We start from the raw sequence: 111,973 nt of genomic DNA, 5'->3' as shown, positions 1-111,973 counted from the left end.
CCCGATCACCTGGCCACTGGTCGCGACCGGCATCGTCCTGCCGGTCGTGCTCGCGCTATTCTTGATCCATTGACGAAGGGGGCTTGCCCGATGCGTATCCTTTCCCTCGCGGTGCTGGGCGGTGCCACCGTCGCCGCCGCGCCCGCGCCGCCGACCGGAACGGTCAGCGTCACCATCCCGCGCCTGTCGGTCGCCGAATATCACCGCCCCTATGTCGCGGTCTGGATCGAACCCGCCAGCGGCGGCGCGCCGCGCACGCTGGCGCTATGGTATGATGTCCGCAAGACGGGGGCGGAGCCGGGGACCAAATGGCTGGCCGATCTGCGGGCGTGGTGGCGCAAGGGCGGACGCAGCCTGCGCCTGCCCGCCGACGGGATCAGCGGCGCGACCCGCGCACCGGGCACCCACAGCATCTCGCTGCCGGCCGACCTGCGCCCCGGCCCCTATGTGCTGAACGTCGAGGCGGCGCGCGAAACCGGCGGCCGCGAACTGGTGCAGGTGCCGCTGACGGTGCCCGCCAAGGCGGCCCGCGCCAGCGGATCGCACGAATTGGGCGCCGTCACCATCGCCGCCCGCTGACCTCTTGACCAAGGAACCGCTGATGCCCCGTTTCGCCCGGCGCCTGCTCGCCGCCGCCGTTCTCCTATCGATCCCCGCCGGCGTGTCCGCGCACCGCCTGTGGCTGCTGCCGTCGGGCACGGTGTTTTCGGGCACCGATAGCTGGGTCACGGTCGATTTCGCCGCGTCGAACGACCTGTTCTATGCCGATCACCAGCCCGGCCGCCTCGACGGGGTCAAGGTCTGGCAACCCGACGGCACCGCCGGACAGGTACAGAACGGCGCGACCGGCCGTTATCGTTCGGTGTTCGACGTGAAGCTCGACAAGCCGGGTACGTGGAAGATCGGGACCGAGATGTCGGGGCTGATGGGCAGCTTCAAGGTGAACGGCGAGGAGAAGCGCGTCGGTGGACGCGGTGGCCCGCCGGGGCCGGACGGCGTGCGCCGCCCGCCGCTGACCGTCGCCGACATTCCCGCCGACGCGACCGACGTGACGCTGACCGAAACGAGCAACCGCAACGAGATTTTCGTGACCGCCGGCGAGCCGACCCGTGCCGTGCTGAAGCCCGTCGGCAAGGGGCTGGAGATCGATTACCTCACCCATCCCGACGAACTGGTCGCGGGCGAAACCGCGCGGTTCCGCTTCCTGATCGACGGCAAGCCCGCGCCGGGGCTGAAGGTCACGGTGGTGCCCGGTGGCAAACGCTATCGCAATGCCGAGGGTGCGCGCGAACTCACCACCGGGGCGGACGGGGTGCTGGCGCTCGATTGGCCGCAAGCGGGCATGTACTGGCTGAACGCCACCCATGACGATGCGAAGCCCACCGCGCCGCGCGCCACGGCACGGCGGATGGGCTATGTCACCACGCTGGAGGTGATGACGCCCTGACCCCGCTCCCGCGCATCGCGCTGCCGGTGATGCCCGACGCGGCGATGCTGGTAACGCATAATCCGTCCGCGTCGGTGGTGACGCTGACCGGACGGACGATGGGCACCGGTTGGAGCGTACGCTGCGCCCTGCCGACGGAAGTCGATCCGGCAGCGATACGGCGCGCGATCGACACCCGTCTCGATGAGCTCGTCGGACAGATGAGCCATTGGGACGGCACGTCGACGCTGTGTCGCTTCAATGCGTCGCCTGCTGGCGCGATCGTCGAACTACCGGACGATTTAGCGGCGGTGATCGACCTGTCGCTGCGGATCGCCCATGCCAGCGGCGGCGCGTTCGATCCGGCGATCGGGCATCTCGTCGACCTGTGGGGGTTCGGTCCGCCGGGGCCGCAACCCTCGCCAGGCGAAGCGGCCATCGCGGCAGCACGCGCCGGTTCGGGATGGGCGCGGTTGCGATGGGACGCCGCCGGGCGACGCCTGCGGCAACCGGGCGGGCTGGCGCTCGACCTCTCGGGTGTCGCCAAGGGGCATGCGGTCGATGCCGTCGCCGATTGTCTCGCCGACCATGGCATCTTCCATTGTCTCGTCGAGATCGGCGGCGAACTGGTCGGGCGTGGCCTGCGCCCCGATGGCGACCCATGGTGGGTCGACCTCGAAGACCCGCCCGGCATTGCCCTGCCCCCGATCCGCGTCGCGCTGCACCAGTGCGCGGTAGCGACCTCGGGGGACTATCGGCGCGGACGACACTCGATCGATCCGCGCAGCGGTCATCCCGCCGCCAACGGCGTGGCGGCGGTGAGCGTCATCGCCGCCACCGCCGCGCTCGCCGATGCGCTGGCGACTGCGATCACCATCGCATGGCCCGGTGACCGGCTGATCGCGGCGATGCGCATTGCCGCCCGGATCGTGGTGCGCGACGGGAACGATCTGCGCGAAATCCTTACCCCCGCATTCGCGGCGATGCTGGCGTAGCGGATCGTCGCGTCATCGCGCCGGGCGGGTCGCGAGCAACGTCGCCAGCGTGACCGGGGCAAAACCATGAACGTCGACGCCGACGTCGAACTGGCGCGGCAACGGCTTTAGCCGGCCATGGCTGTGCCCGTGAAGATTGATCGCGCGCTTGTGCTGCCCGTGCCAGCTTCGGAACGGATAATGGCACAGGACCAGCGCGTGGCCGTCGACCGCGATCTCGGTATAGTCGCCGACGCTGGCCCAGCCGGTAGCGGCGGCGGTCGCATCGGGATCGTTGTTGCCGCGGAGCAGGTGTTTGGTGCCGTGCAGCCGGGCGAGCAGTCCGGGGAGATCGGCCGGACGGCGGGCGACATCGCCCAGATGCCACACGCTATGGTCGGGCGCGACGACGGCGTTCCACCGTTCGATCAGGCACGCATCCATCGCGGCGACGCTGTCGAACGGGCGGCGCTGGATATTGATCGTCCGGTGATCGCCGAAATGGGTGTCGGCGGTGAAGAAGACCGTCATGTCCAGTACAGGACGCGCGCCGCCGGCAGCGCGGCCGCGATCCGTTCCTCGAAGAAGCCGCGCAGCGACCGCATCGTCGCCGGATCATACACCTGTTTCTCGGTGCCGAACTTCGTGGTCTTGGTGGTGCGACCGGTCATCGACATGTCGAGCGCCGAACCGGGATACCAGCGTTCCAGCACCGCCTTCGATCCGGCGTTGAAGCGATGGGTGATGAGCTCGACGGTCAGGTCGAGATCGGCGATTCCGCCAAGCGCGGCGGCGGCATCGTCGATCAGCGCGCCATAGGCCTCGCGCCAGCCCGGCATGGCGAGGATCGGCGCGATCGTGAGCCCGATCGGGTATCCCGCCAGCGCCATCCGCCGCAGCCCGGCAAGCCGCGCCGCGACCGGCGACGTGCCGCCCTCGAACCGGGCGAAGGCGTGCGGGTTGATCGACGCCCGCATCCGGGTACGGCCGCCGTGGTCGATAGCCAGCAGCGGGGCGACATCGGCGAACTTGGTGGTGAAGCGCAGTTGCACCGGCGCCTGCCACCGGCCGAACCACGCGATCGTCGCCGACAGCGAACCGGTGATCGGCTCCAGCGCCAGCGGATCGGTATAACAGGACGCCTCGAACGTGGTGCCCTCGTGCGCGCGATGCCGATCGCGCGAGGTGATCATCCCCTGCCCGAAATGATCCGGCAGGACGGCCAGTATCTCGTCGAGATTGGCATAGACGCGGGTGATCGGCGGCCCCTTCAACGATCCGGCGAGATAGCAATAGCCGCAATGCGCCGGGCATCCTTCGGCAAGGTCGACCCGCCAGTCGGCACTCGGCGCGATCGGTTGCAGCCGGCGTTTCGACGGCGGCGCGACGACGACCGCGAGCGTCGATTTGGCGGCGGCATAGGCGCGGCGGGGATCGTCGGGCAGGTCGAGCGAGAGGCGGTCGCCCGGCAATTCGACGATCTCGATCCCGCCGATCGCCGCCGCCCGTTCGGCAATGGCGCGACCATGGGCGAACGCCCGTGCCGCGCGGGTGAGGAGGAGGCGGCGTGGCCGCCATCCGGCGCGGGAATCACTTGCGGGTTCGGTGACGATGGGCATCGACGGTGAACGATCGGCGCTCCGGGATGGTCCGGCCGCCCGGTTCGGCTTCGATTGAAATCTGGCCCGACGCCATACCGGCGTAATGATCCGGCGCTATGCGCCGCCGCGCGATGCAGGGCGACGGACGATCGGGAATGGACGGGCGGGGACGATGGTGCCGCTGATCGCGCTGCTGGTGGGGATCGCCGCGCCCGACGATCCGGTCATCGTCGTCGACCTGCCGCGCGGGCCGGCGGGACCGGGGTTACGGGCGATCGCGCGCAGCGCCGACCAGCCGCTGGTCGCGCGGCCGCAGGATCTGGCGGGGCGCACCGGCCCGCCGTTGAAAGGGCGGATGGCGTTGTCGCGGGCGCTGGCGCGGTGGTGCGGCGCGGCGCGGCTCGATTGCCGGCGCGAGGCGCATGGTATCGTCGTCCGCGCCGCCGCCGTGCCACCGCCACAGCGGTTGCGATTGGTGGCCGCTCCATCCGGTCCCGGCGATGTTCCGGTCGTGGCCGACATCGTCGTCACCGGGCGGCGGGGCGTCACCGCACGGCCTGCACAGGATCGCAGCTATTCCGCGACGCATATCGATGCCGATTCGTTTGCCCGGCGGCAACCCGACAGTCTGGCCGAGGTGCTGGCGACGGTGCCCGGGCTGTGGGTCGATCCATCGGCCGGCACCGCCGCCAATACCGTCCGGGTGCGCGGCCTGCCACTCGACGGGTATCAGGCGCTGGCGGTGCAGGAGGACGGATTGCCGGTGCAGCACGACACGCTGCCGTGGAGCGACATCGACCAGTTCGTCCGCCCCGACCTGATGATCGACAGCGCCGATTATGTGCGCGGCGGGCCGTCGGCCATCTTCGCGAGCAACGCGCCGGGGGGCATCCTGAACCTTCGTACCCGTGCGCCAACGGCCGGTGGCGGCGGCGCGGCACGGGTGACGGTCAACGATCGCGGGCTGTTGCGGCTGGAGGGCTATCGCAACGCCGGGATCGGCCGTTGGTCGGTGATCGCGGGCGGCGGCGTGTCGCGCGATCCGGGGGTCCGGCGGATCGCGACGACGCTGGGCGGATGGCAGGCGCGGCTTCGCGCCGACCGCCCGATCGGCAGCGACGGCCGGCTGACGCTGGCGGTACGGCTGCTCAACGACGACACGCTGAACGTCTCCTCGCTCCCGCTGCGCCGCATCGGGACGAAGGTGACGCCGTTGCCGGGGTTCGATCCACGGCGCGATTCGTGGTTCGGCCCCGATCTGGCGCGGGTCGATTTCGCGGCGCCGGGAGTGCGTCCGGTCGCGCGCAACAATCGCAATCGGCTGGTCGCGGCGACGGCGACGATGGTGCTGCCGGTCGGCGACTGGCGCGTCACGTGGCGCGGGCGACAGCGCCTGTCGCGGACCAACCGCTATGCGCTGTCGACCTCGGGCGTGCCGCAAAGCGCGCGGGCCGTGCTCGATGCCGCCCTGCCACGGCTTTCGGCCACCTTTCCGGCGCTGGCCGGCGTCGCGCTGCGCCGGACGGTCGACGCCAGTCCGTTCGCGGCGCTGCCCGGCAATGATCTGGTTGAGACGATCAACCCCGTCGCCGCCGATGTTCGCCTGCGCGAAACGATCGGCGAGATGACCGCCACCCGCACCGTCGATCTCGCCGGGCGGCATGACCTGACGTTCGGCGGCTACGGCGTCGCCTATCGCTGGCGGTTTGCGCGGGCGGTGGCGCGGGCATTGGTCGAGGCGCGGGGCCAGGGGCGGCTGCTCGATCTGGTGGCGATCGACGGCGACGGGCGGATGATCGGCAGTCTGACCGACCATGGCCTGCTCAGCCGCGGCAGCACCTATGAGGCGATCGACGCGCGGCAGCGGACGGCCGCGCTGTTCGCCGCCGACGAATGGAACCTGACGCCGCACCTGCGCCTCGACACCGGGCTGCGTCATGAATGGCTGACGATGAACGCCACGATCGCGCAGCCCGTCCGGATCGATGGGGGCGATCCCGCGACGATCGCCGACGATGCGCTGGTCGTACCATCGGGGCAGACCCGGCCGGCCCGTGCGCGGGTCGCCGGGGGGAGCGCGACGGCGGCGCTGCACTGGCGCGTGACCCCTGCGATCGGCCTGTTCGCGCGGGCGACGCAGGCGACGCGGATGCCCGACCCCGGCGTGTTCCGCAGCGCCGATGCCGACCCCCGCCGCACGACGCAGGTCGACCAGCAGGAACTGGGCCTGTTGTGGCGGACCACGGGGGTGTCGGTCGATGCGACGCTGTTCGCCAGCCGCTTCGCCCGGATCGCGATCGACACGCTGGTCGTCCATCCGCACAGCGGCGCGATCGTCCCCGACCGGACCGGGGCACGGGCGCGGACGATCGGCGTGGAGATCGATGCGCACTGGCGGGTGGCACCGTCGATCGGGATAGATTTGGCGGCGACGCTGCAGGACCCACGACTGATCGACTATCGCGTCGACGAACAGATCGACGGCACGGTCGTCCGTACCGATCTGAGCGGGCGGACCCCGCGTCGGGTGCCCTATGCGATGGCCCGCATCGGACTGGTCGGCGACGTGCCGGGCGTGCCGATCACCCTCGATCTCGATGCGACGGCGATGGGGCGGCGCTATGCCGACGATGCCAACACCTTGCCGCTGCCGCCGTTCGCGCTGATCGACATCGGCGCGCGCTGGCGGTTGCGGAACGAACTGACGCTGCGACTGCGCGCGACCAACCTGTTCGATGCGATCGCGGTGATGCAGGGCGATGCGATCGGCGGTGAGGTCCGCGCCCCCGCCGGTGAAATTTTCGTCGGCCGTGCCCAGCAGGGCCGCATCGTCGAGGCGGCGATCAACTGGCGGTTCTGAGCCGCCGGCGGTAGCGGGCGAGTTCGCGCGCGGCGCGGCGCAGGTCGGCGCGAAACGCCGCCTCGCCATGGTCGCGGGCGACGATCGCGGCGGCGGCGAGGTATCCGCCTTCGACCGCGCTCCACGAATGCGATCCGCAGATCCAGCGGCTCGCGCCATAGCTGCGCCCGCGGGCGAGGATCGGCTGCGCGCGGTCGGGCAACAGCTCCGCCATTACCAGCGCGAAGGCCCAGCCGTGCGCGGTATGGCCGGAGGGATAGTCGCCGTTCGCCGCCAGCGCCGCCGTCCGTGGTTCGCAGATCGGCGCGGCGCTTGCCACGAACGGCCGACGCGACTGCCAATATGCCTTGGCCTGGCCGATCGCCGCCGACCGGTCGCTGCCGAACCGGTCGAGCAGCCGCCGCGTCGCGGGCAGCCGCGTCAGATCGAGCCGAAATCCGATCGCGTCGGCAAAACGCTCGGGCAGGTCCGACGACACGTCGGCCGCCGCCAGCCGCCAGCGCGGATCGTCAGGCACACCGCGTTCGGTCGCGAAGATTCGCGCATCGGCATCGGCCCGCGCGCTGCCGGCCAGGGGCGGCCCGGGCAGGATCGCGGTCAGGTCCGGGCGTTGCGCCGGCGTGAGGTAGCCGGGCTGAACCGCCGCGATGGCGAGTAGATAAACGAACATCGATCCAACCTGCTGCTGTCTGTATGAACGGTAGAGTATCGTTCCTGTCGATCGGGGACATTCCTGTTAGATTACGTTCTTGGTAGCGGTGGCTTATATCCGGTAACAAAACTGCAATAACTGTCACAAAACTTTTACAAATTTCTTTGTCCCCACCCGAACCGGCCGATGTTCTTCCCGGTCAATCGTTCGATGCCGGACGATACCGGGGTTTGATTGGGGAATTTTCATGCAGAACAATAGCTGGCGGTGGATGGCATCCACCGCGCTGATCCTGTGCGCGCAACCGGCGCTGGCGCAGGTCGCGCCGGGCGATACGACCGACACGGGTGCCGCCGACGAGATCGTCGTCAGCGGCTATCGCACCGGGCTGGCGCAGGCGCGCGATATGAAGCGTCGCGCGACCGGCATTCAGGATTCGATCGCCGCGACCGACATCGCCGCCTTCCCCGATCTGAACCTTGCCGAAGCGCTGCAACGCCTGCCCGGCGTCGCGATCAACCGCGAGGCGGGCGAGGGACGCCGGATCAGCCTGCGCGGCCTCGGCCCCGATTTCGCGCGGGTGCAACTGAACGGCATGGAAGTGCTGGGCAACGTCGATTCGCCGCAGGACAGCCGGGGACAGACGACCCGCGACCGCGCGTTCGATTTCAACCTGTTCGCCGCCGAACTGTTCAGCCGGGTCGACGTCCGCAAATCCTATGCCGCCGACCAGACCGAGGGCGGGCTCGCCGGAACCGTCGGGCTGTTCAGCGCGCGACCGTTCGACAACAAGGGCTTTCGCGCGGCCGTCGGCGGACAGATCGGCACCAACAGCCTGACCCGCGACGTGCAGCCGCGCTTCACCGCGCTGGTGTCGCAGAACTGGGGCGATGTCGGCATCCTGCTGTCGGGGGCGTACAGCCGCCGCCAGACGCGCGAGGAAGGGTTCGACACCTATCGCTGGCGGCTGAACAATGCCGCCGGCAGCAACATCGCCAAATTGTCGGCCGAGGATCAGGCGGCAGTGCAATCGGGCACGCTGCGGTTCGCGCGGGGCAATCGCCTGTCGGTATGGGACAGCACGCAGGAGCGGATCGGCCTGACCGGATCGATCCAGTGGAAGCCGATGCCGAACGCTACGGTGACGCTCGACGGTCTGTACGGCCGGTTCAGCGGCGACCGGTTCGAAACCCATCTGGCCTCGCGCGGTGGTGGCGGTTCGACGTGGCTGGGCGGCGGCGGCACCTTTGCCGGCGTCACCTATCCCAACGCCACCATCAACGCGCTCGAGTATAACGACCAGCGCGAGGTCGTGTACCTCGACGTCAGCGGCGCGAACACCGCGACCGAGACGCGGCGGCAGGACACGAAGAACGTGTTCAGGCAACTGGTGCTGAGCGGCGACGCCGAAGTGGCACCGGGCGTCCGGCTGACCGCGCTGGGCGGTGTCGAGCGGTCGCGCTTCTCGATCCCCCTCAGCGACAAATTCTACCTCGAAACCTATGGCGACGTGGTGTCCGACTATCGCGGCGGCACCTATTCGCTGGTCAACACCTATAAGTACGACACCGCCGATGCCACGCGCTGGCACGCGCGCAACATCAACATCGGCGCCAGCTATCAGGATTCGGCGTTCGACAATGCCAAGGGTTCGCTTGGCTGGGACGTGATGCCCGGCGGCACGATCAGCGTCGGCGGCGAATGGCGCCGGTTCGGCAACAGCGGCTATGGTCAGGGCGTCGACAACGTGCTGCTGCCGCAATTCCGGTCGGGCGCGGTCAGTTCGAACATCGCCGCCTATGCCCGCACCTATCGCGACTATCCCGGACAGGACTGGACCGTCGTCGATTATGCCAAGGCATTGCAGACGCTGGGCGTCAACCGCGCCGATTATCTCGGCACGCGCCAGAACGTCTTCACTGTCGAGGAACGCACCGGCGCGGGCTTCGTGCAATATGACTGGGACCAGATGCTCGGCGCGCTGCCGTTCCGCGGCAATGCTGGGTTCCGCTATTACCGTACCGACGTGATCTCGTCGGGTGTCGCCAATGTCGGACAAGTGACGGTGCGCGGCGACTATGACGGCGTGTTGCCGGCGATGAACCTCGTCGTTGAACCGGCACGCGGGCTGATCGTCCGGGCCGCCGCCGCACGCAACATCAACCGGCCGGGCCTCGGATCGCTGGCGGTGAACGGCAGCGTGGCGCGCGACAATGGCGAAGTGACGGTATCGATCGGCAATCCGAACCTGCGGCCCTATCGCTCGGCCGACCTCGACCTGTCGATCGAACGCTATTTCGGTAAGGTCGGCTATGTCGCCGCCGCGCTGTTCCACAAGAAGCTCGACGGCTTCATCACCAACCGGACGATCAACAACGTCGCCTTTGCCACCACCGGCCTGCCGACCAGCCTGCTGCCCGGATTGACCGACACGACCAACGTCGCCTCGTTCAGCCGGCCGGTGAACATCGGCAAGACCGACATCACCGGTCTGGAGCTGTCGGGGCAGAGCGACTTCACGTTCCTGCCCGCGCCGTTCGATCATCTGGGCACGGTGCTGAACCTGACGCTGATCGATTCCAAGTTCGACTATGCGACGATCATCCCCGGCAGCACGCGGACGACGCTGGAGGGATTGAGCCGGGTCAACGCCAATGCGACGCTCTATTATCAGGACGATCGCTTCAACGCGCGCGTCTCGGGCAATTATCGCAGCCCCTATGTCTTCAGTGCGTCGCCGGTGTTCAGCACGTTGGGCAAGGATCAGGACATCACCGGCTATGAGAGCACCTTCTATGTCGATTTCTCGGCGCGCTATACCATCGTGCCGGGAATGCAGTTGACGCTCGACGGCATCAACCTGACCGATCAGCGCGAACGGCAATATTCGGACTCGACGAAGCGCCTGTACGTGTCGACCCATTCCGGGGCGACCGTCCTCGGCGGGGTGCGCGTCACCTTCTGAATACCCGGGCGGGGCCGCTGCGGCGGTCCCGCCCGATTGTCGTTGCCCGCGTGCCGCCACGCGATAAAGGACCGGCGTGCCGCCACCTGTGCCCCCACGATGTCCCCGATCCCGATGCCGCCCGCTCTACGGGCAGGGGACGCGCGCGTGAGCGGCACGGCGGCGGCGCTGACGGCGGGCTATGCCCGGCTGCTCGCCTATGCCCGCAAACGGCTGCGCGATCCCGATCAGGCGGAGGAGGTAGTGCAGGAAACGATGCTGCGCGTCATCGAACAGGACCGGCGACAGACGATCGAGCAACCGCTCGCCTATGCGTTCCGCGTGGCGGATTCGGTCGTCTATGCCGGTGCCCGGCGCGACGGGCGGGCGGGCGAGCCCGTCGATCCCGACCTGGTCTGCGCCGCGCCGCTGCCCGATGCCACGCTGGATTACCGGCAACGGCTGGCCCGGTTCGAAACCGTCCTCGCCACCCTGCCCGCGCAGCGCCGCACGGTGTTCGTCAAACGCCATATCGAGGGCAAGTCGCGCGGCGAGATCGCCGAGGAGCTGGGCATAGGAATCGAAGCGGTGAAGAAGCACCTCGTCCGCGCGATGATCGATCTTGCCGCTGTCGCCGACGCACTGGACCTCGGGCAATGATCGCTGACGGGGTGCTGGCGATCGCCGCCGACTGGGCCGATCGCGGTGAAACGCTGGACGCCCCGGGCCGTGCCGAACTGCGCGCGTGGCTGGCGGAGTCGCTCGATCATGCCGTCGCGTTCGACCGGTTCCGTCGCCTGCTGGGCGATCCGGCCCTGTTCGATGCGGTGGCGAGCGAACCCGCCCTGCCGCCGACAGCGGCACCCCGCCGGGCGCGCTGGCGGGGACGTGGGGTCGGCACCCGGTTGCGGCGGAGGCTCGCCATCGCCGCGGCGGCAGTGCTGGTGATCGTCGCGGTGCCACTCGGCTGGCGGGCGGTCGCCCCCGGCCCCGTTGACCGGCGGGACTATGCCAGCGCCATCGCTCAGCGGCGCGCGGTGATGCTCCCCGATGGATCGGCGATGACGCTCGATGCCGCATCCCGCATCACCATCGCCTTCGGCAGCGGCGGGCGCGACCTGTCGCTCGCCACGGGGGCGGCGCGCTTCGACGTCCGCCACGACGGCACGCGACCGTTTCGCGTGGATACCGGCGATGCGACGATGACCGCGCTCGGCACCAATTTCAGCGCCGAACGACTGCCGGGGGGCAGCGAGCTGCGGGTCTTTCGCGGCCGCGTCCGGCTCGACGTGCCCGGCAGCGAACCGGTGGTGGTCGAGGCGGGACGCTATGCCAGCGTTCGCGACGGCGGCATCCTGCTCCATCGGTTGGGCGATGCCGACCGGATGAGCTGGCGCGGCGCATGGATCGATGGCGACGCCATCCCGCTCGCCACCGCCGTCGCGCGGCTGCAACGCTATAGCGCCACGCCGATACGGCTCGCCGACCCGATGCTCGGACGGCTCAGCGTCAGCGGCCGCTTCCCGCTCGATGCGCCCGATCGCTCGGTCGCGCTGATCGCGTCGCTATTCGATCTGTCGGTCGACCGGCGAAGCGGAGCGCTGTGCCTGACGTCCGCCCGCTACCCACGGTGCGCTGTGCGATAGGCGAGGTCATCGCCCGCCCGCGCTGCGCCGATGACCGCCATGGCGTGATCCGCGAACCGGGCCTTCTCCCCGACTGGCGCGACATAGTGCAGTGCCTCGCGCGCCATGGCGGTCGAGCCGAGGCGCGCGATCATCCATGCGGCGAGATAGGGTGCGGCAAGGCAGCCGCCCGCCGTCGCGACATTGCCATGCGCGGCGAACGGCGCGTCGATGACGGTGACGCCCGCCTCCACCACCCATGGCTTCGTCGTCAGATCGGTACACGCCGGCAGGTCGCCGATCAGTCCGAGCTTGGCCAGCAGCAGCGTCCCCGAACATTGCGCCGCGATCAACTGCCGCGTCGGATCGAGCCTAAGCCGCGCAAGCAGGCCCGCATCGGCGGCGATCTCACGGGTGCGGATACCACTGCCGATCAGCACCGCATCGGCTTCCTCCACGAATGTGATCGGGCGCTGGCGATGAACGGTGACGCCGTTCATCGACGTCACGCTTTCGTCCGGCGAAGTGATGTGCGCCGCCCAGCCGTGCGGGCGCAGGCGATTGAGGATCGCGGCGGCCACGAACGAATCCAGTTCGTTGAAGCCGTCGAAGGTCAGGATCGCGACCTGCATCAGCGCTGCATCCGCCCGGTGAACAGCGTCCGCGTGGTGCCCGCGACCCACACTTGTCCGCTGGCGTCCTGCGACACATGGATGCGTCCGGTCCGCCCCAGCCGTGTGCCCTGCGCGGCGATATAGCTGCCGCTCACCCGGCCGCTGGCGAACAGCCACTGCCCGACCGAGGCGTTGAGGCTGCCGGTCACGGGGTCCTCGATCAGCCCGCCATGCGCGTCGGTGAAGAAGGCGCGCAGCTCGAACGCGCTTTCCGCGCCGGGCGCATGCGGGCCGACGATACCGATGTCAATATGCTCGGGATGGTGGCGTGCCGGTTCGACCGCCAGCACCGCGTCGGCCGATTCGAGCAGGACGGCGATCCAGCCCGGACCATTGTCCGCCCATGCCGCATCGACGATCGCCGCGCGGTCGATCCGCAGCAGCGTCGCCACCTCGGCGATCTCCGCTTCGGTCGGAGTGCCGCCGCGCAACAGCGGCGGGGCAGCGAAGGCGAGACTGTCGCCCCCCTGCCGGATCGTCACCAGCCCGACGCCACATTGCTGCACGATCGTCCCCTCCTGCTTCCGCCGCCCGCCCGCCGCCAGCCAAGCATGCACGCTGCCCAGCGTGGGATGCCCCGCAAAGGGCAGTTCGTGCGCCATGGTGAAAATGCGGACGCGATAGTCCGCCGCCGGATCGGTCGGCGCCAACAGGAAGGTCGTCTCCGAAAAGTTCAGCCAGCCGGCGATCGCCTGCATCTCCTCGCCCGACAGCCCTTCGGCATCGGCGATGACCGCCAGCGGGTTGCCGGTCAGCGGGCCGGTGCCGAACACGTCGACGAGATGGAACGGGCGGGTCATGGTCGTGGATCTCCTGCGGATGCGGGCTCGTCCTATCGCGCGCCGACTGGCGTCGACAGACACGCATCGGTACGATCGCGTCGAACTGTATTGGCGACACCGGCAGCACAATGGCGACTATTTCCCCCGACGAAACCCACACCAGCCGAGTGGTCCGCACGATCCGCGATCGGATCGAGGCGCGCACGCTCACCCCCGGCGCACGGCTCCCGTCGATCCGGGCGATGGCGGAGGCGAGCGGGGTCGCGCGCTCGACGGTGGTCGACGCCTATGACCGGCTGGCGGCCGAAGGCATGATCCGGTCGCGGCCGGGATCGGGCTTCTATGTCGCAGCACCACTGGCCCCGCTCGCGCTCGGCCGGATCGCCCCCGTATCGGAACGCGAGGTCGATCCGCTGTGGATGCTGCGCCAGTCGCTGGGCGAGCAGCGGCACGACCCGATGCCCGGCTGTGGCTGGCTGCCCGACGACTGGCTGGCGGGCGACGCGCTGCGCAAGGCGATGCGCGGTGCCGCGCGTGGTGGGGGCGACGGCGCGCTGGCGGGCTATGCCTCGCCGCTCGGCTCGCTCCCGCTGCGCGCGCTGCTGGCCCGGCGCATGGCCGATCAGGGGATCGAGGCCGGGCCCGACCGGATACTGCTGACCGACAGCGGCACCCACGCGCTCGATCTCGTCTGCCGCTTCCTGCTCCAGCCCGGCGATACGGTGATCGTCGACGATCCGTGCTATTTCAACTTCCTCGCGCTGCTGCGCGCGCACCGTGCCACGGTGATCGGCGTGCCGATGACCCCGACCGGGCCGGACGTCACCGCTTTCGCCGCCGCCGCCGCGACGCATCGACCGCGTTTCTACCTGACCAACTCGGGCGTGCATAACCCGACCGGGGCGACGCTCGGCGCGCCGACCGCGCACCGGCTGCTCAGGATCGCCGAAACCCACGACATGGTCATCGTCGAGGACGACATCTTCGCCGATTTCGAACATGCCCCGGCACCGCGCCTCGCGGCGTTCGATGGGCTCGACCGGACGATCCGTATCGGCAGTTTTTCAAAATCGCTGTCGGCGGCGGTGCGCTGCGGCCATATCGCGGCGCGACCCGACTGGATCGAGGGGCTGGCCGATCTGCGCATCGCCACCTCGGTGGCCGGCAGCCCGCTCACCGCCGACCTGCTGCATGCGGTGCTGACCGATGGCAGCTATCGCCGCCATGTCGAGGGGGTGCGTACCCGCCTCGCCCAAGCGACCGCACGAGTGGTCACGCGGTTGCGCGCGGTCGGCGTCGAGCCATGGATCGAACCGGCCGCCGGCATCTTCCTGTGGGCACGGTTGCCGGACGGGGTCGACGCCGTCGATCTCGCGCGGCGTGCGGTGGCGCAGGGGATCGTGCTGGCCCCGGGGCCGGTGTTCAGCACCGGCGGGGGATGGCGCGACCACATGCGCTTCAACGTTGCGCGCAGCGACGACGATCGCCTGTCCGCCGTCCTGCGCCAGACCGGGAGCAGCCATGCTCCCGGTCTGTAGACTGTTCAGAACGCCGCCGTGACGCCCAGCGAGAATATCCGCCCCTGATCGTAGCGGTTGATATACACCATGTTCCCGCCGTCGAACGTCTGCCCTTCGGTGAAGCGCGTTCCCGTCAGGTTGCGCGCTTCGGCCTTCACCTCCAGCTTGGCGCCGGCGATCTCGAAGCCCTGCCGACCGACGATGTCGAGGCGGATACCCGGACGCTCGATGATGTCGGGCTGGAAGCCGACGCCCGACAGGTTGGCCGGGCCACGGTTGGTCACGCGGTCGCTGGCATAGTTGAACAGCAGGGTGAGCTGCGAAAGCGTCGCCGTGTCCTCAAGGCCCAACTGGACGTTGACCAGATGGTCCGACTGGCCGGTCAGCGGTGCGCCGTCGCGGAACTGCAACTCCGCCGGACCGAAGCCCGCCGCGGTGCAGGGCGCGAGACGCTGGCCCAGCACGTTCGGCACGCAGGTCGCATCGGCGGTGATCGACGATTTGGTGTAGGTATAGTTCACCAGCACCAGCGCACGGCGCGTGGCGAAGAACCCGCCATCGATGAAATCGAGCGGGAAGTATTTCTGCACCTCGAACTCGCCGCCATACAGCGTCGCCTTGGGCAGATTGGTGAAGCCGGTCTGCAACCGGTCGTCCGACCCGGTGTAGAAGCCGACCTGCTCGATCGGATTGTCGATCCGCTTGTAGAAGCCGGCCAGCGTCAGCCGCTGGTCGCGACCGAAGAACCATTCGTACCGTGCTTCGCCGTTGTAGAGCTGGGTATCGGTCAGGAACGGGTTTCCGAAGAACAGGCGATCCGAATCGGGATCGCGGAACTGCTGCGCGGCAAGTTCGCGGAACTGGGGGCGTGAGATCGTCTTGGAGCCGCTCAGGCGAAGCTGCATGTTATTGGTGAAGTTGTAGGTCAGCGTGAGCGCCGGCAGCCAGTAATCATTGTCGAGCACGGTCGGCGCGACATCGACCGGCGTCACCGTTTCCTTCGCCGTTTCGTAGCGCACGCCGACGACGCCGCGCAGGCCATCGGCCAGTTCGGCCTCGCCCTGCACATAGCCGGCGTGGATCAGCAGCCCCGCGTCATAGGCATAGGCACCCAGCGGCGTGTTGAACTGCAACTCGATCGTGCAGCGCCCCGCGCCCTGCAACGGGCAGGCGTTGTAGAGCGAGTCGGGACCCAGCAGATAATCGGGCCGCAGCAGGTTGTTGGGGAAGCCCGGCGCGGTGCCCGCACCCTGGCTCGTCTGGTAATTGAACTGGAGACGGCGCGAGTTACGGCTGGTGTCCGAATAGAAATAGCCGGTCGACAGCGTGATCGGCCGGTCGGTCGGCAGCTTGTACGACAGGTCGGCTTGGCCGGTGTACAGGTCCTCGTTCAGCTCGCTGAACACGACGCTGGCGAACGGCGAGAAGCGCTGCGTCACCTGATACGCACCGTTGCAGTTGAACCGCGACGATACCGGCGCGCCCTGCGTGGTGATCGACAGGCCGTTGGTCGTGCGGTTCGAACACAGATAGTCGAACTGGCGCTCATACGGCGCATTGCGCTTCGAATTGGCAAAGGCACCGCGCGCGTCGAACTTCAGCGCGTCAGTCAGCTTGAACTCGCCGACCAACTGGGTTTCGATGAGCTGGCGTTCGAACCAGTTGGTGTTCTGCTGGACGCGCAGGCCGCTCGGGTTGTTATATTGTTCGGCGGCCGACAGGCGGCCCTGCTTCAGCGTGTCGTGGATATAGACATTGGTCCAGCGGACCGTGCTGTCGGCGAACTGATAGCCGACGCCGAGCAGCGCGTTGGCGACGACCCGGTTGTCGGTCAGCACCGTGCGGAAGTCGTTGCGGATGTTGCCGTTCTCGCTGACGGTGTCCTGCTGGATCGCGTCGCGGGTGCGGAACGTGTTCGACAGGCCGACCGACCCGATCAGGCCGAGGCGGTCGCTGCCGATGTCATAGACCGAGCCGCCCGAGATTTCGCCCGAGAAGTTGGCCGGCAACTGGTTGTTCTGTTGCAACAACGTGGTGCGGGCGTTCGACAGGCGGGCGACCTGATCGACCGGGATCAGGCCGGTGCCCTTGTCGGCGTTCCGGATGAAGTCCGGCACGCCGCGCGTGCCGTCGTCGAACCCGGTCCAGTCGGCCTTGCCGCCGGCATAGGTATAGCCCAGTTCGCTGGTCGTGACCGTGTCGGCGCTGATCGATCCGCCGATCGACACGAAATTCTTGGTCGGGATCGCCTTCGACGTCAGGTTGATGACGCCGCCGCCGAATTCGCCGGGGAAATTGACCGAGTACGTCTTCTGGACCATCGCCGATCCGACGATCGAGGTCGGAAAGATGTCGAGCGGGACCGAGCGGCGCAGCGGCTCGGGGCTGGGCAACGGCGATCCGTTGAGCAGCGACGACGAATAGCGATCGCCGAGGCCACGGACATAGACGAAACCGCCGCCGACGACCGACAGGCCGGTCACGCGGGTCAGCGCGCCGGCGATGTCGCCGTCGCCGGTGCGGGCAATGTCGGCTTCGGACAGGACCGAGACGACCTGCGGCGTGGCGCGCACGACGTTGGGGATGTTGCGGCCGACGACGACGATTTCCTCGGCCGTGTCCTGATCGAAGCCGGGCGAGGACACCTCGACTGCGGTTTCGGCACCGGTCGCCGGGTCGATCGTGGACCCCGGCTGGTTCGCATCGGGCTGCGTGCCGGTCTGCACCGGCGGTGCGGTCGCCGGTGCCGGGGCGGGTGCGCTGGGAGCGGCGGTCTGCGCCAGCACGGCCGGCGCGACCAACTGCGACGTCAGGAGAAGAAGGGTAGCATAGGCGCGACGGTGCTGCATGACCGGGGCTCCAACAAGGAATTCTTGAAAGACGAATGCCGGGGCGGGCGTAGTGGCCCGCCCCGGCATCGGCGTGTCATCGCTGGATAGCGACGCTCGGGCGGATCAGCGGCCCGAGCAGGCGAAATAGACCGAGCTGAACACCGGCGGGCCGGCATCCTGCTTGGTCGTGTCGGCGGCGCGGATCGTCGAACGGTCCGTCGCGCTGGTTTCGCCTGCGATCAGGTTGAGGCAGGGCACGCCCGACGGCGACTTCACGATGCCGTTGACATAGCGCATGTCCGACCCGCCCCGCTGACGGATGGCGGCTGGGGCCGATGCCGTCTGGATGAAGGTGAAGTTCGCATAGGTGCTGTAGGTACGCGGCAGCAGGTCTTCGTTGTTGTTCGAATCGATCTCGGTCGAGAACGAGTCGCTGGTCGCGCCCGAAGCGCGCTGCACCGCGATCATGAACTGCATGAAACCGCGATACCCGTTGTCGATGTCGAAGCCGTCGTCGTCGGCACCGGTGATCGCGATATACTTTGCATTGGTGGTGCCGCCGAAGATCTCGACGCCGTCATCGGCCGAATTGTGGCTCTGGATATGGTCGAGCACGGTGCCCGAGCCGGTGCCGCCCAGCGTCAGGCCCTGCAATTCGTTGCCGTCGCTGATCGCGATGCCCGAATAGCGGATCTGGACGTAGGACATCTGGCCCGAACTGTCGGTCGCGGTCGGGCCGCCGTAGAAGCGGCCGGTCACGCCCTCGATCGCCTGCTGGCAGGTCGTCGACGACCCGTCGGCGTTGTTCGGACCGGTGCCGGCGGCGCAGACGCCGGTCGCGGCGCGGCCGAGCAGGATGATGCCGCCCCACAACCCTTGCGAGCCGTCACCGAAGTTGTTGTTGCCGCCGATGTTAAACTGGCCCGAAAAGATGATCGGCAGCGCGCGGGTACCGACCGCGTTCAGGCGCGAACCGCGGTTGACGAGCAGCAGGTCGTTGGTCGCCTCGCTCGCGTCGTTCAGCACGACGACACCCGGTTCGATCGTCAGCGTCGCGCCGGTGCCGCCGGTCGAGCCGAGATCGGTGCCGACTTCGGTCTGGCCGCGCAGGCGATAGAAGACGCCGGGGACGCGAGTCAGGGTCAGGTTGCTGGTGATGGTCTGCGGAATACGGCATGCCTTGCGCGCCTGCACCAGACCGTCGTCGATCGTGCCGGTCGGGCAGACTGCGGCCGATGCCTCGGCCGAAGTGCCGATGTAGTTGGCGAGCGCGGTCGTCGACGAGCACGACGTGGCGCTGCCGCCGAAGTCGATGCCCGGCGCGTTGCAGGTCCAGCCCTGGAAGGCGGTGTCCGACGGGCCGTTGAGCGCGCCGACATAGTTGGTGCTGGTGAAGAAGCTGTTGATCGTCGACGGGTCGGTCGCGGTCGTCGCCGAGGCATTGGCGACCGGATACAGGCCATTCAGCACCGAACCGATGCCGCTGACGTTGTTGTTGGTGCCGGCGTTGACGATGGCGAGCTGTTCGTCGGGGGTGATGCTGATGCCGTTGACGGTCGTCGACGTCGCGAACTGCGCGGCGGTGATCGCCGACGGCGTTGCGGCGGGGGTCGGCGTCGGCGTGGGGGCCGGTGCCGGAACGGTGATGTTCACGCTGCCGGCACCCGGCGAGGCAACGCCGTCGGCGCCGCTGCACCCTGCCAGCGCGGCGCTGGCCGTCGTCGCCAAAAGAATAAAGCCGAAGCGCTTGCTGTTGGCCATCACCGTGAACTCCCGAAACGTGGTTGATCGTTGCTGCGGGCTCTTTGACCCGGCGATCGTCCAAGGTTTCCCCCTTTGGCCGACCCACGACCCGCCCGTTAGGCGCGGCGCATGACTCTTGCGTGCTGTTTCGATGACGGTTCGACGTAGAAATGATGGCGTAATTATTACAACCACCCGTGTCCGACCGGAAAGCGCACCGGAATCAGAAACGGCCGCCCCGCCCGCCGCCTTCGCTGGAAGGTCGTGCGGGCCGGACGGCCGTTGATCTGGTGGGCGCGACAGGGATTGAACCTGTGACCCCACCCGTGTGAAGGGTGTGCTCTACCGCTGAGCTACGCGCCCGGAAACCCGGAGGACGGCCCTCTAGGCCGACTGATAACCGCTGTCCAGCGCTTAATTCACCGAATCCTTGAGACCCTTGCCGGCCTTGAACTTCGGCTGCGACGATGCCTTGATCGTCATCGGTTCGCCAGTGCGCGGGTTGCGACCGGTCGATGCCTTGCGCCGCGACACCGAAAAGGTGCCGAACCCGACGAGGCGGACTTCATCGCCCTTTTTGAGCGCGGCGGAGATGACGTCGAACACGGCTTCGACCGCCTTCATCGCGTCGCCACGGGTCAGTCCCGAATGGTCGGCGACCTGTCCGATCAGCTCCTGCTTGTTCATCCCGACGAAACCCCTTGATTTAAAAATACCGGTACACTCGAACGCGGCAATAAGGCCGCTTCACCGCCGGGTGTCAAAGCAAAATGGCGGGAGTTTCGCAACCACCGGGAATGCAACGCAGTCACGGGCTGCCGAATGCGACGAACGGTGGCGGGGGATGCCGTCCCCGCCACCATCCGGCCGGTCAATGCGGCCGCGATTCGCCGATGCCGGGCACCGGCTGCGGCGGTTGCGCGGCCAGATCGTCGGCTTCGCTCCAATCTATCGCGACCAGCGGTTCGGTGAGCGCCAGCCGCAACACCTCGTCGACATGCGCGACCGGCACGATCTCCAGCCCGCGCAGGACATTCGCCGGAATCTCGGCCAGATCCTTCTCGTTCTCGGCCGGGATCAACACCGTCTTGATCCCGCCGCGCAGCGCCGCAAGCAGCTTCTCCTTCAAGCCGCCGATCGGCAGCACCCGTCCGCGCAGCGTCACCTCCCCGGTCATCGCGACCTCGCGCCGCACCGGCACGCCGGTCAAGGTCGAGACGATCGACGTAACGAGGCCGATGCCCGCCGACGGACCATCCTTCGGCACCGCCCCTTCGGGCAGATGGATATGCACGTCCTTGCGGTGGAACAGGCTGGGCTTGATGCCATAGCCGGGCGAGCGCGCCTTGACGTAGCTCCACGCCGCCTCGACCGATTCCTTCATCACGTCGCCGAGCTTGCCGGTCGTCTTGACCCCGCCCTTGCCCGGCACGGTCACGCTCTCGATCGTCAGCAGCTCGCCGCCGACCTCGGTCCATGCCAGCCCGGTGACGCCGCCGATCTGATGCTCCTCCTCACCCACGCCGAAGCGATACTTCCGCACCCCGGCGAACTCGGCGAGGTTGTCGGGCGTCACGGTGACCGACGTCGCCTTGCCTTCGAGGATGCGCCGCAGCGCCTTGCGCGCCAGCTTGGCGATCTCGCGCTCCAGCGTGCGGACACCGGCTTCGCGCGTGTAATAGCGCAACAGGTCGCGCAACGCCCCCTCGGTCAGCTCGAACTCGCCGGGTTTCAGACCATGGGCATCGATCTGCTTGGCGACCAGATGGCGTTCGGCGATCTCGACCTTCTCGTCCTCGGTGTAACCTTCCAGCCGGATGATCTCCATCCGGTCGAGCAGCGGCTGTGGCAGGTTCAGCGTGTTCGCGGTGCACACGAACATCACGTCCGACAGATCGATGTCGATTTCCAGATAATGATCGTTGAACTTCGCATTCTGTTCGGGATCGAGCACCTCGAGCAGCGCCGATGCCGGATCGCCACGGAAATCCTGACCCAGCTTGTCGATCTCGTCGAGCAGGAACAGCGGGTTGGACGCGCCGGCCTTCTTCAGATTGGTGACGATCTTGCCCGGGAGCGAACCGATATAGGTCCGGCGATGGCCGCGAATCTCGGCTTCGTCGCGGACGCCGCCCAGCGACTGGCGGATGAACTCGCGGCCCGTGGCCTTGGCGATCGACTTGCCCAGACTGGTCTTGCCGACGCCGGGCGGGCCGACGAGGCACAGGATCGGTCCCTTCAACTTATTGGTGCGCGCCTGCACCGCCAGATATTCGACGATCCGGTCCTTGACCTTTTCCAGCGCATAATGGTCCTCGTCGAGCACGCTCTGCGCGACGGCGATGTCCTTCTTGAGCTTCGACTTCTTGCCCCACGGCAATCCGAGCAACACGTCGAGATAGTTGCGCACGACGGTCGCCTCGGCACTCATGGGTGCCATGGTCTTGAGCTTCTTCAGCTCGGAGGTCGCCTTGCTCCGGGCTTCCTTGCTGAGCTTCAGCGTTGCGATCTTCTGCGTCAGTTCGGCGATCTCGTCGCCGTCGCCATCCTCGCCCTCGTTGCCGAGTTCGCGCTGGATCGCCTTCAACTGCTCGTTCAGATAATATTCGCGCTGGGTCTTCTCCATCTGCCGCTTCACGCGGCTGCGGATCTTCTTCTCGACCTGGAGCACGCCCAGTTCGCCTTCCATGAAGGCGAACACCATCTCCAGCCGCTTGTGCGGATCGGCCTCGACCAGCAGCGCCTGCTTGTCCGCCACCTTGACCGCGATGTTGCCCGCGACCGCATCGGCCAGCCGCGACGGGTCCTCCAACTCGGCCAGTTGCGTGGCGGTTTCTGCCGGAAGCTTTTTGTTGAGCTTGGCGTAATTCTCGAACTGATCGACGACCGAGCGCATCAGTGCCTTCAGCTCGGCACTCGGATTGGCGACGGCCGCTTCGACACGCTCGTCCACACCCTCGGCCGCGTCCTCCAGCGTCGTGTCATCGTCCGCGGCCAGATCGATCGTCGCGACCAGATGATTGTCGACCGTCTCCAACGAGGTCAGCGTTGCGCGGCGCTTTCCCGACACCAGCACCCGGACGGTGCCGTCGGGCAGCTTAAGCATCTGCATGACCTCGGCCGACACGCCGACATCGTACAGGTCCTCGCGCGCCGGATCGTCCTCGCCCGGATCGAGCTGGGCGACGAGGAAAATCTCCTTCGATCCCGCCATCGCCGCTTCGAGCGCAGCGACCGACTTGTCGCGACCGACGAACAACGGCACGATCATGTGCGGAAAGACGACGATGTCGCGCAGCGGCAACACCGGCAGCGTCAGTGATGGGGCAGGAACAGGATCGATCTCGGACATGCAGACTCCACGACCCGGCCACCCTGCCGGATCCATGACACTATATGGTGGCTTGGGCGACGCCATCAATCACCGAGACGTATCATGACGCCATCGCTCGCCGCATTGCTGCTGGCGGCACAGGCGCCGGCGTCCCTCCCCGCCCCTGTTCCACCGATGACGGCGCGGTCGGGCGGGGCGATCGCTCCCGAACGCGCGGCGCTCCGGCTGGAACAGGCCGACATCGCGATCGAGGCGCTGCCGGCCAAGCGACGGCTGTCCGGGCGGGCGACGCTGACGATCGTCGCCACGGCGGCGGTGCCACGGATCACGCTCGATCTCGACGGGGTGCTGACCGTCTCCGATGTTGCGCTGGGCAGCGTCCCGCTCCCGCGCGAGGCATGGCGGCAAGTGGATGGGCAGATACGGATCGATCGTCCGATCGCCGCCGGCGGAACGGCGGTGGTGCGCGTGACCTATGCCGGGCCGCCGCGCGTCGCCCGGCGCGCGCCATGGGACGACGGCTTCGTCTGGGCCGAATCGAACGGCAAGCCATGGTTCGCCAGCACCGCGCAGGGCATGGGGTGCGACCTGTGGTGGCCCTGCCTCGACTTTCCGCAGGGCGAGCCGGGCGGGGTCACGCTGCACCTGACCGTTCCGGCGGGACTGTCCGCGCCGGCCAACGGCGTGTTGACCGGTATCGATCAGCTGCGCGACGGGCGATCGACCTGGCATTGGAAATCGGGGCCGGTGAACCCCTATGCGCTCGCCATCTCGGTCGGGCCGTATCGCGAACTGACCGGCCGGTATCGCAGCCGCTACGGCAACGTCATTCCGCTGTCCTTCTGGTATCTGGAGGGGAACGACGCCAAGGCCGCGCGGCTGTTCGCCGAGTTTCCGCCGATGCTCGACTTCCTCGAAACCGCGATCGGTCCCTACCCCTTCGGCGCGGAGAAGATGGGCGTGGTGGAGACGCCGTATCTCGGCATGGAGCATCAGACGATCAACGCCTATGGCAATGGCTACAAGCCCGCGCCCGAGGGGTTCGACTGGCTGCTCCAGCATGAATTCAGCCACGAATGGTTCGGCAACCAGATGACGGCGGCCGACTGGGACGACTTCTGGCTGCACGAAGCCTTCGCTCAATATATGCAACCGCTCTATGCCCGGTGGCGCGAAGGCGATGCCCGCTACATCTCGATGCTGCTCACGCAGCAGCAGCGGATCGTGGCCAGGGCACCGCTGATCGCCGGCAAGCCGCAGTCGACCAGCGAGACGGCGGCGGGTCCGGGGGCGGATGTGTATTTCAAGGGTGCGTGGATGCTCCACACCCTGCGCCACCTGATCGGCGACCGGGCGTTCCTCGCGGCGACCCGGCGGCTGGTCTATGGCCGCCCCGATCCCCGGCCCGGCAACTTCCGCCCCCGGTTCGGCACGACGCAGGACTTCATCGCCGCCGTCGCGCAGGAAAGCGGCCGCGATCTCGGATGGTTCTTCGACGTCTATCTGCGCGAGGCGGCGCTGCCCGATCTGGTCGAGCGGCACGGCGGCAACACGCTGACGCTCCGCTGGGCGGTGCCGGGCAACCGTCCTTTCCCGCTGCCGGTCGAGATTGCCGTCGATGGCGTGGTGCAGCAGGTGCCGATGACCGGAGGCGTGGCGGTCCTGCCGGTGCCGGCGGGGGCGCATGTCGTCCTCGACCCCATGGCGCGGGTGCTGCGCCGATCGGCGGCGCTCGAACGGATGCAGGCACCATCACCTGCCACCGCGCGTTGAGGACGGATGCGTGATCTGTCCAAACGCGCGGCCGAAATGGCCGCCACCTTCATGATCGGCGACGGTCTGCTGGGCCTGCTCCAGCCGGAGCGCCACGTCGACCTGTGGCGCAGCGACGCCGGCGGGGCCGAACTGCTCGTCCGCCCGTTCGTGAACCGGCCGGGGCGACGGCGGCTGTATGCGATGGTCCAGATCGCTGCCGGGCTGGCGTTGGCCGCCCGGCAGCGCCGATAGCCGATCAGGGGATGACGGTGGTGAAGAGATAGGCGGCAAAGATCGTCAGATGGACGATCCCCGCCAGCACCGTCGTCCGCCCATTGCCCAGCGTCAACGTCGACACCAGCATCGACAGCGCGAACAGCACCATCGACTTCGCGTCGATCCCCAGCGACAGCGGCCAGCCCATCACCAGCGAGACGACCGCGACGCTCGGGATCGTCAACCCGATCGTGGCCAGCGCCGACCCCATGGCAAGATTGAGGCTCGTCTGGAGCCGGTCCTTGCGCGCGGCCTTGACCGCGGCGAGGCTTTCGGGTGCCAGCACCAGCCCGGCGATCAGGATGCCGACCACCGTCAGCGGCAACCCGGCGCCCAGCACCGCCGCCTCGATCGTCGGCGACAGGTCCTTGGCGAGCAACACCACGCCAACCAGAGCGACCAGCAACACGCCGAACGCGATCCACGCCGTCTTCACGCTCGGCGGTTCGGCATGGGCATCCTTGGGCAGCGCGCCATCGGCCGCCGGCAGGAAATAATCGCGGTGCCGCACTGTCTGGACCATCACGAAGGTCGCATAGAGGATCAGAGATACGATCGCCACGAACGTAAGCTGCGACGACGAGAGTGTCGGTCCCGGCACGGTCGAGGTATAGTTCGGCAGCACCAGCGACAGGACCGCCATCGCCGCCAGCACCGACAGCGCGGCACTCACCCCCCGCAACACGAACCGTTGTTCGTGATGGCGGATGCCGCCGACCAGCAGACAGATGCCGACGATGAAGTTCAGGATAATCATGATCGCCGCGAACACCGTGTCGCGCGCCAGCGTGGCGACGTCGCCCGACCCGGAGAGCATCAGCGAGACGATCAGCGACACCTCGATCACCGTCACCGCGACCGCCAGCACCAGCGTGCCGAACGGCTCGCCGACCTTGTGCGCGACGACCTCGGCATGGTGGACGGCGGCGATCACGCAACCGAACATGATGATCGCCGCGACGAGCACACCGATCCCGCTGGTTTTCGCCACATTGAGCAGGATGACGACTGGCCCCAGCGCCGGAATAATCAGCGACCACAACGGCAACGCCGCACGGTCGCGCAGCGCCCGTTTGGTGGCGGGAGTCACCACCACTTCTTCCCGTTCCGCCGCCAACGCTGCTTCCGGATCGGTCGCCCCTGCCATCATGCCCCCTTTGAATCGTTACGGTAAAGCAATGCACAGCAGTGCGCGATGTATCCGTCCCCGCCGGATTTTATACGATCGCGTCGATCCAGTCGGGTAGTTCGGCCAGATCGGCGAGTCGTCGAAAACGGGGATGATCGTCCGGCGCCGCTGCCGTCTCATGGTCCCATGCCCGTGGTTGCGGCACGAATGCTGCCCATGCCCCCGCCGCGAGTGCCGGCAACACATCGGAGCGCATCGAATCACCGGCCATGACCGCGCGGTAGGGAGCGACGCCGTAGCGCGCGAACAACCGGGTGAACGTCGCCTCGGTCTTGTCGCTGACGATCTCGATCCCGGCGAACCGGTCGCCCAGTCCCGACGCTGCCAGTTTCGCTTCCTGATGGAGCAGATCGCCCTTCGTCACCAGCACCAGCCGGCCACGCTGTGCCAGCCGGTCGAGCGTCACCTCAATATCATGCAGCAGTTCGACCGGATGCGCGAGCAGGCGGCGGCCGGCGGCGAGCAGATCGGCGACGACCGATCCGGGTAAATCCGGCCCGCCCAGTTGAATTGCGGTTTCGATCATCGACAGGGTGAATCCCTTGGCACCATAGCCATAGAGTTTCAGGTTCCGCGCTTCGCAGGCATCCAGCGTTTCGCGCGCCACCTGCGCCGCCGCGAACGGTTCGAGCATCGCGGTAAAGGCATCATGCGCCTCCTCGAAATGCCGCATATTGTGCCACAGCGTGTCGTCGGCATCGAGGCAGATGAGATCGATCGGCATGGCCGGTGGAATAGCGCGAGGGCGTCGATCGGAAAAGCCGTCCGCTTACCCGGCCTTGCGACGGACGAGCTACTCACAACGGAAAACGGGTGCCGGTTGCCCGACACCCGCCATTCATCCGTCAAATGCCGTAGTTACGCCGCGTCGCCGGCCTTCTTCTTCTCGGCATAGACGCGGACCGGTTCCTTGCGGCCGTCGATCACGTCCTTGTCGACCACGACCTCGTCCACACCGTCCATCGACGGCAGGTCGAACATCGTATCGAGCAGGATGCCCTCGAGGATCGAGCGAAGCCCGCGCGCGCCGGTCTTGCGTTCGATCGCCTTCTTCGAGACGGCAACCAGCGCCTCTTCGTTGAAGCCGAGCTTCACGCCCTCCATGTCGAACAGCTTCTGATATTGTTTGACGAGCGCGTTCTTCGGCTCGGTCAGGATCTTGATGAGCGCGGTGACGTCGAGATCCTCGAGCGTCGCGATCACCGGCAGACGACCGACGAATTCGGGGATCAGGCCGAACTTGAGCAGATCTTCCGGCTCGGTCTGGCGCAACACTTCGCCGGTACGACGTTCTTCGGGCGCCGCGACATAGGCACCGAAGCCGATCGACTTGCCCTGCAACCGATCGGCGATGATCTTCTCGAGGCCCGAGAACGCACCGCCGCAGATGAACAGGATGTTGGTCGTGTCGACCTGCAGGAACTCCTGCTGCGGATGCTTGCGTCCGCCCTGCGGCGGCACCGACGCGGTGGTGCCCTCCATCAGCTTGAGCAGCGCCTGCTGCACGCCTTCACCCGACACGTCACGGGTGATCGACGGATTTTCGGCCTTGCGGCTGATCTTGTCGATCTCGTCGATATAGACGATCCCGCGCTGCGCCCGCTCGACGTTATAGTCCGATGCCTGAAGCAGCTTGAGGATGATGTTCTCGACATCCTCGCCGACATAGCCAGCCTCGGTCAGCGTCGTCGCATCGGCCATGGTGAACGGCACGTCGAGGATTCGCGCCAGCGTCTGCGCCAGCAGCGTCTTGCCGCAACCGGTCGGGCCGACCAGCAGGATGTTCGACTTCGCCAGTTCGACGTCGGCGCCCTTCTGGCCATGGTTCAACCGCTTGTAGTGGTTGTGGACCGCGACCGACAGCACGCGCTTCGCCTGCTTCTGCCCAATGACATAGTCGTCGAGCACGTTGCAGATTTCCTGCGGCGCCGGCACGCCGCCGTCCTTCTTGGCGACGAGTGCCGACTTCGTTTCCTCACGGATGATGTCGTTGCACAGTTCGACGCATTCGTCGCAGATGAACACGGTCGGTCCCGCGATCAGCTTGCGCACCTCGTGCTGCGACTTGCCGCAGAACGAGCAGTAGAGGGTGCTTTTGGAGTCGCCACCGCTCAGTTTCGTCATACCATATTCCCAGACGCCCCATGGGCTGAATCCCGTCCCGATCCGCATACACGCGATCGAGCCTTTGTACGCAATATGTCGACACCCCGCGCCCGAAACAAGTCGCCAACAGCGGAATGTGACGGCAACCCCACCCCGCTTGTCCCGCCATTCCCGGCCCGGTACGGATTTCGACGGCCCCGAAGTACGACAAGAGGAGCGTCCGTGATCGTTGCCTACCTGATTTTATGCCATGCCGATCCCGCGCAACTCGCCCGGCTGGTTGCGGCACTGCCGGCCACGTCGCCCGTGTTGACGCGCGGACGCCGAGGGCGACGTACGACGCAATGGTCGCGTCGATCGGAGAGCGGCCCCGGACCAGCTTCGTCCGCCGTCGGCGCTGCTTCTGGAGCGGAATCGGTATCGTCCGTGCGACGATGGAACTGATCTACGCGGCGGAAAGGTCGGACATTCGGTTCGATCGCGCGACACTGTTGTCGGGCGCCGACTATCCCATCAAATCCGCAGCGGAGATCGCCGCAATTCTCGATGCGAACCCGACGGCGGAGTTCATCGAGGCGTTTGCGATGAAAGCCCCCAACCGTTGGAGTGAGCAGGAAGGAGTCTACCGCGCGCCCGGTCGGGTGGAACGCTTCCATTTCCGGTTTCGCTCGCGTGCCATCGCGATACCCGGATGGCGTCGCAAGCTTCCCTACAACCATGTCGCCCATGGCGGCGGGCAATGGTGGACGCTGACGCATGCCGCGCTCCGGCATATCGCCGATACGGGACGCAGCAAACCATGGCTCCTCCGCTTCTATGCCAACACCATGTTGCCGGACGAGGGATTTATCCAGACCATCCTCGCCAACTCGCCCTTTGGGGCTGCGATCGCGAACGACGACCTGCGGCTGACGATCTGGAACCGTCCGGAGCCGCCGTATCCCGCGTTGCTCGGCCCGACAGATTTCGACGTCATCGCGAAGAGCCCGGCGCTGTTCGCGCGGAAGCTCAGCCTTGCGCGGTTCCCGGCGCTGTACGATCGTATCGATGCCGAGCTATTGCATTCCGATAGAATATCGCCGGAAACCCGCGTCTGAACGCTGTCGCGATGCCGCGAGGTCCTCGCCACCCGTCGCTTGACCGGCTTCCCGTTGCCGCGATAGGCAAATAGCCAAACCGGGGGGAAATATGCAGGACGCCACGCCGATCGCCTGGTGGCAGACGCAACGCGCGACGGTGTTGCTGGCGGTCGCAGCGGCGGTTCCGCTCTGCTGGACAACGATACCGTGGTTGACCGACGTCCCGGCGCATGTCGCCCGGTTTCACATCCAGCAGACGATCGGACAGTCGCCCGAACTGGCCGGGCATTTCGATTTCACGTGGCGACTCATTCCCAATCTGGGCGTGGACCTGCTCGTCGTTCCGCTTGGCAAGCTGTTCGGGTTGTTGCCGGCGGTGACGATCGTAACCGCGCTGATCCCGGCGCTTACCGTTCTCGGCATATTCGCGGTCGTACGCGCGGTTCATGGCCGTATCACGACGATCAGCCTGTTCGCGCTGCCGCTTGCGCATTCCTATCCGTTCCAGTTCGGCTTTCTGAATTCTTGCCTGTCGGTGGCGCTGGCGTTGCTGGTATTCGCGCTGTGGCTACGGTCCGGCCAGGGGCGGCGCATAGCTGTTGCCGCCGTCGCCGCGCCGCTGCTCATCGTTACCCATGCGATCGGATGGGGCGTGCTCGGTGTGCTGATCGGTGGCGCGACGATCGCCACGCTATGGCAGGAACGCGCACGTCCTGCGGCATGGGTGAGGCAAGGCGGAGGCACCGTCCTGCCGCTGCTCTGGCCGCTGGCGATCCTGATCGCGTGGCGCGGCGACAGCCACAATGCCATCGGACTGTGGTTCGACTGGAGGAACGATCTGATCTGGCTGGCCGGTATGCTGCGGGACCGGTGGATCGCGCTGGACGTGACCGCGACCATCACGGTCCTTGCAGCCGCGACCCTGCCGGTCTGGCGATCGCGCCGCTTTGCCTATGTGCCGGTCATCGTCGTGCCGGCGGCAATATTGGCTATACTGTCGCTCGCGATGCCGAACGAACTGCTCGGGTCGATGTTCGCCGCGACCCGGCTGATCCCCGTCGCGGTCATGCTGGCGATCCTCGCCGTATGCGAAATGCGCCCGCTTCCCCGCTGGATCAGCTGGATCGCGCTGGCGCTGTTCGCCGCGCGGCTGATTTCCGTCACCACGTCGCAACTGGCGGCCGAACATACCGCGCAGACACAGATCGCCGCGCTCGATCGCCTGCCGCGCGGCGCCCGGGTCATGGCGCTCGTGCGCGAACATTGCGAGCAGCGTTGGCAGTTGCCACGGCTCTGGCATCTGCCGAGCGTCGCCACGATCCGCCGGGACGCGCTGGTGAACGATCTGTTCGCGGCTCCGGGCCAGTTGCTCTCGGTTCGCGACCGGACCGGGTCGAACTGGTGGACCCTGCAAGGGCAGGCCGTGCCGCGCCAGGGGTGCCGGCGCGGACAATGGCCGGTGTTCGACGATTTGCTGACGCGGGTGCCGTGGCGCGACATCGACTATCTCTGGATCCTGAACAGCGACCGCGACCGGATACGGCGGGATCATCCGGTGACATTGGTCTGGAACAATGGCCGCACCCAACTCTACCGGGTCGATCATCGCGGTGACGCATCCGTGGTTCGGCAGAGGTGATCCCGCCCCGCCCCCGCCATCAATATGCGGCATTGGACGCGCTCCGGGGTGTCGCTGCGTTCGCGGTCCTGCTCTACCATGCCCAGCCGTGGTTCGGGTCGGGATGGTGGTTCGCGCACGGCTATGTTGCCGTCGACTTCTTCTTCGTCCTGAGCGGGTTCGTGATCGCCCATGCCTATGGCGATCGACTGGTCGGGTCCGGCACGCTGCCGGCGTTCGTGCGGGATCGGGCGATCCGCCTGTACCCGATGATCGTCGCCGGTGCCGGCATCGGCATCGTCGCCTATGTCGTCCGTCTCAGGGCCAATGGCCTGCCGATCGGAACGGGCGAGGTTGCCGCCATGGCCGCCGCGATCGTGCCATGGCCCGCGACATGGGTGGCCGGAGACCCGTGGCCAGTCAATCCGCCGATCTGGTCGATCTTCTGGGAACTGGTGGTCAACCTGATCTTCGCACGGACGGTACGATGGTGGACGATACGGAACCTCATAATCTTCACCGGGGTAGCGTTCGCGGTGCTGGCGATCCTGGGTTGGCAGCTCGGCGGGTTCGGACCGATGGGGCCGGCCCGCGAAAGCTGGGCACTGGGCGGCTTGCGAACATCGGCAGTGTTTGCGGCCGGTGTCCTGTCGCTCCACGCGCATCGTGCCGGCTGGTTGACCCGTGGCGGCCGGCGACCGTGGATCATCGCAGCGCTGGCATTGTCGATCACGATCCTGCCGCAGCCTTGGCTCGATCCGCGCTGGTATGATTTCGTACTGACCGCTGGGGTCTTTCCGCTGCTGGTGCTGGCGGCGGCCGGGAGCAGGATGAACATGCCGAGGATGACGCGCTTCGGCGCGGAACTGTCCTATCCGCTTTATGCCATGCATGCGCCGCTGCTGTTGCTGTTCGGCGGCGCGTGGGCGCGGGTCGGCCTCAAAGGATCGGCGTGGACGCCGATTGGCGGGCTGTTCGTGGTAGGCGGCTGTATCGCCGCCGCCTGGGCAGTCTATCGCTGGTGGGACATTCCGGTCCGCGCCCGCCTGAAGGCACGCTACCGATAGCAGGGCCGGCACTATGCCGGCCCTGCTCGATCTTAGGCCGACGTCGCGTCTTCCGATACGCCCGGGCGCTTGTCGAACACCTGATCGACCAGCCCGAATACCTTTGCCTCATCGGCTTCGAGGAAGGTGTCGCGGTCCATCGCCCGTTCGATCTCCTCCAGCGGCTTGCCGGTGTACTTCGCGTAGAGGTCGTTCATCCGGCGACGGATGCGCAGGATTTCCTTCGCCTGGATCTCGATGTCCGATGCCATTCCCTGCGCGCCGCCCGACGGCTGGTGAACCATGATGCGCGCGTTGGTGAGCGCGACACGCATGCCCGGCTCGCCCGATGCCAGCAGGAAGCTGCCCATCGACGCGGCCTGGCCGATGCAGACGGTGCCGACGCGGGGACGGATGTACTGCATGGTATCGTGGATCGCCATGCCCGCCGTGACGACGCCGCCCGGCGAGTTGATGTACATCCAGATGTCCTTCTTCGGATTTTCCGATTCGAGGAACAGCAACTGCGCGGTGATGAGCGAGGCCATATGGTCCTCGACGCCGCCGGTGACGAAGATGATGCGCTCGCGCAGCAGGCGCGAATAAATGTCGAAGCTGCGCTCGCCACGGCTCGACTGTTCGATGACCATGGGGACGAGGCCGTCGTGAATATCCTGCATTGGGTTCCCGCTCAGTAGGTTTCGGTGCCCTACATCGGCGCTGCGCGAAGGCGGCGCAAGGGGCGAAGCGTGGCGTCCGCCGCCGTCGCATCGACTGGCCGCCCCATATGTTCGTCGAGCGCTGTTCCGCGATCGATTCCCGTAACAATCCGTCGAGCGCTGGATCGTCGCCCGTCCAGCCGACGATACGCTAACGCTATCTCGTCCAGACCGTCGCCGCCTCTCCGGCGGTCCCGCCCCTATACCCTGCCGGGCGCCGGATAGGCCAGATAGGCAAGGCGGCGTACCTCGCGGCGACCGCGCACCACCGTGTCGAGAATCAGCCCGCTGAACAGGCATAGCGAGGCGAGGATCACGAGCCCGGTCGCAAGGATCGCGGTCGGGAACCGCGGCACCAGCCCGGTGTTCGCATAGGTAATCACCAGCGGTATCGCGAGGATCAGCGCGGTCAGCGCCAGCACCAGCCCGATCGCACCGAAGAACCACAGCGGTCGCTCGATCCGGTACAGGGTCGCGATCGTTCGCGCGATACGGAAGCCATCCCCATAGGTCGACAGCTTCGACGCCGACCCTTCCGGCCGCGCGAAATAGCGCGTCGTGACTTCCGCGACCGGCATGCGCAGTTCAAGCGCGTGGACGCTGATCTCGGTTTCGATCTCGAACCCGGCGGACAGCGACGGAAAGCTCTTCACGAACCGGCGCGAAAAGACGCGGTAGCCCGACAGAATATCGGTAAAACTCCGCCCGAACAGCCGCGCCAGCATGCCCGTCAGCATCGCATTGCCGAACCGGTGCCCGCGCCGATAGGCGAGCACCGCCTCGCTCACCCGCTGTCCGACCACCATGTCGAGTTGCTCGTCGAACAATCGCGCGACCAGCGCGGGCGCGGCCTCGGCGTCATAGGTCGCATCGCCATCGGCCATGACATAGACGTCGGCATCGATGTCGGCGAACATCCGCCGCACCACCGCGCCCTTGCCCTGGATACGTTCGCTGCGGACCATCGCGCCGGCCGCCCGCGCGACCTCGATCGTGCGGTCGGTCGAGTTGTTGTCGTACACATAGACCGTCGCATCGGGCAACGCGGCACGAAACCCCGCCACCGTGGCGGCGATCGCCGCTTCCTCGTTGTAACAGGGCAGCAGGACGGCGATGCGGGAGGAATGCTCGGTCACGCGCATCCGCTATTCGGATTCGGCATGGCGGAAAAGCGGAAAGCGTTCCGCGCCGCCCCACAACGAAGGGGCGGCACCGACCGCAAGATCGATACCGCCCCTTCGTCGTCGCAACCGATCGAACGGATCAGCCCTCGGCAGTCTCGTCCGAAGCGGCCTCGACCTTCTTCTTGGCGCGCGGCTTCTTCGGCGCGGCCTCGGCAGCGTCCGCTACCTCGCCCTCTGCCGGCGCATCGCCTTCGGCGGCCTTCTTCGCCGGGGCCTTGCGCGTCGCGGCCTTCTTCTTGGGCGCTTCGGCCTCGGCCGGGGCGTCGGCAGCCGCCGGCTCCACGTCCTTGTCGCTCACCGGCGTCGCATGGTCCTGTGCGTGGTCGTGCCCATGGTCATGATCGTGGTTGCAGTCGGGGCCATGAACGTGCGGCACCGCACCTTCCTCGCTCTCGATCTCGGCTTCGAGTTCCTCACGCGTCACTTCGCGATCGGTGATCTCGGCTTTGCCGAACAGGAAGTCGACGACCTTGTCCTCGTACAGCGGTGCGCGAAGCTGCGCCGCCGCCATCGGCTCCTGCTGGACATACTGCATGAAGCGCTGGCGGTCTTCCGGGCCGTACTGCTGCGCGGCCTGCATGATGAGGCGCTGCATTTCCTGCTGCGTCACCTCGATGCCGTTGGCCTGGCCGATTTCCGACAGGAGCAGGCCGAGGCGGACGCGGCGGACCGCGATCTGGCGATAGTCGTCACGCTCGGCTTCCAGCTCGGCACGCGCCGCTTCGGGGTCCGATTCGTGGCCGGCTTCATGCTGGAGCTGCGCCCAGATCTGCTCAAATTCGGCTTCGACCATCGACGGCGGCACGTCGAAATCATGCCCGGCGGCGAGCTGATCGAGCAGCTTGCGCTTCATATGGGTGCGGGTCAGGCCGTTCAGTTCCTGCTCGACCTGCCCCTTGATGAGTCCACGAAGCTGCTCGAGGCTTTCGAGGCCCAGCGACTTGGCGAACTCGTCGTCCGGGCCGCCTTCGGCCGGGATTTTCACGGCGGTGATCTTCAGGTCGAAGGTCGCGGCCTTGCCCTTCAGATTCTCGGCCTGATAATCGTCGGGGAAGGTGACGTTGATCGTCTTCTCGTCGCCCTGCTTCACGCCGACCAACTGGTCCTCGAAACCGGGGATCAGGCGACCCGAACCGATCTCGACCGACATGCGCTCGCCGGTGCCGCCGTCGAATGCGACATCGTCGACCTTGCCGACGAAATCCATCACGACCAGATCGCCGGTCGCGGCTTCATGCCCCTCGGGCGCGTCGTCGTGACGCTTGTTGCTGGCGGCGAGCTGCTCCACCTGTGCGTCGACCACCGACTCGTCGGCGGGAACGGTGAGCCGTTCGAGCTTCAATCCGTCGATCGCCGGGGCCGGCACGTCGGGCAGCACTTCGAGCGACACCGTGACCGCTGCGTCCTGACCACGAGCATAGTCGCCTTCCAGCGACACCTGCGGCGCGGTCGCCGGACGCAGCTTCTGCTCGGCGAGCAGCGACTGGATGCCGTCCTGGATCGAGCTGTTCAGCGCGTCCTGCGACAGCGCGTCGCCGTGCATCTTGCGGATCAGGTTCGCGGGAACCTTGCCGGGGCGGAAACCGGGCATCTTCACCGTCGGCGCAACGCGCTTCACCTCGACATCGACCTTCGCGTCGATCTCGGCGGCGGTGATGGTCAGCGTGTAGGCGCGCTTGAGGCCCTCGTTCAACGTCTCGACAGTCTGCATTCTCGAAGCTTTCGTCAAAGGAATCGATTCGGGGCGGCTCCAGCCTCGACCGGGCGGCGGCGTCACTGGTGCGGGCGAAGGGAGTCGAACCCCCACATCTTTCGATACTGGAACCTAAATCCAGCGCGTCTACCAGTTCCGCCACGCCCGCCGAGCGGACGCCGCCGGCACGGGCGCGTCTATAGCAGCCATGCACGCCGGGGCAAGTCGCCACGCTTCGCAGATCGTAACGATAGCCGCAACCCTGCCCTCGCCGTCGCGTTGAGCCATGCGAAGGAGACTGATGCCATGCCCGTCGAGCCCCCGATCCCCGCCGAGACGCCCGCCCCCGATCCCGGCGTCGCGCCGATCACGCCGCCGCCCGAATATCCGGTGCCGCAGACCGAACCGGGCCAACCCGTCGCACCGCCGCCCGAGATCGACGTGCCCGGTCCCGATATTGACGTGCCAAGCCCGATGCCCGGTGGCGATCCCGGCGTAACGCCGGTACCCGGCCAACCCGTGATGGAGTATTGAGATGAGCGACCGCGACCGCAGCCCGCACCCAGACAGCGCGCCGCAGGACGACACCGACCGTCGCAGCGACATCGAAAAAGCGGTCGACACCGCCAATGGCGATGTCGAACGTGGCGACACCACGGTCGGCCAGACCTCGCCCACCGAACCCACCGTGTCACCCGACACCGCCGGCGGATCGGGCGGTGTTGTCCGCAATCAGGACGCCGACGCGCAGTAAGCGTCAGCCAGTCGTGACCCGCCGTGCTGTCAGGACCTTGACCGGCGCGGCGGGCATTTCCCCCCTGAACGCGCCGCTGGTGGATTTGGCGGGATCGACCGGTGTGTCGAGAATCTTCAACAGCACATCACGCCCGCCGACGATCCTTGCGAACGCGGCATAGCCCTGCCCGTCCGCCGGGACGCCCGGCGCGGCATCCAGCGCGCGACGCTGATCGCCGACCGAGATGGTGAACTCGCCACGCGCCGTCCCAAGGCCCAGTCGCGCGATCGAGAGCGTGCCGTCGGTGTGCGACAGGCCCGTCTGACTGGTCGATTCGTGCTTGATCGGCGGCAAATATTTCTTCGCATCGGTATGCGGGCCGAACTGGACGAAACCAAATTCCGGCCCGACCTTGACGATCCGGTAGAAGCTGACGCCGTCCAGTCGCTTCTGGTCGACGTAACGCAGGAAATTCGCCGCGCTGATTGGCGCGCGTTTCGTCTCCACCTCGACGGTCAGCGTGCCTGCCGTCGTGACGATCGCGACATGAGGCAGCGGCGGCTCCGGCGTCTGCGAGAAACCCGGCACGCTCGCCACGGCGACCAGCGCCGCCAGCACCATCCGCCGCGTGAGACGCATCAGCCGAGCGCTTTTTTCAGCAGGTCGTTGACGACGCCGGGGTTGGCCTTGCCGCCCATCGCCTTCATCGTCTGTCCGACGAAGAAGCCGAACAGCTTGTCCTTGCCGCCGCGATAATCGGCGACCTTGTCCGCGTTCTTCGCCATGACGTCGGCGATCACCGCCTCGATCGCGCCGGTGTCGCTGGTCTGCTTGAGCCCGCGCTCCTCGACAATGGCGTTCGCCCCCTGGCCGGTTTCGAGCATGATCTCGAACACCTGCTTGGACAGCGTGCCCGACAGCGTGCCATCGGCGACGAGCCGCAGCAATTCGGCCCCCTGCGCGGGCGACACCGGGCTGTCGGTAACGCTTTTGCCAAGGCGGTTGAGCGCACCGAACAGGTCGGAAATCAACCAGTTGGCGGCCGACTTTGCCGACACGTCTGAACCACCTTCACCCAGCAGCGCCTCGAACCAGCGAGCCGTTTCCACCTCGGCGGTGAGCACCGCCGCATTGTAGCGCGACAGCCCGAGCTCATTCTCGTACCGCGCCCGCTTGGCATCGGGCAGTTCGGGCAGCGACGCGCGACATTCGTCCAGAAACGCATCGTCAAGTTCGAGCGGAAGCAGATCGGGATCAGGGAAATAGCGATAGTCGTGCGCGTCTTCCTTCGATCGCATCGACCGGGTCACGCCCTTGTCGGGATCGAACAGCCGCGTTTCCTGAACGATGCGGCCGCCATCCTCCAGCACCGCGACCTGCCGGTTCGCTTCATGTTCGATCGCCGCCATCACGAAGCGGACCGAATTGACGTTCTTCGTCTCGGTCCGCGTCCCCAGTTCCTCGCCCGGCCGCCGGACCGAGACGTTGACGTCGGCGCGCATCGACCCCTGGTCCATATTGCCGTCGCACGACCCGACATAGCGCAGGACCGACCGCAGCTTCGACAGATAGGCTCCGGCCTCGGCGGGCGAGCGCATGTCGGGGCGGCTGACGATCTCCATCAACGCCACGCCCGACCGGTTGAGATCGACATAGGACCGCGTCGGGTGCTGATCGTGCATCAGCTTGCCGGCGTCCTGCTCGACGTGAATACGCTCGACGCCGATCGTCTTGACCGGGCTGTTCGGGTCCTTCTCGTCAAGGACGATCGTGACCGAGCCTTCCCCCACCAGCGGATGATAGAGCTGGCTGATCTGATAGCCCTGCGGCAGGTCGGCGTAGAAATAATTCTTGCGGTCGAACCGCGACCATTTGTTGATGACCGCGTCGATCGCCATGCCGGTGCGGACCGCCTGACGGATGCACTCGCGGTTCGGCGTCGGCAGCATGCCCGGCATCGCCGCATCGACCAGACTGACCTGCGTGTTCGGCTCGGCGCCGAACGCGGTCGCCGCGCCGGAGAACAGCTTGGCGTTCGACGTGATCTGGGCATGGACCTCAAGGCCGATCACGACCTCCCAGTCGCCGGTCGCGCCACGGATGCGATAGGTGGATTCAGTCATTCTCGTTCAATCCGTGCTTCGGGCGACGTAGCAACGTGTGACGTACGTGCCGCTTCGTTTTTACCGACCCGGTCTTCTGGCCGATCCGACGACGCTTGGCAGGACGATCACCCTGCCGCTTGTTCGACCCGCCAAAATCAAACGGCAACAAGTCGCCGAGAAATTCCAGCAGGTCGAACAGGTCTACCACCACTTGTCCGCGCGCGCGACGAACCCGGCCCGCTGCTCGATCGCAAGACCTGCGTTCAGCACGCCCTGCTCATCGAGCGGCCTGCCGATGATCTGCAACCCCAGCGGCAACCCGTCCTTGTCGACGCCGCCCGGCACGCTCATCGCCGGCAGGCCCGCCAGCGACGACGGCACGGTGAACACGTCGTTGAGATACATCGCGATCGGATCGGCCGACTTCTCACCGAGCGCGAACGCCGCCGACGGTGCGGTCGGGGTCAGCAACACGTCGCAACTCTCCCACGCCTGCTCGAAATCGCATGCGATCAGCGTTCGTACCTTCTGCGCCTGGGTATAATAGGCGTCATAGAAGCCCGCCGACAGCACATAGGTGCCGATCAGGATGCGCCGCTTCACCTCGTCGCCGAACCCGGCGGCGCGCGTGGCCGCATACATGTCCTGCAGTCCCGCCCCGTCGGGCAGCACCCGCTGGCCATAGCGCACGCCGTCATAGCGCGCGAGGTTCGACGACGCTTCGGCGGGGGCGATGATATAATAGGCCGGCAGCGCATAACGGGTATGCGGCAGCGACACTTCGACGATCTCCGCCCCCGCATCGCGCAGCCAGTCGATCCCCTGCTGCCACAACGCCTCGATCTCCGCCGGCATACCATCGACGCGATACTCTCTCGGAATACCCACGCGCTTGCCGCGAAGATCGGCATTCAGGCCCGCTTCCCAAGCCGGAACCGGCAGGTCGAGCGAGGTCGCGTCCTTCGGGTCGAACCCGGCCATCGCCTCCAGCATGATCGCGCAATCGCGGGTATCGCGCGCCATCGGCCCCGCCTGATCGAGCGACGAGGCGAAGGCGACGACACCGTAGCGCGAGCAGCGGCCATAGGTCGGCTTGATCCCGGTGATGCCGGTGAACGCCGCCGGCTGACGGATCGACCCCCCGGTGTCGGTCCCGGTCGCCGCCGGGCACAGCCGCGCCGCGATCGCCGACGACGATCCGCCCGACGATCCGCCCGGGGCCATCGGCGCGGTATCGCCCGGCCGCCGCCACGGCGAGACGACGTTGCCGAACGCACTGGTTTCGTTCGACGATCCCATCGCGAACTGGTCGAGGTTCAGCTTGCCGAGCATCCCCGCGCCCGCCGCCCACAGCTTGCCCGAGACGGTCGATTCATACTGCGGCACGAAGCCCTTCAGGATACCGCTCGCCGCGGTCGTCTCGACGCCCTTCGTGCAAAACAGGTCCTTCATGCCGATCGGCACGCCGGCCAGCGGCTTCGGCGTCTCGCCCGCCGCGCGCGCGGCATCGGCGGCATCGGCGGCGGCGCGCGCATGGTCGGGCGTTTCGACGAGAAAGGCGTTGAGCGGCTTGGCGGCGGCTACGGCACCTACGAACGCATCGGCGACGTCGCGCGCGGAAAAGCTGCCGTCGCGCACGCCGTCACGGATCGCGGCGACGCCAAGGTCGGTAAGGTCGGTCATTCGGCAATCCTTGCGCGGCAGGTCGGGTCGGTCGGGATACGGCGACGGATCATTCGATGACCTTGGGCACGGTGAAGAAGCCATGTTCGGCCTGCGGCGCATTCGCCAGCACCCGGTCGCGCACGTCGCCGTCGGTGACGGCATCGGCACGCAGGCGCAGATGGTTGGGAATCACCGCCGTCATCGGCGCGACGCCGCTGGTATCGACTTCGCCCAGTTGCTCGATCCAGCCAAGGATATTGCCCAGTTCGGGGGCGAGCCGATCGGCTTCGGCGTCGGTGATCGCGATCCGGGCAAGGCCGGCCACGCGCTTTACGGTGTGAGGTTCGACGGACATGAACGATCGGCTAGCATCCCGCCTGCCCCTCGACAAGCGTCCCGGTTCAGGCGTCGACATCCCCGGCATGGATCGTGCGGACCGCGCCGCCGCCCTGCGCCAGCAGCAGCGCCCCGGCCGGGTCCAGACCGGCAAACGTCCCTTCGGTCCGGGTCCCGTCGGGCAACGATACCCGAAGTGACGCCCCGACCGGATGCGCTGCCCGCATCCACGCATCGCCAATGCCGCCAACTCCGGCACGACGCCATTCGGCCAGCCAATGGGCGAACGATGCACGCAACCGGTCGAGCATGTCGTCCGGGGCCATCCGCACCCCCTGATCGGCAAGGCAGATCGTCCGTCGACCGGGTAGGACCGGTGCCATGGCAAGGTTCACCCCGAAGCCGACCACGACCGCCTCGCCACTACGTTCGAGCAGGATGCCGGACAGTTTCGCTCCGTCGATCATCAGGTCGTTCGGCCATTTGATCGCGGCGCGCCCCGGCAGGACGCTATCGATCGCGGCGTGCAGCGCAACCGCTGCGACCAGCGCCAGCGACGGTGCGACCGGATCGTCCGGCCGCAGGCGAACGATGGTACTGGCGAACAGATTGCCGGTCGCGTCGGCCCAGGTGCGGCCCATGCGACCACGTCCGGCAGTCTGCCGCTCCGCCCTGAGCCATGCGCCCTCGAGTGCGCCCTCGGTCGCCGCCGCCAGCAGGTCGGCGTTGGTCGACCCGGTTTCGGCGACGGTGCGGACGCTCAGAACAGCGCTCGCGCCGCCGTCATCGTCCACCCGGTCAGCGCCGGGATCAGGAACATGCCAACCGGCGAGATCACGACCGCCGCCGCCGCGATCAGACCACCTTCGATGAGGGCCGGTTCCCGCGAGAACGCCGGGGCCGGATCGTCGAAGTACATCGTCTTGACGACGCGCAGGTAATAATAGGCACCGATGACCGATGCGGCGATACCGATCACCGCCAGCGGGAACAGCCCGGCCTGCACCGCGGCATCAAACACCGCGTACTTGGCCCAGAAGCCGAACAGCGGCGGGATACCGGCCAGCGCGAACATGAAGATCGCCAGCGCCAGCGCCAGTGCCGGCCGCGTGCGCGACAGACCGGCAAGGCTCGCGACGCTCTCGACCGGCTGCCCGTCTTCGCCACGCATCTGGAGCACGATCAGGAACGAACCGAGCGTCATGACGATGTAGATGGCGAGATAGAACAGCACGCCCGCGACACCCGCCTGCGTGCCCGCCGCCAGACCGATCAGCGCGAAGCCGACGTTGTTGATCGACGAATAGGCGAGCAGCCGCTTGATATTACCCTGCCCGATCGCGCCGACCGCGCCGAGCACGATCGAGGCGAGCGCGGCGAATACCACGATCTGCCGCCACTGGTCGACCGCCGGCCCCATCGCCTCGATCGCCACGCGCAATGCCATCGCCATCGCCGCAACCTTGGGTGCCGATGCGAAGAACGCGGTCACCGGGGTCGGCGCGCCTTCGTACACGTCGGGCGTCCACATATGGAACGGCACCGCCGCCAGCTTGAACGCGATCCCCGCGAACACGAACACCAGCCCGAACAGCAGCCCGGTGTTGGTCCCGGCGGCATAGGCGACGGCAATATCGTCGAACAGCGTCGTGCCGGAGAAGCCATAGACCAGGCTGATACCATAGAGCAGAATGCCCGAGGCCAGCGCGCCCAGCACGAAATATTTGAGGCCCGCTTCGGCCGAGCGCGTATCGCGCCGCATGAAGCTGGCGAGGACATAGGCCGCAAGGCTCTGCAATTCGAGCCCGACGTAGAGCAGCAGCAGGTCCGACGCCGACACCATCATGCCCATGCCGCACGCCGACAACAGGATAAGAATCGGATATTCGGGCTTGAGGTCGTCACCCGTGGTCCGCGCGAAGAAGCGCGGCGCGACGATGATCGCGACCGCCGAGGCGAGGAAGATCAGTATCTTGGCGAAACCGGCGAAGGCATCGGCGCGGTACATGCCGCCGAACGCGGTGCCGCCCGACGATCCGTTGCCGACGAGCGCGACCGACGCACCGGCGAGGATCACCACCGCCGCGATGCTGACGCCGCGCGTCGCCGCCTGCTTGCCCCATGCCGCGACCAGCATGAGCACGATCGCCCCCACCGCGAGCACCAGCTCGGGCAGCGTCATCGTCAATTGTTGGGCGTAGCTCATCAGTGCGATTCCCCGTGCGCCGCTTCGCCGCCGCTCGTGTGATGTTGCGCGGCCGCAGCCGCCGGATTGCCGGCCGTCGGACGCGAATCCGACCCCGGGTTCGCCCGCTCGATCCGTTCGATCAGCAGCGCGACGTCGCCGCGCATGGGTTTCAGGAAGCTTTCGGGATACACGCCCATCCACAGCACCACCGCCGCGATCGGCGCCAGCAGGAGCAGTTCGCGCGGATTGACGTCCTGCATCGCCTTCACATCGTCATGCACCAGATCGCCGAGCGCGATGCGACGATAGAGATAGAGCGAATACGCCGCGCCGAGGATGATGCCGGTGGTGCAGATCAGCGCCGCCCACGTCGACACCTGATAGGTGCCGGCAAGGCTCAGGAACTCGCCGACGAACCCCGACGTACCTGGCAGGCCGATCGACGCCATGGTGAACAGCAGGAAGAACACCGCATAGCGCGGCATGTTGATCGCCAGACCGCCGTAGCGCGAGATTTCGCGGGTGTGCAGCCGGTCGTAGATGATGCCGACGCACAGGAACAGCGCACCTGATACCAGCCCGTGGCTGAGCATCACGATCATCGCGCCTTCGATACCCTGCTGGTTGAAGGCGAACAGGCCGATCGTCACGATGGCCATATGCGCGACCGACGAATAGGCGATCAGCTTCTTCATGTCGCTCTGCACCAGCGCGACGAGCGAGGTATAGACCACCGCGACCGCCGACAGCGCGAAGATCAGCCAGGTGAACTCGCCGGTCGCTTCGGGGAACATCGGGATCGAGAAGCGCAGGAAGCCGTAGCCGCCGAGCTTCAGCAACACGCCGGCAAGGATGACCGACCCTGCGGTTGGTGCCTGGACGTGCGCGTCGGGCAACCAGGTGTGGACCGGCCACATCGGCATCTTGACCGCGAACGACGCGAAGAACGCGAGCCACAGCCATGTCTGGACATGCGCCGGGAAATCATACGCCATCAGCGTCGGAATGTCCGACGTGCCCGCGACATTGACCATGTAGATCATCGCGATCAGCATCAGCACCGAGCCGAGCAGCGTGTACAGGAAGAACTTGTACGAAGCGTAGATGCGGTTCGCCCCGCCCCAGATGCCGATGATGAGGTACATCGGAATCAGGCCGCCTTCGAAGAAGACATAGAACAGCAGCAGGTCCTGCGCCGAGAAGGTGCCGATCATCAGCACTTCGACGCCGAGGAACAGCGCCATATATTCGGGCACGCGGGTTGTCACCGAACTCCACGACGCGCCGATGCAGATCGGCATCAGGAACACGCTGAGCATGATGAGCATCAGCGCGAACCCGTCGATGCCGAGCGCCCATGCGAAGCGGCCGAACACATCGGCATGTTCGACGAACTGCCACTGCGCGCCGCCCACGTCGAAACTGGTCCACAGCACGATGCCGAGCGCGAAGTCGATCAGCGTGGCGATCAGTGCGGTCCAGCGTGCGGCGTTGGCCGACACGAACAGGCACAATACCGCCGCGACCGCCGGTACGACCAGCATCGCCGACAGGATCGGGAAGCCGTTCACTTGTTATTCCCCCGAACCATTTGCTTCGAACCGCGCATCACGACGCGATCACCCAGGTAACAGCCGCCGTCAGGCCGATGAGCATGACGAAAGCATAGGTATAAAGATAACCGGTCTGCATCCGCACCGCCAAGCGGCTCGACAGGCCGACCAGCGCCGCCGACCCGTCGGGGCCGAAGCGGTTGATCGTCTGCTCGTCGCCGCGCTTCCAGAAGAAACGTCCCAGCGCGAAGGAGGGCCGGATGAAGAGCAGATGATACAGCTCGTCGAAATACCACTTCTTGAGCAGGAAGCGGTGCAGCACGCGGAATGTCTCCGCGATTGCCGCCGCCGTGCCCGGCCGGGCGATATAGACGTAGAACGCGCTCACGAACCCGATCAGCATCACGATCGTTGCGGCCAGCTTCACCATCAACGGCACCTCGTGCATCGCGTGCATCAGATGCTCATTGAAGAACAGGCTGCCCTTCCAGAACGTCTCGCCCGCCTCCGGCTCGATGAACCAGTGATGGAAGACATAACCCGCAGCGACCGCACCAACCGTCAGCACGATCAACGGGATCAGCATCGGCAACGGGCTTTCGTGCGGATGATAGCCCGCCGTGCCTTCGACAACGTCGGTAGCATGCGCGTCGTGCGTCGACGGCGCATGGCCGGCATCTTCCGCCGCCGGATGCGCTTCCTGATCGTGACCATGATGAGCGTGGTCGTCATGACCGTGGTGGCCATGCGCGTCATGCACCGCATGCTGGATATGCTCCGACCCGGCCCATCGTGGTTTGCCGAAGAAGGTCAGGAACATCAGCCGCCACGAATAGAAGCTGGTCAGCAGCGCGGCGAACGTACCGACATAGAAGGCGCCATAGCCGTTCGGACCCGACGCCCATGCCGCTTCGAGGATCGCATCCTTCGAGTGATAGCCCGCGAAGCCGCCAATGCCGTAAATACCGACACCGGTGATCGCCAGCGTACCCGCCATCATCGCCCAGAAGGTGAGCGGGATATGCTTCCGCAGGCCACCGTAATAGCGCATGTCCTGTTCGTGGTGCATCGCATGGATGACCGAGCCGGCCCCCAGGAACAGCAACGCCTTGAAGAAGGCGTGGGTGAACAGGTGGAACATCGCCGCGCCATAGGCACCGACGCCCGCCGCGAAGAACATATAGCCAAGCTGCGAACAGGTCGAATAGGCGATGACCCGCTTGATATCGGTCTGCACGAGGCCGATCGTGGCGGCGAACAGGCAGGTCGCGGCACCGACGGCGGTCACGACCGACAGCGCGGTCGGCGACACTTCGAACATTGGCGAGAGGCGGCACACCATGAACACGCCCGCCGTCACCATCGTCGCGGCGTGGATCAGCGCCGACACCGGGGTCGGGCCTTCCATCGCGTCCGGCAACCACGTGTGGAGGCCGAGCTGCGCCGACTTGCCCATCGCGCCGATGAACAGCAGCAGACACAACACCGTCATCGTGTCGGCGCGGAACCACAGGAAGCCGATCGTCGAACCGGCCATCGACGGCGCAGCTTCGAGGATCGCGGGGATCGAGATCGTCCCGAACACCAGATAGGTTCCGAAGATGCCGAGCATAAAGCCCAGATCACCGACGCGGTTGACGACGAACGCCTTGATCGCGGCGGCATTGGCCGATGGCTTGCGGAACCAGAAACCGATCAGCAGGTACGACGCCAGACCGACGCCTTCCCAGCCGAAGAACATCTGGACGAGGTTGTTGGCCGTCACCAGCATCAGCATGGCGAAGGTGAACAGCGACAGATAGGCGAAGAACCGCGGCTGATCGGGGTCCTCGCTCATATAGCCCCAGCTATAGAGGTGAACGAGCGCCGAGACGCTGGTGATGACGACCAGCATGACCGCGGTCAGCGCATCGACCCGCAGCTCCCATGCGATGTCCATCCCGCCCGACACGATCCACGTCGATACCGGCGCGACGCCAGCGGTCGCGGTTCCGGCGAGGAACGGCACGAAGATGCTCCACGACAGCGCGGCGGCGACTAGCAGTCCCGCCGTCGTCACGATCTTCGGGAACGCGATGCCGAACGCCCGGTTCGACAGCCCCGCGACGACCGACGCCAGCAGCGGCAGGAACACGACGATATGGATGGCGCTCATGCGAACGCCTCCGAAATCCCAATCACCGGCATCACCCCTTCATCCGGTTGACGTCGTCGACCGCGATGGAACCGCGACCACGGAAATAGATGACCATGATGGCCAGCCCGATCGCGCTCTCGCCGGCGGCGACCGCCAGCACGAACATCGCGAAAATCTGACCGACCAGATCGCCAAGCTGCGCCGAGAAGGCGACGAAATTGATGTTCACCGCCAGCAGGATCAGCTCGATCGACATCAGGATGACGATCAGGTTCTTCCGGTTGAGGAAGATGCCGAGCACGCCCAGCGTGAACAGGATCGCCGCGACGACCAGATAATGGGTGATCCCGATCACAGCTCGACCCCCTGCCCGATGGGCTGATTGACGTTGCGCGTGGCATCCTTGGACCGGCGGCTGACCTGGCGATGGATGTTCTGCCGCCGTGAGTCGACCCGCACGCGCTGGGTCAGCACGATCGCCCCGATCATCGCGACCAGCAGGACGAGGCCGACGCCCTCGAACACATAGAGATAGCGGGTATAGAGCAGCCGCCCGATCGCCTCGATATTCGGCACCGCGACATCGACCGGCGCGACCCGCCGCGCCAGATCGATCCGTCCGGCGGTCCATGCGTACGCGCCGATGATGAGCTCGACCGCGAGCAGCACCGCGAGCGCGAGGCCGGCCGGCAGGTAACGGACGAAACCGGCGCGCATCTCGGTGAAGTCGATGTTCAGCATCATGACGACGAACAGGAACAGCACCGCGACCGCACCGACATAGACGATGACGAGCAGCATCGCGATGAACTCGGCACCGGCCAGCACCATCAGCCCGGCGGCATTGAAGAAGGCGAGGATCAGCCACAGCACCGAATGGACCGGGTTGCGCGACGTGATCGTCAACGCAGCCGATGCCACCACGATCGTGGCGAACAGATAGAAGGCGAGTGTCTGGATCACGAGCGCTGCTCTTCCCCCTGTTCGCCCCGCTGGCTGCGGGACGATACGCTTGTCATTAGATCGGCGGAGTGGAACACCCGGTCCCCACCGTTACGGAACACCGGCGCCCTTACCGATAGGGCGCGTCGCTCGCAAGGTTCGCGGCGATGGCGCGTTCCCAGCGGTCGCCGTTCGCGAGCAACTTGTCCTTGTGATAGATCAGCTCCTCGCGCGTTTCGGTCGCGAATTCGAAATTCGGCCCCTCGACGATCGCATCGACCGGGCATGCTTCCTGGCACAGCCCGCAATAGATGCACTTCGTCATGTCGATGTCGTAGCGCGTCGTGCGACGGCTGCCGTCCTGACGCGGCTCGGCCTCGATCGTGATCGCCAGCGCCGGACACACTGCCTCGCACAGCTTGCACGCGATGCAGCGTTCTTCCCCGTTGGGATAGCGGCGCAACGCATGTTCACCGCGGAAGCGCGGGCTGATCGGATTCTTCTCGTACGGGTAGTTGATCGTCGCCTTGGGCTTGAAAAAATACCGCAGCGTCAGCGCGTGCGCCTTCACGAACTCCCACAGGGTGAACGATCGGATGGTCTGGGCGATACTCATGCGGGCACTCCCACGCGCTGGATCATCAGCCAGCCCGAGACGAGGAAGACGAAGATCAGCGACATCGGCAGGAACACCTTCCAGCCCAGCCGCATCAACTGGTCATAACGGTAACGCGGCACCGTCGCCTTGATCCAGCTAAAGACGAAGAAGAAGAAGAACGTCTTGCCGAGGAACCAGATAATACCGGGGACATAATAAAGCGGTGCCCAGTCGACCGGCGGCAACCAGCCACCCCAGAACAGCAGCGCGTTGAGCGCGCACATCAGGATAACGTTGGCATATTCACCAAGCCAGAACAGCGCGAAGGCCATCGACGAATATTCGGTCTGATAGCCGGCGACCAGTTCCGACTCCGCTTCGGTCAGATCGAACGGCGCACGCGCGGTTTCGGCGAGCGACGAGATCAGGAACACCACCGCCATCGGGAACAGCAGCGGATTGAAGCCGAAACCATTGATGAAGCCGAAGATATGCCCGCGCTGTTCGAGGACGATCGTCGTCAGGTTGAATGACCCGGCCCACAGCACGACGGCGATGAGGACGAACCCGATCGCGACTTCGTAACTCACCATCTGCGCGGCGGCACGCAGCGCCGAGTAGAAGGGATATTTCGAGTTCGACGCCCAGCCCGAAATGATGACGCCATATACTCCGAGCGACGATGCCGCGAGGATATAGAGCAGCCCGACGTTGATGTCCGCCACGACCATGCCGACGTCGAACGGGATCACCGCCCAGACAATCAGCGCGACGGTGAAGGTGATGATCGGCGCCAACAGGAACAGCCCGCGATTGGCAGACGACGGGATGATCGTTTCCTGTAGGAACACCTTCAACCCGTCGGCGAACGACTGGAGCAGGCCGAACGGCCCGACCACGTTCGGTCCGCGGCGCAGCGCCATCGCCGCCCAGATCTTGCGATCGGCGTAGATTATCATCGCCACCGCCAGCATCAGCGGCAGCGCGATGATGAGGATGCCGATCAGCGTGGCGAGAGTCCACGCCACGCTCGGGTTCATACCCCAACCGACCATCGCGGTCGTCGGGCTGGAAAAGAAGCTCACTCGGCGGCCTCCGCGAAATCCTGGCCATGGACAAGTTCGGCCGAACAACGCTGCATCGTCGGGCTGGCCCGGCAGATGGCGTTGGTCAGATAGAAGTCGGCGACCGGATAGGTCACCGTGCCCGACGCCTTAGCGTCGAGTGCCGGCGGGTTCCAGTCATACCGAACCAAAGCTTCACGGCCGAGGTCGGGAACCGCCGCCGCCATCGCCGCACGCAATCCGGCGAAATCGTCGAACGGCAACGTCACGCCGAGGAATTCGCCAAGCGCCCGCAGGATGGTCCAGTCGTCGCGCGCATCACCCGGTGCAAAGACCGCGCGGTCGCCGCGCTGCACCCGGCCCTCCATGTTGACATAGGTGCCGGGCTTCTCGGCATAGCTGGCCCCCGGCAGGACGATGTCGGCCGCCGCCGCGCCCTTGTCGCCATGATGACCGATATAGACCTTGGTGCTGTTCGCGAACTGGGCGAAGTCGACTTCGTCCGCGCCAAGAAAAAACACGAGTTTCGGGTTCGCCGCGACAATATCGGCGATACCCCCCGCCTGCGCATAGCCGAGCATCAGCGCGCCCATGCGTGCGGCGGCCAGATGAACGACGTTGAAGCCGTTCCACGACGTGCCGTCCTCCAGCGTGCGGACGAGATTGCCGTCCTGCGCCAGCTTGAGCGCGGCACCATGGCCCTTCTTCAGCGCGCCCGGCCCGACGATGACCATCGGGCGCTTGGCAGCATCGAGCGCCTCGGCGGCACGATCGGGCAGACCGTTCAGCAGGCCGAGATCGTCGCCAAGCCATTCGGCCTTGTAGGTCAGATCGACTTCCGGCCCGATCGAGAAGACGCGCGCGCCCTTCTTGATCGCCTTGCGGACGCGGGTGTTGATGAGCGGCGCCTCGTGGCGCAGGTCGCTGCCGATGAGCAGGATCGCGTCGGCGTCCTCGACCCCGGCGATCGTCGTGTTGAACGCGACCGCGCCGAGGTTGGTGACGTCATACGCCATACCCGTCTGCCGCCCCTCGAGCAGCGACGATCCCAGCGCGTTTACCAGCGCCTTGGCAGCAAACATCGTTTCGCAGTCGAGCAGGTCGCCCGCAATCGCCGCGACCGACGACCCGGCGTTGACCGCCGCAATCGCCGCGAACGCCTCGTCCCACTCCGCCGCGACCAGCTTGCCGCCCTTGCGGACATAGGGCTTGTCGAGACGACGACGCACGAGCCCGTCTACGGCGTGGCGCGTCTTGTCGTGCGCCCACTCCTCGTTCACGTCCTCGTTGATGCGCGGTACGCAGCGCAGCACCTGCCGCCCGCGCGCGTCGAGGCGGATATTGGTGCCGACCGCATCCATCACGTCGATCGCGAGCGTCTTTTTCAGCTCCCACGGCCGTGCCTCGAACGCATAGGGCTTCGACGTCAGCGCACCGACCGGACACAGATCGACGACGTTGCCCGACAATTCGCTCGTCACCGCCTGTTCGAGATAGCTGGTGATCTGCATGTTCTCGCCGCGATAGATCGCGCCGATCTCCTCGACGCCCGCGACCTCTTCGGCAAAGCGGATGCAGCGGGTGCATTGGATACAGCGGGTCATGACCGTCTTGACGATCGGACCCATGTACTTTTCGGTGACGGCGCGCTTGTTCTCGTCATAGCGCGAATGGCCACGGCCATAGGCAACCGACTGGTCCTGCAGATCGCATTCGCCGCCCTGGTCGCAGATCGGGCAGTCGAGCGGATGGTTGATGAGCAGGAATTCCATCACGCCTTCGCGCGCGGCCTTCACCATCGCGCTGTCGGTGCGGATTTCCTGATTGTCGGCCGCGGGCAGCGCGCACGATGCTTGTGGCTTGGGCGGCCCCGGCTTCACCTCGACCAGACACATCCGGCAATTACCGGCGATCGACAGCCGTTCGTGATAGCAGAAGCGCGGGATTTCCTTGCCCGCCGCTTCGCATGCCTGGAGGACGGTGGCACCCTGCGGCACCTCGACCTCGACCCCGTCTACCTTGACCTTAGGCATTATTCCGCCGCTTCCTGCATCGGCAGCGAACCACCGCCGCGCTTCTCGTTGATCCGCCGCTCCAGTTCGGGGCGGAAGTTCTTGATGAGGCCCTGGATCGGCCACGCCGCCGCGTCGCCGAGCGCGCAGATGGTGTGGCCCTCGACCTGCTTCGTCACCTGGTGCAGCGTGTCGATCTCGGACAGGTCGGCATCGCCGGTGCGCAGCCGCTCCATCACCCGCCACATCCAGCCTGTGCCTTCGCGGCACGGCGTGCACTGGCCGCAGCTCTCGTGCTTGTAGAAGTACGAGAGCCGGCTGATCGCGCGCACGACGTCGGTCGACTTGTCCATGACGATGATCGCCGCCGTGCCGAGTCCCGATCCGACCGCCTTCAGCCCGTCGAAGTCCATCGGCGCATCGATGATGTGCTCGGCCTTCACCAGCGGCACCGACGATCCGCCGGGGATGACGCACAGCAGATTATCCCAGCCACCCCGGATGCCGCCGCAATGCTTCTCGATCAGCTCGCGGAACGGGATGCTCATCGCTTCCTCGACCACGCACGGACGGTTCACATGGCCGCTGATCTGGAACAGCTTGGTGCCGCGATTATTCTCCGCGCCGAAGCTCGAGAACCACTCCGCGCCGCGCCGCAGGATCGTCGGCACGACCGCGATCGATTCGACGTTGTTGACCGTCGTCGGGCAGCCATACAGGCCCGCGCCCGCCGGGAACGGCGGCTTGAGCCGGGGCTGGCCCTTCTTGCCTTCGAGCGATTCGAGCATCGCGGTTTCTTCACCGCAGATGTACGCGCCGGCACCGCGGTGGGCGAACACGTCGAAGTCATAGCCCGACCCGCAGGCATTCTTGCCGAGCAAGCCCTTGGCATAGGCCTCGGCGATCGCCGCGAACAGCACCTCGGCCTCGCGGATATATTCGCCGCGAATGTAAATGTACGCCGCCCGCGCACGCATCGCGAAACCGGCGACCAGCGCGCCTTCGATCAGCTTGTGCGGATCGTGGCGGATGATCTCGCGGTCCTTGCACGAACCGGGTTCGGATTCATCTGCGTTGATGACGAGGAAGTTCGGCCGGTCGGGCTTGGGCGCCTTGGGCATGAACGACCATTTGGTGCCGGTCGGGAAGCCTGCTCCACCGCGTCCGCGCAGGCCAGACGCCTTGATGCGGTCGATGATGTTGTCCTGCCCCAGCGCCAGCAGCGCCTTCGTATTGTCCCAGTCACCCCGCTTCTGCGCGGCGTCGAGGTTCCATGGCTGGAACCCGTAGACGTTGGTGAAGATGCGATCCTTGTCGGCCAGCATCCTTATCGTCCCTTCCCGATCGCCTTCTCGGCGATGAAATACATGGCAACCATCGCGCCGATGCCGATCGCGATGCCGAGCAGCTTGAGCGCGCCGACGAACAGTTCGAGCGCGATCCACAACACGACGATCCCGACAAGGATCGCCAGCAACAGGCTGCCCAGCGCCTTCATGCCACAGGCCCTTGGCCATTGCCCCATTCGGGCCGGTAATCATGGTTTCCGGCCATCATCGCGGCAAGGTTGGTCGGCTCGCCGACCGGCTCGACGGTGTGGCGGCCGGGCTCCTGCGTGCCGGGCTTCGGCGTCTCGCCCTTCGCCAGCGCCTCGATGATCGCGGTGGTGCGATCGTAATCGAGGTCTTCGTAATTATCGTCGTTGATCTGGACCATCGGCGCGGAAGCGCAATTGCCCATGCACTCGACCTCGGTCAGCGTGAACAGGCCATCGGGCGTCGTCTTGCCCTTGACCAGTCCACGGTTCTTGCACGCGGCGAACACGTCGTCCGACCCGCGCAGCATGCACGGCGTCGTTCCGCATACCTGAACGTGATAACGACCGACCGGCGCGAGGTTGAACATCGTGTAGAAGGTCGCGACCTCGTAGACGCGCATGTAGGGCATGCCCAGTTCGCGGGCGATATATTCGATCACCGGAACCGGCAGCCACCCTTGCGTCTGCGTCTCCGCGCCGACTTGCCGCTGGGCGAGGTCGAGGAACGGAATGGTGCAGGACTGCTGGCGACCGGCGGGATAGCGACCGACGATCTCCCGCGCCTTTTCGGCGTTCGCCGGGTTCCAGGCGAACGAACTCCAGCGGGCGCGGACTTCGGCCTCATCGGGAATGGTGGGGGCGTCGGCCATCAGCGAATAAACTCCACGCGGTCGACCTTGTCGCCGCTGAACGAATAGACGGTCATCACGTCGAACGGGGTGGCATCGGGCGAACGGCGGACCCGCTCGTGCAGCACGACACGCTCGCCCAGTTCGAACGACTGCAACACTTCGGCATGGTTCTGCGGAAACTCGGCGAACACCGCCGCCATGCCGCTCTCGACGCCCTCGCGACCATCGCGCACCACGTCACCACGATACAATGCCTCGCAGCCATCGTCGGCAAAGAACGCGGCATATCCCGCCGCGTCGCGCGCGTTGTAGCGCTCCATCATCGCCGTTACCGTATCGATCCGGCTCACCGGTCGCACTCCCCGAACACGATGTCCATCGCACCCAGAATGGCGGTGATGTCGGCAAGCATATGGCCCTTCGACATGAAGTCCATCGCCTGCAGGTGGCTGAACGCCGTTGGGCGGATCTTCACGCGGTACGGCTTGTTGCTGCCGTCCGACACCATGTAGATGCCGAATTCGCCCTTGGGGCTTTCGGTCGCGACATAGACCTCGCCCGCCGGAACGTGATAGCCCTCGGTGTACAGCTTGAAGTGATGGATCAGCGCTTCCATCGACTGCTTCATCTCGCCGCGCTTGGGCGGGACGACCTTGCGATCGAGGCTGCCAACCGGTCCCTCGGGCATCTGCGCGAGACACTGTTTCATGATGCGCGCCGACTGATACACTTCCTCGACGCGGACCATGAACCGGTCGTAACAGTCGCCGCGCGTGCCGACCGGCACGTCGAAGTCGACCTTGTCATAGGCGTCGTACGGCTGCGCCTTGCGAATATCCCACGGGATGCCCGCACCACGGATCATCGGGCCGGAAAAGCCCCAGCGCACCGCATCCTCGCGGCTGACGATTGCGATGTCGACGTTGCGCTGCTTGAAGATGCGGTTCTCGGCGACGAGGCTGATCGCATCGCCGAACAGACGCGGCAGACGGGTGTCGAGCCACTCGGCAATATCGGTCAGCAGCTTGAGCGGCACGTCCTGCCGCACGCCACCCACGCGCAGGAAATTCGCGTGCATCCGCGCACCCGACGCCCGCTCGTAGAAGTTCATCGTGTCTTCGCGCAGCTCGAACATCCACAGGTTCGGCGTCATCGCGCCCACGTCCATGACATGCGAACCGAGGTTCAGCATGTGGTTCATGATGCGGGTCAATTCGGCGAAGAACACACGCAGATACTGGGCGCGCAGCGGCACCTCGATGTCGAGCAGCTTTTCGACCGCGAGGACATAGCTATGTTCCATGCACATCGGCGAGCAGTAATCGAGCCGGTCCATGTACGGCAGCGCCTGCGCGTACGTCTTGTACTCGATCAGCTTTTCGGTGCCGCGGTGGAGCAGGCCGACGTGCGGATCGATCCGTTCGATGATCTCGCCGTCCAGTTCGGTGACGAGCCGCAACACGCCGTGCGCCGCAGGATGCTGCGGCCCGAAATTGATCGTGTAGTTCTGGATCTCGACATCGCCGGGGGTCGGATTGGCGGCGTCGATCTGGTGATCGTAATCAGCCATCACTTGTTCTCCGCCGACGAAGTCGCCGCATCGGGCGACGGCACGTCGGGATCGACGGGCTTGCTGTCGGGCCGGTTGCCGGGATGCGGTTTGCCCGCACCGGTATCGGCCACGCTTTCGGTCACTTTCGGCTTGTCGACTTGCGGCGTCGCATCCTTGGCCCGTTCGTCGGCGCGCTTCACCTGATCGGCGGTCGCGGGCGACTGCGCGCCGGGCGCCTGCCCGACGGCGGGCTTGGGCGCGGCGGCCTTTTCGTCGCCCGGCAGGACGTATTCCGCCCCTTCCCACGGGCTCATGAAATCGAACGTGCGGAAATCCTGCGCCAGTTGCACCGGCTCATAGACCACGCGCTTGGCCTCTTCCGAATAGCGCATCTCGACATAGCCGGTCAGCGGGAAGTCCTTGCGCAGCGGATGGCCGCGAAAGCCATAATCGGTCAGGATGCGGCGCAGATCGGCATTGCCGGTGAAGAGCACGCCGTACATGTCGTACACTTCGCGCTCGAGCCAGCCGGCGTTGTACCAGATTGCCGTCACCGACGGCACCGGATGATCCTCGTCGGTCGTCACCCGGATGCGGATGCGATGGTTCCGCGTCATCGACAGCAAATGGTAGACGACGTCGAACCGCTCAGGCCGCTCGGGGTAGTCGACGCCGGCGATCTCGGCCAGCATCTCGTACTTGAGGCCCGGCGTCTCGCGCAGCAATTCCATCGCCATGACGAGGCGGTCGCGGTCGACGGTCAGCGACACTTCGCCGACGAGGTCCTGTGCCTCGACGAGCAGATCGCCGAGCACCGCCTTCGCCGTATCGATCACGCCGTCGTTGGCGGCATAACGGGGTGCGGGTGCCCTCACCGTTCGATGCTCCCCGAACGGCGGATCTTCCGCTGCAACTGCATGACGCCGTACAGCAGCGCCTCGGCGGTCGGCGGGCAGCCGGGGACGTAGATGTCGACCGGCACCACCCGGTCGCATCCGCGCACGACACTGTAGCTATAGTGGTAATAGCCGCCACCGTTGGCGCAGCTTCCCATCGAGATGACGTATTTCGGCTCCGACATCTGGTCATAGACGCGGCGCAGCGCCGGGGCCATCTTGTTGCACAGCGTGCCAGCGACGATCATAACGTCCGACTGGCGCGGGGACGCGCGCGGCGCGGCGCCGAACCGCTCCATGTCATAGCGCGGCATGTTGACGTGGATCATCTCGACCGCGCAGCACGCCAGCCCGAACGTCATCCACCACAGCGAACCGGTCCGCGCCCAGGTGAACAGGTCTTCGGTCGAGGTAACGAGGAAGCCCTTGTCGGTGAGTTCGCCGTTCAGGTCGTTGAAGAAACCCTGATCGGGGGCCTGCGCCGGCACGCCAGCGGCATTGCCCGCGCCGAAGCCGTGCGGCGGCGTCGTGAGTTCTACTCCCATTCGAGAGCTCCCATCTTCCAAGCATATACAAGGCCCAGCGCCAGTTCGCCGATGAAGATCATCATCGAGAACCATGCGGTCCAGCCGAGGTCGAAAACCGAGACTGCCCAAGGATATAGGAAGGCCGCTTCGAGATCGAAGATGATGAACAGGATCGCCACCAGATAAAAGCGCACGTCATACTGGCTGCGCGAATCCTCGAACGCGGGGAAGCCGCATTCATATTCGCTGAGCTTTTCCGGCGTGGGCTTGTGCGAGCCGGTGAAGCGCGAAGCCACCATCGGCAGGACGACGAACGCCGTCGACAGCACCAGGGCTATGCCCAGGAACATCAGGATCGGCAGATATTGCGACAGGTCGACCAAGGCAGGGTCTCTCGCGGTTGCGGTAAGGATTGCGCCCGGCTTTAGGCCGATGGGCGCGGGGCATCAAGGGCGGAACAGGGTGAGAATCATTCGCAGTTCAACCCGCCGCCAGCACGGCCGCCGTCCTCCCGCAAACGCAGGGCGACGGTCGGCGACGATGACGACAACCAGCGGTTAGCGCAGCGCGCCGGCGACCAGCTTGTGCAGGCGGGTCTGCATCTGCTCGTTGCTCGCCAGCACCTCACCCTTTTCATAGGCGCGGTCAGCGCCGCGATAGTCGGTGACGAAACCACCCGCCTCGCGCACCAGCAGCATGCCGGCGGCGATGTCCCACTTGCTCAGACCCGACTCCCAGAAACCGTCGAACCGACCGGCGGCAACATAGGCAAGATCGAGCGCCGCCGAACCGAAGCGGCGGATGCCGGCGACCTCGGGCGCGACCGCGCCAAAGATGCGGGTCCATTCGGCGAAATTGCCATGGCCGAGGAACGGGATGCCGGTGGCGATCAGCGCTTCGGACAGGTCGCGGCGCGACGAGACGCGCAACCGCTGCCCCTGCAACCATGCCCCCCGGCCCTTCTCCGCCCAGAAGCCCTCGTCGGTGATCGGGTTATAGACCATCGCGCAGGTGATCTCGGGCTTGCCGCCCGCACCGTTCGGCTCCTCGACCGCGACCGAGATCGCGAAATGGGGCAGGCCGTGGAGGAAGTTGGTGGTGCCGTCGAGCGGATCGACGATCCAGCGCGGCTTGGTGGGATCGCCCTGAATCTCGCCACCTTCCTCCAGCAGCATGCCCCAGTCGGGCCGGGCCTTGCGCAGTTCCTCGACCAGCGTTTCCTCGGCGCGCTTGTCGGCGATCGAGACGAAGTCCGCCGGCCCCTTGCGGCTGACCTGGAGATGCTGGACCTCGCCGAAATCGCGGCGCAGGCGCGGGCCGGTCTTGCGGACGGCGCGTTCGATGACGGTGATGAGGCCGGATTGGGCGGACATGATCTTACTTCCCGTGGAATACTGGTCGCGCCGCGGGCCAAGCCCGCGTCGTCGGTCGCGCTACGCGCGCCGGCCGAGCCGGCGGAGCGGCGGAATAGCGCTCGCTATTCCGTCCGTCCGCTCGGCTCAATCCGCCCGCCTCACATATGTCTGCTCGTACACATCGACCACGATGCGCGTGCCCGACGAGATATGCGGCGGCACCATCACGCGCACGCCGTTGTCGAGCACGGCGGGCTTGTACGACGACGATGCCGTCTGGCCCTTCACCACCGCATCGGCCTCGACGATCGTCGCCTCGATCGTGTCGGGCAACTGGACGCTGATCGCTTCCTCGTCGTACATTTCCATGACGACATCCATGCCGTCCTGCAGGAACGCGGCGGCATCGCCCAGCAGGTCGCGCGGCAGCGACACCTGATCGTAGGTGATCTTGTCCATGAACACCAGCATGTCGCCTTCGGGATACAGGAACTGGAAATCCTTGGTATCGAGGCGGATACGCTCGACGCTTTCGGCGGAGCGGAAGCGGACATTGTTCTTGCGGCCATCGCGCAGGTTCTTCAATTCGACCTGCATATAGGCGCCACCCTTGCCCGGCTGGGTGTGCTGGATCTTCACCGCACGCCAGATGCCGCCTTCATATTCGATGATGTTGCCGGGGCGAATGTCGACGCCGCTGATCTTCATGGAGAACCATACCTGTTGGAAAAAGCGAAGCCGCGCCCTTACTCCGAGCGCCGGCCACGGGCAAGCAGCGGATAGGGATCGATCGCCTGCCCGCGATACCATGGCTGGGCAGGGTCGATCCGTTCGATCCCGAAGTGCAGATGGGTGTTGCCACGCCCGGCGTTGCCGCTGTCGCCGACATAGCCGATCACCTGTCCGGCACGGATACGCGCGCCCTCCGCGATGCCCGCCGCATACCCCGCCAGATGCGCGTAATAATAGGACAGCCGCCGGTCGGGGGAGCGCAGGTACAGCGTGATCCCGCCGCCGCCGGGGCTGAAGAACCGCTTCTCCACCACGCCGTCGGCCGCCGCCAGCACCGGAGTTCCGCTCGGCGCCATGATGTCGGTGCCGGTATGGCCGCGCGTACCGTCGCCGCGCGCTTCGCCCCAGCTATCGCGGATCGCCCGCCATGGCGCGCCCTCCACCGGGACGGTGAGCACGCCGGCGGGCAAAGGGGCGGCAGGGGCGACGACGGCGGGCGCGGCGAACGCCGGCGGACGTTCGTCGTCGGTGTCGATCAGAAACGCCGCCAGCAGGATGGCCACGCCGAAGAAGCCGAGGAAGGCCCAGCCGATCCGGTTCATACCGCCCCTCCCCTACCCTTATGGCTGGAAGACTGCCGGGGTGCCCGGCTTGACCATCAGCGACAGCCGGGCGGCGTCCCAGTTGGTCAGGCGGATGCAGCCGTTGCTCTCAGTCTTGCCGATGTTCTGCGGTTCGGGGGTGCCGTGGATGCCGTAATGCTCCTTCGACAGATCGATCCAGACGACGCCGACCGGATTGTTCGGCCCCGGCGGCACGATCTGCTTGGAGTCCGACTTGTCGGCGGTGCGCAGGATCGCCGGGTTATACTGCCAGTCGGGATTGGCGGCGACGCCCTTGATCGTCCATTCGCCGATCGGCAGCGGATCGTGCGCCGATCCCATCGTCGCCGGGAACTGGGCAAGGATGCGGTCGCCGGCATAGGCACGCAACCACCCTTCGGACTTATCGACCACCACCCGGTCGGCCTGTGGCTGGGTGGCGTCGACGTTCAGCGTCGCCAGCGTCTGGCGAAATTGGTCGGACAGGTCGCCGGGATAGCTGCGCGACGCGGGCAGGACGTTGGGGAATACCACCCGCGTGCCCGGCCGCAGCGGCGTTTCGCGGCTGTTGAGCGCGACCAGCGTTTCGGGCGTAGTGTGGAACATTTCCGCCAGCTTTTCGAGCGGCGAGCGATAGCCGATCGTCGTCAGCTTCGCCTGGTCGGCATACTCCTTGGGAATCGGATTGGTATAGGGGCCGGCCAGCGCGCGCTCGGACAGGGTCAGCGTCACCGTGGCGGGGCGCATCGCCGGATTGAGCGCAGCGGTGGTGCGCGCGTCGAGCTTGCCGGTGACGGGCAGGCCCTTCGCCGTCTGAAACCCGCGCAGCGCCTTGGCGAAGGCGGCGTTGGCCTTCCCCTCGATCACGCCGGTGGGAAAGCCGTGACGGTCGAGCAGCACCTCGGCATGCAGGACGTTCGGATCGAACGCGGGCTTGGGCGCAGGGGCCTGCGCCACGGCTGCCCCGCCAAGGAGGATCGCCGCCAGTGCCAATCGCTTCATACGCTGCCCCAAACCATTTTCGTTGAGGCAGGATAACGATCGACGACCGCCGCGGTTTCGTCAGCGCGCCAGCGCCTCGCCGAAAGCACGGATCGCGGCAGCCTCGTCACCGTTCCACACCGCACCCGACACGGCGAGGAAATCGGCCCCCGCCGTCACCAGCGGGCGGGCATTGGCCGGGGTGATGCCGCCGATCGCGACGCACGGCAGTTCGAACACCGCCGACCACCAGGACAGGAGGACCGGTTCGGCGACATGGCGCACCGCCTTCGTGGTGGTCGGGTAGAAGGCACCGAAGGCGACATAATCCGCCCCCGCCTCCCCCGCTTCCATCGCGAGGTGGCGGCTGTCGTGGACGGTGACGCCGATCTGCGCGTTCGGCCCCAGCACGTCGCGGGCCTCGCGCGGATCGCCGTCGTCCTGCCCCAGATGGACGCCGTCCGCACCGAGCCGCTTGGTCAGGCTGATGCTGTCGTTGACCAGAAAGGCGACGTCATGATCGGCGCAGATGCGCTGGAGCGGTTCGGCGAGCCGCGCGGCGGCATGCTGGTCGACATCCTTCACCCGGAACTGGAAGGCGGCGACCGGGCCGGCATCCAATGCGCTGCGCAGCCGATCGGGGAAGGTGCCGGTCACGTCGAGCGGCGAGACGAGGTAGAGCTGGCACGGCGGACGGCGCACGTCGCGGACGAACTGTTGCGCGAAATCGGGGGAAAGCGCGCCGAGCGGATCTTCGTCTTGGGTCATCATGCTTCCCTGCCCCGGCGGCGGCGCGGAGGGAAGCGGGAAATCAGTCGAACGGCGGCAGGCGTCGGTGCGACAGCTCGACCTTCAGGTCGGCGGCGATCGCCGCATCGTCCACATCGCCGGTGGCATTCAGCGCTGCAACCCGCGCCTCCATCGCCTTGCGCTGCTTCGGCTTGGGCAGGGCGGCGATGGCGACATATTCGCGCACCGCCTTCGCCCAGAGCGCGTCCGGGCCAGTGACATCCTCCGCATCGCGCGAGAACGACGACCGATAGGGCACCAGCTTGCCCGCATCGTCACGCTTCAGGAACAGCAGCAACCGGGCATCGGTCGGAAAGATATAGCGGACGCATCCGCCGATCAGTGCGCCGGGATTAGGGCGGCGCAACTCGCGCGGATCGTTGCGGAAAACCATGTCCGGGCTGTCGGACAGATGCGCACCGTCAATCTCTATTCTCGGCGGGAGCACCGCCCCTTTGAGCAACGTCACCGGTGTGGCCAGCACCACGCCGCCAAAGGCGTCCTCGCCCTTCTGCTCGCCATCGACTTGCGCGATGACGATCGTATCGGCCGTTGCCGCCAGTTCGAGGTTGGTCGGCACCTTGTACCCACGCATCATCGAACAGGCGGCGGCCGGGCGGACCGAGATCGTCGCCAGCAGCAGCGCCGCCATGGTGATCCCGGCCCGCATCGCGATCACGCCGCGACCAGCGTCTTTTCGGTCGAGGCGCAGTGAATCTCGTCGATCGCTTCGCCCAGTGCCGCGTCGAACTCCGCGTCGGTCATCGGCGCGCGCAGGTCGGAGAGGAGCGCGCGGCTGAAGCTGGCGATGATGCCGGGGTTCTTCGCCAGTTCGGCGCAAGCCTCGGTGCGGGCGAACCCGCCCGACAGCGCCACGACACGCAGCACGCGGGGATGGTCGACCAGCGGCTGGAACAGGCCGGCCTGTTCGGGCAGCGACAGTTTCAGCATCACCCTGTCGTCGCCGTCCAGCGCATCGAGCGCCTTCACCAGTTCGGCGAGCAGAATCGCGTCGGCGGCGGCGCGCTCGGGGCTCTTGATGTTCACTTCGGGTTCGATGATCGGCATCAGGCCGTGAGCGATGACCTGCTGCGCCACCTCGAACTGCTGCCTGACGATCGCGGCGATACCGGCTTCGTTGGCGAGATTGACGACCGAGCGTTCCTTGGTGCCGAAGATGCCGAGCGTCGCAGCGCGGGCGAGCAGCGTGTCGAGTTCGGGCATTGGCTTCATCAACTGGACGCCGTTCGCCTCATCCTCCAGCCCCTTGTCGATCTTGAGGAAGGGTACGACACCCTTGTCCGCCAGCGCCTGCGGTACGGGCTTGCCGCCCGCCTGCCCGTCCATCGTGCGTTCGAACAGGATCGCGCCGATCACCTTGTCACCGGTGAAGGCGTCGGAGGTGATGATGCGGGCGCGCATGTCATGGATCAGGCCGAACATCTGTTCGTCGGTTTCCCATGCACCATCCTCGACGCCGTACCCTTTCAGCGCCTTGGGTGTCGATCCGCCGCTCTGGTCGAGCGCGGCGATGAAGCCCTGTCCGTCGGCAATCTTCGCGGTCATTTCGGCCGTGTTCATGTCGGTCCCCTTGTTTTAGAGGGCCAGCCAGCGCCGCAGCGCCTGGTCGACCTGTTCCATGGATGTGGCGGTCGCCTGCCCCAGCACGCGCACGATGCGGCTGCGGCGCAGCGTCTTGATCTTGTCGACCTGCGCCTCGCTCTCGACGGTGATGCCGGTCGTGTCGGAGGGCGCAAAGGGCACGCGGAACAGCGTTTCGCCACCGGTGAGACTCGTCATCGGGACCAGCGTCACCGAGGCATGGGCCTCGTTGAACAGGTCTGACTGGACGACGAGGAACGGGCGGCGCTTGATCGCCAGCGCCTCGGGCCCCTCGACCAGCACGATCATGCCGCGTCTTATTTCCACCGGCCGTCCTCCGCTTCCACCCGGTCGAAAAAGGCCCAGTCGGCGCCGTCGTCGCGCGCGGCGGCGCGTTCGGACTGGCGGCGGGCTTCGGCGCGGAACGCCTCGTCATGCAGTTCGACGTAGCGGCGCACCGCGTCGCGGGCGATGTCGCTCTTCGAGCGGCCCTGCGAGCGGGCGACATTCGCCAGCCGTTCTTCCAGTTCGGTATCGAGTCGTACGCCGAGCACGCGGGGGCCGCCTTCCGTTTAACGTGTTGAACGGGTAGCGGGGGTTGGCGGGGGGATCAAGCGGATTGTTGGGGGGTGCGGGGGCTTTGAAGAAGGAGTTGTTCGCGCAGAGGCGCGGAGGCGCGGAGGCGCAGAGTGGGTGCGCTTCGGGGCGGGCGGTTCGAGAGAAAGGATATGGGGTTCACGCGGAGACGCGGAGGCGCGGAGGAGGTTCGTTCCGGGCGCGTGGTGCGCGATCGGGAGACGCCGCGTCCGGTTGCCACGGACGTTGAAGTCGCTGGCGCGGGGGGCGTCACCGCTGGCGCAACTCCTCCGCGCCTCCGCATGAACCAAATTTCTTGGTTTTCAGATAGTTCGGATAGTGGTCTTAGCCGAGTCTGAACGGCTGGAGGCGCTACGTCAGCGTGTATGGATTCCGGCCTGCGCCGGAATGACGTTAGGCCGCGTCTGCATTTATCGTAGCCAGATCATGGCGCATGCGAGGTGGACGAAGCCCATGAAGGCGGTGATGGTTTTCTCGCAGCGCAGGGCGATACGACGGAAGCGCTTGAGCTTGTTGAAGAAGCACTCGACCTGATGGCGTTCCTTGTAGAGGCGCCAGTCGATGGCCGGCCTAGCGATTCGGTTGGGATGGGCCTTTATGTGTGCGCTCGCGCCAAGATCGTCGGCGATGAAGGCGCGTAGCGCGTCGGCATCATAAGCGGCATCGGCAATGACGGGACTTACGCCGTTCAAGCCTGCCAGCAATGTCTCGGCCTGGGGACGATCGGCCCATTGCCCGGGTGTCGGATGAATGCGGATCGGCAGGCCGATGGCGTCGACCGCAGCGTGCAGCTTGGTCGTCAGCCCACCACGCGACCGGCCGATCGCGGCAGCTTCAGCCCCCCTTTTGCCCCACTGGCATCGGCGTGGGCTTTCGAGATGGTGCTGTCGATCAGGACGTATTCGAAGTCCGGCGTGTCGGCCAGGCTGTGGAAAAGCCGTTCCCAGACACCGGCATGCGACCAGCGCCGGAAGCGGGCGTGCACCCCGGTCCACTTCCCGAATACCTCCGGCAGGTCTCGCCAGCGTGCCGCGTTCCCAGCCATCCACAGGATCGCATCCACGAACAGCCGGTTGTCCACGCCGCTGCGCCCTCGCGTCCCCTCACGTCCAGGAAGATACCCCGCAATCCGATCCCATTGCTCGTCCGTCAGCGTCCGTCTGCTCAAGGCTTGCCTCCTTCGCCAGCCTTGAATCAGAACTACCGGCGATTGAAAATCCTGCAAATGCAGACACCGGCTAGTGGGTGGCCGGGAGAGCCGCCAAGGCTGACGGGGTGTTCAGCCTTGGCAGTCAGCCTCAGCGGGCCAGCGCCGCCACGCCGGGGAGTTCCTTGCCTTCCATCCATTCGAGGAAGGCGCCGCCTGCCGTCGAGATGAAGCTGAACTGCCCCGAGACGCCCGCCTGGTTAAGCGCGGCGACGGTATCGCCGCCGCCAGCAACCGACACCAGCGAACCGTCGGTGGTCAGCGCCGCCGCCGTGCGGGCGAGCGCGACCGTCGCGACGTCGAACGGCGGCGTCTCGAAAGCGCCCATCGGGCCGTTCCATACCAGCGTGCGACAGTTCTTCAGCACATCGCCCAGCGCCTCGGTGGCGGCGGGACCAACGTCGAGGATCATCTCGTCGGCGGCGACTTCGTGGACGTTGACGGTGCGGGTTGCAGGGTTCGGCCGGAACTCGGTCGCGACCACCACGTCATAGGGCAGGTGGATGGTGCAGCCGGCCTTTTCCGCCGCGTCGAAGATCTCGTCCGCCGTGCCCGTCAGGTCATGCTCGCACAGCGACTTGCCGACATCGACGCCGCGCGCCGCGAGGAAGGTGTTGGCCATGCCGCCACCGATGATGAGGTGATCGACCTGCCCGACCAGATGCTTCAGCACGTCGAGCTTCGACGATACCTTGGCGCCACCGACGACCGCCGCGACCGGGTGCTGCGGATTGCCCAGCGCCTTGTCGAGCGCGTCCAACTCGGCTTCCATCTGCCGCCCGGCGAAGGCGGGGAGCCGGTGCGCCAGCCCCTCGGTCGAGGCATGGGCGCGGTGCGCCGCCGAAAAGGCGTCGTTGACGTAATAGTCGCCGATCGCTGCCATCTTCTCAACGAGTTGCGCGTCATTCTTCTCCTCGCCGGCGAAGAAGCGGGTGTTTTCCAGCACGGCGATGTCACCGCTTTGCATCGTCGCGATCGCGTCCGCCGCGCCGTCCCAGTCGACGAAGCGGACTTCGCGACCCAGCACCTCCGCCAGTGGCTTCGTGACCGGGGCGAGTGACATGGTAGGGTTCGGCTGCCCCTTGGGCCGGCCGAAATGGGCGAGGATCAGCACGATCGCGCCGCGATCGGCCAGTTCGCCGACGGTGCCAACGGTCGCGCGCAGGCGGGTGTCGTCGCTGACCGCGCCATCGGCCATCGGCACGTTCAGGTCTTCGCGGACCAGCACGCGCTTGCCCGTCAGGTCGCCCATGTCGTCGAGCGTCTTGAAATTCCGGCTCATGTTATCGCTCCCGGGCGCTGCCCTGACGGGGTTGTTCCAGTTCGATCGCGTCGCCGACGGCGATGGTGCCGCCCTCGACCACCTGCGCCAGCGCACCACCGCGCCAGTCGGGGGTGAGCGCGGCGCGCAGGCCTTCGGCGATCGTCTCCATGCGGCTGCACGGATCGCATTCCTTGGTGATTTCGAGCAGCACCGCGCCGACGCGGATGCGCGCGCCCAGCGTCTGCGGCAGGTCGAACCCCTCGACCAGCAGGTTGGCGCGGCGTTCCCACCACGGCAGGTCGTGGCCGATCAGCGTCATCGCCTGCGCCCAGTCGCCGACTTCCATCAGCGACACCTGCCGCTTGTTGCGGCCGGGTTTCAGGCTGCCGCGAAAATCGCCGTCGAGCCCGCCCTCGCGGGTCACGCGGACCGACGGGACAAGCTCGATCGGCCCGCGCGAGAAGGCGTGGCGGGCGATGCCCTTGAGGATACCGCCCGCCATCGGACTCAGCCGAGCTTCGCCATCGCGGTCGCGGTGTCGACCATGCGGTTCGAGAAGCCCCATTCATTGTCGTACCACGACACGACGCGGACCAGCTTGCCGTCAAGCACGGCGGTTTCAAGGCTGTCGACCGTCGACGAGGCGGGGGTGTGGACGATGTCGGCCGACACCAGCGGGTCGGTCGAATATTCCAGCACGCCCTTGAGCGCACCCTCGGCGGCGTCCTTGAGCAACTGGTTGACCTCTTCCTTCGTCGTGTCGCGCTTCGGCGTGAAGGTCAGGTCGATGAGGCTACCGGTCGGCACCGGCACGCGCACCGCCGAACCGTCGAGCTTGCCCTTGAGTTCGGGCAGCACTTCGCCGACCGCGCGGGCGGCGCCGGTGGTCGTCGGGATGATCGAGAGTGCCGCAGCGCGGGCGCGGCGCAGATCGGGGTGGATCTGGTCGAGGATCTTCTGGTCGTTGGTATAGGCGTGGACCGTGGTCATCAGCCCGCGTTCGATGCCGATGCTGTCGTTCAGCACCTTGGCGACGGGTGCCAGGCAGTTGGTGGTGCACGAAGCGTTCGACACGATCGTGTGGCCGGCCTCCAGCTTGTCGTGGTTGACGCCGTAGACGACGGTCAGGTCGACGTTCTTGCCCGGCGCCGAGATCAGCACGCGGCGCGCGCCGGCGTCGATATGCTTCTGGCACGATGCGCGATCGGTGAAGAAGCCGGTGCATTCGAGCACCAGTTCGACGCCCAGTTCGCCGTGCGGCAGGTTGGCGGGATCACGCTCGGCGGTCACGCGGATGCGCTTGCCGTCGACGACCAGATCGTCACCGTCGGCCGACACCTCGCCCGGATATTTGCCGTGGATCGAATCGCGGCTGAACAGCCAAGCGTTCGACGTGGCGTCGGCCAAATCGTTGATCGCCACCAGGTCGAGGCCGCTGTCGGGGCGCTCGAGGATCGCGCGCGCCACCAGACGGCCGATGCGTCCGAACCCGTTGATCGCTACCTTCGTCATATCCTCGTCTCCCTCAGTTCGCGAGCCGCGCCAGCACCTTTGCGGTGATGGCATCGGCGGTAAGGCCGAAATAATCGTAGAGCTTGTCCGCCGGGGCCGATGCGCCGAACCGGTCGATGCCGAAGCGCAGGCCGTCGACCATCGTGTAGCGTTCCCAGCCGATCGTCGTTCCCGCCTCGATCGAGACGCGGAGGATTTCGCTCGGGCGGGCGTGGGGCAGCACGTCCTCGCGATAGGCGGCGTCCTGCGCGTCGAAGCGCGACCAGCAGGGCATCGACACGACATCGGCCCCGATCCCCTGCGCTTCGAGGGCGGCGGCGACGTTGGTCGCGATCTCGACCTCCGAACCGCTGGCGATCAGGATGACGCGGCGGTCGGCCTGCGCGGCCTTCAGACGGTACGCGCCCTTCGCCGAGCGGTTCTCGCTCGCTTCGTCCCGCAGTTGCGGCAGGTTCTGACGCGACAGCGCGAGAAGCGACGGACCGTCGCGGCGCTGCACCGCCAGTTCCCAGCATTCCGCCGTCTCGACCGCATCGGCCGGGCGGTACACGTCGAGGCCGGGAATGAGGCGCAGGCTCATCACATGCTCGATCGGCTGGTGGGTCGGACCGTCCTCGCCCAGACCGATCGAGTCGTGCGTCATGACATAAACGACGCCGGCATTCTGGAGCGCCGACAGGCGGATCGCGGGGCGGGCGTAGTCGGCGAACACGAGGAAGGTACCGCCATAGGGCAGCACGCCACCGTGCAGCGCCATGCCGTTCATCGCCGCCGACATGCCGAATTCGCGGATGCCGTAATGGATGTAACGGCCCGCATAATCGGTTGCGGTCAGCGGTACGAGCGCCTTGGTCTGGGTGTTGTTCGACGGGGTCAGGTCGGCCGAGCCGCCGATGGTTTCGGGCAGCGCGGCGTTGATCGCTTCGAGTGCCAGCGACGAGGCGACGCGGGTGGCGATCTTCTTCGGCTCGGCGATCAGCGACGCGACATGATCGCGCAAGGACCAGCCTTCGGGCAGGCGGTTGGCCATGCGACGTTCGAATTCGGCACGATCCGAATGGCTTGCCAGCCGATCGTTCCATGCCGCATGAAGGCCCTGCCCCTGCGCGCCGATTGCCTTCCACGCATCGGTCAGCGGCTCGGGCAGATGGAAGGGTTCATGTTCCCACAGCAAGGCGGCGCGGGTCGCCAGAATTTCCTCGGCCCCCAGCGGCGAACCATGGACCTTGTGACTGCCCCCCTTGTTCGGCGCGCCCTTGCCAATGACCGTGCGGCAGGCGACCAGCGACGGGCGCGGATCGACCAGCGCCTCGGCCAGCGCGCGTTCGATATCGGCGAAGTCGTGGCCGTCGCACGATACCACATGCCAGCCGGTCGCGGCGTAGCGCGCGGGAATATCCTCGCTGGTCGACAGGTCGGTCGACCCGTCGATGGTGATGCGGTTGTCGTCCCACAGCACGTTCAGCCGGCCGAGGCCGAGATGCCCGGCAAGGCCGATCGCTTCGTGGTTGATGCCTTCCATCAGGCAGCCGTCGCCGGCCACCACCCACGTGCGGTGATCGACGAGGTCATCGCCGAACACGGTGTTGAGGTGGCGTTCGGCGGTCGCCATGCCGACCGCCATCGCGAGGCCCTGCCCCAGCGGGCCGGTAGTGCATTCGATGCCGGGCAGCTCGAAATTCTCCGGGTGGCCGGCGCACGGGCTGCCGAGCTGGCGGAACGAAGCGATGTCGCCGATCGTCGGCCGGGCATAGCCGGTCAGGTGGAGCAACGAGTAGATCAGCATCGATCCATGCCCCGCCGACAGGACGAACCGGTCGCGGTCGGCCCAATGCGGGTCGGCGGGATCGAATTTCAGGAATTTCGACCACAGGACCGTCGCGACGTCGGCCATGCCCATCGGCATGCCGGGATGCCCCGAATTGGCGGCTTCGACGCCGTCCATCGACAGGATGCGGATGGCGTTGGCGAGTTCGAGCTGGGAAATGGTCACGCGCACTCCTGTTGGGCGCTGGAAACAACGGTGTCGCGCGAGCCTTTGGAACCGTGGCGACGATCCGTCAACCGGCAAGGTACCATCTTGTTTAACATGTTTAGCAATCCCAGCTTCCTGGTATGACCGACGATCCCCACACCGCCGCGATCGAGCGGATCGAACGTGCGCTGGCGCGCATCGAGCGCGCCGGGCAGGTGCGTGCCTTCGCCACCGATTCGCTCGAACGGCGCCATACGATGCTGAAGGCGCGGATGGCCGATGCGATCGTCGCGATCGACGCGCTGATCGCCAGGGAAGCGGGAGCGGACTGATGGCGCAGGTGACGTTGACGGTCGCTGGGCGGCCGCATCTGGTAGCATGTCGCGATGGCGAGGAATCGTCGCTGCGTGCGCTGGGCGCGATGCTGGAACGGCATGCCGCCACCGCGCAGCGCGCGTCGGGCGGATCGTCCGAGCGGACCTTGCTGTATATCGCGCTGATGCTGGCGGACCAATTGTCGGAGCGCGAGGCGAACCCGGCGGCGGGACTGCCCCCGGCGGTGCTGGAGCGAATCGCCGAACGGCTGGAAGCGGTGGCGGCGGCGCTGGAGGAGCCGGCAGAGGATTGAGGCTGGGCCATGCCGCCCTCTCCCCGGATCGGGGAGAGGGATACCGGAGCTAGCCAGCTTGCTGGCTAGCGGAGGTTGGGAGAGGGGCGAAGCGCGCCGAGGGCGCGCGCGCTCGCTTGTGCGAGCGCTTACCCCTCTCCCAGCTTCGACTAAGCATTTGCTTCGCAAACGCCAAGTCTGCGCATCCCTCTCCCCTTTCAGGGGCGAGGGAGAGCTATACACACGCCATTGCCCTGCCCCGCCGCGCGTCCTACATAGGGGTCGGCGGGTACTGCCCGGTGCGAGCCTTGAACTATCCCTGAGGCTATCTCTTCATCCAAGGGGGTTGTCCCTGCGCAGATCCTGGTCTGACGTACATGATCCCCACCTGACGTACTGTGCGTCGGTGGATACTCCGGCAAACGGCCCATGGTGGTCCCGCCACCCCATGCGATCATGAACGACAAACGTGCCCTGCGCGCGCGGTTGCGTGGCTTGCGCGATACGTTCGTTGCCGGTGGTGGCGGGGCGATCCTGCCCCCTGCCCTGTTCCTCGATGCGCTGCGGCCCGGGCTGGTCGTCGCCAGCTATGTGCCGATCGCGAGCGAGGCCGATCCGGCGGCGTTCGACGATGCGGTGCGGGCGGCCAGCGCTACGCTGGCGCTGCCGGTGGTGATCGGCCGCACCTCGCCAATCCGGTTCGCGGTGGCCGCGACCCTGGTCGCCGGTCCGTTCGGTCTGCGCCAGCCGCCGGCCGATGCGGCAAGCGTGATGCCCGACATCATCCTGACGCCGCTGGTCGGGTTCGACGCGGTCGGCAACCGGCTGGGCCAAGGAGCGGGGCATTACGACCGGGCATTCGCCGAATATCCGCACGCGCGGCGAATCGGTATCGCGTGGGAGGTGCAGGAGGTGGCGGTGTTACCGGCCGATCCGTGGGACGTGCCGCTGCACGCGATCGTCACCGAACGCGACGTTCGGATTTTTGGAGATATATTGTGAACGAGCCGAGTTGGCGCAAACCGGTGGGCGTGCTCGCCATTCTCGTCCTGCTGATACTGTGGGCGGTGGCGGTGGCGATGCTGTCCGGCACGATCGGCGGCTGGCACTGGCTGGTGCAGCTTGGCTTCTATCTTGTCGCCGGGATCGCGTGGTTGTGGGTGCTGCCGATGCGGGCAATGCTGCGCTGGATGGAAACCGGTCGCTGGCGGTAGGCGCCGTTCCCATGAGGGGAATGGCGCGAGTGACGGGGCTCGAACCCGCGACCTCCGGCGTGACAGGCCGGCGCTCTAACCAACTGAGCTACACCCGCTCTCTAGCGAGGAGGCGGGCTTTAGAAGCGCCGTTCCGGCCTGTCAACGACCTGCTTGCAGAAAGTTGGGACCCGTAGCGCTGCAGCTCGATCCAGCCGCCGGCAAGCGTCGCTACAGCGAAGGCTGGAGCCTCAAGCGGCACTTGCCTCGTGCTGTCACCGGGAGATCCCAGCTTTCGCTGGGATGACGTGTTTAGGCGTGCGTCCGAGACATCGACGGTAACGATCTGGAACTTCGCGAAGGGCCACCGCGTCCAAAGGATGCGCAATGGCGCGAGTGACGGGGCTCGAACCCGCGACCTCCGGCGTGACAGGCCGGCGCTCTAACCAACTGAGCTACACCCGCTCTCTAGCGAGGAGGCGGGCTTTACGGAGCCGTTCCCGGGCTGTCAACGCCGGTGTTGCCGTTCGCGGTATTTCTTTGCGGCGGCGGAATATCCTGGATCAGCGTGCCGTGTTCGAACAGGAAGCCGGCGATGTCGGGCTTGCCCGCGCCTTTCAGCACCGTCTGGATAATAATGAGCAGCGGCACCGCCAGCAGCGCGCCGGGCGTGCCCCAGACCCAGCCCCAGAAGCTCAGGGTAATGAGGATCATCAGCGGATTGATCGTCAGGCGGTGGCCGACGACCAGCGGGGTGATGACGTTCGCCTCGACCAGATGCGCGCCGACCATGATCGCGGCCGGCAGCAACGCCCACCAGATGTCGGTAAAGGTCATCAGCCCGCCCAGCGCCAGCAGCAGCGCGGCGAAGATCGGCCCGAGATAGGGTACGTAATTGAGCAGCGCGACGATGCCGCCCCACATCAAGGGCGTCGGCATGCCGATATACCACAGCGCGATCGCGACGATGACGCCGAGCATCAGGTTGATGAGCGTGATGGTGCCGAGATAGGCCGAGGTGTCGTCGACGACGTTCTGGATCACCCGCGCGGTCGCCATCGCCCCGCCGAAGCTGGTCCGCTTGGTGATCGCCGCGCGGCGCAGGTTGGTCCAGCCGGCGAGGAAGAAATAGATCACGAGGATCGCGAAGAACATCTCCAGCAGCGCCGACGGGGCCGAGGTGGCGAACAGGTCGAGCAGCGATTGCGGCGGGGCGACGGCGGTGGTCGTCTGCCGCGTGGGCGCGCTGGCGACGTTGGTGATGAGGCCGTTCACGAATTTTTCGAGGGATGCGTAGAAATCGATCAGCGGCGCGACGTTCGCCTGAACCCGGTCGATCCGTTCAGGCAATATCTGTGCCCAGCCCCATGCCGGCACGACGATCGAGGCCAGCGCGCCATTGGCGATGATGAGGAACAACAGCACGCAGAACAGCGCGGCGAGTGGTGCCGGAACGCGGTGACGCTCCTGCCATTCGAGCAGCGGCACCAGCGCGATGGCGATGACGATCGCGGCGGTGAGCGGCAGGAAGAAGCGCGCGCCCGCCTGAAGCGCGAAGGGCAGCGCGAGCAGCAGGCCGACCCCGGCGATCAGCGTGAGCGAGGCAAGCAGCCGGTCGCGGCGCAGTTCCTCGGTCGGGGCGTCGACCACCGCGTCGACCGGATCGGACGGCGGCTGCGCGGCGGTGCCGGTCGCTCCCGCACGTCGCACGGAAGTTTCGGGATCGTTCGGGATCGGGGTGCCGTCTGCCATGATCGCAACCTAGCCGGTCCTGCGGGGCGACGCCATCGCGCGCGCATGGATTTGCACGCTTGTCCGTCAGCCGATATGCGCCGGCGACCGTGACCGTGACTACTCCCTTTCCCGCCCTGCTGCGGCCCCATGCCGACGATCTCGACCGGCTGGCGGCGATCGGACGGCGGCGGCGGCTGATGCCGATTGCCGGCGTCGATTTCGCGTCGAACGATTATCTGGGGCTGGCCGGATCGGCGCGGCTGGCGGGGGCGGTGCGCGATGCGCTGGCGCGCGGCGTGGCGGTCGGCGCGGGCGGATCGCGGTTGTTGCGCGGCAATCATGCCGAGCATGACGCGCTGGAGGCGGAGGCCGCCGCCTTCTTCGGCAGCGAATCGGCGCTGTGGTTTTCGAGCGGGTTCGCCGCCAATGCCGCGCTGCTGGCGACGCTGCCGCAGAAGGGCGACCTGATCGTCCACGACGCGCTGGTCCATGCCAGCGCGCATGAAGGCATGCGGCTGGCGCGGGCGCCCGCCGTGAAGGCGGCGCACAATGATGCCGATGCGGTGGAGGACGCGATCCGGGCATGGCGTGGCGATGGCGGCACGGGGACGCCGTGGATCGCAGTCGAGAGTCTCTACAGCATGGATGGCGACCGGGCACCGCTGGACGCGCTGGCGGCGGTCGCCGAGCGGCACGACGCGATGCTGCTGATCGACGAGGCGCATGCAACCGGGGTGTTCGGTCCCGACGGACGTGGCCTCGCGCATGCGCTGGAGGGACAGGCGAACGTCGTGACGCTGCGCACCTGCGGCAAGGCGCTGGGCAGCGAGGGCGCGCTGGTATGCGGCCCGGCGGTGGTGCGCGAGTTCCTTGTCAACCGCGCGCGCGGGTTCATCTTTTCAACCGCGCCCTCGCCGCTGATGGCGGCGGCGGTGCGCGAAGGGTTGCGGATGCTGGCCGACGAGCCGGAGCGGCGCGCGCGGTTGGCCGCGTTGATCGACGCGGCGGCGCTGCTGCTGGCGCCGCTGGGCGTGAAGGCGACCGGATCGCAGATCCTGCCGCTGATCGTCGGCGAGGACGTGGCGGCGATGCGGCTGGCCGAGGGGCTTCAGGCCGCCGGATTCGACGTGCGCGGCATCCGCCCGCCGACCGTCGCGGTGGGGACGGCGCGGCTGCGGATTTCGCTGACGCTGAACGTGACGCTCGACGATGTCGCGGCGCTGGCCGGGGTGCTGGGGCGGTTGCAGTGAGCGTGATCGTCGTCACCGGGACCGATACCGATGTCGGCAAGACGGTGTTCGCCGCCGGATTGGCCGGGGCGATCGGCGCGTCCTACTGGAAACCGGTGCAGGCGGGGACCGACGACGGGACCGACCGCGAGCGGGTGGCGCGGCTGTTGGGCCTGCCGGGCGATCGCATCCTGCCCGAAGCCTATGCGCTTGCCACCCCCTGTTCGCCGCACCGCGCCGCCGCGATCGACGGGGTGACGATCGACCTCGACCGGCTGGCATTGCCGCAGGTGGCCGGGCCGCTGGTGGTGGAAGGGGCCGGCGGCGTGCTGGTGCCGATCGTCGGCACCACGACGTTCGCCGATCTGTTCGCGCGCTGGGGGGTGCCGGTGGTGCTGGTCGCGCGGACCGCGCTCGGCACGATCAACCACAGCCTGTTGTCGATCGAGGCGTTGCGCGCGCGCGGGGTGGCGGTGCGCGGCATCGCCTTCGTTGGCGAGAGCGTGCCCGACAGCGAGGCGACGATCGTCCGGCTGGGGGGCGTCCGGCGGCTGGGGCGGCTGCCGCATCTCGATCGACTGGATGCCGTGACGCTGGCAGCGGCGTTCGCCGACCATTTCGACCGGAACGATTTCCTGTGAGCGACTCGCCGATCTGGCACCCCTTTACCCAGCATGGTCTGGGCGAGCCGATCCCGCGCGTCGTGCGCGGCGATGGCGCGGCGTTGTGGACCGACGACGGGCGGCGGATCGTCGATGCGATTTCGTCGTGGTGGGTGACGACGCACGGCCACAATCATCCGCGCATCGCCGCCGCCATCGCGAGCCAGGCGCAGACGCTCGACCAGATCATCTTTGCCGGATGGACCCATGAACCGGCCGAGACACTGGCGGCGGGGCTGCGCGCGATCTTGCCGGAAGCGCTGACGCGGGTGTTCTTTTCCGATTCGGGATCGACCAGCGTCGAGGTCGCGTTGAAGATGGCGCTGGGATACTGGCGCAACCGGGGCGAGGACCGGCATCGCATCCTCGTGCTCGAACACGGTTATCACGGCGATACGATCGGGGCGATGTCGGTGGGCGCGCGGGGGGTGTTCAACCGGGCCTATGCGCCGTTGCTGTTCGATGTCGGCACCATCCCCTTCCCTGTCGAGGGGCGCGAACAGGCGAGTTACGATGCGCTCGACGCGGCATGCAGGGCGGGTGCGGCGGCGTTCATCGTCGAGCCGCTGGTGCTGGGTGCCGGCGGCATGATGATGTATCCGCCCGCCGTGCTGGCCGAGATGGCGGCGATCTGTCGCATGCACGGCGTGCTGTTCATCGCCGACGAGGTGATGACCGGATGGGGCCGCACCGGCACGCTCACCGCCTGCGAACAGGCCGGGGTAGTGCCCGACATATTGTGTCTGTCGAAAGGGTTGACCGGGGGCGCGATCCCGCTGGCGGTGACGATGGCCAGTGAAGCGATCTATCAGGCGCATCACGGGCCGGACCGGGCGACGATGTTCTTTCATTCGTCGAGCTACACCGCCAATCCGGTCGCCTGCGCCGCCGCCAACGCCAACCTCGCCATCTGGCGCGAGGAGCCGGTCGTCGAGCGGATCGCGCTGCTGGCGCAGCGGCAGGCGGAGCGGCTGGCGCGACTGGCGCGGCATCCCCGGGTCACGGCGGCGCGGCGGATCGGCACGATCGCCGCGTTGGATCTGGGCGGGGCGGAGGGGTATCTCTCGCCGATCGTGCCGCATCTGACCGCGCGGTTCCGCGATGCGGGCGTGTTGCTCCGGCCGCTCGGCAACACGCTCTACGTCATGCCGCCCTATTGCATCGGTGCGGACGACCTCGACCTCGTCTATGCCGTACTGGAAGCGGCCTGCGACGACGCCTGAGCTGGCGTCCCGGTCAGGTGTCGGCGGTCCGGCGGCGGGTTTCCCACCCTTTCTTCGCCGCCGCCGAACGATCGGCGGCGGAGCGCCCGGCCGATGCCTTGCCGCCGGCGCGGGCCGAGGCATGGCTGTCGGGCTTGCCGCGTCCTGAGCCGGACTTGTTGCCGCCGCCCGAGTCCTTGTTGACCGTCGCCCATGCGCGGCCCGCCGCTTCTTCTTCGGGAAGCCCGCGCGCTTCGTAGCTTTCCTCGATATGCGCGGCCTTGCGCTTCTGCTTGTCGGTATAGCTGCTCTTGTCGCCGCGTGGCATCGGCCCTCTCCGTTCGGATTGCAAAGACCTTAACAAACAGCGCCTTACGCCGGTTTCATCGGCCAAGGATCGAGCGATACAAGGCGTGATAGCGCTCAGCCATCGCCTCGACCGAGAAGCGTTCGGCGACGCGCGCGCGGCAGGCGGCCCGGTCGATCTCGCCCGCCCGGCCGATCGCGGCGATGGCTTCGTCGAGCGTGTCGACAAGAAAGCCGTTGACCCCGTCCTCGATCAGTTCGGGCATCGATCCCCGGTTATAGGCGACGACCGGCGTGCCACAGGCCATCGCCTCGATCACCGACAGGCCGAAGGGCTCGTCGAAGCCGATCAGGTGGAGCAGCGCATTCGCCTGCCCCAGCATGTCGGTGCGCCGTTTGCCGCCGACCGCGCCGTGATAGACGACACGCTCGCCATCGACATGCGGCTCGACCTCCTCGTGCCAATAGCGGTCGTCCTGCACGATGCCGGCGAGGTGGAGGCGCTTGCCGACCGCTTTCGCAGCGGCGATGGCGGCGGCGGCACCCTTGTCGGGGTGCATCCGGCCGAAGAACAGCAGATCGTCGCTGCCCACCGCATCGAACGGGAAGTCGCCGAGCGGAATGCCGTGGTGGATCGTCGCAGCATACTTGAGCGACGGATGCCGGTCGGCGTCGCTGATCGCGACATAGCGAACGCGGTCCTGATAGGGCGCGTACATCGGCAGGATGCGGTCGGACGAAAAGCCGTGGATCGTCGTGACCATCGGCGTGTCGACGAGGCCCGAAAAGGCATGGGCGGGGAAATCGGCCTGGTTGTGGATCAGGTCGAACTCGCCGGCGCGTTCGAACACATGGGCGAGATGGGCGAATTCCCAAACCTTGGCATCGATCGCCGGGTCCTCGCTATAGGGCGCGGGCACCACCCCGGCGAGCGTCGCCGAAGTGAGGCTGTCCTGCGTGGCGAACAGCGTCACGTCGAGGCCGCGCGCGACCAGCGCCTCGGTCAACAGGCTGGTGACGAGTTCCCACGGACCATAGTGGCGCGGCGGCGTGCGCCACGCGATGGGGGCGAGCATGGCGATACGCATCAGGAGACTTTCACGATAACGCCCTCGGCGGGGCGCAGGAGATGGGGATCGGCGGTGCCCGACGGGTCGGTGGTGAGGACCGCCCCTACCGTCCCGACCGGGACCGGGACCGGGACCGGGACCGGGGTGTCGCCGAGGTTGAGCAGGATGCGATAGCGGGTCGTGCCGTCGCTGCGGTCGTAGCGCAGGACATCGCCGCTCGCCGTCACCGTGTCGATTGCGCCGGTGGCCAGCGGCGGAGTGGCGCGGCGCAGCGCCAGCAAGCGGCGGTAGAGCGCGAGCATCGATGCCGGGTCGGCGGCCTGCGCCGCGACGTTCAGCGGCAGGTGCGCCGGATCGACCGGCAGCCACGGCTCGCCGATGGTAAAGCCGCCCGCCGCGTCCCATGGGAGCGGCGTGCGGACCGGATCGCGGCCGAGGCCCAGCCCCGGCTCGCGCAGCTCGCGCGGGTCCTGCACGCGGTCGGTGGGGATGCGGGCGTCGGGCAGGCCCAGTTCGTCGCCCTGATACAGCGTCGGCGTGCCGCGCAGCGTCAGCAGCAGCATCGCCGCGACCCTCGCCTGTGCCGGCCCGACGCGGGTGGCGATGCGCGGGCGATCGTGATTGCCCAGCACCCAGTTGGGCCAGCCGCCCGGCGGCAACGCTGCTTCATATTCGACGATGCGCGCGGCGAGGTCGGCGGCGTTCCACCGTGCCTCGATCAACTGGAAATTGAACGGCAGGTGGACGCCGGGCAGGTCGGCGCTGCCGTAATAAGTCATCAGCTTCGGCACCGGCAGGTAGATTTCGCCGACCAGTACCGCGCCGTAGCGGTCGGCCAGTTCGCGCATCTCGGCGGCGATCACATGGACTTCGGGCTGGTCGGTCGAATGGAGCTGGTGGACGCGGTGCATCTCGCCCATGCCAGGGTGATAGTCTGGGTTGGGCGGGTTGTCGGGGAAACCGGCGTGCTTGACGATATGCCACAGCACATCGAGCCGGAAACCATCGACGCCGCGATCGAACCAGAAGCGCATCGCGTCCAGCATCGCCGCGCGCACCGCCGGGTTGCGCCAGTTCAGGTCGGGTTGTTCGGGCAGGAACGCGCGCGAATAATATTGACCGGTCGCCGCGTCATAGGTCCATGCCGGACTGCCGAAATCGCTGATCCAGTTGTTGGGCGGGCCGCCGTCCGGGGCAGGATCGCGCCAGATGTACCAGTCGCGCTTCGGATCGTCGCGCGAGGTCCGGCTTTGCTGGAACCACGCATGCTGGTTCGAACTATGGTTGGGCACGAAATCGAGCAGGATGCGCAGGCCGCGCGCATGTGCCTTCGCCAGCAGCGCGTCGAAATCGGCGAGCGTGCCGAAGCGCGGATCGATGCCGGTGTAGTCGGCGACGTCATAGCCGAAGTCGGCCATCGGCGAGGGGAAGATCGGCGAGATCCAGATCGTGTCGATGCCGAGGTCGACCAGATAGTCGAGCCGGTCCGCGATACCGTTCAGGTCGCCCACGCCGTCACCATTGGCATCGGCGAAGGATCGCGGATAGATTTGATAGATGGTGGCGGCTTGCCACCATGGTTGCGCGGATGAAACGATCGTCACCCGCCCGATAAGCACCGGGCGGGCAAAGGGTTCCGCGCGCGTCGTGTTTTGGGGTGCAGCCCGTTCAGAGCCGACGTCATTCCAGCGAAGGCTGGGATCTCCCGGTGATGGCGCACAGCAGGAGCCGCTTGAGACCCCAGCCTTCGCTGGGGTGACGGTTTCAGCGGTAACGGTCGAACGGGATGGTCCCCTACCCCTCGAACTCCATGATGACCGCGTCGACCGCGAGGCTGTCGCCCGGCGCATGGGCGATGCGCGCGACGGTGCCGGGGCGTTCGGCGCGCAGGATGTTCTCCATCTTCATCGCCTCGACCACCGCCAGCGGCTGGCCCGCCTCGACCCGGTCGCCCTCGGCTACCTCGACGCGGGTCAGCAGCCCCGGCATCGGGCAGAGCAGGAAGCGCGACAGGTCGGGCGGGACCTTGGCGATCATATGCCGGGTGAGTGCGGCGACATGCGGCGGCAGGACGGCGACGTCATGCACGCGCCCGCGCGTCGTCAGCCGCCAGCCGGTGATGGTGCGGGCAATGCGCACGGTCAGCGGATCGCCGTCGATCCGCGCGGTCACGACCCGGTCGGCGGGCCGCCAGTGCATCGTGATGTCGAGCGGCGCTTCGTCGTCGATGTTGACCAGCAGCCCGCCCGAATGACCATCGACGCTCACCTCGAACCGGTGATCGCCGATCGTCACCACCCGCTGCGTCGATCCGATGATCCGGTCGCCGAGTTGGCCATCGATACCGGCGGCACGGTCGCTGCGGTCGAGATCAGCGGCGACCGCGATCCCGACAAGCTTGCGTAGCAACGCTGCATCGGCCGGGGCGCCGTGGAAGCCTTGCGGATATTCCTCGGCGATGAAGCCGGTGGTGAGCGCGCCTTCGCGGAAGCGCGGATGCTGCATGATCGCCGACAGGAAATCGATGTTGTTGCCCACGCCCGCGACCTCGAAAGCGTCGAGCGCGGCGATCTGCGCATCAATCGCAGTCTCGCGGGTCGGTGCCCAGGTAACGAGCTTGGCGATCATCGGGTCGTAGAACATGCTAATCTCGCCCCCTTCCACCACGCCGTCGTCAACGCGGACTTTGGACTGACCCGCCCCCGGCCCCTTCCCTGAAGGAGAGGGAGGATTGTAGCGGGTCAGGCGGCCGGTGCTGGGGAGGAAGCAACGGTACGGGTCCTCGGCGTAGACGCGGTTCTCGATCGACCAGCCGGTCAGCTTGACGTCGTCCTGCGTGAAACCGAGCGGTTCGCCCGCCGCGACGCGCAGCATCTGTTCGACGAGGTCGAGGCCGGTGATCTCCTCCGTCACCGGATGCTCGACCTGAAGCCGGGTGTTCATTTCGAGGAAGTAGAAGCCCTCGTCGCTGGTGTCCGCACCCGACACGATCAGTTCGACCGTGCCCGCCGAATGATAGCCGACCGCGCGGGCGAGCGCGACCGCCTGTTCACCCATCGCCTTGCGCATCGCCGGGGTGACGAAGGGTGAGGGTGCTTCCTCGACGACCTTCTGGTGGCGGCGCTGGATCGAGCATTCGCGCTCGCCGAGATAGACCATGTTGCCGTGGCGGTCGCCCAGCACCTGGATTTCGATATGGCGCGGGGATTCGATGAACTTTTCGATGAACACGCGGTCGTCGCCGAAGCTTGCCAGCCCCTCGCGTTTGGTCGCCTCGAAGCCTTCGCGGACGTCCTGTTCGCTCCACGCGAGGCGCATGCCCTTGCCGCCGCCTCCCGCCGACGCCTTCATCATCACCGGATAGCCGATGTCGGCGGCGATCCGCACCGCCTCGTCGGTGTCGGCGATCTCGCCGAGATAGCCGGGGACGACATTGACCCCGGCTCCTCGCGCCAGCTTTTTCGATTCGATCTTGTCGCCCATCGCCGCGATGGCACCCGGCGGCGGGCCGACAAAGGTGACACCGGCATCGGCGCAGGCGCGCGCGAAACTCTCGCGCTCCGACAGGAAGCCATAGCCCGGATGGATGCAGTCCGCGCCGGTGGCCTTCGCGGCTGCGAGGATCCGTTCGGGGTCGAGATAGCTTTGCGCGGCGGGCGCCGGACCCAGCCGGACGCTCTCGTCGGCCATCAGCACATGCGGCGCACGGGCATCGGCATCGGAATAGACCGCGACGGTCGCGATCCCCATCCGCCGCGCGGTGCGCATGACGCGGCAGGCGATTTCGCCCCGGTTGGCGACCAGAATCTTCTTGAACACGTCACTCTCCTCATCCGCCCCGTTTGCCGGGGTCAGCATCAACCGCCGCGCAGATGGCGCAATGCCTGCGTCCGCGCGATCGTCATGCGCTCCATGCACGAAAAGCGCACCAACGGCCGTGCGTCGCCGCCGTCGACGCTGCGACCATCGACACCGGCTTCGAGCACGCATTGCGTGTCGCGAAATTTCAGCCACGCGCGCTGGCTCTCCAGCAGCGCCGCGCCATAGCCGAACCCGCCGCCGCGCGTCGTATCGCGCGCGTCGCGCGCCAGCATCGCCGCGCGCGCGACGCCCCATTCGCGGGTCATGTCGGCGTCGGCCACCCGCCAGCCCGAGGCCGCGCAATCGTTCGCCGCCGCCTGCGTCGGCGCCTTGGCGCAATTGCCGCCCACCGCATCGGCGAGGAACAGCAGCGTTAGCAGCATGCGGACTTCCGCATCGGTTCCTCGGCCACCATCGGTGTCAGCCCGAGTTTCGCCAGCAGCGTCGCGTCGGCATCGTCGCCGGCGTTGCCGGTGGTCAACAGCCGGTCGCCGGTGAAGATCGAGTTCGCGCCGGCCATGAAGCACAGCGCCTGTGTCGCATCGCCCATGCTCTCGCGGCCCGCCGACAGGCGGACCATGCTCAGCGGCATGGCGATCCGCGCGACCGCGACGGTGCGGACGAATTCGATGTCGTCGATCTTCGCCAACGGCGTGTCGGCGAGCATGTTGCCTAGCACGGTGCCCTTCACCGGCACCAGCGCGTTGACCGGAACGCTTTCGGGATGGCGCGGCAGCGTGGCCAGCGCATGGACGAAGCCGACGCGGTCGGCGCGAGTCTCACCCAGCCCGACGATCCCGCCGCTGCACACGTTGATCCCGGCCGCGCGGACATGCGCCAGTGTGTCGAGCCGGTCCTCGAAGCTGCGCGTCGAGATGATGTTGGCGTAATTCTCAGGCGAGGTGTCGATATTGTGGTTGTAATAATCGAGCCCGGCATCGGCCAGCCGCTGCGCCTGCTGGGGCGTCAGCATGCCCAGCGTCATGCAGCTTTCCATGCCCATCGCGCGGACCCCCTCGACCATCGCGATCACCGCGTCCATGTCGCGGTCCTTGGGGTTGCGCCATGCCGCGCCCATGCAGAACCGCTGCGACCCCGCCGCCTTCGCCTCGGCGGCGCTGGCGAGCACCGCCTGCACCTCCATCAGCTTTTCGGCCTTCAACTTCGTGTCGGCGCTGGACGATTGCGAGCAATAGCCGCAATCCTCGGGGCAGCCGCCGGTCTTGATCGACAGCAACGTGCAGAGTTGCACCTGCCCCACCGCATGGTTCGCGCGGTGGACGGTCTGCGCGCGGTACATCAGTTCGTCGAACGGCAGGTCGAACAGGTCGGCGATTTCCGCGCGGGTCCAGTTGTGCCGAACCTGTTCGGCGCACTCCCGCGCAGGCGGGAGCCCAGAATCCAAAGCGTCACGTCCGTTACCCTGGGCCCCCGCCTGCGCGGGGGTACGTCCATCGACCGGGGCAACCGGAGCAGTCATCACATTCATTCCACAGTCTCTCCAACCGGCGGCAAATTGTGGCCGAGCAGCCGCAACACTTCCGCCGCCGCATGGACCAGATTGGTGCCCGGTCCGAAAATCGCCGCCACCCCGGCCTCGCGGAGCAGCGCATAATCTTGCGGCGGGATGACCCCGCCGGCAATGACGCGAATATCACTACGCCCGGCGTCGCCCAAGCGCGCGATGAGTTCGGGAATCAGCGTATTGTGCCCCGCCGCGAGGCTGGATGCGCCTACCACGTCGACGCCGCGTCCGATCGCAAGGTCGGCGGTTTCCTGCGGGGTCTGGAACAACGGTCCCGACACGATCTCGAACCCCAGATCGGCAAAGGCACTGGCGACGACGTTCGCGCCGCGATCATGGCCGTCCTGCCCCATCTTGGCGACCAGCATCCGCGGCTTGCGCCCGAGCCGCCGCTCGACCGCCGCCACGCCCTCGCCGGCGCGAAGCCAGCCGCTATCGTCGGCATGCGCCGGGCCATAGATGCCCTTGACCGGCGTGACCTGCACCGCATGGCGGCCGAAAGTGACTTCCATCGCCGCCGACATTTCGCCCAGCGTACAGCGCGCACGCGCCGCCGCGACGCACAGCGCCAGCAGATTGGCCTTGCGCGCCGCCCCTTCGCGCAGCCGAGTCAGGCAGTCCTGCGCCGCAGCCTCGTCGCGGCCGGCGCGGACCGCCTGGATACGGCGGATCTGGTCGGTGCGGACCTTGGCATTGTCGATCGACAGGATGTCGATTGGGTCCTCCTGCGCCAGCCGGTATTTGTTCACGCCGACGATCACGTCCTCGGCCCGGTCGACCCGCGCCTGTCGCGCGGCGGCGGCGCGTTCGATATGTTCCTTGGGCAGCCCCGAGTTGACGGCATCGATCATGCCGCCGGCCGCCTCGACCTCCTCGATCAGCGCCCATGCCTTGTCGGCCAGTTCCTTCGTCAGCGCCTCGACATAATAGCTGCCGCCCAAGGGATCGGCGACATGGGTCATTCCCGTCTCTTCCTGAAGGATCAACTGCGTGTTGCGCGCGATCCGGGCGGAGAAGTCGGTCGGAAGGGCGACCGCTTCGTCGAGGCTGTTGGTGTGGAGCGACTGGGTCCCGCCGAAGGTCGCCGCCATCGCCTCCACGGTGGTGCGGATGACGTTGTTGTACGGGTCCTGCTCAGTCAGCGAGACGCCGCTGGTCTGGCAATGGGTGCGCAGCATCTGGCTGCGGGCGTTGCCGCCGAAACCGGCGATGATCCGGCTCCACAGCGTCCGCGCGGCGCGAAGCTTGGCGATCTCCATGAAGAAGTTCATGCCGATGCCGAAGAAGAACGACAGCCGCCCGGCAAACGCATCGATGTCCAGCCCGCGCTCCATCGCCGCACGGACATAGGCCATGCCATCGGCCAGCGTGAACGCCAGTTCCTGCACGGCGGTCGCCCCGGCTTCGTGCATGTGATAGCCGCTGATCGAGATGCTGTTGAAGCGCGGCATATGCTCGGCGGTATAGGCGATGATGTCCGACACGATCCGCATCGAGGGTTCGGGCGGATAGATGTAGGTGTTGCGGACCATGAACTCCTTCAGAATATCGTTCTGAATAGTGCCCGACAGTTTTTCGGGGCCGACGCCCTGTTCCTCCGCCGCGACGATGTAGAAGGCGAGGCAGGGCAGCACCGCGCCGTTCATCGTCATGCTGACCGACATGGTGTCGAGCGGAATGCCGTCGAACAGGATCTTCATGTCGTCGATCGTGTCGATCGCGACCCCGGCCTTGCCGACATCGCCCGCCACACGCGGATGATCGCTGTCGTAGCCGCGATGCGTCGCCAGATCGAACGCGACCGACAGCCCCTTCTGCCCCGCCGCCAGATTGCGACGATAGAAGGCGTTCGATTCTCCGGCGGTCGAGAACCCGGCATATTGGCGGATGGTCCATGGCCGGCCGGCATACATCGACGCCTTTACCCCGCGGGTGAACGGCGCAAAGCCGGGCAGCCCCGGATCGGGCGCGTCGGCGGCGGTATAGAGCGGCTTGACCGTGATCCCTTCGGGCGTGGTCCAGGTGAGGTCCGCGCCCTTCACCTCGCGCGCGGCGAGTTTCTGCCAGTCGTCGATCGTCGGGCCGGTCATCATGCAGTTCCTTGGGCCATGCGGGCCGTGAAGTCGAGGTTTGCCATCAACGCCCGAGAAAGCGGGGGTTTCGTTTGGCGACGAACGCACCAGCCCCTTCAATAGCGTCGGCGGTGTCGCGCGCGGTACGCTGCGCCTCGGCCTCGCGCGCCATCGCGTCCGGGTAACTGCTGTCGAGTGCGTGGGTCAGGTTGCGGCGGGCAAGGCCGATCGCCACAGTCGGCCCCGCCGCCAGCCGGTGGGCGAGCGCCAGCGCCTCCGCCTCCAGCATATCGTCGGGCACGACCGCATGGATCATGCCCCAGTCGAGCGCGGTCGCGGCATCGATCCGTTCGCCCAGCAGCATCATCCGCGCCGCCCGCGCCCGCCCGATCAGGCGCGGCAGCATCCAGCTCGCCCCGCCGTCGGGGACGAGGCCGATGTTGATGAACGCCTGCAGGAAATAGGCGCGCTCCGATGCGACGCAGAAATCAGCGGCGAGCGCGAGGCTGCACCCGATACCCGCCGCCGCGCCGCGCACCGCGCTGACGACCGGCACGTCCAGGTCGGCGATCGCCTGCAACGTCGGGTGATAGTGATCGGTCAGCGCTACATAGGGATCCGCAAGGCCGGCGGCGGCGGCAATGTCCGCTCCCGAGCAAAAGGCGCGCCCTTCGCCGCACAGCAGGACGGCACGCGCGCCGTCCAGATCGCCCAGACATTCGCGGATCGCATCGAACAGTGCCGGGGGCGCGGCGTTCAGCCGGTCGGGCCGGTCGAGCGTCAGGCGCAGCACGTCGCCGTCGCGCATCACGCGCAGATCATCCGCCATCGAATCGCTCTCCCGTATCTTTTGTTACGGTTTTGCGGAAAGGCGGCGGCGAACGCCAGCAATAACGTGCCGCGACGGTCGGTTACGACCATCGCGGCACGGCAGGATCACCAGAAGATGTCGTATTCCACGTCGACCACCCGGCCGGTCCGCACGTCGACCAGCAGCGCGTCGTTGTAATAGCGCACCCAGCGATAGGCCCCGTACGCTTCGGGCAGACGATAATAATAGGGGTCGTTGATCCAGTAGTTCGATCCGAACAGGAACGAATTGAGCGTCACGCCGATGCCGAAGCGACGATAGCCATAGCCATAGCCTTGCGGTGCATAATAGCGCGGCAGGCGGTACAGCCCACGATTGGAGTCGCGATAGCGGTTCCAGTCGTAGCGGCGATCAGCGCGCCACCCACGGTTCCACTGGCTGCGATCGTTCCGGTCGTTCTGATAGCGGCCGTTGTCGCGCCAGTCGCCGTCGCTGCGGCTCCAGCCGCCGTCACGACGGTCGCGGTTACGCTGCCAGTCGCCGCGCTGCTGGTCGCGCTGCCACTGGTCACGCTGTTGATCGCGTTGCCATTGGTCGCGCTGTTGCTGGCCACGCTGCTGATCGCGCTGCCATTCGCCGCGACGGCCGTCCTGCCATTGCCGGCGCAGCGCGTCGCGATCGACCTGACCCTGTCCATCGCGCGGGAACTCGCGCCGATCGACGCCTTCGGGGCGGGCGGGACGATCCGGGCGCGGCTGCCAGCCGGCACCGGCACCGGCACCGGCACCGGCACCGGCGTCGGGACGGTCGCCACGATCGGGTCGGCCCTGCCAGCGGTTGCCGTCGCCACGCTCGCCACGATCCGGACGGTCGGGCCGCGCATTGCCGCCGTCGCCGCGATCGCCCCGGTCGGGCCGCCCCTGCCAACGTGGGCCGGCGTCGCTCTGCGGACGCTCGACACGGGCTTCGGGAGCCTCGACCCGTACCGCGGTGTTGAACTCGGCACGCGCGCCCGGCGCTTCGCCGCCACCTTGCCGTTCGATCCGCTCGCGGCCGCGCGGGCCGGGACGGTCGGGCGCATCCTGCGCCATCGCGGTTGCCGGGATCAGGGTTGTCGCACCCAGCAGTGCCAGCAGGAAACGGGACTTCATGATGCTTCCTCCACCGCCGGAGACATCGCCGGCTTCGATGCTGCCGTTATGCCCGACAAGCGATCAACCGTTGCTGAATGGCGATGACAGGCGATTGAAAGGATTCGTTCGTATGGAACCGGTCACTCCGGCGGGGTGAGCGCCGGCACCTCGCGTGCGGCCTCGGCGCGATCGATGCCGGGGCGCGGGGGTGGTTCGAGCACGGTGTCGCCGCGCTGCGCCGCCGCCGCCCGGCGCACCGCATCGATCAGCCGGGGATAGATGCCGCAGCGGCACAGATGATCGAGCGCCTGCGCGATCTCCGCTTCTCCGGGATCGCGGTTCTGGCGCAGCAGCGCGGCGGCAGCCATCACGAACCCCGGCACGCAATAGCCGCATTGCACGACCTGCGCCGCGAGAAACGCCGCCTGCACCGGATGGCTGCGATCACGCGACAGCCCCTCGATCGTGGTGACGAACGTGCCTTCGAGGCTGCCGATCGATACTTGGCACGATTTGACCGCGCGCCCATCGACATCGACCACGCATGCCCCGCAATGCCCGGTGCCGCAGCCATATTTGGTGCCGGTCAGGTTCGACACGTCGCGCAGCGCCCACAGCAACGGCGTGTCGGGATCGATTCGGTATTCGACCGGATTGTTGTTGACGGTCAGGCGGCTCATGCCGACCCCTTGTAGGGCGGTCGGCGGCGCGACGCCAAGCGAAACGGGTCGTTTCCTTGCGAGCACCTTGTCGCGGGGCGGCGATGGGACGACGTTCGGGGCATGACGCTCCCTACCCTTTTCCTCCCGCACGGCGGCGGCCCGTGCTTTTTCCTCAACCCCGGTGCGGCCCCCGATCCGATGTGGCGACCGATGGAAGCGTATCTGGCAGGCCTCCTCGCCTCGTTGCCGGAACGACCACGGGCGATCCTGATGGTGTCGGGCCATTGGGAAGCGCCGGTGCCGACCGTCCATGTCGGCGAACGGCCGGGCCTGTTGTTCGACTATTACGGCTTTCCCGAACACACCTATCACCTGCGCTGGAATGCGCCCGGATCGCCCGCGCTCCCGCGGCGGACGGCGGCGTTGCTCGCGGCGGCCGGGTTCGTGACCGCCGGGGAAGCCACGCGCGGCTGGGACCATGGCGTGTTCGTGCCGATGATGGTCGCGGTGCCCGGGGCGGACATTCCGCTCGTGCAACTCTCGCTGATCGACAGCCTCGATCCCGCGGCGCATGTCGCGCTTGGCCGCGCGCTGGCGCCGCTACGCGACGAAGGCGTGCTGATCGTCGGGTCGGGGATGAGCTTCCACAACCTGCGCGCACGCGGACCGCAGGTGACGCCGGTCGCCACCGAATGGGACACAGCACTCACCGCCGCCGTCACCGATCCCGATCCTGCGGCGCGGGCGCAGCGGGTGATCGATTGGGAAACGCTGCCGCATGCCCGCTTCGCCCACCCGGAGGCCGAGCATCTGTTACCGCTGATGGTGGCGCTGGGCGCAGGCGGCGACGGGCCGGCGGTGTGCGATTATCGCGATACGGTGATGGGCTGGGTCGTCTCGGGCTATCGCTTCGGCTGACGCAAGAATGTTGCGCTCGGGGCGTGCTTGCTGGCAAGAGGGGGGCAAGACCCGCAGCAAGCGGCCAAGGAGAGACGATGCTCGAAGCACTCGAAGCGCTGGAGAAACGGCGTGCAGGCGCGCGCGCCGGCGGCGGCGAGAAGCGAGTCGCGGCCCAGCATGCCAAGGGCAAGCTGACCGCCCGCGAACGGCTGGAGGTGTTGCTCGACCCGGAGTCGTTCGAGGAACTCGACATGTATGTCGAGCACAACTGCGTCGACTTCGGCATGCCGGATCAGGTGATTCCCGGCGATGGCGTCGTCACCGGATCGGGCACGGTCAACGGTCGGCTGGTGTATGTGTTCAGTCAGGATTTCACCGTGTTCGGCGGATCGCTGTCCGAACGGCATGCGCAAAAGATCTGCAAGATCATGGATATGGCGCTGAAGGTCGGTGCGCCGGTCATCGGCCTCAACGATTCCGGCGGCGCGCGGATTCAGGAGGGCGTCGCCAGCCTCGGCGGCTATGCCGAGGTGTTCCAGCGCAACGTGCTGGCATCGGGCGTCGTGCCGCAGTTGTCGCTCATCATGGGGCCGTGCGCAGGGGGTGCGGTGTATTCGCCGGCGATGACCGACTTCATCTTCATGGTGAAGGATTCGAGCTACATGTTCGTCACCGGCCCCGACGTGGTCCGCACGGTGACGAACGAGGTGGTCACGCAGGAGGAACTGGGCGGCGCGATCACCCACACCACCAAATCCTCGGTCGCCGATTGCGCGTTCGAGAATGATATCGAGGCGCTGCTGGCGGCGCGCGACTTCATCGACTTCCTGCCCGCCTCCAACCGGACCGGCGTGCCCGCGCGGCCGTCCGACGATCCGTGGGACCGGATCGAGCCGAGCCTCGACACGCTGATCCCGCCGAGCGCCAACCAGCCCTATGACATGCACGAGCTGATCGTGCGGACGGTCGACGACGGCAGCTTCTTCGAGCTGCAACCGGGCCATGCCGGCAACATCCTGATCGGGTTCGGCCGGATCGAGGGGCGGACCGTCGGCATCGTCGCCAACCAGCCGATGGTGCTGGCCGGGTGCCTCGACATCAATTCGTCGAAGAAGGCGGCGCGGTTCGTGCGCTTTTGCGATGCGTTCGACATCCCGATCGTGACCTTCGTCGACGTGCCGGGCTTCCTGCCGGGCGTGGGACAGGAGCATTCGGGGATCATCAAGCACGGCGCGAAACTGCTGTTCGCCTATGCCGAGGCGACGGTCCCGAAGATCACGGTCATCACCCGCAAGGCCTATGGCGGGGCGTATGACGTGATGGCGTCGAAGCACCTGCGCGGCGATTTGAACTATGCGTGGCCGACCGCCGAGATCGCGGTGATGGGCGCGAAGGGCGCGGTGGAGATCATCTTCCGGTCGAAGGACCCGGCCGAGGTCGCGGCGCGGACGGCCGAATATGAGACCCGCTTCGCCAACCCGTTCGTGGCGGCGAGCAAGGGGTTCATCGACGAGGTGATCCTGCCGCATTCGACGCGGCGGCGGGTGGCGCTGGGGCTCAGGAAGCTCAGGAACAAGCGCCTCGAAAATCCGTGGAAGAAGCACGACAATATTCCGCTGTGAGCCGGCTGCTCCGCCTCGCGCTGATCGTGGTCGTGCTGGCGGTGGCCGGGTTCGCGGCGGTGCGGCTGTTCGTCGACCATCGACCCGCCGGCCCTGCCCCCGCCGCATCGCCGACGCCCAAGCCCTCGCCGAGTGGCCTGACGCTGGCGGCGGCGCAGCGTTCGGCGTTTCCCGATGGCATGGAGGCCCGCACGCCCGAGGGGTCGCGGATGGTCTATGCCGATGGGCAACTGGTCGACACGCCGTTCGGCCCGGTGCTGGTCAACCCCGGCACGATCCCCGACGCGGCGCATGTCGAGGGGGGTGCCGTCGCGATCCATTATCTACGACAGGACACAGGCGGCGTCCACGTCACCCGCGCGCTGCCGTTCGCGGTACGATCGGGCAGCAGCGGCAGCATTTCCGAATGGAGCGTATCGCGCACGATCGGCGACCTACCGGTCGTCTATACCGAGGGCGGCGGCACGTGGCAGGGCTATAGCTGTTCGTTCGCGACGTTGACCGAACTGCGCCCGGCCGGCCCCGCCGAACTCGCCACGATCCAGGTGATGGCGAGCGACGACGGCGCGGTGCCGAGCGAACAGGCCAAGACGACGGTCGGCAAGATCGTCGACGTGGTGCCCAACCGGTCGTTCGTCGTCCGCTTCACCGGCGCGCGCAATTTCGACGCCCACTACGTGCGGCGCGGCGGGCGCTATGTTCCCGAAGGCGGCGAGCGCGACACGCTTGGCGGATGTTAGGAGATACCACCATGACCCTCGGCCGCCTCAACCATGTCGGGATCGCCACGCCGTCGATCGCGGCGTCGATCGACATGTATTGCAGCCTGCTCGGCGCGGAGGCGATCGGGGAGCCGTTCGATCTGCCGGCGCAGGGGGTGAAGGTGTGTTTCATCGATGCGCCCAATAGCCAGATCGAGCTGATCGAGCCGTATAACGACACCTCGCCAATCGCGGGGTTTCTGGCGAAGAACCCGGGCGGCGGGCAGCATCACCTGTGCTTCGAGGTGGCGGACATCCATGCCGCGATCGCCGAGCTGACCGCCAAGGGTGCGCGGGTGCTGGGGCATCCGAGGATCGGGGCGCATGGGACGTTGATCGTGTTCGTTCATCCGCGCGACATGGGCGGGGTGCTGGTGGAGTTGATGGAGACGCCGGTGGGGCATTGATGCTTCTCCGTCATTCCGGCGAAGGCCGGAATCCATGGATACGGGCGGTATCGATGGAGCCGTGGCCTCCCGACACAATGGATTCCGGCCTTCGCCGAAATGACGATCAAAAACGCCTTCCCCTCGACACCATGCTCCCGATTTGATTGAACGCAGCCATGACCACCGCCCTTCGCAAGCCGCCCGGCACCCCCTCCCCCGTCCGGGCCGATTTCGGCCGGGAGGTCGAGGAAAACCTGTCGACCGTCCCCGGCATCCGCCGCGCCAAGACCGATGCCGCGGTCCTCTTCGCGCTGCCGGGCTTCCTGTCGGACGAGGAATGCACGCTGCTGATCGCGACGATCGACAATGGGCGGCGCAAGTCGACGCTGCTGACCAGCACCAACGACCCCAATTTCCGCACCAGCGACAGTTGCGATCTCGACCGCTGGCACCCACTGCTGCAACCGATCGACGAGAAGATCGCACATCTGCTGGGCCTGCCGCCCGAACATGGCGAGACGATGCAGGGACAGCGCTATGCGCCGGGGCAGCAATTCCGCGCGCACAATGATTATTTCAACGAGAACGAACCCTATTGGGCGTCGATGGCGGTGCAGGGCGGGCAGCGAACGTGGACGGCGATGGTCTATCTCAACGAGGTCGAACAGGGCGGCGCGACGTGGTTTCCGCAGGCCGGGGTGCGGTTCAATCCGCGTCCCGGCATGCTGGTCGCGTGGGACAATATGAACCCCGACGGCAGCCCCAACCTCGCCACGCTGCACGAAGGAATGGCGGTGGTCGAGGGGACGAAATACATCATCACCAAATGGTTTCGCGAACGCCCGTGGACGCCGACGATCGAGCCGTAATTCCCCCCAAAGTTTACAAAGTTTACACTAACCACGACATCGCGCGACAGGCGGACCGGGCGATATGTCGACGACAGAGAAAGAGCAGGAGAAGCGGTATCGCCTCCCCTGCCCGATCTATCGTTCGACGGCGGTGTAGGACAGCGACCGCGCGCTCAATCCACGCGGATGCGGGTGCCCGTCTCGAACCCGTCGGCGAGCAGTGCGACGATCGCATCGGCCACCCGCTCGGGCGGTTTCACGCTCTGCGGGTCCTCGCCCGGATAAGCGCGTTCGCGCATCTTCGTGCGGGTAGCACCCGGATCGACGATCGCGGTGCGGACCGGCGAGATGTTCGCCATTTCGAGGCCATAACTGGCGACGAGATTGTCGAACGCCGCCTTCGACGCGCCGTACATCCCCCAATAGGCGCGCGGCACGGCCCCGACCGACGAGGTGACGCCGACCACCCGCCCGGCGCGCGCAAGGCGCAGCATCGGCGAGAAGGCGGCGATCAGCGCGGCGTTGGCGGTGACGTTCAGCGCCATCACCTTGTCGAATTCCTTCAGGTCGAACGACGGCACCGGCCCCAGCGTGCCAAGCGCACCGGCGTTCAGCACCAGCGCGTCGAGCGCCCGCCACCGCTCGGCGATCGCCGAGACGAGGCGAGGAATCGCGGTCAGGTCATAGAGGTCGACCGGGGCGATCGTCGCCGATCCGCCGGCGGCATAGATCGCGTCCTCGACCTCCTCCAGCCCGCCCGCCGTGCGCGCGACGAGGACGACATGCGCCCCCTCCCCGGCGAGGGCAATCGCGGTCGCCGCCCCGATGCCACGGCTGGCACCGGTGACGAGGACCAACTGCCCCTTCAACCGCTCGCTCATCCGACCCGTTCGGCCAGCATGGCGAGCTGATCGACCGAGCTGGTTTCGTCCTGATCGGTCAATGGCGTCGGATAGTCGCCGGTAAAGCAGGCGTCGCAATAGCGCGGGCGGACGGCGGTGCGCGCCGCTTCGCCCAGTGCGCGGTACAGCCCGTCGATCGATACGAAAGCGAGGCTGTCGGCCTGGATATAATCGGTCATCCCGCCGAGATCGAGCTTGGCGGCGAGCAGCTTGGCGCGTTCGGGCGTGTCGACGCCGTAGAAGCAGCTATGCCGCGTCGGCGGGCTGGCGATGCGCATATGGACTTCGGCCGCGCCGGCATCGCGCATCATCTGCACGATCTTGAGGCTGGTCGTGCCGCGCACGATCGAATCGTCGATCAGGACGATCTTGCGGCCCTCGATCAGCTTGCGGTTGGCGTTGTGCTTGAGCTTGACGCCGAGATGGCGGACCTTGTCGCCCGGCTGGATGAAAGTGCGCCCGACATAGTGCGAGCGGATGATGCCGAGTTCGAAGGGAATGCCCGATGCCTGGGCATAGCCGATCGCGGCGGGAACGCCCGAATCGGGCACCGGGATCACCAGATCGGCATCGACCGGATTTTCGGACGCCAGTTCGGCGCCGATCGCCTTGCGCACCGAATAGATCGATCGATCGTCGCTGATCGAATCGGGCCGCGAGAAATAGACCCATTCGAAGATGCACGGACGCGGGCTGAGCGGCGCGAACGGGCGGATCGAGCGCAGTTCGCCGTTCTTGACGATGACCAGCTCGCCCGGATCGACCTCGCGGACGAATTCCGCGCCGACCACGTCGAGTGCCACGGTTTCTGACGCGAAGATATAGGCACCGTCGCCCAGACGGCCCATCACCAGCGGCCGGATGCCCAGCGGATCGCGGCAGGCGATCATCCCCTCGGGCGTCATGCAGATCAGCGAATAGGCACCCTCGACCTGCTTCAACGCGTCGATGAACCGATCGAGCAGTGTGCGGTAGTTCGACGTCGCGACGAGGTGGATGATGACCTCGGTGTCGCTGGTCGACTGGAAGATCGATCCGGTGCGGACCAGATCCTTGCGCAGCCGCATCGCGTTGGAAAGATTGCCGTTATGCGCCACGGCGAACCCGCCCGACGCCAGTTCGGCGTACAGCGGCTGGATGTTGCGGTTCGACGTCTCGCCCGTGGTCGAATAGCGCACATGGCCGCAGGCGGTGGCCCCGGGCAGCGATTCGATGATCTCGGGCCGGTCGAAATTGCCCGCGACATGGCCCTGCGCGCGCTGGGTATGGAACATCGCCCCGTCCCAGCTACAGATGCCGGCCGCTTCCTGGCCGCGGTGCTGGAGCGCGTGGAGGCCAAGCGCTACCAGTGCCGCCGCGCCGTCCGCGCCGGAAACACCGAAGATGCCGCACTCTTCGCGCAGCTTGTCGTCGTCGAATGGATGGGTGGTGAACATAGGCCCTTCCGGGGGTAAGCGTGTCACACGACCGCCATATAGGCAGGCGGAATCGATTTGTCGCCCTTTGATCGTCGATTGCGGCGGAACCGTGATCGGCGATAGGAGTTGCGGCGATGGAACACCGTGACACCGGACTGGTGCTGAACCCCAAATTCGATGGCGACGGGCTGTTGACGGCGATCGCCGTCGACGCTGCCAGCGGCGAACCGCTGATGGTCGCGCATATGAACGCCGACGCGCTGCGGCTGACGATCGAGAGCGGCGAGGCGACCTTCTGGTCGCGCAGCCGCGCCCGGTTGTGGAAGAAGGGCGAGACGTCGGGCAACGTGCTGCGCGTGGTAGAGGCGCGGATTGATTGCGATCAGGACGCGCTGTGGCTGCGCTGCATCCCCGCTGGCCCCGCCTGCCATACCGGCGCGGCGAGTTGCTTCTTTCGCCGGATCGAGGGGGATCGGCTGGTCCCGGTGTCATGAGGGCGTTGCCATGGCTGCTGCTGCTCGCCGCCTGTTCGGGGCCGGGTGGCGACGCACCGGCGCAAGGCGGCGCGGCGCTGGAGGCGGCGGCGATCGAGCGCGGCATCGTGCGCGATCCGGCGACCCGTGCCGCGACCGGGCTGCTCGCGCGCGAGGGCGACCGGCTGTGCCTGATCGAGCGCGGCGATACGGTGCGGATCGGCGGGTTCATCGATTATGGCGACGGCATCGGCTGCACCGCGCGCGGCAGCGCGACGCGGATGGGCGAGACGCTGTCGGTCGATTTCGGGCAGGGCTGCCGTTTCGACGCCGGGTTCGACGGCGACCGGGTGCGTTTTCCGGGCAAGCTGCCGGCTGGGTGCGAACGACTGTGTACGCGGCGGGCGTCGCTCGCCGGGCTGACGCTCGACCGGCTGAGCGAGAGCGCGTCGGAGGCGGAGGCGCTGCGCACTCCCAAGGGTGTGGCGCTGTGCGGTTAGGGCCAGCGGCTCCCCTCGCTGACAAGGGAGGGGCCGGGGGTGGGTCGGCCCGCGAGGAAACGTACGCGCTCCACAACCGGCCAACCCACCCCCCAACCCCTCCCTTGTCAGGGAGGGGAGCAGATTGGGAAGCCATTTCGTTGAATGGCGACCCCGCCTAGATCAGCCGCCCTTCACCAACGTCACCTGCGCCACGGTGATGCCGCCGCCCCGGAACCCGCCCTCGCAATACATCAGGTAATAGCGCCACAGGTCGGCGAACCGGTCGTCGATCATCGGCAGGCGGCCGTCGGCGCGGGCGGTGTCGAAGGCGTGGCGCCAGCGCCGCAGCGTTTCGGCATAGTCGAGGCCGAAGTGGTGGACATCGCGCCATGCCAGCCCGCGTACCTTGGCCAACGCGCGGAAGCGACGTTCGGACAACAGCATGCCACCGGGAAAGACATGCGCCTGGATGAAGTCGACATTGCCGGCATAGGCGTCGAACAGCGGTTCGGCGATGGCGATATACTGGAGCGCGGCGCGGCCGCCGGGTTTCAGCCGGGCGGCGATCGTGTCGAGATAGGCGGGCCAATATTCGTGGCCGACCGCCTCGACCATTTCGATGCTGGCGATCGCGTCATACTGGCCGGTGACGTCGCGGTAATCGGTGAGCGAGACGGCGACGCCGGGTAGCGCCAGCGCCTCGACCTGCGCCAGTTGGCGGGTGGAGAGCGTAATGGCATCGACCTGCCGGCCGGCCGCTGAGGCGGTGGCGGCGAACGATCCCCAGCCGCAGCCGATTTCGAGGATGCGCTCGCCCGACGCGGTCGCCGTCCGGTCGAGGATCGCGGCGAGCTTGCGGTGCTGCGCGGCCTCCAGCGGTTCGTGCGGGTCGGCGAAGATCGCGCTGGAATAGGTCAGCGTCGGGTCGAGCCATTCGCGGTAGAAATCATTGCCGAGGTCGTAATGCGCGGCGATGTTCGCCTTCGCCCCCGGCCGGTCGTTGCGGCGCGCGCGGTGGTTCAGCCGGCGCAGCAGCCGCGACACGCCGCCGGCGCGCGCGGCGGTGCCGAGCGTCTGCGCGTTGCGCATGAACAGGTCGAACAACGGCACCGGATCGGGACTCGACCAGTCGCCATCGGCCCATGCCTCGTACCAGCCGGCCGAACCGCCGCGCGCCAGCCGCCACATCGCGCGCCAACGGTGGAGGACGACGATCGCCACCGGCCCATCGCCGCGCCCGCCAAGCCGCCGCCGGCTCCCGTCGGGCAGCGTCGCCTCGATCGCGCCGGCGGCGAGGCCGTGGTCGATCCGGTCGAGGGCGCGGGCGAACAGCGGGGCAAGCAGGGCGAACGGGTCGGCAGACATCGCGCGCCTGACAGCACGGCATGCGACCGTCGGCAAGTAGGATCAGACGCCTTTCGCCGCCGCCAGCGCGCGTTCGCGTGCCTCGCGGTGGTCGATCCGCTTTTCGGGATAGTCCTTCGGGCGGCAGCCGGCGGCGTCGGGATCGTGGATCTGCGCGTCGGACAGATGCTTCAGTTCGGGCACCCAGCGGCGGATATAGCCGGCGGCATCGAATTTTTCGGACTGGGTCAGCGGGGCCATGATCCGCCCGAACATGTTCGAATCGACCCCGGTGCCCGCGACCCATTGCCAGTTGACGGCGTTGTTGCCGTAGTCGGCATCGACCAGACAGTCCCAGTACCAGCGCTCCCCCTCGCGCCAGTCGATCAGCAGATGCTTGATGAGGAACGAGGCGGCGATCATCCGCACCCGGTTGTGCATCCAGCCGACCTGCCACAATTGCCGCATGCCGGCATCGACGATCGGATAGCCGGTGCGCCCTTCCTGCCACGCCTTGAGGTCGCGCTTCGCGGCGGCACCGGTGCGCCATGGCATCTTGTCGTAGCGGGCGCGGCCATTGGCGTCGGCATAGTCGGGCATCGACAAGATGACGCCGCTGGCGAAGTCGCGCCACGCCAGTTCCTTGCGGAAGGTCGTCAGGCTGTCACCCGACCCGTCGAGCGCGGCCCAGATTTGGCGTGGGGTGATCTCGCCATGGTGGAGGTGCGGCGACAGGTTGGAGCTGCCGTCGATCGAGGGCAGGTTGCGGGCGGTGTCATAGTCGCCGAGGCGCTTCGCAAAGGATTTGAGCGCGGCGTGTGCGCCGTCCTCGCCGGGGGTCCATGCGGTGAATGCGGTCGACCAGTCGGGCTTGGTCGGCAGCAGGTTCCAGTCGGCGAGGGTGTCCGACTTCGGCCATTTGGGCGGCGCGGGAATGCTGCGGGGCGCTGCGACCGGATCGTCGGGCGGCAGCATCCGGTTGAGCGCCTTCCAGAATGACGAATAGATCTTGAACATTCCGCCCGACCCGGTGGTGACGCTTTCGGGCGGGCGCAGGTGGTTGCCGTCGTGCAAGGTGAGGCAATCGCCGAGCGCGTCCTGTGCCTTGACCCACCATGGTTCGTAGTGACGCATCGAGTGAATTTCACCCGCACCGGTTTCGGTCATGAGCGCCCGCAATTCCTTCACCGCATCGCCACGCCGCAGGATCAGGCGCGAGCCTTTGTCGCGCAGCGCCTTGTCGAGCGCGGTCAGGCTGTGATGCAGCCACCAGCGTTGCGCGCCGCCGATGCGCCAGTCGCCCGGTGCGTCGTCGTCGAGGACATAGACCGGGATCACCGCCCCGGCGTGGGCGGCGGCGACGAGCGCGGGGTGGTCACGCAGGCGGAGGTCCTGGCGGAGCCAGAGCAGGACGGGATCGGTCATCGAGCGACGTTACGCCTGCGCAGCGACCCCGGTTCCCTCCGCCACCGCGACGATCGACGCGATATGGCGATGTGCCACTTCGAGGAGGTCGCCGTAGCCGCCGCCCAGCGCGCTGGCGATCGGCAGTCCCTTCGCGCGCGCCAGTCGCCCCATCCAGCGGTCGCGCTCGATCAGGCCGGCTTGCGTGAGCGCCAGCCGCCCGAGCCGGTCGCCGGCGAACGGATCGACCCCCGCCTGATACAGCAGCAGCGACGGCGCGAACGAATCGATCAGCGGCACCAGTGTCGCCTCCAGCGTCGCCAGATATTCGTCGTCGCCCATCCCGTCGGGCAGGCCGACGTCGAGCGTCGAGCGGGCCTTGCGCGCCGGAAAATTCTTTTCGGCATGGATCGAATAGGTCGCGAGGCCATGCCGCCCGGCGAGCAGCGAGGCGGTGCCATCGCCCTGATGCACGTCGACATCGACCACCAGCACCCGCGCGCACGTCCCCTCCTCGACCAGCCGGTAGGCGGCGATGGCGAGGTCGTTGAACACGCAATAGCCCGCCCCGGTATCGGCCAGCGCATGGTGGCTGCCCCCGGCGGTGTTGGCGGCATAGCCGCGCGCCATCGCCACCCGCGCGGCGGCATAGGTGCCGCCGGGCACCGCCTGCGCACGCAGCGCCATCGGCGGGGTGACGGCGAAACCGATCCGCCGTTCCTTGGCCGGGGGCACCCGCGCCTCGATCACCTCGGCGACATAATCGTCGTCATGCACCGCCTCGATCCACGCGCGCGGCATGGGCGGGCCTTCGTGCCATTCCACCCGGTCGCCCAGATCGATGAGCAGGTCACGGACGAGGCCGTTCTTGCCCCAGCGATAGCGGCTGCCGGGCGGGGCCTCGGCGACATAGTCGGGGTGGTGGACGACGGGGATCACGCTGCATAGGTAGGGGGCAAGCCCCGTGCCGCAACGCGCATGGTCCACAGGAGACGCCGTTTGTCCGATCCGTATGTCCGGCCCGATGTGCGGGTGTTCCTCGACTATCTGGCGCGCGTGCCGGGGCCACGGATGCACGAACTCGATGCTCCGGCGGCGCGGGCGCAGTATCTGGCGATGAAGGATGTCGCCGATCTGGGCGTCGGCGATCTGGCGGTGACGCGCGACGTGGTGATTCCGGTGGCGGGCGGCACGATCGGCGCGCGGGTGTTCGACACCCGCGAGGACCGGGTCGCCGGACCGGTGGTGGTGTTCTATCACGGTGGCGGCTTCGTGATCGGTGATGTCGCGACGCACGCCGGCTTCTGCGCCGAAATGGCGCGCGCGCTCGACCTGCCGGTGGTGTCGGTCGGCTATCGCCTCGCCCCCGAACATCCATGGCCCGCCGCGCCCGACGATGCCGAGGCGGCGGCGCGGTGGGTGGCCGACGCACCCGCCGAACTGGGGCTGAAGGTCGCCTCGCTGGTGCTGGCCGGCGACAGCGCGGGCGGCAAGCTGACCATCACCACCGCGATGGCCCTGCGCGACGCACCCGCCGCCGTACCGGTGATCGCGCAATTTCCGATCTATCCGGCGGCGGACTTCTCGCAAGCCTATCCGTCGTTCGAGCAGTTCGCCGATGGCTATCTGCTGACCCGCGAGGGATTGCAGTATTTCGCCGACGCCTATCGATCGGACCCGTCGCAGGTGCGCGGGTCGCCGCTGCTGGGCGATTGTCACGACCTGCCGCGCGCGCTGGTGCTGACCGCGAGCCTCGACCCGATCCGCGATCAGGGGCGGGCCTATGCCGCGAAGCTGGCGCAGGCGGGCGTGGCCGTCACCTTCCGCGAGGCGCGGGGCAATATCCATGGTTTCGTGACGCTGCGCCGCGCGATCCCCTCCAGCGTCGGCGATGTCGCGGGCGCGCTGGCGGTGTTGAAGACGATCGTGACCGAGGCGGAGGCCGACCGGGTGATGGCGCAGGCGGCGGGCACGCGGTAAGGGAGCCGACATGGACAAGACTTCGCTCCCCTATCGCCCCTGCGCGGGCGTCATGCTGATGAACCGCGACGGACAGATCTTCGTCGGCCAGCGGCTCGATTCGACGCTGGAGGCGTGGCAGATGCCGCAGGGCGGTATCGATCCCGGTGAGGCACCGCTCGACGCCGCCGTGCGCGAATTGCGCGAGGAAACCGGGGTGGTCGCGACCAAGGTCCGGCTGATCGCCGAGGCGCCCGACGAGCTGTTCTACGACCTGCCCGACGACATGATCGGCCGCATCTGGAAGGGCAAATGGCGCGGCCAGCGCCAGCGCTGGTTCCTGTTCGCGTTCGACGGCGAGGATGGCGACATCGACATCGCGACGCCCGAACCCGAGTTCCGCGCATGGCGCTGGGCCGACCCCGCCGACCTGCCGTCGATGATCGTGCCGTTCAAGAAGACGCTGTACGAAGCGGTGATCGCTGCCTTTTCCCCACACCTGCACCGGTGAGCCGCCCTTGAACCACGACGGAGCGTTCACGCTGCGGCAAGCGGATCGGCTATAGCGGAGTGGCGATGCCCAACCCCCTGTTCCTGCTGCCGCTCGGCGCCTATTATGCGGACCTGCCGCCGGAACCCGATCTGCCGATCGAGATCCGCACGATGCTGGAAGAGGCGATGGCGTCGGGCAACGACGGCGACGTCGCCACCATCGTCAAATATGCCCGCAAGGCCGCGCCGAAACATTCGCAGAAGATCGCCGAACTGGCATCGCATTATACATCCGAACGCAGCGAGAAGAACGTCAAGCTGCTGCGCACCGCCTCGTTCGGCGCATTGCTGAAAGGGCGGGCCGAGATCGGCGGCTGGATCAACGGCGGCAATTCGAACACGCTGGGCGTCACCGGCGTGCTCGACCTGTCGCGCGAAGGCTATCGCTGGCGGCACAAGCTGAAGTTGCAGGCGGATTATCAGGAGACGAACAACGTCACCACCCGCGAACATTATCTCGCGGCGTTCGAACCGAACTACAAGGTCGACGACAGGCTCTACGTCTATGGCGCGGCACAGTATGAGTCCGACCAGTTCTTCGGCTATCACGATCGTTATTCGGCATCGGGCGGCGCGGGCTATACCGTGCTGGCGCGCGGGCCGATCACGCTCGACGTCGAACTGGGACCGGCGTTCCGCCACACGACCTTCACCGACGGCAATGTCGAGCGCAATCTGGCGGGGCGCGGGTCGGTCGATCTCGACTGGAAGCTGACCTCGGCGCTGACGCTTAGGCAGGATACCTCAGCCTATCTCCAGGCGGCGAACAGCACCGTCACCAGCCTGACCGCGATCGATGCCAAGCTGCTCGGGCCGCTGTCGGCGCGGTTTTCCTATAACATCCAGTATGAAAGCCTGCCCCCCGCCGGGCGGGTCAACGCCGACACTACCGGGCGGGCATCGCTGGTCTACGCCTTCTAGGACCGATCGACATTCAGCCGGACGGCGGCTCAGGCGCCTCCCCTCCCTGACAAGGGAGGGGAGCAGATTGGGACGGCATTTCGTTGAATGTCGATCCGCCCTAGAAGGTTGTTTGAAACGCGCGGTTGCGCGTTTTGCGGTGCCGGCCCGCTCCTCCTCCCGACCACCCATTCAGGATACGCTGTGGGTGGTCGGGAGGGGGAGCGGGCCGGCACCGCGCAAGAAACTCGCCCTTTGGCGAGTTTTCAAACAGACTCGAAGCAGGCTACACCATGGCGGATGGAGAGACTATCGTCTGACGAGCGGCGGCTGATCGAGCATATCGACGGCGCCGCCATGCTGCCATCGGTCGAACGCTGGGTCGCGGTGAACAGCGGGACGCGCAACCTGCGCGGGCTGGCGACGATGGCCGGGCTGCTGGCCGATGCCTTCGCGATCCTGCCCGGCGAACTGACGCTGGTCGACCCCGCCCCGGTCGATGCGGTCGAGCCGGACGGGCGGGTGCGGGCGATCGAGCATGGCCGCCACCTGCTGCTGCGCGTTCGTCCGCAGGCGGCCTGCCGGATGTTGTTCACCGGGCATATGGACACGGTGTACGGCGTCGATCATCCGTTTCAGGAGGCGCGCTACAGCGAACCCGCCGTGCTGAATGGTCCCGGTGCGGCGGACATGAAGGGCGGGCTGGCGGTGCTGCTCGCCGCGCTGGGCGCGATCGAGCGGGGCGGGCCGCCGGCGGATTTCGGCTATGACGTGGTCGTCAATTCCGACGAGGAAACCGGGTCGTTCGCCTCCGCCACGCTGATCGAGGCCCATGCGGCGGGCAAGGTCGCCGCCTTCACCTATGAACCGGCGCTGCCCGACGGGACGCTGGCCGGCGCGCGCGGCGGCACCGGCAATTTCTCGCTGACCGTCACCGGGCGCAGCGCGCATGCCGGGCGCAACCCGGAGGAGGGCCGCAACGCGGTGGTCGCCGCCGCCGATCTTGCGCTGCGGCTGGCGGCGGAGGGGGGACCGGGGCTGGCGGTCAATCCCGCGCGTGTCGATGGTGGCGGGCCGAACAACGTCGTGCCCGACCATGCGGTGCTGCGCGTCAATTTCCGCCCGAAGGCCGCCGCCGACATCGCCCGCGCCGACGCGGCGATCGACCGCATCATCGCCGGGGTTGCCGAGGCGCGCGACGTCACGATTTCCCGCCACGGCAGCTTCAACCGCCCGCCCAAACCGATCGACCCACAGGCGGCAAAGCTGTTCGCGCTGGTGCAGGCGACGGGTAGCGACCTGAGCATCCCGATTGCGTGGGCAGCGACCGGCGGGGTGTGCGACGGCAACAACATCGCCGCGCAAGGCGTGGCGGTGATCGACACCATGGGCGTGCGCGGCGGCGCAATCCATTCGCCGGACGAATATATGATCGTCGACAGCCTGGCCGAACGTGCCGCGCTGTCGGCGGTCGCCATATCGCGCATCGCGCGCAAGGGGGGCCTGTGACGTTCCGCATCCGTGCCGCGCGCGAAGACGATCTGAAATATCTCTACGAGATGGCCAAGCTGACCGGCGGCGGGTTCACCAACCTGCCGCCCGATCGCAACGCGCTGATCGCGAAGCTGGAACGCAGTACGCTCGCCTTCGCGCATGACGAGGACGAACCGCGCGACGAGGCGTTCGTGCTGGTGCTGGAGAATATCGACACCGGCGAGGTACGTGGCACGTCGCAGATTTTCACGAAGGTCGGGCAGCGCTGGCCGTTCTATTCCTATCGCGTCGCCACGCTGACCAAGCACAGCGAGGCGCTGGGGCGCACGTTCCGTGCCGAAATCCTCAACCTCGTCAACGATCTGGAGGGGTCGAGCGAGGTCGGCGGGCTGTTCCTGCATCCCGGCGAGCGCGCCGGCGGGCTGGGATTGCTGCTCGCCCGCTCGCGCTATCTGTTCATCGCCCGGCACCGCGCGCGCTTCGCCGACCGGGTGCTAGCGGAATTGCGCGGGATCATCGACGAGGCGGGCGGATCGCCGTTCTGGGACGGGGTCGCCGGGCGGTTCTTCGGCATGAGCTTTCAGGATGCCGACCAGTTCAACGCGATCCACGGCAACCAGTTCATCGCCGACCTGATGCCGCGCCATCCGGTCTATATCGCGATGCTGCCCGAAGCGGCGCGCGGCGTCATCGGCCTGCCGCACCCGACCGGGCGCGCGGCGATGCGGATGCTGGAGAACGAGGGCTTCGCCTATGAGAAATACGTCGACATCTTCGACGGCGGCCCGTCGATGACCGCGCGGACCGACCAGATCGCGACGGTGCGCGACCGGCGCGAGGGCAAGGTCGTGGAGATCGCGGGCGGCGGCACGCCGTCGATCCTGTCGACCGGGCGGCTGGGCGACTTCCGCGCCTGTCTGGGCGAAGTGACGCTGCGGGGCGACGGCATCGCGATCGACCCGCAAGCCGCCCGCGCGCTCGGCGTCGAGGTCGGCGCGACCCTGCATCATGTGGAGCGATAGGATGCTGCGCGAGATCAACTTCGACGGCATCATCGGGCCGAGCCATAATTATGCGGGGCTGAGCCACGGCAACCTCGCCGCAACGCGCAACGCGGGCGCGGTTTCGCGGCCGCGCGCCGCCGCGCTGCAGGGGGTGGCGAAGATGCGCGCCAACCTCGCGCTGGGGCTGACGCAGGGCATATTGCTGCCGCATGCCCGGCCCGACCGGCGCTGGCTGGAGGCGCTGTCGATCGATTATGCCGATGCCGCGCCGGAGTTGCAGGCGCAGGCGCTATCGGCGTCGGCGATGTGGGCAGCCAATGCCGCGACCGTCTCGCCCGCGCCCGATTGCGGCGACGGGCGCTGCCACCTGTCGGTCGCCAATCTGGTGACGATGCCGCATCGCAGCCACGAATGGCCGCAGACGCTGGCGCAACTGCGCACCGCCTTCGCCGATCCGGCGTTCGCAGTCCACAGCCCGGTCCCCGCCCCGTTCGGTGACGAGGGCGCGGCCAACCACATGCGGCTGTGCGAACGCCATGACGCACCGGGGGTCGAGGTGTTCGTCTATGGCGTGGGCGGCGGCCCGTTCCCCGCGCGCCAGGACCGTGTCGCCAGCGAAGCCACCGCGCGGACCCACCGGCTCGACCCCGCCCGCACGTTGTTCGTCCGCCAGTCCGACGCGGCGATCGCCGCCGGCGCGTTCCACAACGATGTCGTCGCGGTGGCCAACGAGCGCGTCCTGTTCGCGCATGAACAGGCGTTCGAGGACCGCGACGGTTTTTTCGCCGACCTGCGCGCGGCGATGCCGTCGGTCGAGATCGTCGAGGTGCCCGCCGCGCGTGTCTCGCTGGAAGACGCCATCGCCTCCTATCTCTTCAACGCGCAACTGGTGACGTTGCCCGATGGCGAGGGCATGGCGCTGATCCTGCCAGCCGAGGCGCGCGACACGCCGTCGGTCTGGGCATGGCTGACCGAACTGGTCGCGGGCAACGGGCCGATCCGGCGGCTGGAGGTCGTCGACGTGCGCGAATCGATGGCCAATGGCGGCGGCCCCGCCTGCCTGCGGCTGCGCGTCGTCGCCGATCCGGCGAGCATCGATCCGCGCTTTCTGGTCGACGAGGCGAAGCTCGACCGGATCGCGGCGGTCATCGAGGCGTACTGGCCCGAGCGCATCGCGCCGGGCGACATCGGCGATCCGGCGCTGATCGTGGCGATGGAGGCGGCGCGGATCGCGCTGTACGAAGCACTCGACCTTGTCGGGTTAATTGACATTTAACCATGTTGCCGACCATCGAAATGGCGGGTATCTGCGGATGGTACAGGATTTGCAGAGGGGTGAATCATGCTCGACCGCCTCAAAAGCCTGTTCACCATCAAGTCCAAGTTCGAGGCGTTCCTCGTCATCTATGGCCTTGCGGTCGGCGCGGTCGAACGTGGGCTGCATTATGTCCAGCTCTATCCCGGCATCGGCGGCTGGCTGTTGTTCGCGGTGTGCCCGATCGCGGTGTTCATGGCCGGCGCGCGCATTCTCGATTCGATCGACGCGGAACAGGCTTTGCGCTAACCGGCGCCCATGCCGCGTGAAATCACTGCCTATTCCAATCCGATCGTCAAGGCCGCCCGCCTGCTGCGCGAGAAGCGCCACCGCCGTGAACAGCGCCGGTTTCTGGCGGAGGGCCTACGCATCCTCACCGAAGCGCGCGAGACCGGCTGGCTGCCCGCCGAACTCTTCTACGCCAGCGACGAGAAGCATCCGCTGCTCGAAACGCTGATCGAGGAAACCGAGGCGGCGGGCGGAATCGCCATCGCCACCACCGTCGACATCCTCTCCAAGCTGTCGGGCAAGGACAATCCGGGGGCGGTCGTCGGTGTGTACGACGAATTCTCGACCGCCCTGACCGCGATCGACCGGCGCAACGCCTCGTTGTGGCTGGTGGCCGAACGGTTGCGCGATCCGGGCAACCTCGGCACCATCCTGCGCACGGCGGATGCGACCGGCGCGGGCGGGCTGATCCTGATCGACGAGTGCGTCGATCCATTCTCGGTCGAGGCGGTGCGCGCCAGCATGGGGGCGATCTTCACCGTCGCGGTGGCGCGGGCCGACTGGGCGACGTTCCGCGACTGGCTGCGTGCCGGTCCAGGGATGCTGGTGGGGTTGAGCCTCGATACCGACCATGACTATCGTGCGGCGACCTATGGCGACCCCACTTTCCTGCTGACCGGCAACGAGGCGCAGGGGATGCCGCCGCACATGGCCGCCGAATGCGACCTGCTGGTCAAGCTGCCGATGCTGGGCCGCGCCGACAGCCTGAACGCGGCGGTGGCGACGGCGGTGATGGCCTATACCGTGCTGGGGCAGCATCGCCCCTGAACCTTTGGCGGGGCTGGGGCATTGCATCGTCCATGACCCGCCCGACCTTCGCCGCCCTACCCGCCGCCGACCTCGCCACGCTGGAACGCCCCAGCGTGGTGGTGTTCGGCGCGAGCGAGGCGACCCCCTACAACAACGCCGACCCCAGCCATTCGGCCGACGCCCCGGCGGCGATCCGCAGCGCCTCGCTGGGGTTCGCGCGTCAGTTGGCCCAGATCGATTTCGATCTGGGCTTCACCCCCTTCCCCGACCCGCACAATTTTCGCCGCGCCTGCGACGCGGGCGATGTCGCGACGATGCCCGAGGATGCAGCCGGCAACCGCGAGCGGATCACCGCCGCGACCCGCGCCGTGCTGGCGGCGGGGGGTGTGCCGATCGTGTTGGGTGGCGATGATTCGGTGCCGATTCCGGTCGCTGCGGGCTTCGATGGCGCCGGACCGCTGACCGTCGTGCAGATCGACGCGCATGTCGACTGGGGCGATGTGATCCTGAACGAGCCGAACGGCTATGGCTCGCCGATGCGGCGGCTGGCGGAAATGGACCATGTGACGGCCATGGTACAGGTCGGCATCCGCGGGCTGGGCAGCGGTGGCGCATGGCAGATCGACGATGCGCGGGCATGGGGCAGCCGGATCGTCACCGCCTATGACCTGATCCGCAACGGCATCGACGCCGCGATCGGCGAGGTGCCGGCGGGCGGGCGCTATCTCATGTCGATTGACTGCGACGGAATCGACCCGGCGGCGTTTCCGGCGGTGGCGATGCCGACGCCGGGCGGGTTGCGCTATGAGGAGGTCGTGCTGCTGCTGCGCGCGCTGGCCGAACGCGGCACGATCGCCGGGCTGGTGCTGGCCGAATATGTCCCCGCGCGCGACGATCCGCAGCGGCTGTGCGCGCTGATCGCGGCGCGGATCGCGGCGGTGACGATCGGGCTGGTGCTGGGCGCGGCCTGAACTTTGAAACCGTCATCCCAGCGAAGGCTGGGATCTCCCGGTGACAGTGCGCGACAGGAGCCGCAGGAGGCCCCAGCCTTCGCTGGGGCGACGGTTCAAGGCAGATGAATTCAACTCTGGCGGAGGGTCAATCCGCCCGTGCCTCTTCCGCATCGGCGATCGCCACCGCCAGCTTGGTGAGCGGACGCGGCGATTGTTCGACGATCGGCAGCGGGTCGATCGACTTGCCGCCGGTATCGACGTTCAGCGCCTCGAACCGCTTGGCCGAGGTCATCACCTGCGATTCGAGGCTGCCGACGAAAGCGTTGTAGGCGGTGTTCGCCCCTTCGAGGTTCTTGCCGAGCCGCGCGATATGTTCGCCCATCTTGGCGAGGCGGGCGTGGAGTTCGCGCCCCAACTGCCCGATCTGCCGCGCCTCGCCCGCCAGATTCTCCTGCCGCCACACCGCCGCGACGGTGCGGGCGATGGCGATCAGGTTGGTCGGCGTGGCGATCAGCACGCGGCGGTCGAACGCATAGTCCCACAGGTCCGGCGCATGCTCCAGCGCGGCGGCGAGGAAATGCTCGCCGGGCACGAACATCACGACATAGTCGGGCGTATCCTCGAACTGCGCCTGATAGCTCTTGGCACCGAGCGCGTTCACATGGTTCTTCATCGACGCGACATGCGCGGTCATGAACGCGGCGCGCTCGCCTTCGTCGACCGCGCCATGCGCGTCCTGATAGGCGTTCAGGGAAACCTTGGCATCGATGACGAGGCTCTTGCCGCCGGGCACCTTGACGATCGCATCGGGACGCAGCCGGCCTTCGCCGTGATCGACCGACACTTCCATCTGGAAATCGGTATGTTCGGCCAGCCCGCATGTTTCCAGCACGTTGCGGAGCTGCTGTTCGCCCCACCGGCCCCGCGCCTTGGGGGCCGATCGCAGCGCGTTGACCAGCTTGGCCGCCTCGCTCTTGACCGATTCCTGCCCGATGCGCATCGCATCCATCAGGCCCTTCAAGGTGCCATAGGCTTCCTGCCGCTCGCCCTCGACCTTGCCGATGCTCGCCTCGTAGCGCTTGAGCGTCGCCTCGACCGGGGCCAGCAGCGCTTTCAGCTTCATCTCGTTGGTGTCGCCGGCCTGTGCGAAGCGTTCGTTGGCGCGGGTCAGGAACGCGCGCTGCGCGCCGTCGAGCATCACCTGCGCCGTCTCGCGGAACTGCGCCGCCATCGCCTCGCGCGCGTCCTTGAATTCGGTCAGCCGCTGTTCGAACGCGGCGGCATTGGCTTTCAGCGCGGCATGGTCGATTAGCAGCGCGTCGCGATCGGCGCGGATCTCGCCCAGTTCCTCGCGCAGTGCCGGCACTTCCTTCGCCCGCTCGCTGGCCAGCGCCAGATCGGCGATCGCCGCCTTGAAATCATTCTCGCGCCGGTCGCGATCCTCGCGCAGTTGCTGTGCCTGTCGGCTGCCCGCCAGCCAGCCGATGGCAAGCCCGGCCAGCAGGACGGCGACGACGACGAGCAACAATACGGGGTCCATACGATACTCCGGGTGGAACGGACGGGGAACCTACCCGCCCTCCTTCCTACCGACAAGGTGACGGGAGTTCGGTTCGTCGCTTCGGGCGCACTTACCCACGGCGTCATCCCGGCGAAGGCTGGGGTCTTTCGCCGTTAAAGTACCGTGCTTTCACCGGGAGACCCCAGCCTGCGCCGGGGTGACGTCAATGGACAATGACGCAGATGAACCGGCGTTACGCCGCCTTGCGTGCCTTGTTCAGCTTCTTGATGACCATGTCACGTTTCAGCCGCGACAGGTGGTCGATGAACAGCACGCCGTTCAGATGGTCCATCTCGTGCTGGAGGCACGTTGCCATCAGCCCGTCGAGCCATTCGTCATGGCCCACGCCATGCTGGTCGGTCCACGTCACGCGGCACCGCTCCGGGCGGACAACATCGGCGAACTGTTCGGGGATCGACAGACAGCCTTCCTGATAGACCGAATGCTCCTCCGACGTCTCGACGATCTCAGGGTTCACGAACGCATGGGGCGCCTTCACCGGCTTGCCTTCCTCATCCTGCTCTTCCTGCAGGTCGATCACCAGCACGCGCCACGGCACCGCGACCTGGATCGCGGCAAGGCCGATGCCCGGCGCGTCGTACATCGTCTCGAACATGTCGGCGATGAGCGTCCTGACCTCGTCGGTCAGCCCCTCGACGGGTTCCGAGACGAGGCGGAGGCGGGGATCGGGGATCTCGATGATCGGAAGAATAGCCATGACCGCCTAGCTACTAGCATATCCCATGCCGTCAAGCGACCGGGCGACGCGCGCGCAGCGCCTGCGCCAGCGTGCCTTCGTCCAGATAATCGAGTTCGCCGCCGACCGGCAGGCCGTGGGCGAGCTGGGTCAGGCGCACCGGATATTTCTCGATCCGCTCGGCGATGTAATGCGCCGTCGTCTGCCCCTCCAGCGTGGCGTTCATCGCCAGCACGACCTCGTCGATGCCGCCCGCCGCGACCCGCGCGACCAGCGCGTCGATCGACAGGTCGTCGGGCCGCACCCCCTCCAGCGCCGACAGCCGCCCGCCCAGCACATGGAACCGGCCGGGGAACAGCCGCGAGCGATCGAGCGCCCATAGGTCGGCAACTTCCTCCACGACGCACAGCGACCGGTCGTCGCGCCGGGGATCGGTGCAGACCGCGCACGGATCGGTCGTGTCGACGTTGCCACAGGTCGAACAGGTCGCCAGCCGCCGCGCCACCCGGTCGAGCGCGACCAGCAGCGGATCGAGCGCCGTCTCGCGCTTCTTGACCAGATGCAGCACCGCGCGCCGCGCCGAACGGGGACCGAGCCCGGGAAGCCGGGACAGCGCCTGGGTCAGCGCATCGATTTCGGGAGAAGCCATCGCTCCCAAGATAGGGGGTTGCAACCCCGAGCGCCACGGTGTCGAGAGGCGGTCATGCGGATCATCTTCATGGGCACGCCCGAGTTTGCGGTGCCGGTTTTTCAGGCGCTGGTCGATGCCGGCCATACTGTCGTCGCGGCCTATAGCCAGCCACCGCGCCGTGCCGGGCGGGGCAAGGCGCTGACCCCCTCGCCGGTCCAGCGGCTCGCCGAGCAGTTGGGCGTCGCGGTGCGGACCCCGGTCAGCCTGAAAGGAGCGGACGAACAGGCGGCGTTTGCGGCGCTGAACGCCGATGTCGCGGTGGTCGCCGCCTACGGTCTGTTGTTGCCGCGCGTGGTGCTCGACGCGCCGAGGCTCGGCTGTCTCAACGTCCATGGCTCGCTGCTGCCGCGGTGGCGCGGGGCCGCGCCGATCCAGCGCGCGATCCTTGCCGGTGATGCCGAAACCGGGGTCGGCATCATGCAGATGGCGGCGGGGATGGATACCGGCCCGGTGCGGCTGGAGGGGCGTACGCCGATTGCCGACAAGACCGCCGGCGATCTGGCGCAGGAATTGAGCGCGATGGGCGCGCGGCTGATGCTGGACGTGCTGGCCAATCCCGATCGCTATCCGCCGGTCGAACAAGCGAGCGAGGGCATGACCCATGCGCCCAAGATCGACAAGGCCGAGGCGCGGCTGCGCTTTGAGGGCAGCGCGGTGCAGGTCGAGCGGCAAGTGCGTGCGTTCAACCCCGCCCCCGGCGCGTTTCTCGAGGTGAACGGCGAGCGGATCAAGGTGCTGGCCGCCCATGTCGATCCCGATACCGCCGGAGCCGAACCCGGCATCGTCGTCGGCGGCGCGCTGGAGATCGCCTGTGCGCAAGGCGTGCTGATCCCGACCGTGGTCCAGCGCGCCGGACGCAGCGCGACCTCCGCCGAAGAGATGCTGCGCGGCTTTCCCATCCCGGCGGGCACGCGCATCGCATGACCCGGTTCGCATTGGTCGTCGAATATGACGGCCGCCCCTTCGTCGGCTGGCAACGGCAGAGCGAAGGCGCCAGCGTGCAGGGCGCGATCGAACGCGCGCTGCGGCAGATCACCGGGGAAGAAGCGACCGTCCACGCCGCCGGGCGTACCGACGCCGGGGTCCATGCCACCGCGATGCGCGCGCATACCGATGTCGTGAAGACGATCGCGCCGTTCCGGCTGATGGAGGCGCTGAACGCCTGCCTGCGGCCCGATCCGGTCGCGATCCTCGATTGCCGGGTGGTCGCCGACGAGTGGCACGCGCGCTTCTCGTGCATGCGTCGGTCCTATGTCTATCGCATCGTCAACCGTCGCGCGCCGTTGACCCACACCCATGGCCTCGCATGGCGGGTGCCGCAGCCGATCGACGTGGCGGCGATGGCGGCCGGGGCGGAACGGCTGGTCGGGCGACACGATTTCACCACCTTCCGCTCGGCGCATTGTCAGGCGGACAGTCCGCTGCGCACGCTCGACCGGCTGGCGGTGACACAGGACGGCGACACGATCAGCATCCACGCCGCCGCGCGCTCGTTCCTGCATCATCAGGTGCGATCGATGGTCGGCTGCCTCGCGCTGGTCGGGCAGGGTCGCCGCATCCCCGACGACCTTGCCGCGATCCTCGCCGCGCGCGACCGGTCGGCGCTGTGGCTGAACGCGCCGCCCGACGGGCTGTTCTTTACCGGCGCGGACTATCCGGGGTGACATCGTCGCGCACGAACCGCGCGACCAGTTCGACATGCGTCGACCAGCGGAACTGGCCGACCGGCTGGACCCAGTCGAGCCGGTAGCCGCCTTCACACAACATTTTCGCATCGCGCGCGAAGCTGCTGGGATTGCACGAGATATAGGCGATGATCGGCGCCTTTGCCTGCGCCAGCGTCGTCGCCTGCTCGCGTGCGCCGGCGCGTGGCGGATCGAGGATGATCGCGTCGAACCGCTCGGCCTCCGCCGGGGTCAGCGGGCGGCGGAACAGGTCGCGATGGTCGGCGGCGACCACCCGCCCCGCGCGGCCGGCGGCGGCCTTCAACGCGGTGATCGCCTCGCGTCCCGCCTCGCCGGCATAGACCCGCGTCCGCGCCGGGCGAGTGAAGGTGAACGTGCCGAGCCCGGCGAACAGATCGGCGACGATCGCCGCGTTGCCGATCGCCGCGTCGACCGCCGCGACCAGCGCCGCCTCGCCGTCCGCCGTCGCTTGCAGGAAACTGCCCGCCGGGAACGGCACGGGGACGCCGCCCAGCGTGATCGTCACCGGCTCGGGCTCCCAGCGTGCCTCCGCGCCATAGCCGTCGTCGATCGACAGCCGTGCCAGCCCATGGCTTTGCGCAAACCGGGTCAGCCCCTCGGCCGCCGCCAGCCCATCAGCGATCGGCCCGGCGATCAGCACATCGACCCCCTGATCGACCTGCGCCAGATGCACGTCGGCGCGCGACCGGTCCTTGAGCGCGGTCGCCAGCAACGTGCGCAGCGGCGCGACGACAGCGAACAGCGACGGCAACAGGATATGGCA

General features: G+C 67.1%; 112 protein-coding genes and 4 tRNA genes (2 of these 116 cut by a window edge). 41 read left to right on the top strand and 75 right to left on the bottom strand.

From position 1 onward, the window contains the following. The 4 genes in view from LRA89_RS04635 to LRA89_RS04620 are tightly spaced (at most 29 nt apart) and all read left to right on the top strand, a layout consistent with a single transcriptional unit that may run on beyond the window. Nucleotides 1-73: the end of a PepSY-associated TM helix domain-containing protein gene (locus LRA89_RS04635; protein WP_230769185.1), read on the top strand. The gene continues 599 nt to the left of window position 1, outside the view; 73 of the gene's 672 nt are visible here — the last part of the coding sequence; its start codon lies off the left edge, out of view; the stop codon is at nt 71-73. Between the two features lie 17 nt (nt 74-90). Continuing rightward, nucleotides 91-579 (top strand): DUF2271 domain-containing protein, encoded by a 489-nt coding sequence (locus LRA89_RS04630; RefSeq protein ID WP_230769184.1) that lies wholly within the window; start codon nt 91-93, stop codon nt 577-579. Between the two features lie 22 nt (nt 580-601). Then, a complete protein-coding gene (locus tag LRA89_RS04625; RefSeq protein WP_230769183.1) occupies nt 602-1,447 on the top strand; it encodes a DUF4198 domain-containing protein in 846 nt (281 codons plus the stop codon). A gap of 29 nt (nt 1,448-1,476) precedes the next feature. Further along, nucleotides 1,477-2,421 (top strand): FAD:protein FMN transferase, encoded by a 945-nt coding sequence (locus LRA89_RS04620; RefSeq protein ID WP_230769231.1) that lies wholly within the window; start codon nt 1,477-1,479, stop codon nt 2,419-2,421. Nucleotides 2,422-2,433: 12 nt separating this feature from the next. Here LRA89_RS04620 and LRA89_RS04615 read toward each other — a convergent pair whose 3' ends face one another. Both LRA89_RS04615 and LRA89_RS04610 read right to left on the bottom strand, forming a co-directional pair. After that, nucleotides 2,434-2,931, bottom strand: a complete 498-nt coding sequence (locus LRA89_RS04615) for a metallophosphoesterase (RefSeq protein ID WP_230769182.1) — start codon at nt 2,929-2,931, stop codon at nt 2,434-2,436. Further along, nucleotides 2,928-4,019 carry an SPL family radical SAM protein gene (locus LRA89_RS04610; RefSeq protein WP_230769181.1) on the bottom strand — a complete coding sequence of 364 codons (1,092 nt, stop codon included), beginning with the start codon at nt 4,017-4,019 and terminating at the stop codon, nt 2,928-2,930. Before LRA89_RS04610 ends, LRA89_RS04615 begins: the two co-directional genes overlap by 4 nt. An 85-nt stretch (nt 4,020-4,104) precedes the next feature. Here LRA89_RS04610 and LRA89_RS04605 point away from each other — a divergent pair, with 85 nt between their 5' ends. After that, nucleotides 4,105-6,861: a TonB-dependent receptor gene (locus tag LRA89_RS04605; RefSeq protein WP_230769180.1), complete on the top strand. Its 2,757-nt coding sequence runs from the start codon at nt 4,105-4,107 to the stop codon at nt 6,859-6,861. Here the strand turns inward: LRA89_RS04605 and LRA89_RS04600 are convergent. Next, entirely contained in the window at nt 6,845-7,531 is a 687-nt protein-coding gene (locus LRA89_RS04600) for an acid phosphatase (protein WP_056494490.1), read from the bottom strand. The two genes, LRA89_RS04605 and LRA89_RS04600, sit on opposite strands and share 17 nt — an antisense overlap. Before the next feature lie 229 nt (nt 7,532-7,760). Here LRA89_RS04600 and LRA89_RS04595 point away from each other — a divergent pair, with 229 nt between their 5' ends. The 3 genes from LRA89_RS04595 (at nt 7,761) to LRA89_RS04585 (ending at nt 12,103) form a co-directional block, all read left to right on the top strand. Further along, entirely contained in the window at nt 7,761-10,478 is a 2,718-nt protein-coding gene (locus tag LRA89_RS04595) for a TonB-dependent receptor (RefSeq protein WP_230769179.1), read from the top strand. A 147-nt stretch (nt 10,479-10,625) separates the two neighbouring features. Next, nucleotides 10,626-11,117 (top strand): sigma-70 family RNA polymerase sigma factor, encoded by a 492-nt coding sequence (locus LRA89_RS04590; protein ID WP_055755998.1) that lies wholly within the window; start codon nt 10,626-10,628, stop codon nt 11,115-11,117. Next, the gene (locus LRA89_RS04585) at nt 11,114-12,103 is read left to right on the top strand and encodes a FecR family protein (RefSeq protein ID WP_230769178.1); all 990 of its coding nucleotides are present in this window, start codon (nt 11,114-11,116) and stop codon (nt 12,101-12,103) included. The genes LRA89_RS04590 and LRA89_RS04585 overlap by 4 nt, the downstream gene beginning before the upstream one ends. On the opposite strand, the gene LRA89_RS04580 is transcribed toward LRA89_RS04585, so the two are convergent. Both LRA89_RS04580 and LRA89_RS04575 read right to left on the bottom strand, forming a co-directional pair. Next, on the bottom strand, nt 12,079-12,714 hold the full coding sequence (locus tag LRA89_RS04580; protein WP_230769177.1) for a DJ-1/PfpI family protein: 636 nt from the start codon (nt 12,712-12,714) through the stop codon (nt 12,079-12,081). The two genes, LRA89_RS04585 and LRA89_RS04580, sit on opposite strands and share 25 nt — an antisense overlap. Further along, complete coding sequence (locus LRA89_RS04575; protein ID WP_056494477.1) at nt 12,714-13,556, bottom strand: PhzF family phenazine biosynthesis protein; 843 nt, start codon at nt 13,554-13,556, stop codon at nt 12,714-12,716. Before LRA89_RS04575 ends, LRA89_RS04580 begins: the two co-directional genes overlap by 1 nt. 110 nt (nt 13,557-13,666) lie before the next feature. On the opposite strand from LRA89_RS04575, the gene LRA89_RS04570 reads away from it, so the two are divergent. Further along, entirely contained in the window at nt 13,667-15,076 is a 1,410-nt protein-coding gene (locus LRA89_RS04570) for an aminotransferase-like domain-containing protein (protein WP_230769176.1), read from the top strand. A gap of 5 nt (nt 15,077-15,081) precedes the next feature. Here the strand turns inward: LRA89_RS04570 and LRA89_RS04565 are convergent, their stop codons facing one another. The 5 genes from LRA89_RS04565 to lon all read right to left on the bottom strand — a co-directional run bounded on the left by LRA89_RS04565 (nt 15,082) and on the right by lon (nt 22,984). Then, nucleotides 15,082-17,907: a TonB-dependent receptor domain-containing protein gene (locus LRA89_RS04565; protein ID WP_230769175.1), complete on the bottom strand. Its 2,826-nt coding sequence runs from the start codon at nt 17,905-17,907 to the stop codon at nt 15,082-15,084. Between the two features lie 105 nt (nt 17,908-18,012). Continuing rightward, nucleotides 18,013-19,650 (bottom strand): hypothetical protein, encoded by a 1,638-nt coding sequence (locus LRA89_RS04560; protein ID WP_230769174.1) that lies wholly within the window; start codon nt 19,648-19,650, stop codon nt 18,013-18,015. A gap of 270 nt (nt 19,651-19,920) precedes the next feature. Next, nucleotides 19,921-19,995: transfer RNA gene (locus LRA89_RS04555), tRNA-Val, on the bottom strand. 51 nt (nt 19,996-20,046) lie between these two features. Beyond that, entirely contained in the window at nt 20,047-20,319 is a 273-nt protein-coding gene (locus LRA89_RS04550; RefSeq protein WP_055755983.1) for an HU family DNA-binding protein, read from the bottom strand. Nucleotides 20,320-20,503: 184 nt separating this feature from the next. Next, nucleotides 20,504-22,984 carry an endopeptidase La gene (gene lon, locus LRA89_RS04545; RefSeq protein ID WP_230769173.1) on the bottom strand — a complete coding sequence of 827 codons (2,481 nt, stop codon included), beginning with the start codon at nt 22,982-22,984 and terminating at the stop codon, nt 20,504-20,506. Nucleotides 22,985-23,068: 84 nt separating this feature from the next. Here lon and LRA89_RS04540 point away from each other — a divergent pair, with 84 nt between their 5' ends. Then, nucleotides 23,069-24,739, top strand: coding sequence for a M1 family metallopeptidase (locus tag LRA89_RS04540; RefSeq protein WP_230769172.1), 1,671 nt, complete (start codon nt 23,069-23,071; stop codon nt 24,737-24,739). A 6-nt stretch (nt 24,740-24,745) separates the two neighbouring features. After that, complete coding sequence (locus tag LRA89_RS04535; protein ID WP_056494461.1) at nt 24,746-24,973, top strand: hypothetical protein; 228 nt, start codon at nt 24,746-24,748, stop codon at nt 24,971-24,973. A gap of 4 nt (nt 24,974-24,977) precedes the next feature. Here LRA89_RS04535 and LRA89_RS04530 read toward each other — a convergent pair whose 3' ends face one another. The 3 genes from LRA89_RS04530 to clpX form a co-directional block, all read right to left on the bottom strand. Then, entirely contained in the window at nt 24,978-26,144 is a 1,167-nt protein-coding gene (locus tag LRA89_RS04530) for a calcium:proton antiporter (protein WP_230769171.1), read from the bottom strand. Nucleotides 26,145-26,214: 70 nt separating this feature from the next. Continuing rightward, on the bottom strand, nt 26,215-26,910 hold the full coding sequence (locus tag LRA89_RS04525) for an HAD family hydrolase (RefSeq protein WP_230769170.1): 696 nt from the start codon (nt 26,908-26,910) through the stop codon (nt 26,215-26,217). 134 nt (nt 26,911-27,044) lie between these two features. Continuing rightward, nucleotides 27,045-28,310 carry an ATP-dependent Clp protease ATP-binding subunit ClpX gene (gene clpX / locus LRA89_RS04520; protein WP_055755972.1) on the bottom strand — a complete coding sequence of 422 codons (1,266 nt, stop codon included), beginning with the start codon at nt 28,308-28,310 and terminating at the stop codon, nt 27,045-27,047. A gap of 227 nt (nt 28,311-28,537) precedes the next feature. On the opposite strand from clpX, the gene LRA89_RS04515 reads away from it, so the two are divergent. From LRA89_RS04515 to LRA89_RS04505, 3 genes are all read left to right on the top strand, one after another. Further along, nucleotides 28,538-29,389, top strand: coding sequence for a beta-1,6-N-acetylglucosaminyltransferase (locus LRA89_RS04515; RefSeq protein WP_268934893.1), 852 nt, complete (start codon nt 28,538-28,540; stop codon nt 29,387-29,389). A 91-nt stretch (nt 29,390-29,480) separates the two neighbouring features. Continuing rightward, nucleotides 29,481-31,010 carry a hypothetical protein gene (locus LRA89_RS04510; RefSeq protein ID WP_230769168.1) on the top strand — a complete coding sequence of 510 codons (1,530 nt, stop codon included), beginning with the start codon at nt 29,481-29,483 and terminating at the stop codon, nt 31,008-31,010. Beyond that, nucleotides 31,007-32,056: an acyltransferase family protein gene (locus tag LRA89_RS04505; RefSeq protein WP_230769167.1), complete on the top strand. Its 1,050-nt coding sequence runs from the start codon at nt 31,007-31,009 to the stop codon at nt 32,054-32,056. The genes LRA89_RS04510 and LRA89_RS04505 overlap by 4 nt, the downstream gene beginning before the upstream one ends. A 32-nt stretch (nt 32,057-32,088) precedes the next feature. Here the strand turns inward: LRA89_RS04505 and LRA89_RS04500 are convergent, their stop codons facing one another. The 4 genes from LRA89_RS04500 to LRA89_RS04485 form a co-directional block, all read right to left on the bottom strand. Beyond that, on the bottom strand, nt 32,089-32,715 hold the full coding sequence (locus LRA89_RS04500; RefSeq protein WP_055755965.1) for an ATP-dependent Clp protease proteolytic subunit: 627 nt from the start codon (nt 32,713-32,715) through the stop codon (nt 32,089-32,091). Between the two features lie 239 nt (nt 32,716-32,954). Then, entirely contained in the window at nt 32,955-33,890 is a 936-nt protein-coding gene (locus LRA89_RS04495) for a glycosyltransferase family 2 protein (RefSeq protein ID WP_230769166.1), read from the bottom strand. A gap of 127 nt (nt 33,891-34,017) precedes the next feature. Continuing rightward, nucleotides 34,018-35,649: a trigger factor gene (gene tig, locus LRA89_RS04490; RefSeq protein ID WP_230769165.1), complete on the bottom strand. Its 1,632-nt coding sequence runs from the start codon at nt 35,647-35,649 to the stop codon at nt 34,018-34,020. 66 nt (nt 35,650-35,715) lie between these two features. Continuing rightward, nucleotides 35,716-35,800 (bottom strand) — tRNA-Leu (locus tag LRA89_RS04485). A gap of 137 nt (nt 35,801-35,937) precedes the next feature. Here LRA89_RS04485 and LRA89_RS04480 point away from each other — a divergent pair. Together LRA89_RS04480 and LRA89_RS04475 are read left to right on the top strand one after the other, a co-directional pair. Further along, nucleotides 35,938-36,165: a hypothetical protein gene (locus LRA89_RS04480; protein ID WP_230769164.1), complete on the top strand. Its 228-nt coding sequence runs from the start codon at nt 35,938-35,940 to the stop codon at nt 36,163-36,165. A gap of 1 nt (nt 36,166) precedes the next feature. After that, nucleotides 36,167-36,385: a hypothetical protein gene (locus LRA89_RS04475; protein ID WP_230769163.1), complete on the top strand. Its 219-nt coding sequence runs from the start codon at nt 36,167-36,169 to the stop codon at nt 36,383-36,385. A 3-nt stretch (nt 36,386-36,388) separates the two neighbouring features. On the opposite strand, the gene LRA89_RS04470 is transcribed toward LRA89_RS04475, so the two are convergent. The 36 genes from LRA89_RS04470 to tkt all read right to left on the bottom strand — a co-directional run bounded on the left by LRA89_RS04470 (nt 36,389) and on the right by tkt (nt 68,745). After that, complete coding sequence (locus LRA89_RS04470) at nt 36,389-37,006, bottom strand: peptidylprolyl isomerase (RefSeq protein WP_230769162.1); 618 nt, start codon at nt 37,004-37,006, stop codon at nt 36,389-36,391. After that, the gene (gatB, locus tag LRA89_RS04465) at nt 37,006-38,490 is read right to left on the bottom strand and encodes an Asp-tRNA(Asn)/Glu-tRNA(Gln) amidotransferase subunit GatB (RefSeq protein ID WP_230769161.1); all 1,485 of its coding nucleotides are present in this window, start codon (nt 38,488-38,490) and stop codon (nt 37,006-37,008) included. The genes LRA89_RS04470 and gatB overlap by 1 nt, the downstream gene beginning before the upstream one ends. Further along, nucleotides 38,483-38,680 (bottom strand): hypothetical protein, encoded by a 198-nt coding sequence (locus LRA89_RS04460; protein WP_230769160.1) that lies wholly within the window; start codon nt 38,678-38,680, stop codon nt 38,483-38,485. The genes gatB and LRA89_RS04460 overlap by 8 nt, the downstream gene beginning before the upstream one ends. Further along, nucleotides 38,674-40,155 (bottom strand): Asp-tRNA(Asn)/Glu-tRNA(Gln) amidotransferase subunit GatA, encoded by a 1,482-nt coding sequence (gatA, locus tag LRA89_RS04455; RefSeq protein WP_230769159.1) that lies wholly within the window; start codon nt 40,153-40,155, stop codon nt 38,674-38,676. Before gatA ends, LRA89_RS04460 begins: the two co-directional genes overlap by 7 nt. Nucleotides 40,156-40,204: 49 nt before the next feature. Continuing rightward, on the bottom strand, nt 40,205-40,492 hold the full coding sequence (gene gatC / locus LRA89_RS04450) for an Asp-tRNA(Asn)/Glu-tRNA(Gln) amidotransferase subunit GatC (RefSeq protein WP_056494439.1): 288 nt from the start codon (nt 40,490-40,492) through the stop codon (nt 40,205-40,207). A 46-nt stretch (nt 40,493-40,538) separates the two neighbouring features. Beyond that, nucleotides 40,539-41,267: a biotin--[acetyl-CoA-carboxylase] ligase gene (locus LRA89_RS04445; RefSeq protein WP_230769158.1), complete on the bottom strand. Its 729-nt coding sequence runs from the start codon at nt 41,265-41,267 to the stop codon at nt 40,539-40,541. Beyond that, nucleotides 41,234-42,679 (bottom strand): NADH-quinone oxidoreductase subunit NuoN, encoded by a 1,446-nt coding sequence (nuoN, locus tag LRA89_RS04440; RefSeq protein WP_230769157.1) that lies wholly within the window; start codon nt 42,677-42,679, stop codon nt 41,234-41,236. The genes LRA89_RS04445 and nuoN overlap by 34 nt, the downstream gene beginning before the upstream one ends. Beyond that, nucleotides 42,679-44,232 (bottom strand): NADH-quinone oxidoreductase subunit M, encoded by a 1,554-nt coding sequence (locus tag LRA89_RS04435; protein WP_230769156.1) that lies wholly within the window; start codon nt 44,230-44,232, stop codon nt 42,679-42,681. The genes nuoN and LRA89_RS04435 overlap by 1 nt, the downstream gene beginning before the upstream one ends. Nucleotides 44,233-44,269: 37 nt before the next feature. Beyond that, nucleotides 44,270-46,369: an NADH-quinone oxidoreductase subunit L gene (gene nuoL, locus LRA89_RS04430; protein WP_230769155.1), complete on the bottom strand. Its 2,100-nt coding sequence runs from the start codon at nt 46,367-46,369 to the stop codon at nt 44,270-44,272. A 31-nt stretch (nt 46,370-46,400) separates the two neighbouring features. After that, nucleotides 46,401-46,706, bottom strand: coding sequence for an NADH-quinone oxidoreductase subunit NuoK (gene nuoK, locus LRA89_RS04425; RefSeq protein WP_056494427.1), 306 nt, complete (start codon nt 46,704-46,706; stop codon nt 46,401-46,403). Next, nucleotides 46,703-47,314, bottom strand: coding sequence for an NADH-quinone oxidoreductase subunit J (locus LRA89_RS04420; protein ID WP_055755939.1), 612 nt, complete (start codon nt 47,312-47,314; stop codon nt 46,703-46,705). Before LRA89_RS04420 ends, nuoK begins: the two co-directional genes overlap by 4 nt. Nucleotides 47,315-47,423: 109 nt before the next feature. Beyond that, the gene (gene nuoI / locus LRA89_RS04415; RefSeq protein WP_055755937.1) at nt 47,424-47,909 is read right to left on the bottom strand and encodes an NADH-quinone oxidoreductase subunit NuoI; all 486 of its coding nucleotides are present in this window, start codon (nt 47,907-47,909) and stop codon (nt 47,424-47,426) included. Next, on the bottom strand, nt 47,906-48,946 hold the full coding sequence (gene nuoH / locus LRA89_RS04410) for an NADH-quinone oxidoreductase subunit NuoH (RefSeq protein WP_230769230.1): 1,041 nt from the start codon (nt 48,944-48,946) through the stop codon (nt 47,906-47,908). Before nuoH ends, nuoI begins: the two co-directional genes overlap by 4 nt. A gap of 26 nt (nt 48,947-48,972) precedes the next feature. Beyond that, complete coding sequence (gene nuoG, locus LRA89_RS04405) at nt 48,973-50,988, bottom strand: NADH-quinone oxidoreductase subunit NuoG (protein ID WP_230769154.1); 2,016 nt, start codon at nt 50,986-50,988, stop codon at nt 48,973-48,975. Then, nucleotides 50,988-52,292 (bottom strand): NADH-quinone oxidoreductase subunit NuoF, encoded by a 1,305-nt coding sequence (gene nuoF, locus LRA89_RS04400; protein ID WP_230769153.1) that lies wholly within the window; start codon nt 52,290-52,292, stop codon nt 50,988-50,990. The genes nuoG and nuoF overlap by 1 nt, the downstream gene beginning before the upstream one ends. Before the next feature lie 2 nt (nt 52,293-52,294). Further along, on the bottom strand, nt 52,295-52,465 hold the full coding sequence (locus LRA89_RS04395; RefSeq protein WP_230769152.1) for a hypothetical protein: 171 nt from the start codon (nt 52,463-52,465) through the stop codon (nt 52,295-52,297). Next, nucleotides 52,462-53,154 (bottom strand): complex I 24 kDa subunit family protein, encoded by a 693-nt coding sequence (locus tag LRA89_RS04390; protein ID WP_056494418.1) that lies wholly within the window; start codon nt 53,152-53,154, stop codon nt 52,462-52,464. Before LRA89_RS04390 ends, LRA89_RS04395 begins: the two co-directional genes overlap by 4 nt. Beyond that, nucleotides 53,154-53,459 carry a nuclear transport factor 2 family protein gene (locus LRA89_RS04385; RefSeq protein ID WP_056495244.1) on the bottom strand — a complete coding sequence of 102 codons (306 nt, stop codon included), beginning with the start codon at nt 53,457-53,459 and terminating at the stop codon, nt 53,154-53,156. The genes LRA89_RS04390 and LRA89_RS04385 overlap by 1 nt, the downstream gene beginning before the upstream one ends. A 23-nt stretch (nt 53,460-53,482) precedes the next feature. After that, on the bottom strand, nt 53,483-54,706 hold the full coding sequence (locus tag LRA89_RS04380) for an NADH-quinone oxidoreductase subunit D (protein ID WP_230769151.1): 1,224 nt from the start codon (nt 54,704-54,706) through the stop codon (nt 53,483-53,485). Next, nucleotides 54,706-55,563 carry an NADH-quinone oxidoreductase subunit C gene (locus LRA89_RS04375; protein WP_230769150.1) on the bottom strand — a complete coding sequence of 286 codons (858 nt, stop codon included), beginning with the start codon at nt 55,561-55,563 and terminating at the stop codon, nt 54,706-54,708. The genes LRA89_RS04380 and LRA89_RS04375 overlap by 1 nt, the downstream gene beginning before the upstream one ends. Beyond that, the gene (locus tag LRA89_RS04370) at nt 55,560-56,129 is read right to left on the bottom strand and encodes a NuoB/complex I 20 kDa subunit family protein (RefSeq protein WP_055755925.1); all 570 of its coding nucleotides are present in this window, start codon (nt 56,127-56,129) and stop codon (nt 55,560-55,562) included. Before LRA89_RS04370 ends, LRA89_RS04375 begins: the two co-directional genes overlap by 4 nt. Then, nucleotides 56,120-56,494 carry an NADH-quinone oxidoreductase subunit A gene (locus tag LRA89_RS04365; RefSeq protein ID WP_055755923.1) on the bottom strand — a complete coding sequence of 125 codons (375 nt, stop codon included), beginning with the start codon at nt 56,492-56,494 and terminating at the stop codon, nt 56,120-56,122. The genes LRA89_RS04370 and LRA89_RS04365 overlap by 10 nt, the downstream gene beginning before the upstream one ends. Nucleotides 56,495-56,668: 174 nt before the next feature. Then, nucleotides 56,669-57,484 (bottom strand): inositol monophosphatase family protein, encoded by an 816-nt coding sequence (locus LRA89_RS04360; RefSeq protein WP_056494410.1) that lies wholly within the window; start codon nt 57,482-57,484, stop codon nt 56,669-56,671. Nucleotides 57,485-57,610: 126 nt separating this feature from the next. Continuing rightward, entirely contained in the window at nt 57,611-58,174 is a 564-nt protein-coding gene (efp, locus tag LRA89_RS04355; protein WP_055755920.1) for an elongation factor P, read from the bottom strand. 38 nt (nt 58,175-58,212) lie between these two features. Then, nucleotides 58,213-58,800 carry a M23 family metallopeptidase gene (locus LRA89_RS04350; protein ID WP_230769149.1) on the bottom strand — a complete coding sequence of 196 codons (588 nt, stop codon included), beginning with the start codon at nt 58,798-58,800 and terminating at the stop codon, nt 58,213-58,215. An 18-nt stretch (nt 58,801-58,818) separates the two neighbouring features. Continuing rightward, a complete protein-coding gene (locus LRA89_RS04345) occupies nt 58,819-59,802 on the bottom strand; it encodes a L,D-transpeptidase family protein (protein WP_230769148.1) in 984 nt (327 codons plus the stop codon). Between the two features lie 60 nt (nt 59,803-59,862). Beyond that, a complete protein-coding gene (gene thiE / locus LRA89_RS04340; RefSeq protein WP_055757239.1) occupies nt 59,863-60,549 on the bottom strand; it encodes a thiamine phosphate synthase in 687 nt (228 codons plus the stop codon). 43 nt (nt 60,550-60,592) lie between these two features. Continuing rightward, nucleotides 60,593-61,249 carry a hypothetical protein gene (locus LRA89_RS04335; RefSeq protein ID WP_230769147.1) on the bottom strand — a complete coding sequence of 219 codons (657 nt, stop codon included), beginning with the start codon at nt 61,247-61,249 and terminating at the stop codon, nt 60,593-60,595. Further along, a complete protein-coding gene (locus tag LRA89_RS04330; RefSeq protein WP_056494397.1) occupies nt 61,246-62,151 on the bottom strand; it encodes a fructose bisphosphate aldolase in 906 nt (301 codons plus the stop codon). Before LRA89_RS04330 ends, LRA89_RS04335 begins: the two co-directional genes overlap by 4 nt. Nucleotides 62,152-62,166: 15 nt before the next feature. Next, nucleotides 62,167-62,499: a type II toxin-antitoxin system PemK/MazF family toxin gene (locus LRA89_RS04325; protein ID WP_230769146.1), complete on the bottom strand. Its 333-nt coding sequence runs from the start codon at nt 62,497-62,499 to the stop codon at nt 62,167-62,169. Beyond that, nucleotides 62,490-62,726 carry a ribbon-helix-helix protein, CopG family gene (locus tag LRA89_RS04320; RefSeq protein WP_055755911.1) on the bottom strand — a complete coding sequence of 79 codons (237 nt, stop codon included), beginning with the start codon at nt 62,724-62,726 and terminating at the stop codon, nt 62,490-62,492. Before LRA89_RS04320 ends, LRA89_RS04325 begins: the two co-directional genes overlap by 10 nt. Nucleotides 62,727-63,179: 453 nt before the next feature. Continuing rightward, a protein-coding gene (locus LRA89_RS04315) for an IS5 family transposase (RefSeq protein ID WP_230769145.1) occupies nt 63,180-63,937 on the bottom strand; the annotation gives its coding sequence in 2 pieces (ribosomal slippage) (nt 63,180-63,619 and nt 63,619-63,937; 759 coding nt in all). 130 nt (nt 63,938-64,067) lie between these two features. Beyond that, the gene (locus tag LRA89_RS04310; RefSeq protein ID WP_230769144.1) at nt 64,068-65,258 is read right to left on the bottom strand and encodes a phosphoglycerate kinase; all 1,191 of its coding nucleotides are present in this window, start codon (nt 65,256-65,258) and stop codon (nt 64,068-64,070) included. Nucleotide 65,259: 1 nt separating this feature from the next. Next, nucleotides 65,260-65,742, bottom strand: a complete 483-nt coding sequence (locus LRA89_RS04305; RefSeq protein ID WP_230769143.1) for an MOSC domain-containing protein — start codon at nt 65,740-65,742, stop codon at nt 65,260-65,262. 5 nt (nt 65,743-65,747) lie between these two features. Beyond that, complete coding sequence (gap, locus tag LRA89_RS04300) at nt 65,748-66,752, bottom strand: type I glyceraldehyde-3-phosphate dehydrogenase (protein WP_056494386.1); 1,005 nt, start codon at nt 66,750-66,752, stop codon at nt 65,748-65,750. A gap of 13 nt (nt 66,753-66,765) precedes the next feature. Further along, nucleotides 66,766-68,745, bottom strand: a complete 1,980-nt coding sequence (gene tkt / locus LRA89_RS04295; RefSeq protein ID WP_230769142.1) for a transketolase — start codon at nt 68,743-68,745, stop codon at nt 66,766-66,768. 122 nt (nt 68,746-68,867) lie between these two features. On the opposite strand from tkt, the gene LRA89_RS04290 reads away from it, so the two are divergent. The 4 genes from LRA89_RS04290 (at nt 68,868) to LRA89_RS04275 (ending at nt 70,548) form a co-directional block, all read left to right on the top strand. Beyond that, the gene (locus LRA89_RS04290) at nt 68,868-69,059 is read left to right on the top strand and encodes a hypothetical protein (protein ID WP_055755899.1); all 192 of its coding nucleotides are present in this window, start codon (nt 68,868-68,870) and stop codon (nt 69,057-69,059) included. Continuing rightward, entirely contained in the window at nt 69,059-69,355 is a 297-nt protein-coding gene (locus LRA89_RS04285) for a cell division protein ZapA (RefSeq protein ID WP_230769141.1), read from the top strand. The genes LRA89_RS04290 and LRA89_RS04285 overlap by 1 nt, the downstream gene beginning before the upstream one ends. Before the next feature lie 435 nt (nt 69,356-69,790). Then, complete coding sequence (locus LRA89_RS04280) at nt 69,791-70,336, top strand: 5-formyltetrahydrofolate cyclo-ligase (RefSeq protein ID WP_230769140.1); 546 nt, start codon at nt 69,791-69,793, stop codon at nt 70,334-70,336. Further along, entirely contained in the window at nt 70,333-70,548 is a 216-nt protein-coding gene (locus LRA89_RS04275; protein WP_230769139.1) for a DUF2842 domain-containing protein, read from the top strand. Before LRA89_RS04280 ends, LRA89_RS04275 begins: the two co-directional genes overlap by 4 nt. Nucleotides 70,549-70,569: 21 nt before the next feature. Here LRA89_RS04275 and LRA89_RS04270 read toward each other — a convergent pair. From LRA89_RS04270 to LRA89_RS04260, 3 genes are all read right to left on the bottom strand, one after another. After that, nucleotides 70,570-70,646 (bottom strand) — tRNA-Asp (locus LRA89_RS04270). A 269-nt stretch (nt 70,647-70,915) separates the two neighbouring features. After that, nucleotides 70,916-70,992: transfer RNA gene (locus LRA89_RS04265), tRNA-Asp, on the bottom strand. Between the two features lie 21 nt (nt 70,993-71,013). After that, a complete protein-coding gene (locus LRA89_RS04260; RefSeq protein WP_230769138.1) occupies nt 71,014-72,279 on the bottom strand; it encodes an AI-2E family transporter in 1,266 nt (421 codons plus the stop codon). 95 nt (nt 72,280-72,374) lie between these two features. Between LRA89_RS04260 and LRA89_RS04255 the strand changes: the two genes are divergently transcribed. From LRA89_RS04255 to LRA89_RS04245, 3 genes are read left to right on the top strand one after another with little or no spacing between them, the layout of a single operon-like run. After that, nucleotides 72,375-73,511: an 8-amino-7-oxononanoate synthase gene (locus LRA89_RS04255; RefSeq protein WP_443024934.1), complete on the top strand. Its 1,137-nt coding sequence runs from the start codon at nt 72,375-72,377 to the stop codon at nt 73,509-73,511. Beyond that, on the top strand, nt 73,508-74,131 hold the full coding sequence (bioD, locus tag LRA89_RS04250; protein WP_230769137.1) for a dethiobiotin synthase: 624 nt from the start codon (nt 73,508-73,510) through the stop codon (nt 74,129-74,131). Before LRA89_RS04255 ends, bioD begins: the two co-directional genes overlap by 4 nt. Next, on the top strand, nt 74,128-75,375 hold the full coding sequence (locus tag LRA89_RS04245) for an adenosylmethionine--8-amino-7-oxononanoate transaminase (RefSeq protein ID WP_230769136.1): 1,248 nt from the start codon (nt 74,128-74,130) through the stop codon (nt 75,373-75,375). The genes bioD and LRA89_RS04245 overlap by 4 nt, the downstream gene beginning before the upstream one ends. Nucleotides 75,376-75,388: 13 nt before the next feature. On the opposite strand, the gene LRA89_RS04240 is transcribed toward LRA89_RS04245, so the two are convergent. The 10 genes from LRA89_RS04240 to LRA89_RS04195 form a co-directional block, all read right to left on the bottom strand. Beyond that, nucleotides 75,389-75,682 carry a plasmid stabilization protein gene (locus LRA89_RS04240; protein ID WP_230769135.1) on the bottom strand — a complete coding sequence of 98 codons (294 nt, stop codon included), beginning with the start codon at nt 75,680-75,682 and terminating at the stop codon, nt 75,389-75,391. 55 nt (nt 75,683-75,737) lie between these two features. Beyond that, nucleotides 75,738-76,748, bottom strand: coding sequence for a glycosyltransferase family 4 protein (locus tag LRA89_RS04235; protein ID WP_230769134.1), 1,011 nt, complete (start codon nt 76,746-76,748; stop codon nt 75,738-75,740). Next, nucleotides 76,748-78,334 carry an alpha-amylase family glycosyl hydrolase gene (locus LRA89_RS04230; protein ID WP_230769133.1) on the bottom strand — a complete coding sequence of 529 codons (1,587 nt, stop codon included), beginning with the start codon at nt 78,332-78,334 and terminating at the stop codon, nt 76,748-76,750. The genes LRA89_RS04235 and LRA89_RS04230 overlap by 1 nt, the downstream gene beginning before the upstream one ends. 190 nt (nt 78,335-78,524) lie before the next feature. Next, the gene (locus LRA89_RS04225; RefSeq protein WP_230769132.1) at nt 78,525-80,549 is read right to left on the bottom strand and encodes an acetyl-CoA carboxylase biotin carboxylase subunit; all 2,025 of its coding nucleotides are present in this window, start codon (nt 80,547-80,549) and stop codon (nt 78,525-78,527) included. Between the two features lie 38 nt (nt 80,550-80,587). Further along, complete coding sequence (locus tag LRA89_RS04220; protein WP_230769131.1) at nt 80,588-80,974, bottom strand: lysozyme inhibitor LprI family protein; 387 nt, start codon at nt 80,972-80,974, stop codon at nt 80,588-80,590. Continuing rightward, nucleotides 80,965-81,996 carry a biotin synthase BioB gene (gene bioB / locus LRA89_RS04215; protein ID WP_230769130.1) on the bottom strand — a complete coding sequence of 344 codons (1,032 nt, stop codon included), beginning with the start codon at nt 81,994-81,996 and terminating at the stop codon, nt 80,965-80,967. The genes LRA89_RS04220 and bioB overlap by 10 nt, the downstream gene beginning before the upstream one ends. 80 nt (nt 81,997-82,076) lie before the next feature. Beyond that, a complete protein-coding gene (scpA, locus tag LRA89_RS04210; protein ID WP_230769129.1) occupies nt 82,077-84,209 on the bottom strand; it encodes a methylmalonyl-CoA mutase in 2,133 nt (710 codons plus the stop codon). Nucleotides 84,210-84,252: 43 nt separating this feature from the next. Then, nucleotides 84,253-85,017 (bottom strand): enoyl-CoA hydratase-related protein, encoded by a 765-nt coding sequence (locus LRA89_RS04205; RefSeq protein ID WP_230769128.1) that lies wholly within the window; start codon nt 85,015-85,017, stop codon nt 84,253-84,255. 107 nt (nt 85,018-85,124) lie between these two features. Next, entirely contained in the window at nt 85,125-86,150 is a 1,026-nt protein-coding gene (locus LRA89_RS04200) for an RcnB family protein (RefSeq protein ID WP_230769127.1), read from the bottom strand. Nucleotides 86,151-86,272: 122 nt separating this feature from the next. Further along, nucleotides 86,273-86,812, bottom strand: a complete 540-nt coding sequence (locus LRA89_RS04195; RefSeq protein ID WP_056494352.1) for a (2Fe-2S)-binding protein — start codon at nt 86,810-86,812, stop codon at nt 86,273-86,275. 102 nt (nt 86,813-86,914) lie between these two features. On the opposite strand from LRA89_RS04195, the gene LRA89_RS04190 reads away from it, so the two are divergent. The 5 genes from LRA89_RS04190 (at nt 86,915) to LRA89_RS04170 (ending at nt 91,335) form a co-directional block, all read left to right on the top strand. Beyond that, nucleotides 86,915-87,712 carry a DODA-type extradiol aromatic ring-opening family dioxygenase gene (locus LRA89_RS04190; protein WP_230769126.1) on the top strand — a complete coding sequence of 266 codons (798 nt, stop codon included), beginning with the start codon at nt 86,915-86,917 and terminating at the stop codon, nt 87,710-87,712. Nucleotides 87,713-87,789: 77 nt separating this feature from the next. Beyond that, nucleotides 87,790-89,316, top strand: a complete 1,527-nt coding sequence (locus LRA89_RS04185; protein ID WP_230769125.1) for an acyl-CoA carboxylase subunit beta — start codon at nt 87,790-87,792, stop codon at nt 89,314-89,316. Next, a complete protein-coding gene (locus LRA89_RS04180; protein ID WP_230769124.1) occupies nt 89,313-90,056 on the top strand; it encodes a hypothetical protein in 744 nt (247 codons plus the stop codon). The genes LRA89_RS04185 and LRA89_RS04180 overlap by 4 nt, the downstream gene beginning before the upstream one ends. An 11-nt stretch (nt 90,057-90,067) precedes the next feature. After that, entirely contained in the window at nt 90,068-90,484 is a 417-nt protein-coding gene (mce, locus tag LRA89_RS04175) for a methylmalonyl-CoA epimerase (protein ID WP_230769123.1), read from the top strand. Nucleotides 90,485-90,642: 158 nt separating this feature from the next. Continuing rightward, nucleotides 90,643-91,335 (top strand): prolyl hydroxylase family protein, encoded by a 693-nt coding sequence (locus LRA89_RS04170; RefSeq protein WP_230769122.1) that lies wholly within the window; start codon nt 90,643-90,645, stop codon nt 91,333-91,335. 155 nt (nt 91,336-91,490) lie between these two features. On the opposite strand, the gene LRA89_RS04165 is transcribed toward LRA89_RS04170, so the two are convergent. Together LRA89_RS04165 and purF are read right to left on the bottom strand one after the other, a co-directional pair. After that, nucleotides 91,491-92,198, bottom strand: coding sequence for an SDR family NAD(P)-dependent oxidoreductase (locus LRA89_RS04165; protein WP_230769121.1), 708 nt, complete (start codon nt 92,196-92,198; stop codon nt 91,491-91,493). Next, on the bottom strand, nt 92,195-93,655 hold the full coding sequence (gene purF, locus LRA89_RS04160) for an amidophosphoribosyltransferase (protein WP_055755863.1): 1,461 nt from the start codon (nt 93,653-93,655) through the stop codon (nt 92,195-92,197). Before purF ends, LRA89_RS04165 begins: the two co-directional genes overlap by 4 nt. A gap of 116 nt (nt 93,656-93,771) precedes the next feature. Between purF and hisI the strand changes: the two genes are divergently transcribed. Next, on the top strand, nt 93,772-94,131 hold the full coding sequence (gene hisI, locus LRA89_RS04155; protein WP_230769120.1) for a phosphoribosyl-AMP cyclohydrolase: 360 nt from the start codon (nt 93,772-93,774) through the stop codon (nt 94,129-94,131). After that, nucleotides 94,128-94,610: a hypothetical protein gene (locus LRA89_RS04150; protein WP_230769119.1), complete on the top strand. Its 483-nt coding sequence runs from the start codon at nt 94,128-94,130 to the stop codon at nt 94,608-94,610. The genes hisI and LRA89_RS04150 overlap by 4 nt, the downstream gene beginning before the upstream one ends. Before the next feature lie 162 nt (nt 94,611-94,772). Here LRA89_RS04150 and LRA89_RS04145 read toward each other — a convergent pair whose 3' ends face one another. The 3 genes from LRA89_RS04145 to LRA89_RS04135 are packed head-to-tail and all read right to left on the bottom strand — an operon-like array spanning nt 94,773 to nt 98,279. Further along, entirely contained in the window at nt 94,773-95,957 is a 1,185-nt protein-coding gene (locus LRA89_RS04145; RefSeq protein ID WP_230769118.1) for an SAM-dependent methyltransferase, read from the bottom strand. Nucleotides 95,958-95,999: 42 nt separating this feature from the next. After that, nucleotides 96,000-97,361 (bottom strand): cryptochrome/photolyase family protein, encoded by a 1,362-nt coding sequence (locus LRA89_RS04140; RefSeq protein WP_230769117.1) that lies wholly within the window; start codon nt 97,359-97,361, stop codon nt 96,000-96,002. A 9-nt stretch (nt 97,362-97,370) separates the two neighbouring features. Then, complete coding sequence (locus tag LRA89_RS04135) at nt 97,371-98,279, bottom strand: histone deacetylase family protein (protein WP_230769116.1); 909 nt, start codon at nt 98,277-98,279, stop codon at nt 97,371-97,373. Between the two features lie 39 nt (nt 98,280-98,318). Between LRA89_RS04135 and LRA89_RS04130 the strand changes: the two genes are divergently transcribed. From LRA89_RS04130 to LRA89_RS04090, 9 genes are all read left to right on the top strand, one after another. After that, nucleotides 98,319-99,320: an alpha/beta hydrolase gene (locus LRA89_RS04130; RefSeq protein WP_443024929.1), complete on the top strand. Its 1,002-nt coding sequence runs from the start codon at nt 98,319-98,321 to the stop codon at nt 99,318-99,320. 10 nt (nt 99,321-99,330) lie between these two features. After that, on the top strand, nt 99,331-99,810 hold the full coding sequence (locus LRA89_RS04125) for an RNA pyrophosphohydrolase (RefSeq protein ID WP_230769114.1): 480 nt from the start codon (nt 99,331-99,333) through the stop codon (nt 99,808-99,810). Nucleotides 99,811-99,875: 65 nt separating this feature from the next. Further along, the gene (locus LRA89_RS04120) at nt 99,876-100,772 is read left to right on the top strand and encodes a DUF481 domain-containing protein (protein ID WP_056494311.1); all 897 of its coding nucleotides are present in this window, start codon (nt 99,876-99,878) and stop codon (nt 100,770-100,772) included. Nucleotides 100,773-101,051: 279 nt separating this feature from the next. Beyond that, nucleotides 101,052-102,260, top strand: a complete 1,209-nt coding sequence (locus tag LRA89_RS04115; protein WP_230769113.1) for a hydrolase — start codon at nt 101,052-101,054, stop codon at nt 102,258-102,260. Beyond that, nucleotides 102,257-103,267, top strand: coding sequence for an arginine N-succinyltransferase (locus LRA89_RS04110; protein ID WP_230769112.1), 1,011 nt, complete (start codon nt 102,257-102,259; stop codon nt 103,265-103,267). Before LRA89_RS04115 ends, LRA89_RS04110 begins: the two co-directional genes overlap by 4 nt. A gap of 1 nt (nt 103,268) precedes the next feature. Next, nucleotides 103,269-104,525 carry an N-succinylarginine dihydrolase gene (locus LRA89_RS04105; RefSeq protein ID WP_230769111.1) on the top strand — a complete coding sequence of 419 codons (1,257 nt, stop codon included), beginning with the start codon at nt 103,269-103,271 and terminating at the stop codon, nt 104,523-104,525. Nucleotides 104,526-104,591: 66 nt separating this feature from the next. Next, on the top strand, nt 104,592-104,813 hold the full coding sequence (locus LRA89_RS04100; protein ID WP_055755839.1) for a hypothetical protein: 222 nt from the start codon (nt 104,592-104,594) through the stop codon (nt 104,811-104,813). A gap of 9 nt (nt 104,814-104,822) precedes the next feature. Beyond that, on the top strand, nt 104,823-105,620 hold the full coding sequence (locus LRA89_RS04095) for a TrmH family RNA methyltransferase (protein ID WP_230769110.1): 798 nt from the start codon (nt 104,823-104,825) through the stop codon (nt 105,618-105,620). A 32-nt stretch (nt 105,621-105,652) separates the two neighbouring features. Beyond that, on the top strand, nt 105,653-106,573 hold the full coding sequence (locus tag LRA89_RS04090; RefSeq protein WP_230769109.1) for an arginase family protein: 921 nt from the start codon (nt 105,653-105,655) through the stop codon (nt 106,571-106,573). Between the two features lie 127 nt (nt 106,574-106,700). Here LRA89_RS04090 and LRA89_RS04085 read toward each other — a convergent pair whose 3' ends face one another. The 3 genes from LRA89_RS04085 to recR form a co-directional block, all read right to left on the bottom strand. After that, on the bottom strand, nt 106,701-108,095 hold the full coding sequence (locus LRA89_RS04085) for a DNA recombination protein RmuC (RefSeq protein ID WP_230769108.1): 1,395 nt from the start codon (nt 108,093-108,095) through the stop codon (nt 106,701-106,703). Nucleotides 108,096-108,309: 214 nt separating this feature from the next. Beyond that, nucleotides 108,310-108,834 (bottom strand): peptide deformylase, encoded by a 525-nt coding sequence (gene def, locus LRA89_RS04080; RefSeq protein WP_230769107.1) that lies wholly within the window; start codon nt 108,832-108,834, stop codon nt 108,310-108,312. Between the two features lie 31 nt (nt 108,835-108,865). Further along, the gene (gene recR, locus LRA89_RS04075; protein ID WP_055755829.1) at nt 108,866-109,462 is read right to left on the bottom strand and encodes a recombination mediator RecR; all 597 of its coding nucleotides are present in this window, start codon (nt 109,460-109,462) and stop codon (nt 108,866-108,868) included. A gap of 54 nt (nt 109,463-109,516) precedes the next feature. Here recR and fmt point away from each other — a divergent pair, with 54 nt between their 5' ends. Further along, the gene (fmt, locus tag LRA89_RS04070; RefSeq protein WP_230769106.1) at nt 109,517-110,428 is read left to right on the top strand and encodes a methionyl-tRNA formyltransferase; all 912 of its coding nucleotides are present in this window, start codon (nt 109,517-109,519) and stop codon (nt 110,426-110,428) included. After that, nucleotides 110,425-111,168, top strand: a complete 744-nt coding sequence (gene truA / locus LRA89_RS04065) for a tRNA pseudouridine(38-40) synthase TruA (RefSeq protein WP_230769105.1) — start codon at nt 110,425-110,427, stop codon at nt 111,166-111,168. Before fmt ends, truA begins: the two co-directional genes overlap by 4 nt. On the opposite strand, the gene LRA89_RS04060 is transcribed toward truA, so the two are convergent. Beyond that, a protein-coding gene (locus tag LRA89_RS04060) for a class I SAM-dependent RNA methyltransferase (protein ID WP_230769104.1) crosses the window boundary here: on the bottom strand, nt 111,143-111,973 show its 3' portion. Its footprint extends 399 nt past the window's final position; only the last 831 of its 1,230 coding nucleotides appear in the window; its start codon lies beyond the right edge, outside the window; it ends in the stop codon at nt 111,143-111,145. The genes truA and LRA89_RS04060 overlap by 26 nt on opposite strands.

Source organism: Sphingomonas sp. Leaf4, from assembly GCF_920939515.1.
Classification (GTDB): domain Bacteria; phylum Pseudomonadota; class Alphaproteobacteria; order Sphingomonadales; family Sphingomonadaceae; genus Sphingomonas.
The sequence above is the reverse complement of the archived record's forward strand: the minus strand, read 5'-3'. Positions and strand labels throughout refer to the sequence as shown.

What these genes read in the sequence shown, in the direction of transcription:
- LRA89_RS04345 (WP_230769148.1), bottom strand. Translation starts at nt 59,802, where the DNA reads ATGAAGCGATTGGCACTGGCGGCGATCCTCCTTGGCGGGGCAGCCGTG.
- LRA89_RS04305 (WP_230769143.1), bottom strand. Translation starts at nt 65,742, where the DNA reads ATGGCGGGCGGTATCCTCAAGGGCATCGCCCGCCACGCCTTCTCGCGC.
- LRA89_RS04280 (WP_230769140.1), top strand. Translation starts at nt 69,791, where the DNA reads ATGAACGACAAACGTGCCCTGCGCGCGCGGTTGCGTGGCTTGCGCGAT.
- LRA89_RS04560 (WP_230769174.1), bottom strand. Translation starts at nt 19,650, where the DNA reads ATGGCCAACAGCAAGCGCTTCGGCTTTATTCTTTTGGCGACGACGGCC.
- LRA89_RS04510 (WP_230769168.1), top strand. Translation starts at nt 29,481, where the DNA reads ATGCAGGACGCCACGCCGATCGCCTGGTGGCAGACGCAACGCGCGACG.
- LRA89_RS04530 (WP_230769171.1), bottom strand. Translation starts at nt 26,144, where the DNA reads ATGGCAGGGGCGACCGATCCGGAAGCAGCGTTGGCGGCGGAACGGGAA.
- LRA89_RS04525 (WP_230769170.1), bottom strand. Translation starts at nt 26,910, where the DNA reads ATGCCGATCGATCTCATCTGCCTCGATGCCGACGACACGCTGTGGCAC.
- truA (WP_230769105.1), top strand. Translation starts at nt 110,425, where the DNA reads ATGACCCGGTTCGCATTGGTCGTCGAATATGACGGCCGCCCCTTCGTC.
- LRA89_RS04115 (WP_230769113.1), top strand. Translation starts at nt 101,052, where the DNA reads ATGGAGAGACTATCGTCTGACGAGCGGCGGCTGATCGAGCATATCGAC.
- LRA89_RS04185 (WP_230769125.1), top strand. Translation starts at nt 87,790, where the DNA reads ATGCTCGAAGCACTCGAAGCGCTGGAGAAACGGCGTGCAGGCGCGCGC.
- LRA89_RS04625 (WP_230769183.1), top strand. Translation starts at nt 602, where the DNA reads ATGCCCCGTTTCGCCCGGCGCCTGCTCGCCGCCGCCGTTCTCCTATCG.
- LRA89_RS04480 (WP_230769164.1), top strand. Translation starts at nt 35,938, where the DNA reads ATGCCCGTCGAGCCCCCGATCCCCGCCGAGACGCCCGCCCCCGATCCC.
- nuoI (WP_055755937.1), bottom strand. Translation starts at nt 47,909, where the DNA reads ATGAGTATCGCCCAGACCATCCGATCGTTCACCCTGTGGGAGTTCGTG.
- nuoN (WP_230769157.1), bottom strand. Translation starts at nt 42,679, where the DNA reads ATGAGCTACGCCCAACAATTGACGATGACGCTGCCCGAGCTGGTGCTC.
- gatC (WP_056494439.1), bottom strand. Translation starts at nt 40,492, where the DNA reads ATGTCCGTCGAACCTCACACCGTAAAGCGCGTGGCCGGCCTTGCCCGG.
- LRA89_RS04195 (WP_056494352.1), bottom strand. Translation starts at nt 86,812, where the DNA reads ATGAGCCGCCTGACCGTCAACAACAATCCGGTCGAATACCGAATCGAT.
- LRA89_RS04550 (WP_055755983.1), bottom strand. Translation starts at nt 20,319, where the DNA reads ATGAACAAGCAGGAGCTGATCGGACAGGTCGCCGACCATTCGGGACTG.
- mce (WP_230769123.1), top strand. Translation starts at nt 90,068, where the DNA reads ATGACCCTCGGCCGCCTCAACCATGTCGGGATCGCCACGCCGTCGATC.
- LRA89_RS04090 (WP_230769109.1), top strand. Translation starts at nt 105,653, where the DNA reads ATGACCCGCCCGACCTTCGCCGCCCTACCCGCCGCCGACCTCGCCACG.
- LRA89_RS04535 (WP_056494461.1), top strand. Translation starts at nt 24,746, where the DNA reads ATGCGTGATCTGTCCAAACGCGCGGCCGAAATGGCCGCCACCTTCATG.
- LRA89_RS04580 (WP_230769177.1), bottom strand. Translation starts at nt 12,714, where the DNA reads ATGCAGGTCGCGATCCTGACCTTCGACGGCTTCAACGAACTGGATTCG.
- LRA89_RS04105 (WP_230769111.1), top strand. Translation starts at nt 103,269, where the DNA reads ATGCTGCGCGAGATCAACTTCGACGGCATCATCGGGCCGAGCCATAAT.
- nuoG (WP_230769154.1), bottom strand. Translation starts at nt 50,988, where the DNA reads ATGCCTAAGGTCAAGGTAGACGGGGTCGAGGTCGAGGTGCCGCAGGGT.
- LRA89_RS04285 (WP_230769141.1), top strand. Translation starts at nt 69,059, where the DNA reads ATGGCGCAGGTGACGTTGACGGTCGCTGGGCGGCCGCATCTGGTAGCA.
- LRA89_RS04610 (WP_230769181.1), bottom strand. Translation starts at nt 4,019, where the DNA reads ATGCCCATCGTCACCGAACCCGCAAGTGATTCCCGCGCCGGATGGCGG.
- LRA89_RS04200 (WP_230769127.1), bottom strand. Translation starts at nt 86,150, where the DNA reads ATGAAGTCCCGTTTCCTGCTGGCACTGCTGGGTGCGACAACCCTGATC.
- gatA (WP_230769159.1), bottom strand. Translation starts at nt 40,155, where the DNA reads ATGACCGACCTTACCGACCTTGGCGTCGCCGCGATCCGTGACGGCGTG.
- LRA89_RS04360 (WP_056494410.1), bottom strand. Translation starts at nt 57,484, where the DNA reads ATGTCCGCCCAATCCGGCCTCATCACCGTCATCGAACGCGCCGTCCGC.
- LRA89_RS04620 (WP_230769231.1), top strand. Translation starts at nt 1,477, where the DNA reads ATGCCCGACGCGGCGATGCTGGTAACGCATAATCCGTCCGCGTCGGTG.
- hisI (WP_230769120.1), top strand. Translation starts at nt 93,772, where the DNA reads ATGGAACACCGTGACACCGGACTGGTGCTGAACCCCAAATTCGATGGC.
- LRA89_RS04330 (WP_056494397.1), bottom strand. Translation starts at nt 62,151, where the DNA reads ATGAACACGGCCGAAATGACCGCGAAGATTGCCGACGGACAGGGCTTC.
- LRA89_RS04370 (WP_055755925.1), bottom strand. Translation starts at nt 56,129, where the DNA reads ATGGGAGTAGAACTCACGACGCCGCCGCACGGCTTCGGCGCGGGCAAT.
- LRA89_RS04085 (WP_230769108.1), bottom strand. Translation starts at nt 108,095, where the DNA reads ATGGACCCCGTATTGTTGCTCGTCGTCGTCGCCGTCCTGCTGGCCGGG.
- LRA89_RS04565 (WP_230769175.1), bottom strand. Translation starts at nt 17,907, where the DNA reads ATGCAGCACCGTCGCGCCTATGCTACCCTTCTTCTCCTGACGTCGCAG.
- LRA89_RS04390 (WP_056494418.1), bottom strand. Translation starts at nt 53,154, where the DNA reads ATGGCCGACGCCCCCACCATTCCCGATGAGGCCGAAGTCCGCGCCCGC.
- LRA89_RS04170 (WP_230769122.1), top strand. Translation starts at nt 90,643, where the DNA reads ATGACCACCGCCCTTCGCAAGCCGCCCGGCACCCCCTCCCCCGTCCGG.
- LRA89_RS04260 (WP_230769138.1), bottom strand. Translation starts at nt 72,279, where the DNA reads ATGGCAGACGGCACCCCGATCCCGAACGATCCCGAAACTTCCGTGCGA.
- LRA89_RS04515 (WP_268934893.1), top strand. Translation starts at nt 28,538, where the DNA reads ATGCCATGCCGATCCCGCGCAACTCGCCCGGCTGGTTGCGGCACTGCC.
- LRA89_RS04190 (WP_230769126.1), top strand. Translation starts at nt 86,915, where the DNA reads ATGACGCTCCCTACCCTTTTCCTCCCGCACGGCGGCGGCCCGTGCTTT.
- efp (WP_055755920.1), bottom strand. Translation starts at nt 58,174, where the DNA reads ATGAAGATCAGCGGCGTCGACATTCGCCCCGGCAACATCATCGAATAT.
- clpX (WP_055755972.1), bottom strand. Translation starts at nt 28,310, where the DNA reads ATGACGAAACTGAGCGGTGGCGACTCCAAAAGCACCCTCTACTGCTCG.
- LRA89_RS04145 (WP_230769118.1), bottom strand. Translation starts at nt 95,957, where the DNA reads ATGTCTGCCGACCCGTTCGCCCTGCTTGCCCCGCTGTTCGCCCGCGCC.
- LRA89_RS04310 (WP_230769144.1), bottom strand. Translation starts at nt 65,258, where the DNA reads ATGAGCCGGAATTTCAAGACGCTCGACGACATGGGCGACCTGACGGGC.
- recR (WP_055755829.1), bottom strand. Translation starts at nt 109,462, where the DNA reads ATGGCTTCTCCCGAAATCGATGCGCTGACCCAGGCGCTGTCCCGGCTT.
- nuoL (WP_230769155.1), bottom strand. Translation starts at nt 46,369, where the DNA reads ATGAGCGCCATCCATATCGTCGTGTTCCTGCCGCTGCTGGCGTCGGTC.
- LRA89_RS04220 (WP_230769131.1), bottom strand. Translation starts at nt 80,974, where the DNA reads ATGCTGCTAACGCTGCTGTTCCTCGCCGATGCGGTGGGCGGCAATTGC.
- LRA89_RS04630 (WP_230769184.1), top strand. Translation starts at nt 91, where the DNA reads ATGCGTATCCTTTCCCTCGCGGTGCTGGGCGGTGCCACCGTCGCCGCC.
- LRA89_RS04150 (WP_230769119.1), top strand. Translation starts at nt 94,128, where the DNA reads ATGAGGGCGTTGCCATGGCTGCTGCTGCTCGCCGCCTGTTCGGGGCCG.
- LRA89_RS04470 (WP_230769162.1), bottom strand. Translation starts at nt 37,006, where the DNA reads ATGCGTCTCACGCGGCGGATGGTGCTGGCGGCGCTGGTCGCCGTGGCG.
- LRA89_RS04600 (WP_056494490.1), bottom strand. Translation starts at nt 7,531, where the DNA reads ATGTTCGTTTATCTACTCGCCATCGCGGCGGTTCAGCCCGGCTACCTC.
- LRA89_RS04385 (WP_056495244.1), bottom strand. Translation starts at nt 53,459, where the DNA reads ATGATGGAGCGCTACAACGCGCGCGACGCGGCGGGATATGCCGCGTTC.
- LRA89_RS04240 (WP_230769135.1), bottom strand. Translation starts at nt 75,682, where the DNA reads ATGCCACGCGGCGACAAGAGCAGCTATACCGACAAGCAGAAGCGCAAG.
- gatB (WP_230769161.1), bottom strand. Translation starts at nt 38,490, where the DNA reads ATGACTGAATCCACCTATCGCATCCGTGGCGCGACCGGCGACTGGGAG.
- LRA89_RS04100 (WP_055755839.1), top strand. Translation starts at nt 104,592, where the DNA reads ATGCTCGACCGCCTCAAAAGCCTGTTCACCATCAAGTCCAAGTTCGAG.
- nuoF (WP_230769153.1), bottom strand. Translation starts at nt 52,292, where the DNA reads ATGCTGGCCGACAAGGATCGCATCTTCACCAACGTCTACGGGTTCCAG.
- nuoH (WP_230769230.1), bottom strand. Translation starts at nt 48,946, where the DNA reads ATGGTCGGTTGGGGTATGAACCCGAGCGTGGCGTGGACTCTCGCCACG.
- tig (WP_230769165.1), bottom strand. Translation starts at nt 35,649, where the DNA reads ATGCAGACTGTCGAGACGTTGAACGAGGGCCTCAAGCGCGCCTACACG.
- LRA89_RS04120 (WP_056494311.1), top strand. Translation starts at nt 99,876, where the DNA reads ATGCCCAACCCCCTGTTCCTGCTGCCGCTCGGCGCCTATTATGCGGAC.
- lon (WP_230769173.1), bottom strand. Translation starts at nt 22,984, where the DNA reads ATGTCCGAGATCGATCCTGTTCCTGCCCCATCACTGACGCTGCCGGTG.
- LRA89_RS04095 (WP_230769110.1), top strand. Translation starts at nt 104,823, where the DNA reads ATGCCGCGTGAAATCACTGCCTATTCCAATCCGATCGTCAAGGCCGCC.
- LRA89_RS04380 (WP_230769151.1), bottom strand. Translation starts at nt 54,706, where the DNA reads ATGGCTGATTACGATCACCAGATCGACGCCGCCAATCCGACCCCCGGC.
- LRA89_RS04570 (WP_230769176.1), top strand. Translation starts at nt 13,667, where the DNA reads ATGGCGACTATTTCCCCCGACGAAACCCACACCAGCCGAGTGGTCCGC.
- thiE (WP_055757239.1), bottom strand. Translation starts at nt 60,549, where the DNA reads ATGACCCAAGACGAAGATCCGCTCGGCGCGCTTTCCCCCGATTTCGCG.
- LRA89_RS04475 (WP_230769163.1), top strand. Translation starts at nt 36,167, where the DNA reads ATGAGCGACCGCGACCGCAGCCCGCACCCAGACAGCGCGCCGCAGGAC.
- LRA89_RS04395 (WP_230769152.1), bottom strand. Translation starts at nt 52,465, where the DNA reads ATGAAGGCGCTGGGCAGCCTGTTGCTGGCGATCCTTGTCGGGATCGTC.
- LRA89_RS04205 (WP_230769128.1), bottom strand. Translation starts at nt 85,017, where the DNA reads ATGGCGGATGATCTGCGCGTGATGCGCGACGGCGACGTGCTGCGCCTG.
- LRA89_RS04290 (WP_055755899.1), top strand. Translation starts at nt 68,868, where the DNA reads ATGACCGACGATCCCCACACCGCCGCGATCGAGCGGATCGAACGTGCG.
- LRA89_RS04595 (WP_230769179.1), top strand. Translation starts at nt 7,761, where the DNA reads ATGCAGAACAATAGCTGGCGGTGGATGGCATCCACCGCGCTGATCCTG.
- LRA89_RS04125 (WP_230769114.1), top strand. Translation starts at nt 99,331, where the DNA reads ATGGACAAGACTTCGCTCCCCTATCGCCCCTGCGCGGGCGTCATGCTG.
- def (WP_230769107.1), bottom strand. Translation starts at nt 108,834, where the DNA reads ATGGCTATTCTTCCGATCATCGAGATCCCCGATCCCCGCCTCCGCCTC.
- LRA89_RS04540 (WP_230769172.1), top strand. Translation starts at nt 23,069, where the DNA reads ATGACGCCATCGCTCGCCGCATTGCTGCTGGCGGCACAGGCGCCGGCG.
- LRA89_RS04605 (WP_230769180.1), top strand. Translation starts at nt 4,105, where the DNA reads ATGATCCGGCGCTATGCGCCGCCGCGCGATGCAGGGCGACGGACGATC.
- scpA (WP_230769129.1), bottom strand. Translation starts at nt 84,209, where the DNA reads ATGATGACCGGCCCGACGATCGACGACTGGCAGAAACTCGCCGCGCGC.
- LRA89_RS04585 (WP_230769178.1), top strand. Translation starts at nt 11,114, where the DNA reads ATGATCGCTGACGGGGTGCTGGCGATCGCCGCCGACTGGGCCGATCGC.
- LRA89_RS04140 (WP_230769117.1), bottom strand. Translation starts at nt 97,361, where the DNA reads ATGACCGATCCCGTCCTGCTCTGGCTCCGCCAGGACCTCCGCCTGCGT.
- fmt (WP_230769106.1), top strand. Translation starts at nt 109,517, where the DNA reads ATGCGGATCATCTTCATGGGCACGCCCGAGTTTGCGGTGCCGGTTTTT.
- LRA89_RS04350 (WP_230769149.1), bottom strand. Translation starts at nt 58,800, where the DNA reads ATGAACCGGATCGGCTGGGCCTTCCTCGGCTTCTTCGGCGTGGCCATC.
- gap (WP_056494386.1), bottom strand. Translation starts at nt 66,752, where the DNA reads ATGACGAAGGTAGCGATCAACGGGTTCGGACGCATCGGCCGTCTGGTG.
- purF (WP_055755863.1), bottom strand. Translation starts at nt 93,655, where the DNA reads ATGTTCACCACCCATCCATTCGACGACGACAAGCTGCGCGAAGAGTGC.
- LRA89_RS04130 (WP_443024929.1), top strand. Translation starts at nt 98,319, where the DNA reads ATGGTCCACAGGAGACGCCGTTTGTCCGATCCGTATGTCCGGCCCGAT.
- LRA89_RS04575 (WP_056494477.1), bottom strand. Translation starts at nt 13,556, where the DNA reads ATGACCCGCCCGTTCCATCTCGTCGACGTGTTCGGCACCGGCCCGCTG.
- LRA89_RS04500 (WP_055755965.1), bottom strand. Translation starts at nt 32,715, where the DNA reads ATGCAGGATATTCACGACGGCCTCGTCCCCATGGTCATCGAACAGTCG.
- LRA89_RS04235 (WP_230769134.1), bottom strand. Translation starts at nt 76,748, where the DNA reads ATGCGTATCGCCATGCTCGCCCCCATCGCGTGGCGCACGCCGCCGCGC.
- LRA89_RS04165 (WP_230769121.1), bottom strand. Translation starts at nt 92,198, where the DNA reads ATGAGCGAGCGGTTGAAGGGGCAGTTGGTCCTCGTCACCGGTGCCAGC.
- LRA89_RS04615 (WP_230769182.1), bottom strand. Translation starts at nt 2,931, where the DNA reads ATGACGGTCTTCTTCACCGCCGACACCCATTTCGGCGATCACCGGACG.